Genomic DNA, 114728 nt, shown 5'->3' with positions numbered 1-114728 from the left:
GCGCGCCCTCCTGCACCACCTCCGCGACCTGGTCGAACACCGAGCGGAAGCAGGTCACCGTGAGCGACACGTCCGCCTGCGGGTCGCGCAGGGTCAGGAACACCACGCCCGCCCCCGGCCGGCGGCTGAGCTGGGTGATCTGCCCCTCCACCCAGACCGCGCCGAGCCGGTCGATCCAGCCGCCGATCAGCGCGGAGACCTTGCCGACCGGGATCGGGGCTTCGGGGGAGCTGGTGTTGGCCATGCGTACGAGGTTAGGGCCTGTCCGGGGAGCTGGTGTCGGCCGTGTACGCGAGGCTAGCGGCGCCCGCCGACAGGGCCGCCCGGAGCGGGGGAGCCCTGGACGCCCAGCACCACCAGCCCGACCGCCAGCCAGATCAGCCCGACGAGCTGCGCGGTCGTCGAGGCCTCGTAGACCACCGCCGCGATCACCACGATCCCCAGGGCCGGGACGAGCAGGTGCCGCACCCGGTCCCGGGAGCCGTGCCGCACCGTGTACCAGCCGATCACCGAGGCGTGCAGCAGCGCGAAGGCGGTCAGCGCGCCGACGTTGACCACCGAGGTCAGCTGGTCCAGCCCGTCGTCCCGGTCGGCCGCCCAGACCGCCGCGGCCATCGTGATCACCGCGGCCGCCAGCAGCGCCCGGCGCGGCACCGCGGTGGCCGGGTCGACCGTGCCGAGGACGCGCGGCAGCCGCCCCTCCCGGCCCATCGCGTAGACCAGCCGCCCGGCCGCCGCCTGCCCGGCCAGCGCCGCGAAGGCCGCGCCGATCGCCTTGCTGGCCGCCACCAGGACGTGCAGCCAGTGCCCGACCCCGCTCTCCACCGTGTCGTAGAAGGCCGAGCCCTGCGCCGCCGGGTCGGCCGCCAGCTGCTGCGGGCCCAGGGGTTCCAGCAGTGCGGCCAGGTAGGTCTGGGCGACGAACAGCACCCCGGCCAGTGCCAGGCACCAGAGCACGGCCCGGGCCACCGCCGCCGAGGCGCCGACCGCCTCCTCGACGAAGGTGGCGATCGCGTCGAAGCCCAGGTAGGAGAGCACCGCGACGGACACGGCCGAGATCACCGCGGTCAGCGAGAAGGTGCCGACGGCGGTGAACGGGGTGTCCCAGCCGCGCCGGGCGCCGCCCTGGAGCAGCGCCACCACGGCCGCGGCGACGAACACCGCCAGCACCGCGATCTCCAGGGCGAGCACCGCGAAACCGACCACGGCCGCCGTCCGTACGCCGATCAGGTTGAGCGCGGTGGTCAGCACCACCGCGAGCGCCGTCCAGACCCAGCGGGAGACCCCGGGCACCAGCGAGTTCAGCGCGATCCCGGAGAACAGGTAGGCGACCGCCGGGATCAGCAGGTAGTCGAGCATCGCCATCCAGCCGGCGATGAACCCGGGCCCCTCGCCCAGCCCGGCCCGCGCGTAGGCGAAAACCGAGCCGGTCTGCGGCACCGCGCGCACCATCTGGGCGTACGAGAAGGCGGTGAAGCCCATCGCGACGGTCGCGGCCAGGTAGACGGTGGCGACGGCGCCGTGGCTCCTGGCGTCCAGGACGCCGAACACGCCGACCGGCGCCATCGGGGCGATGAACAGCAGGCCGTAGACCATCAGGTCGCGGACGCTCAGGCTGCGGCGCAGGCCGCCCGGTTCCGTTTGCCCGTTCGCAGAGCTCATAGACACCACATTTGAGCACCGGCGACCGGGTCTGTCCGGAAAGCGCCTCCCGTCGGCGCGGCTCGGCGCCGCCCGTACGATGGAGCCATGTCCAACACCGCGCCGCGCCGTGTCCTGCTCGCCGCCCCCCGGGGCTACTGCGCGGGTGTAGACCGCGCCGTGATCGCCGTGGAGAAGGCCCTGGAGCAGTACGGGGCGCCCATCTACGTCCGCAAGCAGATCGTCCACAACAAGTACGTGGTGCAGACCCTGGAGAAGAAGGGCGCGATCTTCGTCGACGAGACGGAGGAGGTGCCCGAGGGCTCGATCGTGGTCTTCTCCGCGCACGGCGTCGCGCCGTCCGTCCACGACGAGGCGAAGGCCGGCCGGCTGGCCACCATCGACGCCACCTGCCCGCTGGTCACCAAGGTGCACAAGGAGGCCGTGCGCTTCGCCGACGAGGGCTTCGACATCCTGCTGGTGGGCCACGAGGGCCACGAGGAGGTCGTCGGGACGATGGGCGAGGCCCCGGACCGGATCCACCTGGTGGACGGTGCCGAGGACGTCGCCAACGTGCGGGTCCGGGACGAGTCCAGGGTCGTCTGGCTGTCCCAGACCACCCTGTCGGTGGACGAGACCATGGCCACCGTCGGCGAGCTGAAGAAGCGCTTCCCGGCGCTGGTCAGCCCGCCCAGCGACGACATCTGCTACGCCACCCAGAACCGCCAGGTCGCGGTCAAGCAGATGGCCCCCGAGACCGACCTGCTGATCGTGGTCGGCTCCAAGAACTCCTCCAACTCCGTCCGCCTGGTCGAGGTCGGCCTGGAGTACGGCGCCAAGGCCGCCCACCTGGTGGACTTCGCCGAGGAGCTCCAGGAGGCCTGGCTGGAGGGCGTCGGCACGGTCGGCCTGACCAGCGGTGCCTCCGTCCCGGAGATCCTGGTCGAGGGCGTGCTGGAGTGGCTGGCCGCGCGCGGCTACGACACGGTCGAGACGGTCAAGACCGCCGAGGAGCACCTGACCTTCTCGCTGCCCAAGGAGCTGCGCCGCGACCTGCGCGCCGAGGCGGCGGGCAAGCTGTAGGGCCGGTCCCGGGACCGCTCCCGGGTCCTTTCGCGCAGAGCCCGGCACCCCCTCGGGGTTGCCGGGTTTTCTGCTGTGCGTCCACCCGTGCCCTCTCGTAGTTTTGTGCACAGGCTGTGGACAAGCGGTCCGCGGCCCCGGCGGAGGGTGGACGTGATGGCGGCGGTATTCGGCGTGGACATCGGCGGTTCGGGCATCAAGGGCGCCCCGGTCGACCTCGCCCGGGGCGTGCTGGCCCAGGAGCGGTACAAGGTGCTCACCCCGCAGCCGTCCGCCCCCGAGGCCGTGGTCGCCGCCGTCCGCGAGGTGGTCCGCCAGTTCGACCACCAGGGCCCGGTCGGGCTCACCTTCCCCGGCGTGGTGGTCGGCGGCCGGACCAGAACCGCCGCCAACGTGGACAAGGGCTGGATCGGCCTGGACGCCGCGGGCCTGTTCCGCGAGGCGCTCGACCTGCCCGCGACCGTGCTCAACGACGCCGACGCGGCCGGGCTCGCCGAGACCGTGCACGGCGCCGGGCGCGACCAGTCGGGCGTGGTGCTGGTGCTCACCTTCGGCACCGGCATCGGCAGCGCGCTCTTCGTGGACGGCGTGCTGGTGCCCAACACCGAGCTGGGCCACCTGGAACTGCGCGGCAAGGACGCCGAGCGCCGGGCCTCCTCGGCCGCCAAGGAACGGCACGGGCTGACCTGGGAGCAGTGGGCCGGGCGGGTCGACGAGTACCTGGACCTGGTCGAGATGCTGTTCTCGCCGCAGCTGGTCGTGATCGGCGGCGGGGTGAGCCGCAAGCACGAGAAGTTCCTGCCGCTGCTGCGGGAGCGGGAGGCGCGGGTGGTGCCGGCCGAGCTGCGCAACGACGCGGGCATCGTCGGCGCCGCCATGGCGGCGGCCCGGGCGGCGGGCTGAGGCCGCCCGCCCGAGGCACCGCTCAGCGGGAGCGCTGGATCCGGCGCTGGGCCACGAACCGGGCGAGCACGATCAGCGCGGCCAGCCCGGTGCCGGAGAACAGCCAGCCGGCCCGCAGCGCCAGCCCGGTCGCCAACGCCACCACCTGGGCGGTGACGCCCGAGGAGGTGACCGGCCCGAGCAGCAGCAGCGCCAGCGCGAAGGCGATCGGCCCGCTGATCGGTGCGGCCAGCAGGTCGACGTAGCGCACCCGGACGGCCAGCTGGAAGCAGACGGCCAGGTAGCCGAGGCCGAACAGCCAGCCGAGGCCGTCGAACAGCAGCCGGTCCAGGCCCGCGACGGCGAGGGTCGCCAGCACGGCGGCCACGCCCGTGCCGATGGCGGTCAGCCGGGTCGGCCGTCCGGTCCGGCGCCGCCCGTACAGCGGGGCCTCGGCGCGTCCGCGCAGCGGCAGCCGCAACCGCAGCCTGGGGGTGGCCGGGCGGGCGGTGGTGGCGGCGGGCGGCCCGGCTACCGGGCGTAGCCGGGCGGCGGGGGCGGCGGCGGGGGCTCCGGCGGTCTCGGGAGCCCGGCCGGGCCCGGGGACGGCGGCCCCGGCCGCGCCGTTCGGCGGTCGGCGTCTGGGCCCTGGCGGCTGGGTACGGATGCTCTGCTCCACCCGCCCAACGTACGGTCCGATCATCGCCACACTGTGTAATGGACCGTTCAGGTCTTGCCCCGTGTCTCCTGGCGGAGGGCTGATGTGATCGTCGTTCAGCGGCCTGACCTGTCCGGCCCAGCCGCCCGGGCGGCCGGCCGGAGTTCCTGGAGCCCCTCCCGGCGGCGACCGGGGCGTGAGGCGCTGCCCGTAGACTTGGGGGTCGGCCCGCACGGGGCCGACCCAACTCCTCCAAGCCCACGGGACTGCGCTTCATGTCGCTCACGATCGGAATCGTCGGCCTGCCGAACGTCGGCAAGTCGACCCTGTTCAACGCCCTGACCAAGAACGACGTGCTGGCGGCCAACTACCCGTTCGCCACCATCGAGCCGAACGTCGGCGTCGTCGGCGTCCCGGACACGCGGCTGGCCAAGCTCGCCGAGATCTTCGGCTCCCAGCGGATCCTCCCGGCCACCGTCGACTTCGTCGACATCGCCGGCATCGTGCGCGGCGCCAGCGAGGGCGAGGGACTGGGCAACAAGTTCCTCGCCAACATCCGCGAGTCGGACGCGATCTGCCAGGTCGTGCGCGCCTTCACCGACCCGGACGTGGTGCACGTGGACGGCAAGGTGTCGCCCAAGGACGACATCGAGACCATCCACACCGAGCTGATCCTGGCCGACCTCCAGACCGTCGAGAAGGTCCTGCCGCGGCTCCAGAAGGAGGCGCGCCTGAAGAAGGAGACCGCCCCCGTGCTGGCCGCCGCCGAGGCCGCGCAGGCGGTCCTGGAGACCGGCAAGACCCTCTTCGAGGCCGGCTTCGACACCACCCCGATCCGCGACCTCCACCTGCTGACCGCGAAGCCCTTCCTCTACGTCTTCAACGTGGACGAGGCCGAGCTGGCCGACGAGGACTTCAAGAACGTCCAGCGCGAGCTGGTCGCCCCGGCCGAGGCGATCTTCCTCAACGCCAAGATCGAGTCCGAGCTGATCGAGCTCGACGACGCCGAGGCCCTGGAGCTGCTCCAGTCGATGGGCCAGGAGGAGCCCGGCCTCGCCACCCTCGCCCGGGTCGGCTTCGACACCCTCGGCCTGCAGACCTACCTCACCGCAGGCCCCAAGGAGACCCGCGCCTGGACCATCAAGAAGGGCGCCACCGCCCCCGAGGCCGCCGGAGTCATCCACACCGACTTCCAGAAGGGCTTCATCAAGGCCGAGGTGATCTCCTTCGCCGACCTGGTCGAGACCGGCTCCATCGCCGAGGCCCGCTCCAAGGGCAAGGCCCGCATCGAGGGCAAGGAATACATCATGCAGGACGGCGACGTGGTGGAGTTCCGCTTCAACGTGTAGCCGTCTGCTTGCCGCGAGTTGACCGGTTGGTCGAATGTGCGGACCGGAAGGGGCCGGGCTCTGTCGAGCCCGGCCCCTTCCGTGTCACCGTGCGGCTGCGCAGCAGGTAGGCGGTCTCCTTGAGGGGCTGGTGGTCCTCCAGTGAGACTGTGACCACCGGTTCGTGTCCGGCGCGAGTGATCACGACCTCCTCGCGGTCGTCCGTGACCGCGTTCAGCACCTCGGCGTAGTGCGCGCGGGAGTCCGAGTAGGTCGTCGTCTTCATGGCTCGACTCCTACGTCTGACTCGTGCGGTGACAAGGGTGACCGGGTCGCCGCCCCGGTCAGGGGCGGACGGTGACGGTCAGGGTGCCGTCCGGTGCGGTGGTCACGGTGACGTCGTCGAGGGTGTCGGCGTGGGCGTCCGGCCGGTGGGCGGCGGCGCGGGGGCCGATGCCGACGACGCGGATGCCGGCGGCGCGGGCGGCCGTGATGCCGGCGTCGGAGTCCTCGAAGGCGAGGCAGTCGGCGGGGGCGAAGCCGAGGGCGGCGGCGCCCTTGAGGAAGCCCTCCGGGTCGGGCTTGCTGGCGCCGACGGACTCGGCGGTCACCAGGACGGGCGGCATCGGCAGGCCGGCGGCGCCCATCCGGACCCGGGCGAGCGGTTCGTCGGCGGAGGTGACCAGGGCGTGCGGCAGGCCGTCCAGGGCGGCGAGGAAGGCGCCGGCGCCGGGGATCGGGACGACGCCGTCGGTGTCGGCGCGCTCGGCGGCGAGCATCCGCCGGTTGTCGGCGAGGTTGAGTTCCACCGGGCGGTCGGGCAGCAGTTCGGCCATCGTCGCGTGGCCCTGGCGGCCGTGGGCGACGGCCAGCACGGCGACGGGGTCGAGTCCGTGCTGCTCGGCCCAGCGGTGCCAGCAGCGCTCCACCACGGCGTCGGAGTTGACCAGGGTGCCGTCCATGTCCAGGAGGAGGGCGCGAGCGGTCAGCTGGAGGGGTGTGGCGGGCATGGGGCTGCTCCTCGGGCAAGGAAGGACGAGCTCTTTGTTCCCTGATGATACAAAAGATCAGCCGAGCAGGTGGGCGTTGACCGCGCGGGCCGCCTCGGCGAGCTCCGGCAGCTCCACCACCTCGACCCCGGCCGCCGCCAGCAGGGCCGTGCCCTGGCAGTCGGTGACGAACAGGTCCGGCTCGCGCCAGGCCACCACCACCCGCGGCACGCCCGCCGCGATCAGCAGCCGGGCGCACGGCGCCGGCCGCGAGGCGCGCTGTCCGCACGGTTCGAGCGAGCTGTAGACGGTCGCCCCGCGCAGCCGCGGGTCGCCGGTCGGCAGCTTGCCGAGGGCCGCCTCCTCGGCGTGGTCGTGCGCGTCGCCCTCCCGGCTGTAGCCCTCCGCCAGCACCTCGCCGTCGGCGCCGACGATCACCGCGCCGACCGAGAAGGCCGTCGCGGACGGCGGGCAGCGGCGGGAGAGTTCGACGGCCCGGCGCAGGTGGTCGAGGTCGGCGGTCACGGGACGGACTCCGGTCACGGGGCGGGCTCCTTCGGGGCGTACCTGAGCAGGACGACGTCGTCCACCGTACGTGCCTCCAGCAGGCGCATCCGCCGGGCCGGGCCGCCCGGGAACGCGGCCGGGCGGACGAACCGCGGCGCCTCGGCCTGGCCGACCAGCAGCGGGGCGACCGCCAGCTGGAGCTCGTCCGCCAGGCCCTGGGCCAGGAACTGGGTGTGCACGCCGCCGCCGCCCTCGACCATCAGCCGGCGCACCCCGCGCGCGCCCAGGTCGTCCAGCACCGCGCCGAGGTCCACCGCGCCGCCGAGCGCGACCACCTCGGCCAGCCCGTCCAGGCGGGGCCGCAGCACGGTCGCGCCGGCGTCCGTGGTGTAGGCGAGCCGGGCGCCGCCGGTGTGCCAGAAGCGCAGGTCGGCGTCGAGCGCGCCGCTCGCGCTGAGCGTCACCTTCAGCGGGTACTCGGCGCGGCCGTCCGCGAGCCGGGCGGCCCGGCGTGCGGGGTCGTTGACCAGCAGGCGCGGATTGTCGGCGCGCAGCGTGTTGCCGCCGACCAGGACGGCGTCGGCGGCCGCGCGTTCGGCGTCGACCCGGTCGAAGTCGGCCCGGTTGGAGAGCAGCAGGCGGTCGGGGGAGGCGTCGTCGAGGTGGCCGTCGAGGGACATCGCGGCGCTCAGCAGGACGAAGGGGCGCTGGCCGGGCATGGGCGGGGGGACCGTTCTCTCGGGTGCGCCCCACGGTACGGCCGCCGGGGGTGGCGCGGTCGCAGGGTGATCGACAGGTGAGACGAATCTTCTCGGAATGCGGAATGTCCACTAGCGTCGAAGGCGTCGCGGAAACCGACCACTCCCCAGGGGACACCATGACCGGACAGCAGCCCGCCACCGTCTACACCCACGGCTACCAGGAGGCCGTGCTGCGCTCGCACCGCTCCCGGACGGCGGCCGACTCGGCCGCCTACCTGCTGCCCGAACTGCGCCCCGGGCAGGCGCTGCTGGACATCGGCTGCGGGCCCGGCACGATCACCGCCGACCTGGCCGAGCTGGTCGGCCCGGGCGGTCGCGTGGTGGCCGTGGACACCTCCGCCGAGGTGCTGGAGCAGGCCGCCGCGTACGTGGCCGGCCGGGGCCTGTCCAACGTCGTGTTCGAGGTCGCCGATGTCCACGAACTGCCCTTTCGAGAGGGCGAGTTCGACGTGGTGCACGCTCACCAGGTGTTGCAGCACGTGGCCGACCCGGTGGCCGCGCTGCGCGAGATGCGCCGGGTCGCGGCGCCGGGCGGTGTGGTCGCGGCCCGGGACGTCGACTACGCGTCGATGACCTGGTTCCCCGAGGCGCCCGCGCTGGACCGCTGGCTGGAGCTGTACGAGCGGATCGCCCGCGCCAACGGCGGTGAGCCGGACGCCGGGCGGCGGCTGCTGTCCTGGGCGCGGGCGGCGGGCTTCACCGACATCGCCGCGACCGCCACCACCTGGACGTACGCGACGCCCGAGCAGCGCGCCTGGTGGGGCGGGATGTGGGCGGACCGGGTGACCGGCTCCGCCATCGGCCGGACGGCGGTGGAGCGGGGCTTCGCGGACCAGGCCGAACTGGCGCGCATCGCGGCCGGCTGGCAGGAGTGGAGCGCCGCCGGGGACGGCTGGTTCTCCATGCTGCACGGCGAGATCCTGGCGCGCGGCTGACCGGGGGCCGGGCCGGCGACGGGCCGAGGGCGAGGCCGGGCGGCGGGATGGGCGGCGGGGCGGGCGAAACGGTCGCGCGGGCGTTCGGAAAGATCGGGTAAAGTCGCGCGTCCGCTCGTACCGGGGCCGTTCGGGCCCGTCCGGCCCGTTGCTGGAGGGGGCGAGCCGACGAGTCGAGCTGCCGAGTCGATGCCCGTACCGGCGGGCCGGGGGAGTCCACGTGTCCAAGCCTGCGTCCGAACCGCCCGCGCCGGGGCCGGAGTCGCCCGCGGCCGATCCCCGCACACCGGCCCACGGGGCCGCGCCGGCGAAGCGGGCCGAGCGGGCGGGGCAGTCGGAGCGGGCGGACCAGCCGGACCAGCCGGAGCAGCAGGCGCAGGCCGGGCAGCCCGAGCCGGTCGCGGTACCCGGACAGCCCGGCCCCGCCGCCCCGTCCGCGCCCGCCCCGCCCGTGCCGCCCCTCCCGCCCGCGCCCGCCAACCCGTGGGCCGCGCCCCTGCCGTCGCAGTCCCCGTCGCAGGCCCCGCCGCAGCCCCCGCCCCCGCCGCTGCCCGCCGGCGGCTGGGCGTCGGTGCCGCCCGCCGCGCAGTCCGGCCTCCAGCCCGGCTTCCCCTACCCCCGGCCCGCCCCCGTCACCAACGGCTTCGCGGTCGCCGCCCTGGTGACCGGCCTGGTCGTGGCGGCGCCGGTGGCCCTGGTGTTCGGCATCATCGCGCTGGTCCAGATCAACCGCCGCAAGGAGCGCGGCTTCGGCATGGCGGTGACCGGGCTGGTGCTCGGCGTGGTCGGCACGGTGCTGCTGTCGCTCGTCGTGGCCGGTTCGACCTTCGAGTCCCCCGATGGCGGCCGGTTCGGCCAGTCCACGAAGGCTCCGGCCGGGTCCGTCCCGTGGGCCGCGCTGAAGTCCGGGGACTGCTACAACACCCCCGACAACGGCAGCCGGGCCGACCCCGACGGCGGCGACGAGACGCTCTACTGGGTCCGCCGGGTGCCGTGCTCGGCCCCGCACCACGGCGAGGTGGCCGGCACCGCCCGGATCCCGGCGGGCGACGGCCCGTCCTACCCGGGCGAGGCGACGGTCCGCCTGCGGGCCGCCGAACTGTGCCGCACGGTGCTCGACGACTACGCCCTCGACCAGTGGGCGATCCCGGACGGCATGGACGACGTCTACCTCTACCCGACCCGGGGCAACTGGAGGTCCGGTGACCGCTACGTCACCTGCGCGTTCGAGGACCGCGACGGCGAGCACCTGGGGACGGTCCGCACCGACCGGGGCAGCCTGAACCCCGCCCAGCTGGCCTACCTGGAGGCCGTCCGGGGCTTCAACGACGCCTACGCGGAGCAGCCGAGCAAGGGCTTCGCGGACGCGTCGTCCGAGTACCGGACCTGGGCCCGGCGGATGTCCACCGCCTCCCACGCGGAGGCCGCGGCGCTGAACAAGGCGTCGGCGGCGTGGCCGGCCGAGGTCAAGCCGGCGGTCCGCAAGCTGGCCGCGGCCCAGGAGGCGGCCGCCACCGCCTGGGACGCGGCGGCCTCCGGCGACGACCTGGAGGGCGACGTCCGGCGGGCCCGGGCGCTGGTGACCAAGTCGGTGCCGCTCAGCATCGAGATCCGGCGCGGGCTCGGCCTGTCCACCGGCGAGCAGGTGCCCGACCTCCAGGTCTGAGCTGCCGACGGGTCCGGGCCGCCGGGCGCGGCCGGGTTACCCGCCGTTAACCGCACCCGTACCTGCCGGTAGCGAGCCGCCCGTAGCGTCGTGGGGGCGGATCCCCGGCCCGACCCCCACGCAGGCCGGGGATACGCTCCCCGCCATGAGCGCCTTTCGGGTGATGCGGCAGGACGACAACGGCAACCGCTTCCTGGTCGCGGCCGGGCTCGACCGCGTCGCGGCGGAGCGGCTGGCGGTCGAGTTCGAGGCCCGCGGCCACAAGCAGCTGTACTGGGTCGAGGCCGAGGCCGCCGCTGCGGACGGCGCGGGGCCGGACAGGACCTAAGGTCGGGCCCATGGACAAGGCGAGCGAGAACCCCGTCGAGCCCCGGATCGTCGTCGGCGGCGCCCTTATCCACGGGGGCCGGGTGCTCGCCGCCCGGCGCAGCGCGCCCGCGGCGGTGGCTGGGCGCTGGGAGTTCCCGGGCGGGAAGGCCGAACCCGGCGAGACCGAGGCGCAGGCGCTGGAGCGGGAGCTGCTGGAGGAGCTGGGCGTCCGGGCGCGGGCGCTGGAGCGGCTGCCGGGCGCGTGGAGCGTCCGGCCGGGTCTGGAGCTGCGCTTCTGGGCGGCCGAGCTGCTGGCCGGCGACCCCCGTCCACTGGAGGACCACGACGAGCTGCGCTGGCTCGGCCCGGCCGAGCTGGACAGCGTCGACTGGATCGAGCACGACCGCGACGTCCTGCCGCACGTCGCCCGGTTGCTCCATGCATAGGGCGGCCTGAGCCGGTGTGCGACGCGCGGGGTACGGGGTAGGTCAATCAGACAAGACGACCCGGCGGCCGGGATAGCCTGGGTTCTGCTGGGTATGTCACTTTTCGGCACTATTCGTCACCATCGGTGAGCCGTCCCAGCCGGCGACGCCGATCCCGACCAGAGCCGGAGGCCCCGTCGGTGTCGAGTACCGGGAACGGCGGCGGAGGAGCACCGCGGACAGGCGCCGCGGGGAGCGCAGCCGCCCGCGCCCGGCTGCGCCGGGGCGCCCGGCCCGCCGCCCCGCAGCCACCGGCCGGCCGCCGTCGGCGGGACGCCGCCGATGCCCCCGAAGCCCCGCGGCCCGACCAGCCGGCGCCGACCCTGGCCGTCCCCGTCTCCGACCCGGGCCCCCAGCCCGGCCTGCGCAGCCGGCCCGCCCGGCCGTTCCCCGGTGGGCCGTCCGACGCCCCGTACGGCCCCGGCGGGCCGGCCGAGGGCAGCCTGCTCGACATGCTGAAGGTCGCCATCGCGATCCTGGACACCGCGGGCCGGGTGGTGCTCTGGAGCCCGGCCGCCGAGGAACTGCTCGGCTGGCCGAACGAGCTGCTGGTCGGCCGCCGGATCGACGAGCTGATCCCCGACCAGGAGCAGGTCGGCCGGATCCGGGCCGCGATCCAGGACACCCTGCGCCACGGCCGCTGGGCCGGCAACGCCGAACTGCGCGACCGCGACGGCGTGCCGATCGCGGTGGACGCCAGGATCTCCCTCCTGGTGGACGGCGACGGCACCCCGTTCCTCCAGGTCAACATGGCCGAGGCGGCCGCCGTCCGGGCCGTCGAGCGCGACCTCGCCGTCCGTGACGCGCTGTTCGAGCAGTCCCCACTGGGCATCGCGATCATGGACACCGAGCTGCGCTACACCGCTGTCAACCAGACCCTGGCCGAGATGAACGGCGTCGCCCTGGCGGACCACGTCGGCCGGACCACCGGCGAGACCCTGCCCGAGCGGGCCGCCGACGAGGTCACCGCGATCCAGCGCCAGGTGCTGGCCACCGGCGAGCCGGTCATCGACGTCACCCTCGCCTCCCCGGTCACCGCCCGCTCCGGCTACCGCTCGATCTCCTACAGCCGGATGACCGACCGCTCCGGCCGGGTGCTCGGCATCTCCGGCACCGTGATGGACGTGACCGAGCGCTACCGAGCCGTCGCCAAGGTCGAGCACGCCCGGCGCCGGCTCTCGCTGCTCAACGAGTTCGGCTCCCGGGTCGGCGACCTGCTCGACGCCGCCCGGATCGCCCAGGAGCTCGCCAGCTCCGTCGTCCCCCGGCTCACCGACCACTCCGCGGTGATCCTGCTGCAGGCCGTCGCGCACGGTGACGACCTGCCCCGGCACGGCCACGACCGCCGCACCTCGCTGCTCCAGCTCGGCACCGCCTCCGTCCAGGACGGCCCCGAGGTCGAGGTGATGCTCCGCCGCGGCGCCCGGATCACCTTCGCCGAGGACTCCGCCTGCGGCCGGGTGCTGCGCACCGGCGTCCCCGAACTGCTCTCCGGCGCGGACCAGCTCGACGACGTGACGTACCCCGGCGACCCGAAGACGCAGGCCGCCCACGACCTGGGCGTGCACTCCATGCTGGTCGTCCCGCTGCGCGCCCGCGGCATCGTGATCGGTCTGCTGCTGGTCAGCCGGGGCGGCTACCGGGAGGGCTTCGACCGGGACGACCTGGCCTTCACCGTCGAGCTGGCCGACCGGGCCGGCAGCTCGCTGGACAACGCCCGGCTGTACGCCCGCGAGCGCACCGCCGCGCTCACCCTCCAGCGCACCCTGCTCCCGCAGCAGGTCCCGCAGCCCACCGGCGTCGAGGTCGCCTACCGGTACGTGCCCGGCAGCAGCGGCGCCGAGGTCGGCGGAGACTGGTTCGACGTCATCCCGCTGCCCGGCGACCGCACCGCGCTGGTGGTCGGCGACGTGATGGGCCACGGCCTGCGGGCCGCCGCCACCATGGGGCGGCTGCGCACCGCCGTCCGGGTGCTGGCCGCCCTCGACCTGCCGCCGGACGTCCTGCTGCGGCACGTCCACGAGCTGGCCGACGACCTGGCCCAGGGCCCGGACGAGGCGCTGCTCGCCACCTGCGTCTACGCGGTGTTCGACCCGGGGACGGCCAGACTGACCGTCGCCAAGGCCGGGCACATCCCGCCCGTCCTGGTGGTGCCGGGCGAGGATGGCGGGGAGCCGACCCGGACCGGCGGCCCGCTGCGCGGCGGCGCCGGCCGGATCCTCGACCTGCCCTCCGGCGCCCCGCTCGGCGTCGGCGGCGTCCCGTTCGAATCCGTCGAGCTGAAGATCCCCGAGGGCAGCCTGCTCGCCCTCTGCACCGACGGCCTGGTCGAGTCCCGGGACAAGGACCTCGACGTCGGCCTCGGTCGGCTGGTCACCGTGCTCCAGGAGCCGCACGCCTCCATCCAGGCCGCCTGCGAGGCCGTGCTCGACACCATGGAGCAGGGCCGCGAGCCGGACGACGTCGCGCTGCTGCTGGCCCGGCTCGGCCACGGCCAGGCCGGTACCCCGACGGCCGGCTGGACCCTGCCCGCCGAGCCCACCGCCGTCTCCCGGGCCCGCCGGCTGGTCCGCTCCACGCTCGCCGAGTGGGGCGTCGAGGAGCTCACCGACACCGCGGAGCTGCTGGTCAGCGAGCTGGTCACGAACGCCGTCCGGTACGCCAGCGCCCCCATCGGCGTGCGGCTGACGCTCGGCGAGACGCTGCTGGTCGAGATCTCCGACCCGCTGCCCGAGCCGCCCCGGGAGCGGCACGCGGCCGAGGCCGACGAGGGCGGCCGGGGCCTGGAACTGGTCCGCCGCCTGGCGCTGCACTGGGGTGCCCGGGCCGAGGGCATCGGCAAGGTGGTCTGGTTCGAGCAGGCGCTGCCGGGTAGTGAGCCCGAGGAGTCATAGGGAGCGCAGCGGGTCGGGGGCGCGAGCCCGAGCGGGGGCGAGGAGGGCGGGACCGCATATGCCAGCAGGTGGCCGGGGGGAGCGCGCAGCCCGGAAGGGGGCGCGGACGTGGCATTGTGGTTGCGCGGGCGGTAGGACAAAAACCTTCGCCCGATCTGATGTTGTGATGTTGAGGGCGTGTGAACGTACCCCTCGATGATGAATACTCGGTCTTCTCGACATCCGGACGGTCGCGGGTTGGAGGGGTCGGTCCGTTGAACAGCACCCCGGCGCGGAACGCGCCGAGCAGCAGCGGTCATGCTGTCGTGCCCGGGCAGGCCGGTTCACCGCACCTGCCCGCGCCGGCGGACCCGCCCGGCGCAGGCCCCGTGGGCCTCGGTCACCACCCCGGGGCCGCGGACCACCCGTGGGGCGCGGGCGGCCCCGGGTCGATCTACGACTACATCCGGGTCGCCACCTTCACCATCGGCCCCGACGGCCGGATCAGCCAGTGGAGCGAGCGCGCCGCCGAGTTCTTCGGCGTCCCCGCCCCCGACGCCGTCGGCGCCGACCCGATCACCACCTTCGTCCCCCGCGAGCTCTGGCAGCGCGGACGCGCCCGGCTGGAACGCGCCCTGGCCGGCGAGGAGTGGGTCGGCACCACCCCCTACCGGGACGCCGTCGGCGGCGAGGGCCTCGCCGAGCTCTACCTGATGCCCGACAGCGCCCTGCCCACCGCCGGCGCCACCTGCCTGGCCGTCGACCTCGGCCGGCTGCGCCGGGTCGAGACCGACCTCGCCGCCTCCGAGGCCGTCTTCGGGCAGACGCCCACCGGCTTCATCCTGTTCGACGACCGGCTGCGCCTCCAGCGGGTCAACGACGCCTTCGCCTCCGGCATGGGCCTGGCCCCCACCGACCTCGAAGGCCTCACCCCGCACGACCTCTTCCCGCCGTCCGAGGCCGACCGCCTCACCGCCGCCCTGCGCAAGGTCCTCGCCACCGGCGAGCCCGTCTTCGACCTGCGTTTCCACGGCGCCGTCCCCACCCGCGAGGGCAACCGGCTCTGGGCCGTCTCGCTGTACCGCCTCAACGGCGCGGCCGGACAGCCGATCGGCGTCGCCGGGCAGGTCTCCGACGTCACCAGCCGGCACGTCGCCGAGCGCGAGGCCGACGGCGTCCGCCGCAACCTCGCCCTGCTCAACGAGGCCAGCGCGCACATCGGCTCCACCCTCGACCTGGAGACCACCGCCAAGGAACTGCTCGACGTCGTCGTCCCGCCGTTCTGCGACCTCGCCACCGTCGACCTGTACACCGCGCTGCTCTCCGGCGAGACCGTGCCCAGCGCCGGCCGGCTCGGCGACACCGTGCTCACCGACGGCAGCGGCGAACTGCGCCGGGTCGCCGTCTCCAGCGTCATCGGCGGCGCCTCCTCGGTGCTCGGCTCGGTCACCGGCCTGCCCATCGCCGAGGCCGGCGGCACCCTCTGTTACCCGCGACGCTCCCCGCACGCCCGGGCGCTGCGCACCGGCCGCAGCGTCGTCCCCGAGCCCGGGCCCGACCCGCTGCTGCGCTCCACCCTGATCGTCCCGCTGGTCGCCCGCGACCAGGTGCTCGGCCTCGTCCAGCTCTCCCGCGCGATCGGCAGCGAGCCCTTCGACGCCCGCGACGTCGCCATCGCCGAGGAACTCGTCGCCCGCGCCGCCGTCTGTATCGACAACGCCCGGCTCTACCGCCGCGAGCACGAGCGCGCCCTGATCCTCCAGCGCAGCCTGCTGCCCCCGGGCAACCCGGCCGCCAGCGGCCTGGAGATCGCCTGCCGCTACCTGCCCAGCAACAACAACACCGAGGTCGGCGGAGACTGGTTCGACGTCATCCCGCTGCCCGGCAACCGCACCGCCCTGGTCATCGGCGACGTGATGGGGCGCGGTCTGCGCGCCGCCGTCGCCATGGGCCAGCTGCGCACCGCCGTCCGCACCCTCGCCATGCTCGACCTGGAGCCCGGCGAGGTGCTCACCGCCCTCGACGAGATCGCCCGCGGCCTCGGCGGCGACACCGTGCCGGCCGGCCCGCCCACCCCGTACGGCCGGCTCACCTCCGCCGCCGACGAGGAGGCCCGCGAGGTCTACCTGGCCACCTGCGTCTACGCGGTCTACGACGCCGTCACCCGGCGCTGCTGGATCGCCAACGCCGGCCACCTGCCGCCCGTCCTGCTCAGCCCCGGCGAGCCCGCCCGGATGCTCGACGTCCCGCCCGGCCTGCCGCTCGGCGTCGGCGGCGAGCCCTTCGAGGAGGTCGAGCTGACCCTCCCGGACGGCGCCATCCTCGGCCTCTACACGGACGGCCTGGTGGAGAGCCGCAAGCACCAGCTGGACGAGGGCCTGCGCGGCTTCCGCACCGCGCTGTCGGCCAAGGGCAAGGGCCTCGAAGAGCTCTGCGAGCACGTTCTCGGCGAGCTCAACCCGCACCACGGCGAGGACGACATCGCCCTGCTGATGGCCAAGGTGCACGCCTTCCCCGAGGACGCCGTCGGCAACTGGTTCCTGCCGCCCGAGCCCACCTCCGTCGCCAAGGCCCGCGAGCTGGCCTGCAGCTGGCTGCTGACCCGCGGCCTGGAGGAGCTCGTGGACACCACCGAGCTGCTGGTCAGCGAACTGGTCACCAACGCGCTCAAGCACGGCCGGGGCGAGATCCGGCTGCGGCTGCTGCGCGATCGCGGCCTGGTCTGCGAGGTCTGGGACGACGGCTACGCCCAGCCCCGGCAGCGGCGCGCCCAGGAGACCGACGAGGGCGGGCGCGGCCTGCAACTGGTCAGCCTGCTGGCCGAGCGCTGGGGCAGCCGGCGGACGCCCAAGGGCAAGATCGTCTGGTTCGAGCTGGGCCTCTAGGCCGGTCGCGGTTCGGCCGTCCGGGTGCAGTCGGCGGGCGGTTCGCCGTGTCGGCCCGGGCCCGGGCGCCCGGACGGCGTTCCATGGCCGCCATGCGCGTCCGCCAGCTCACCTCCGCAGCCGTCGCGCTGCTGCTCGCCGCCGGCCTCGGCGGCTGCTCCGACGGCCCGGATCCGGCCCGTACCCCCGACCCCGCGCCGGCCTCGGCCGACCCCACCTCCGGCACCGGGGATGTCCGGGCCGCGGACCGCACCGCCGTCCGGGGCGGCGGCAGGCTGCGCTGGGCCGTGGACGGCGTCCCGGCCACGCTCAACGTCTACCAGGGTGACGCGACCGCCGACTCGGCACTGCTCGCGCACGCCCTCTACCCCTCGCTGTTCCGGCCCGACGGGCACGGCCGGCTCGTCCCCGACCCGGACTACCTGGCCGGCGCCGAGTCCACCCCGCCCGGGCAGCAGCCGCAGGTCGTCACCTACCGGCTCAACCCGCGCGCGGTCTGGAGCGACGGCACCCCGCTCACGGCCGCCGACCTGACCGCCCAGCGGGCCGCCCTCTCCGGCCTCGACCCGACCTACCAGGGCGGACGCCCGGCCGGGTACGACGCCATCGACGCGATCGCCCAGGGCGCCGACCCGCACGAAGTCCGGGTCACCTTCCGGCGCCCGTACGCCGAATGGCGCTCGCTGTTCGGCCCGCTCTACCCGGCGGCCGAGACGGCCACCCCGGCCGCGTTCAACCGGGCGCTGACCGGCGGAGAGCACCTGAGCGCCGGGCCGTACACCGTCTCCGGGTACGACGCCGCGGGCGGGCAGGTCGTCCTCGCCCGCAACCCGCGGTGGTGGGGGGACCAGCCGAAGACCGACCGGATCGAGTTCATCGCCGCGCCGCCGGAGGGCCGGCTGGACGCGCTCGACCAGAACCGGCTGGACATCGCCCCGCTCACCGCGGCGGTGGACCAGGCGGTGCCCGCCCCCGCCCCGGCCGCCTCCGCCACGCCCACCGCCTCCGCCACACCGACCGCCACCCCGGGCGCCTCCGATACGCCGACCGCCGAGGCGGCGCCCCCGCCCGCCGCACCCGAGGCCGCGGCGCTGGCCCTGCGGCGGGCCGAGGGACTGCACGGCGTCATCGTGCACCGGGCCGTCGGCGCCTCGCTCACCCAGCTCACCCTCAACTCCGCCCACGGCCCGCTCGCCGACCCGGCCCTGCGGCTCGCCCTGACCCGCGCCGTCGACCGGCGGCGGATCGCCGACGCCGCGCTCACCCCGCTCGGCCTGCCCGGCGCCCCGCTGGGCAGCCACCTGCTCGCCGGCGACCAGGACGGCTACCGCGACAACAGTGCGGCCGCCGGCCCGGCCGACGCCGCCCGGCTGTTCGACGAGGCGGGCTGGAAGCGGCCCGACACCGGCGGCACCCGCACCAAGGACGACAAGGAGCTCACCCTCACCCTGCTCGTCCCGGCCGGCTCCGCGACCGCCAAGCGGACCGCCGACGCGCTCACCGCCGACCTCGGCGAGTCCGGTGTCGAGGTGAAGGCCGTGACCGCGTCCGCCGACACCTTCGTCCAGGACCAGCTGGCCGCCGGGGAGTACGACCTCGCCCTGTTCTCCTGGCCCGCCGGCACCAGCCCGGCGAGCGAGCAGCGGCCCGTCTACGCCAAGCCCCGGCCCGACGCCGACGGCACCCTCGACCCCGGCAGCAACTACGCCCGCAGCGGAACCGAGGAGATCGACCGGCTCTTCGACCGCGCCACCGCCGAGCTCGACCCGGCCGCCCGGCTCCGCCTGCTCCAGGAGGCGGACGTGCGGATCTGGCAGCTCGGCCACTCGGTGCCGCTCTACCAGCGGCCCGAGCTGGTCGGCGTCCGGGCGGGCGTCGCGGGCGCCGGGGTCTGGGGGTACGGCTGGCCGCGCTTCCAGGACGTGGGGTGGAGCGCTTGAGCCCGTTCCCCGGGCCCGCCGGAGCCGGTCGGGGAGCGAACAGCGGGTGACGAACGGGTGGCCTGCCTGTGATCTTGATCCCGCCCGACCTGCCCGTTTCTGCTCACCTGGGCGCTTCCCCGTACGATAGGAGGAAGCCGGGGCATGTCCGTTGCCACGGCGGGTGGACCGGTAGTAGCAGGCGGAACGGGCGGCGGCGATCCAGCAGGGATCGCTGGTCGGCGTCTCGCGGCCGGGCGCCGTAACCCACGATTCCAGGAGAATCAGCTAGGCATGCCCACGCGCAACGACATCCGCAACGTCGCTATCGTCGCCCACGTCGACCACGGCAAGACCACTCTGGTCGACGCCATGCTGAAGCAGGCCGGCGCCTTCGCCGCCCACCAGCACCTGGACGACCGGATGATGGACTCCAACGACCTGGAGCGCGAGAAGGGCATCACCATTCTCGCGAAGAACACCGCCGTCAAGTACCACCCGAAGGATGGTGGCGCGCCCATCACCATCAACATCATCGACACCCCGGGCCACGCCGACTTCGGTGGCGAGGTCGAGCGCGGTCTGTCGATGGTGGACGCGGTCGTCCTGCTGGTCGACGCCTCCGAGGGCCCGCTGCCGCAGACGCGCTTCGTGCTCCGCAAGGCGCTCACCGCCCGGCTGCCCGTCATCCTCTGCATCAACAAGACGGACCGCCCGGACTCCCGGATCGACGAGGTCATCAACGAGACCTACGACCTGTTCCTGGACCTGGACGCCGACGAGGACCAGATCGAGTTCCCGATCGTCTATGCCTGTGCCCGTGACGGCGTCGCCTCGCTGACCAAGCCGGAGAACGGCACCGTCCCGGCCGACAGCACCAGCCTGGAGCCGTTCTTCTCCACCCTGCTGGAGCACGTCCCGGCCCCGACGTACGAGGCTGACGCGCCGCTCCAGGCCCACGTCACCAACCTCGACGCCGACAACTTCCTCGGCCGCATCGCGCTGCTGCGCGTCGAGCAGGGCGAGCTGCGCAAGGGCCAGACCGTGGCCTGGATCAAGCGCGACGGCACCATCTCCAGCGTCCGCATCTCCGAGCTGCTGATGACCGAGGCGCTCACCCGCAAGCCGGCCGAGGTGGCGGGCCCGGGTGACATCTGCGCCGTCGCCGGCATCTCCGAGATCATGATCGGCGAGACCCTCGCCGACCCGGAGAACCCGATCGCGCTGCCGCTGATCACGGTGGACGAGCCGGCCATCTCGATGACCATCGGCACCAACACCTCGCCGCTGGTCGGCCGTGGCGGCAGCGGCAAGGGCGCGGACGCGAAGTCCAGCGGCAAGGTGGACCGCAAGGTCACCGCCCGCCAGGTGAAGGACCGCCTGGACCGTGAGCTGATCGGTAACGTCTCGCTGCGCGTCCTGGAGACCGAGCGCCCGGACGCCTGGGAGGTGCAGGGCCGCGGTGAGCTGGCGCTGGCCATCCTGATCGAGACCATGCGCCGCGAGGGCTTCGAGCTGACCGTCGGCAAGCCGCAGGTCGTCACCAAGCAGGTCAACGGCAAGACCCACGAGCCGGTCGAGCGCCTCACGGTGGACGTGCCGGAGGAGCACATGGGCGCGGTCACGCAGCTCATGGGCGTCCGCAAGGGCCGGATGGACAACATGTCCAACCACGGCTCGGGCTGGGTCCGGATGGAGTTCGTCGTCCCGTCCCGCGGTCTGATCGGCTTCCGGACCGAGTTCCTCACCAGCACCCGCGGCACCGGCATCGCGCACTCGATCCACGAGGGCCACGAGCCGTGGTTCGGCACCCTGACCACCCGCAACAACGGTTCGCTGGTCGCCGACCGGTCCGGCGTGGTCACCGCCTTCGCGATGACCAACCTCCAGGAGCGCGGCGTGCTCTTCTGCGAGCCGGGCACCGAGGTGTACGAGGGCATGATCGTCGGCGAGAACTCGCGCGCCGACGACATGGACGTCAACATCACCAAGGAGAAGAAGCTCACCAACATGCGTTCCTCGAACGCAGACGTGGCCGAGTCGATCGTCCCGCCGCGCAAGCTCTCGCTGGAGCAGTCGCTGGAGTTCTGCCGCGAGGACGAGTGCATCGAGGTGACCCCGGAGACGGTTCGCATCCGTAAGGTCGTCCTCGACGCGAAGGACCGAGGCCGCACCGCCTCGCGCGCCAAGAAGGCGTGATCCGGACGGCTTGACCGGCCTTTGGCCGGAATGCTTCGCCCCCCTTTCCCATGGAGAGGGGGGCGAACTTTTTCAACTACTCCAAGTTGTCGACGGGCGTATTAACGGAATAGCGCTCATCACTCCCAGGTGTCCGCTGAGCGAACGTGACAGTTCGTCATTCATGACGACTGTCCGTTTGGTGCCTGTCTGGCTATGTCTCTTATGTCCGGTTTTCGAAACTTACCGACTGTTCATGTGACCTAATTGAGATCGTCACTGGTCACTTTCGTGTCCGTGCGTGACGGATAGTGGGTGCAGTCAGGCTCGGGTCAAGGGTGACGCGCAGGGGTGCGCGCCGAAACCACGAGCGCGGACGGCACAGCGGGCCAGGTAACACCCGTCCGCAGTGCCCTCCTCGTTGCAACGTCGAATTCAGGAGGCACACCGATGCGTGGTGGGAGCCAGGCCAAGTGGGTTGTCGCAGCTGTTGCGGTCGCCCTCGCCGCGACTGCTTGTAGCAGTGGCGGTTCCACCGGTGGGAGCAGCTCCGATGGCGCTGCGGTCAACGCCCAGGGCGTGTTCAGCTACCAGAGCGGCGAGCCGCAGCGTCCGCTGCAGCCGGCCAACGCCATGGAGAACCAGGGCGGCCGCATCGTCAAGCAGCTCTTCCAGGGCCTCGTCGACTACGACCCCGCCACTGGCGCCCTGCGTAACCAGGTGGCCGACAAGATCGAGACCACTGACGCCAAGAACTACACCGTCACGCTGAAGTCCGGTTGGACCTTCCACGACGGCACCCCGGTGACGGCCAAGTCCTTCGTGGACTCCTGGAACTGGTCGGCGAACACCAAGAACAACCAGATCAACTCGGACTGGTTCTCCGACATCGTCGGCTACGACGCCGTTCACCCGGAGAAGGGTGACCCGACCGCCGACACCATGTCCGGTCTGAAGGTCGTCGACGACACGCACTTCACCATCGAGCTGAGCAGCCCGGTCTCGTACTTCACGTACAAGCTCGGCTACTCGGCCTTCTACCCGCTGCCGACCGGGTTCTTCTCCGACCCGGCGGGCTACGGCCAGAAGCCGGTCGGCAACGGCCCGTACAAGTTCGTGTCGTGGGAGCACAACAAGGCCATCACCCTGGCCGCCTTCGACAAGTACGCGGGCACGAACAAGGCCAAGAACGGCGGCATCGTCTTCCGGAACTACACCGCCGGTGAGGCCGCGTACAAGGACCTGATGTCGGACACCCTCGACGTCCTGGACCAGGTCGACTCGACCGACCTGCCCAAGTACAAGGACGACCTGGGCAAGCGCGCGGTCGACCAGCCGCAGGGCGCCATCCAGAACATCTCCTTCGCGCTGTACAACGCCGACTGGAACGCGCCGGAGAAGGCCAAGGTCCGCCAGGGCCTGTCGATGGCCATCGACCGCGACACCATCACCAAGACCGTGCTGAACGGCACGCGTCAGCCCGCCGACGGCTTCGTGGCGCCCGGCGTCATGGGCTACAAGGCCGGCGCCTGCGGCGACGCCTGCAAGTACGACCCGGCCAAGGCCAAGCAGCTGATCGCCGAGGGCAACGGCGTGCCCGGCAACAAGATCACCATCCTCTACAACTCCGATGGTGGTCACAAGGAGTGGGTCGACGCGGTCTGCAACTCGATCCGCCAGGCCACCGGCGTCGAGTGCCTCGGTGACCCGAAGCCGGACTTCAAGACCTCGCGCGACATCGTGACCAAGCGTCAGGTGTCGAGCATGATGCGTACCGGCTGGGTGCAGGACTACCCGCTGAACGCCAACTTCCTGCGCGACGTCTACGGCACCGGTGCGGCGGCGAACGACGCCGGCTACTCCAGCCCGGAGTTCGACAAGCTCTCGAAGGAGGCCGACGCGGCCACCACGGTGGAGAAGACCACCGAGCTCTACCAGCAGGCCGAGGCCGTCCTGGCCAAGGACATGCCGGCCATCCCGCTCTGGTACTACAAGACCAGCTCCGGCTGGTCCAACAACGTCCAGAACGTGAAGTTCGACTCCTTCGGCAACCCGGTCTACACCGACGTCGAGGTCAAGAAGAAGTAATCGGTCGGCACCGCCTGACCCGGTGACAACGGCCGGTGCCCGTCCCATCCCCACAAGGGCGAGGACTGGCACCGGCCGTTGGCACGCCGACTTATCTCTGGCCGGGATGACGGGCCCGGCAGAGTCATACATGGAGGCACGATGGGGCGCTTTGTCGCAAGGCGACTGCTCCAGATGATCCCGGTCTTCCTCGGAACGACCGCGCTCATCTTTTTCATGGTGCACGCGCTGCCGGGTGACCCGGTGGCCGCGATGTGGGGCGACAAGGCGCCGGACCCGGCCCAGCTCGCCGCTCTGAGGCACCAGATGGGCTTCGACAAGCCGCTGGTCCAGCAGTACCTCGACTACATGGGGAAGCTGCTCACCGGTGACTTCGGAACCACCCTGGACCAGCGGCCGGTGCTCGACGTGATCACCGATGCGCTGCCGGTCACCACCCGGCTGGCGCTGTTCGCGTTCGCCATCGAGATCGTGCTCGGCGTCACCATCGGCCTCTTCGCCGGTCTGCGCCGCGGCAAGGCGTTCGACAAGAGCACCCTGGTCCTGACCCTGCTGCTGATCTCGATCCCGGTTCCGGTGCTGGGCTTCATCTTCCAGACGGTCTTCGGGCAGAACCTGAAGTGGGTCACGCCGACCGTCCAGGACAGCAACGACATCACCCAGCTGGTGTTGCCGGCGTTCGTGCTCGGCTCGCTGTCGCTGGCGTACGTGGCGCGTCTCACCCGTACCTCCATAGCCGAGAACATCAAGGCCGACTACGTCCGCACCGCGGTGGCCAAGGGCCTGCCCCGGCGCAAGGTGATCGGCACCCACCTGCTCCGCAACTCGATGATCCCGGTGGTCACCTTCCTCGGCACCGACCTGGGCGCCCTGATGGGTGGCGCGATCGTGACCGAGGGCATCTTCAACGTCAAGGGCATCGGCAACGCGCTCTACGCGGCGATCAACCACAAGGAGGGCCCGACGGTCGCCGGCTTCGTGGCCTTCCTGGTGCTCGTATACCTGGCCGCCGGCCTGATCGTCGACCTGCTTTACGCGGTCCTGGACCCGAGGATCCGTTATGCCTGACCTGACCGAGAAGAAGACGGCCGAGGAGATCCCGGCCCAGCGTGGCGCCGACACCCCGGCGGCCAAGCCCGAGAAGGCCCGCAGCCTCGGCTCCGACGCCTGGCACGACCTGCGCCGCAAGCCGATCTTCGTGATCTCCGCGCTGCTGATCCTGCTGCTGATCGTCATCGCGATCGCCCCCGGGCTGTTCACCTCGGCGGACCCGCGCGCCGGCGACCTGCGCGCGCACTACCTGACGAAGCCGAACTACAGCCACTTCTTCCAGGCGGACTGGTTCGGCTACGACCTCCAGGGCCGCAGTATCTACGCCCGGGTGATCTACGGCGCCCGCGCCTCGGTCGTCGTCGGCATCTGCGTCACGGCGGGTGTGACCATCCTCGGTGGCATCACCGGCATGCTGGCCGGCTACTTCGGTGGCTGGGTCGACACGATCATCTCCCGGGTCACCGACATCTTCTTCGGCATCCCGCTGCTGCTCGGCGCCCTGGTCATCCTCAACGCCTTCACCTCGCGCACCATCTGGAGCGTGGTCTTCGCGCTGGTCTCCCTGGGCTGGACCCAGATGACCCGTGTCATGCGCGGTTCGGTCATCACGGTCAAGCAGGCCGACTTCGTGACGGCCGCCAAGGCGCTCGGCGCAGGCACCAGCCGGATCCTGTGGAAGCACATCCTGCCGAACGCGGTCGCCCCGGTGATCGTCGTCGCCACCATCGCGCTCGGCGGCTACATCGCCACCGAGGCGACGCTGAGCTTCCTCGGCATCGGTCTGCAGGACCCGACCATCTCCTGGGGCATCGACATCAACACCGCCCAGAAGGTGATCCGGACCGCCCCGTTCGCCCTGTTCTTCCCCGCCGGAATGCTGAGCCTCACGGTTCTGGCCTTCATCATGCTCGGCGACGCGGTGCGCGACGCCCTCGACCCGAAGCTCCGCTGAGAGAAGAGGTGACGACCCGATGACCACCGTGATCGAGAACAACAACCAGAAGAGCGGCCGACTCGAAGTTGGCACCCCGCTGCTGGAGGTCAAGAACCTCCACGTGGAGTTCCACACCCGGGACGGCATCGCGAAGGCCGTGAACGGCGTCAACTACTCCGTCGCGGCCGGCGAGACGCTCGCCGTGCTCGGAGAGTCCGGCTCCGGCAAGTCCGTGACCGCCCAGACCATCATGGGCATCCTGGACATGCCGCCCGGCAAGGTGACGCAGGGCGAGATCCTGTACCGCGGCCAGGACATGCTCAAGATGGGCAACGAGGAGCGGCGCAGGATCCGCGGCCAGAAGATCGCGATGATCTTCCAGGACGCGCTGTCCTCGCTCAACCCCGTGCTCAGCGTGGGCTACCAGCTCGGCGAGATGTTCCGGGTGCACCAGGGCGCCTCCAAGAAGGACGCCAAGGAGAAGGCCATCGAGCTGATGGACCGGGTGCGCATCCCGGCCGCCAGGCAGCGCGTCGGCGACTACCCGCACCAGTTCTCCGGCGGCATGCGCCAGCGCATCATGATCGCCATGGCGCTCTCGATGCAGCCCGACCTGATCATCGCGGACGAGCCCACCACCGCCCTGGACGTCACCGTCCAGGCCCAGGTGATGGACCTGCTCGCGGAGCTCCAGGCCGAGTACAACATGGGCCTGATCCTGATCACCCACGACCTCGGCGTGGTCGCCGACGTCGCGGACAAGATCGCCGTGATGTACGCCGGCCGGATCGTCGAGACCGCCCCGGTGCACGACCTGTACGCCAACCCGGCGCACCCGTACACCAAGGGCCTGCTCCGCTCGATCCCGCGCCTGGACCAGAAGGGTCAGGAGCTCTACGCGATCCAGGGCCTGCCCCCGAACCTGCTGAAGGTCCCGGCCGGCTGCGCGTTCAACCCCCGCTGTGACGTCGCCACCGACCTGTGCCGCACGGAGATCCCGGCGCTGCACCAGGTGACCGACAAGGACGGCAAGGAGCTCACCGGCCGCCGCAGCGCGTGCCACCTCTGGAAGGAGACCCTCCATGGCTGAGCCCATCCTGGAGGTCAAGGACCTGGTCAAGCACTACCCGCTGAGCCAGGGCATCCTCTTCAAGAAGCAGGTCGGCGCGGTCAAGGCGGTCGACGGCATCTCCTTCGAGCTGGCGAAGGGCGAGACGCTCGGCATCGTCGGCGAGTCCGGCTGTGGCAAGTCCACGCTGGCCAAGGTGCTGATGAACCTGGAGCGGGCCACCTCCGGCCAGGTGCTGTTCAAGGGCGAGGACATCTCCAAGCTGTCCGGCCAGGCCCTCAAGGCCGTCCGCCGGAACATCCAGATGGTGTTCCAGGACCCGTACACCTCGCTGAACCCGCGCATGACGGTCGGCGACATCATCGGGGAGCCCTTCGAGATCCACCCCGAGGTGGCGCCCAAGGGCGACCGCCGCAAGGCCGTCCAGGACCTGCTGGACGTCGTGGGTCTGAACCCGGAGTACATCAACCGGTACCCGCACCAGTTCTCCGGCGGCCAGCGCCAGCGCATCGGCATCGCCCGCGGTCTCGCGCTCAAGCCCGAGATCATCATCTGCGACGAGCCGGTCTCCGCCCTGGACGTGTCCGTCCAGGCGCAGGTGATCAACCTGCTGGAGAAGCTGCAGGGCGACTTCGGCCTGTCGTACATGTTCATCGCGCACGACCTCTCCATCGTCCGGCACATCTCCGACCGCGTCGGCGTGATGTACCTCGGCAAGATGGTCGAGATCGGCACCGACGAGCAGATCTACGACAACGCCACCCACCCGTACACCCAGGCGCTGCTCTCCGCGGTGCCGGTGCCGGACCCGACGGCGCGCGAGAACCGCGATCGGATCATCCTGACCGGTGACATCCCCTCGCCGGCCAACCCGCCGTCCGGCTGCCGCTTCCGCACCCGCTGCTGGAAGGCGGAGGACCGTTGCGCCGAGGAGATCCCGCTGCTCGCGGTGCCCTCGGTGCTGAAGGGCCCGGCCGCGCACGAGTCGGCCTGTCACTTCGCCGAGGTCCGGGAGCCGGCCGCCGCCTGACTCCCTGTGGCATCCCCGGAAGGGCCCGTGGCTTCGCGCCGCGGGCCCTTCCGTCGTTCCGTCAACTCACGGGGCGTCCGGTGCACCCGTCCGGGTGCACCTGACTCGCGCCGTCGTCCGGGCGCGCTTCTCATGGGGTGTGATGCGACACACACCACGAGGAGGGACTTCCATGCCCGTAGCCGCCCGTGCTCGCTGGGTCCTCGCCGCTGCGACATCCGTGGCCCTGGTGGCCACCGGGTGCAGCAGCGGCGGCGGCGGAAGCAGCAACAGCTCGTCGGACAGCAGCAAGAGCTTCAGCTACCAGAGCAGTGAGCCGCAGAACCCGCTGCAGCCGGCCAACGCGAACGAGGTCGGCGGCGGTCGCATCATCCAGAACCTCTTCAAGGGGCTGGTCGACTACGACCCCGCCACCGCCAAGATCCGGATGCAGGTCGCCGACAAGATCGACACCAGCGACTCCCAGACCTTCGACGTCACGCTGAAGGACGGCTGGAAGTTCCACGACGGCACGCCGGTGCACGCCAAGAACTTCGTGGACTCCTGGAACTGGAGCGCGACCACCAGCAACAACCAGATCAACAGCTCCTGGTTCTCCGACATCGAGGGGTACCAGGACGTCCACCCCGGCAGCGGCCAGCCGACCGCGACCAAGATGTCCGGCCTGACCGTGGTCGACGACCTGCACTTCACCGTCAAGCTCAGCAACAAGGTCTCGTACTTCGAGTACAAGCTCGGCTACATCGCCTTCTCCCCGCTGCCGGACGCCTTCTTCAACGACCCGACCGGGTACGGGCAGAAGCCGGTGGGCAACGGCCCCTACCAGTTCGTCAGCTGGAACCACAACACCGAGGTCGTCACCAAGGCCTTCCCGGACTACCAGGGCGTCGACAAGCCGAAGAACGGCGGCATCGTCTTCAAGATGTACACCACGTCCGAGGCCGCCTACGCCGACCTCCAGTCCAGCAACCTGGACGTGATGGACCAGGTGCCGCCGTCCGCGCTGGCGACGTACAAGAGCGACCTCGGAGACCGGGCGATCGACGCCCCGCAGGGCGCCATCCAGAACATCGGCTTCACCCTCTACCAGGCCGACTGGGCCGCGCCCGACAAGGCCAAGGTGCGCCAGGGCCTGTCCATGGCGATCGACCGCGACACCATCACCAAGACGGTGCTGCAGAACTCCCGCAAGCCGGCCACCGCCTGGGTGGCCGAGGGCGTCGAGGGCTACAAGGACGGCGCCTGCGGCGACTTCTGCAAGTTCGACCCCGCCAAGGCCAAGCAGCTGATCAGCGACGGCGGCGGCGTCCCCGGCAACAAGCTGCTGATCACCTACAACTCCGACGGCGGCCACAAGGAGTGGGTCGACGCGGTCTGCAACTCGATCCGGCAGAGCACCGGCGTCGAGTGCCTCGGCGACCCGAAGCCCGACTTCAAGACCGCGCGCGCCGCGATCACCGGGCACCAGGTCAACGGCGCCTTCCGCACCGGCTGGGTGCAGGACTACCCGCTGAACGCCAACTTCCTGTCCGACGTGTACCGCACCGGCGCCGCGTCCAACGACTTCGGCTACAGCAACCCGCAGTTCGACCAGGCGGCCACCAAGGCCGACGAGGCCGCCAGCGTCGCCGACACGGTGACCGGCTACCAGCAGGCCGAGGCGGTGCTGCCGAGCGGGATGCCGGCTATCCCGCTCTGGTACTACCGCACCAACTCGGGTTACTCGACCAAGGTGCAGAACGTGAAGTTCGACTCCTTCGGAAACCCGGCCTGGACCCAGGTCGAGGTCAAGGGCTGATCCCCCGACCCCTCGCGCCGGCCCCGCCCTTCCCGCACGGAGGGCGGGGCCCGGCCCTCCCGGCCGACCGTCCCCGGCCGGCCGTGCACCCAGGGCACGTCTAGGAAGGAGGCTCGGATGGGCAGTTACGTGCTGCGGCGGGTGCTGCAGATGATCCCGGTGTTCTTTGGCACCACGCTGCTGATCTTCCTGATGGTCTACACGCTGCCGGGCGACCCGGTGTCGGCGCTGTTCGGCGAGAAGGCCGCCGACCCGGCCATCGTGGCCAGCATCAAGCACAAGTACTTCCTGGACCAGCCGGTCTGGAAGCAGTACCTGCACTACATGGGGAACCTCTTCCAGGGGGACTTCGGGACGAGCTTCACCGGCCGCCCCGTCTCCGAGATCATGGCGACCGCCTTCCCGGTCACCATCCGGCTCGCGTTGATGGCCTTCGTCTTCGAAGTGGTCCTCGGCCTCGCCCTGGGTATGGCCTCCGGCCTCCGGCGCGGCAGCGTCCAGGACACCCTGGTGCTGATCCTCACCCTGGTGGTGATCTCGATCCCGGTCTTCGTGCTGGCCTACATCGCGCAGACGATCTTCGCCACCAACCTCGGCTGGGTCACCCCGACGGTGCAGGACTCCACCGACCTCTCCCAGCTGATCCTGCCCGCGATCGTGCTGGGCTCGCTCTCGCTCGCGTACGTCGCCCGGCTCACCCGGACGTCCATCGGCGAGAACCTGCGGGCCGACTACATCCGCACGGCGGTCGCCAAGGGGCTGCCCCGGCGGACCGTCATCTCCCGCCACCTGCTGCGCAACTCGCTGATCCCGGTGGTCACCTTCCTCGGCACCGACCTCGGCGCCCTGATGGGCGGGGCGATCGTCACCGAGGGCATCTTCAACGTGCAGGGCGTCGGCAACGTCCTGTACCGGGCGATCAACCAGAAGGAAGGCCCCACCGTGGTCGGCATCGTGACCGTCCTGGTGATCGTCTACCTGGTCGCCAGCCTGCTCGTCGACCTGCTCTACGCGGTCCTGGACCCGAGGATCCGCTATGCCTGACGTCCACGACGAGAACTCCTACGAGCCGCACCCCAAGCCCGGGGTCTCACACCTCGACTACGCCGGGGAGCAGGGCATGGCGGTCGAGCAGGAGACCCTGGTCGAGCCCGACCCGGCCAAGCGGGAGGAGGCCCGCAGCCTGTGGGGCGACGCCTGGCGGGACCTGCGCCGGCGGCCGATCTTCCTGATCTCCGCGGTGCTGATCCTGCTGCTGGTCGTCATGGCGGTCTTCCCCTGGGCGTTCACCGACGCCGACCCGCGCAAGGCCGACCTGGTGCACGACTACCTCAGGCGGCCGAACTGGACGGACTTCTTCGGCGCCGGCTGGTTCGGCTACGACGGGCAGGGCCGGTCGATCTACGCCCGGGTGGTGTACGGCGCCCGCGCCTCGATCACCGTCGGCATCTGCGTGACCCTGGCGGTCACCGTGCTCGGCGGACTGGCCGGCATGGTCGCCGGCTACTTCGGCGGCGCCGTCGACGCGGTGATCTCCCGGATCACCGACATCTTCTTCGGCCTCCCGCTGCTGCTCGGCGCCCTGGTGCTGCTGAACGCCTTCACCACCCGCACGGTGTGGAGCGTGGTCATCGCGCTGGCCTTCCTCGGCTGGACCCAGATCGCCCGCGTCATGCGCGGCGCCGTGCTGACCGTCAAACAGTCCGACTACGTGGTGGCTGGCCGGGCGCTCGGCGCCGGGACGGGGCGGCTGATGTTCCGGCACATCCTGCCGAACGCCATCGCCCCCGTGATCGTCGTCGCCACCATCGCGCTCGGCGGCTACATCGCCACCGAGGCGACGCTGAGCTTCCTCGGCATCGGTCTGCAGGACCCGACCATCTCCTGGGGCATCGACATCTCCTCCGCCCAGAAGGTGATCCGGACGGCGCCGTACGTGCTGTTCTTCCCGGCCGTGGCGCTCTCCGTCACCGTGCTGGCCTTCATCATGCTGGGCGACGCGGTGCGCGACGCCCTCGACCCGAAGCTTCGCTGAGCGAGGGGAGCGCAACGTGAGTACAGCTGTGGACGCCAGCAGGTCCGAGCGGGCCGCGTCGTACGAGGGGCCGCTGCTCGACGTCCGTGACCTGCACGTCGAGTTCGTCACCCGGGACGGCGTGGCCAAGGCGGTCAACGGGGTCGACTACAGCGTCCGGGCGGGGGAGACGCTCGCGGTGCTCGGCGAGTCCGGTTCGGGCAAGTCGGTGACCGCGCAGGCGATCATGGGCATCCTGGACATGCCGCCGGCCCGGATCCCGCGCGGGGAGATCCGCTTCCGCGGTCGGGACATGCTGAAGATGGGCAACGAGGAGCGGCGCAGGATCCGCGGCCAGAAGATCGCGATGATCTTCCAGGACGCGCTGTCCTCGCTCAACCCGGTGCTGACGGTGGGCTTCCAGCTCGGCGAGATGTTCCGCGCCCACCGGGGGGCGTCCCGCAAGGAGGCCAAGGACAGGGCCGTCGAGCTGATGGACCGGGTGCGGATCCCGGCGGCCAAGCAGCGGGTGAACGACTACCCGCACCAGTTCTCCGGCGGCATGCGCCAGCGCATCATGATCGCCATGGCGCTGGCCCTGGAACCGGACCTGATCATCGCGGACGAGCCCACCACCGCGCTGGACGTCACCGTCCAGGCGCAGGTGATGGACCTGCTCGCGGAGCTCCAGGCGGAGTACAACATGGGCCTGATCCTGATCACCCACGACCTCGGCGTGGTCGCCGACGTCGCCGACAAGATCGCCGTGATGTACGCGGGCCGGATCGTCGAGACCGCCCCGGTGCACGAGCTGTACGCGCGCCCCGCGCACCCGTACACCCGCGGCCTGCTGGACTCCATCCCGCGGCTGGACCAGAAGGGCCAGGAGCTCTACGCCATCAAGGGCCTGCCGCCCAACCTGCTGCGGATCCCCCAGGGCTGCGCCTTCAACCCGCGCTGCCCGCGGGCGCAGGACCGCTGCCGGGCCGAGGTGCCGGAGCTGTACCCGGTCGCCGAGGACGACGGCGCCCCGCTGGCCGGGCGGGGCAGCGCCTGCTTCTTCTGGAAGGAGACCCTCCATGGCCGCTAACGGGTCCACCGCACTGGGCGCCGCGGTGCCGGAGGAGGCCGCCTTCGCCCAGGAAGTGCCGCGCGGCGAGCCGATCCTCGAAGTCCGGGACCTGGTCAAGCACTTCCCGCTGACCAAGGGCGTGCTGTTCAGGAAGCAGGTCGGCGCCGTGAAGGCCGTCGACGGGGTCTCCTTCGACCTGAGGCAGGGCGAGACGCTGGGCGTCGTCGGCGAGTCCGGCTGCGGGAAGTCCACGCTGGCCAAGGTGCTGATGAACCTGGAGCCGGCCACCGGGGGATCGGTCCGCTACAAGGGCGAGGAGATCTCCCGGCTGTCCGGGTCGGCGCTGAAGGCCGTCCGCCGGAACATCCAGATGGTGTTCCAGGACCCGTACACCTCGCTGAACCCGCGCATGACGGTCGGCGACATCATCGGGGAGCCGTTCGAGATCCACCCCGAGGTGGCGCCCAAGGGGGACCGCCGCAAGGCCGTCCAGGACCTGCTGGACGTGGTCGGGCTCAACCCCGAGTACATCAACCGCTATCCGCACCAGTTCTCCGGCGGGCAGCGCCAGCGCATCGGCATCGCAAGGGGGTTGGCGCTCAGGCCGGAGATCATCATCTGTGACGAGCCGGTCTCCGCGCTGGACGTGTCGGTGCAGGCGCAGGTGATCAACCTGCTGGACAAGCTGCAGGGGGAGTTCAACCTCTCGTACATGTTCATCGCGCACGACCTCTCCATCGTCCGGCACATCTCGGACCGGGTCGGCGTGATGTACCTCGGCAAGATGGTCGAGATCGGCAGCGATGCCGAGATCTACGACCACGCCACCCACCCGTACACCCAGGCGCTGCTCTCCGCCGTCCCCGTGCCGGACCCGACGGCCCGGGAGTCGCGGGACCGGATCGTGCTCACCGGGGACGTGCCCTCGCCGGCCAACCCGCCGTCCGGCTGCCGCTTCCGCACCCGCTGCTGGAAGGCGCAGGACCGCTGCGCGGCCGAGATCCCGCTGCTCGCCTCGCCGTCCTGGCTGGGCGGGGCGGCCCGGCACGACTCGGCGTGTCACTTCGCGGCGGAGCGCGAAATCGGGCAGGGCGCGGCGGAGCGCGAGGTCGGGCAGGGCGGTATCGAGCCCGATTAGCGGCTCGCGAGACCCAGGGCGCGCCCCCGCACCGGGGGTGCGCCCTTTCTTGTGATGGAAAAGAGACGTGCCGCGCGATTCCGCAAGTGGGGTCGGGTCGTTGATAGTTGCTCTGCGCGTACAGGTGCTCGCCGCTGCGCTGGGGGAGGGCTGCTCGGATGGACATGGTGGAGGTGATTGGCGGCGGTCGGGAGAACCTGGTGCCCGGGACCCCGCTGCTGGAGGTCGACGACCTGCACGTCGAGTTCCGTACCCGGGACGGCGTGGCCAGGGCCGTCAACGGGGTGAGCTACTCGGTGTCGGCCGGGGAGACGCTGGCGGTGCTGGGTGAGTCCGGTTCGGGCAAGTCGGTGACCGCGCAGGCGATCATGGGCATCCTGGACACGCCGCCCGGGCGGATCACCGGCGGGCGGATCCTCTACCGCGGCGAGGACCTGCTGACCATGGGCTCCAGGGCCCGGCGGTTCGTCCGGGGCCAGAAGATCGCGATGATCTTCCAGGACGCACTGTCCTCGCTCAACCCGGTGCTCAGCGTGGGGTACCAGCTCGGCGAGATGTTCCAGGTGCACCGCGGCGCCAGCCGCAAGGAGGCCAGGGAGAGGGCCGTCGAGCTGATGGACCGGGTGCGGATCCCGGCGGCCAGGCAGCGCGTCGGTGACTACCCGCACCAGTTCTCCGGCGGCATGCGCCAGCGCATCATGATCGCCATGGCGCTCTCCATGGAGCCGGACCTGATCATCGCGGACGAGCCCACCACCGCGCTGGACGTCACCGTGCAGGCCCAGGTGATGGACCTGCTGGCCGAGTTGCAGCACGAGTTCCACATGGGGCTGATCCTGATCACCCACGACCTCGGCGTGGTCGCCGACGTCGCGGACACGATCGCGGTGATGTACGCGGGCCGGATCGTCGAGACGGCCCCGGTGCGCGACCTGTACGCGCGCCCCGCCCACCCGTACACCCGGGGACTGCTCGACTCGATCCCGCGGCTGGACCAGAAGGGGCAGAACCTCCACGCCATCAAGGGCCTGCCGCCCAGCCTCCTGGAGATCCCGCAGGGCTGCGCGTTCAACCCGCGCTGCGACCGGGTGCAGGACCGCTGCCTGAGCGAACTCCCGCCGCTGGTGCCGATGGTGGACGCCGAGGGCGCCGAGCTGCCCGGCCGTCGCAGTGCCTGCCACTTCTGGCGGGAGACCCTGCACGGCTGAGGGCGCCGGGGCGCCGCCGTCTACCGCTCGAAGCCGACGTTCTCCCAGACGATGTCGGACAGCCCCTGGGCGCCGATGTTGGCGAGGTTGGCGCGGGCGCCGTACAGCTGCGGGCGCTGGTAGAGCGGCAGCACGCCGGCCACCTTCCACAGCTCGCCGTCGGCCTGGTTGATCGCCTCGGAGGCGGTGGCCGCGTCGGGTGCGGCGGCGGCCCGGTCGAGGGCGGCGTCCACCGCCGGACTGCCCGTGCCGACGTGGTTGGTGCCGCCGTTCTGGACGAAGTCGGCGCGGTTGCCGCTGGCCGGGAAGGGCGTGCCGAGCAGCGAGTACGCGGTGATGTCGAAGTCGCCGCGGTTGACGTACTTGTCGAAGAACTCGTTGGCGGCGGAGGTGACCGTGGTGACCTTGACGCCGACGTCCTTGAGCGTCCTGGTGGCGCTGTCGGCCTCGCTCTGCGCCTGGGTGACGCCGGCCGGGATGACCATCCGCAGGTTCAGCTCGCGGCCGTTGCGCTTGCGGACGTCGCCGTCGAGCCGCCAGCCGGCCGCGTCCAGCTTGCGGGCGGCCTCGGCGGGGTCGTAGCGGCTGAGGCCGAGGGAGTTGTCCCGGTAGGCGTTCTGGTTGGCGACCAGCAGGTGGTTGTTGAGCGGGGCGGCTGGCCAGTCCAGGCCGTTCAGGTCGGAGCGGATGACGGCGTCCCGGTTGATGGCCTGGAAGACGGCCTGGCGGACGGTCGCGTCGCTGAGCGCCGGGGTGCGGGCGTTGAGGGTGAGCTGGCGGAAGTCGGGCCCGCCGGCCCGGCGGACGGCGGCGCCCTTGGTGCTCTTGATGGTCTGGTAGCCGGCGACGTCCGGGCCGTTGTTGAAGAGGTCGATCTCGCCCTTGGCGAAGGCGGGGGCCATGGCGTTGGGCAGCATGGCGTGGAAGACGATCCGGTCCAGCAGCGGCTTGTCGCCCCACCAGGCGGGGTCGGCGACCAGCGTGATGGTCTGGGCGGCGCGGTCCATCCGTTCGACCTTGAACGGGCCGGCGGTGACCGGGAGCGCGTCCAGGTAGGCGGAGTTGAACAGCTCCGGGGTGGCGAGCCGGCTCGCGGGCAGCAGCGGGGCGTTGGCGGCGCCGTTGAACATCGACTGCCACTCGGAGAACGGCCGGTCGAAGGTCATCACCGCCTGGAAGTCGTCCTTGCCCCGCTCGACCGAGGAGACCTGTTCGAAGCCGGTGTTGCTGGCGGGCCGGTAGGCCGGGTCCTTCCCGTTCAGCGCCCGCCAGTTGGCTTCGAGGTCGCGCCAGGTGATCGGGGTGCCGTCGGACCAGTGGGCCTTCGGGTTGAGCGTCCAGACGACGACCTGCCGGCCGTCCCGCAGCTCCGCGTGGGCGTCTTGCAGGTAGGCCGGGTTGGCGGTCTGGGTGCCGGCCGCGTCGGAGCGGAAGAAGGTCGGCAGCAGCGGCTTGCTGACGCTGATCGTCGAGGACTCGCTGCCGTCGGTCTGGATCGGCGACCACTGGCGGGAGAACTGGGCGATCGCCAGGTGCAGGGTGCCGCCCTGGCGCAGCTGGGAGCGCTCGCGCGGGTTGACGTCGATCGAGGTGAGCTTGGGGGCCCCGGTGGCGGACGGCCCGTCCGCGGCGGCGCCGCCCTGGCCGGAGGCGCACGAACAGAGCGTCAGTGAGAGCGACAGGGCGGTGAGACCGGCGAGCAGAGCCGTCCGGTGCTGGAGGCGGCGGCTCATCGGCGTGCTCCCCGAGGTGGCTGTGGCGGAAGGTGTGGCGTCACATCTTGCTGACCGGGAGGGGGAGTTGTCGAGGGGCGGGCCGGATGCCGGCCCGCCCCCCGATCGGTGCGGTCGCTGCTCAGGCGACGGTGAACTTGAAGGTGCGGTCCTTCTCGCCGGTCTTGTCGAGCAGCGAGGTGACGGCGTCCGCGACGTCCTGCGGGGTGATCGCGGCGCTCTGGCCGTTCTTCTTGACCTTCACCTTGTCGAACACGCTGCCCAGCTGGCCGTTCAGCGCGTCGAGGTCCCACTTGGGCACGATCTTGCCGGAGGCGTCCGGGACGAGCGTGAGCGTCTTGGCGGCGACCTGCTTGCCGAAGATCCACTTCTTGGCGCCGGCCAGGACGTACACGTTGCCGTTGAGCGCGGACTTGCCGAGGCTGTCCGCGGCGGCTTGCAGGGCCTGCGGGGAGACCTTGGGCTGGGCGGCCGTCACGGCGAGCGCGATCGGCTGCTCGGGCTTGCCGGCGGCGCGGTCGCGGTAGGCCTGCTCGACCACGTCGAGGGCGCTCGCCGAGTCGACGGCCTGGCCGGCCCGGCCGGGCACCACGACCGGGTCGCCGTTGTCGGCGAACTTGACGTAGCCCTCCTGAAGGCCCTGGCCCGAGCCGGAGGCCAGGGTGTCCAGGGCGGCCTTGAGCTTGGCCCGGTCCACCTTGACGTCCGGTGCGACCGCCTTGGTGCCGCCCTTCAGCGACTTGATGACGTCGACCGGGCTGTAGCTGTGCTGGGCGAGGCCGTCCACGGTGCCCGTGGTGTCGAAGCTCAGCCCGGCGACGGTCGGGTCGAGGTTCAGCGCCTGGTCGCCGACCTTCAGCTTGAGCGGCTGCTGGCCGGTCTTGCCGACGGTCTCGTCGAGCTGGTGGATCGCCTGGTCGCGGCTGTTGCCGCCGATGTCGGTGCCGAGCACCACGGTGCCCTTGGGGATGTCGGACTGGTTGAGCATCAGGCCGGTGCCGTACGCGGCGGCGCCGAGGAACAGCACGAAGCCGACGCCGTACACGCCCAGCTTGACCAGCTTCTTGCCGGCGCTGGCCTTCGGCTTGGCCTTGCCCTTGGTCTTGGCGGGCGCGGGCGCGGGCGCGGACTCGGTCCTGGCCGGCTGCGGTGCGGGCCGGGGGCCCGGGGCGGGGGTCGGCAGCGGGGTGAACTCGGTGGCCTCCGGGTCCGGTCCGGGCTGCTGCGGGTGCCCGGGGGCGGTACCGGGGGCGCCGGGGAAGAGCCCGCCGGGGGCCGGGTGGGCGAAGGCGTCCTGGCCCGGTGCGGCGGGGCGCTGGGCGGCGAACGGGTCGGCACCGGCCGGGGCCGAGGCGAACAGGCCGGGCTGCGGGCGGACTTCGCCGCCGTGCGCGGCGCCGTTCTGCGGCAGGCCCGGTATGGCGGCGGGCGGCGGGGTGCCCTCGCGGATCGGCTCGAAGCCGTCGACCGAGGTGTCCTCCGGGTCCGTCGCGCCGGCCGCCGGGCCCTGCGGGCGGGCGCCCGGGCGCGGGCCCTGCTGCGGCCGTCCGTCGGACTGCCGGCCGTTGCGCCGGCCGCCGTTCTGCTGGGCGTCCTGCTGCGGGCGGTCGTCGCGCCGGCCGCGGGCTCCGGCCGTGGGCGCCATCGGGGCGAACGGGTCGGCGGTGGGCGGCGCGAAGGGGGAGGCGGCCTCGTACACGCCGGGCTCCTCCGCCGGGGCCTGCGCACCGGGGCCGGCGGGGAACGGCGCACCGTTCGGATTCGGGGCCGGGTTCGGGGCCTGGGCCTGGGCGGGCACCGGTCGGCCGTTCGGACGGGCCGCGCCCTGGGCGGGGCGGGCACCGTTCGGGCGGGCGCCGGGGGCCGGGGCGGCCGTCGGCCGGGGCTCGGCGGCGGCGGGCGCGGCCGGGGCCTCCGGCGCGCCCGGGGTGTTCGGGGCACCGGCCGGTACGGCGGTCGGCGCCGGCTCGGCCTTCTTCTGCCGGGGCCGGAACCAGGCGCCGGTGGACTCGGCCTCGGACGTCGCCGGCGGGATCGGCGGGACCTGCCACTCCGGCGGCAGTTCCGGCGGGGTGGCCGTGCGGGCGCCGCCCTCCATCACCCCGAGGACGGGGGAGGAGGGCGCGGACCGGTGCCGCGGGCCGCCCGGCTCGGGGACGGCCGCCGGGGCCTCCTCGCCCGGGCCGTCCTCGTTCTTGACGGTGCTGCGGACCACGACCGGCGGGATCGGGCGCGACCCGGGGATGTTGATCCGGACCCGGGTCGTCAGGGTGGTCTCGGTCTTCGGGCCGTCGTCCTCGCCGCCCGACGCGGCGCCCTGGGCGGCACCGGCCCGGTCGCCGCCCGGGAGCCCCGGTGTGCCGTAGGGCGGGGTGCCCGACGGGTAGGCGTCCGGACCCGTACGCCGGGGCGTCGGGTGGGCGTTGTCAGATTCGCGGCTGCTCAATGCTGCTCTGCTCCGGGTTCGCGGGCGGGCCGTGCGGCGCGACCGCGGTTCGTGGTCGCCGGGCCTGGGCGGGCGGCGGTCGGGTACGGCGTTCTGCGGGACCACCATACTGGGAAGAACAGAGCGGCGAACGGCTTCGGACAGATCCTGATACGTCCGGTTCCTCCGGTATGAGAGTACGGCCGCGCGCTCCTGACTGCGCGTCGTGCGCGGTGCGTACGTGCCCCGCGGGCGGGTTCAGCGCGGCGGGCCGGGCACGCCCGGGAACCAGCTGCCGCGGGTCGGCAGGGTGGCGCAGATCACGCCCAGGACCGAGCCGCCGAACAGCCAGCCGAGCGAGGTGGCGTTGGACCACAGCACGTTGTCGCCCTCCGGCCGGGGCACGATCACCAGCAGCATCGCCATGAACCAGCCGGCCGCGGGCAGTGCCGCGCCCAGCCGGGTGCCGGTGACCCGTAGGCCGCCGTAGAAGGTGGCGCCGGTCGCCGCGAGCGCCAGCAGGACCCCCACGGGCGGCCACAAGGCCTGCACGAAGGATCCGCAGACCGACACCGCGACACCCAGCAGGAAGAACAGGACGTAGGCCGCGATCCGGGTGGCGCGCGGGGGCTGAGGCTCGGCCAGCCGTTCCCCGCGGGTGCCGAGGACGGCCGCCGGGAACGAGCGGCGCGGCGGCCGGGCGGCGGCGGGCTCGGTCATCGGACGCTCTCCTCGGCGGTGGCGGTGGCGGTGGCGGTGGGCAGCGGGTCGGCGGCGGGCGACAGCCCCGCGAACAGGTCGTCCTCGGGCCGCTCCGGCCCGGCCTGGCCGCGTACCAGCTGGTAGTACTCGGTGGCGACCAGCGGCTGGCCGAGGTCGTTGGAGAGCGCGAAGAAGGCGCCGTCCACGGTGATCTGAGTGGCGTGCGCGGCCATCGCGGCGGCCTTGCGCCCGGCGTACGCGGAGCCGTCCAGCACGGTGGTGACCACCTCGTCGGCCACCACCCCGGGAACGTCGGCGGGCCGGGCCGTCCCGGGGAAGGACGCCCGGGCGGCGGTCTCGGCGAGCCCGGCCTCGATCACCGAGCGGGGCATCCGGTTCCAGTACACCTTGGCGATCCGCCAGGCCGGGCCCAGCTCCGGGCGGTGCGCCGGATCGGCCGCCAGCTCGTACGCGCGCATCGCGACCCGGTGCGCCTGGATGTGGTCCGGGTGCCCGTAGCCGCCGTTCTCGTCGTAGGTGACCAGCACCTGCGGCCGGACCTCGCGGACCACCGCGACCAGGTGGCCGGCCGCCTCGTCGAGGTCGGCCCGCCAGAAGCAGCCGGGCACGTCGTTGTCGGGCAGGCCCATCATCCCGGAGTCGCGGTAGCGGCCAGGGCCGCCGAGGAAGCGGAGGTCGGTGACGCCGAGCGCGCGCATCGCCGCGGTCAGCTCGCCGATCCGGTACGCGCCGAGGGTGCCTTCCCGATCGGCCGTCAGATGGGCCAGCCCGGGCGGGATCACCTCGCCGCCCTCGCCGAGGGTGCAGGTCACCAGGGTGACCTGGGCGCCCTCGGCGGCGTACCGGGCCATGGTGGCGCCGTTGCCGATCGACTCGTCGTCGGGGTGGGCGTGCACCAGGAGCAGGCGGCGGCCGGTAGTCGCGGTCATGGGAGGAAGCCTAACGACCGCCGTGGCGGGGTCAGAGCTTCAGGCCGTTGATCATCCCGGCGAGGTTGCTGGTGACCTGGCTGATCGACGGCGCGATCGAGCTGGACGCCAGGTAGAAGCCGAGCAGCGCGCAGATGATCGCGTGCGCGAGCTTCAGCCCGGAGCGGCGGATCAGTACCACCACGATGACCAGCATCAGCATGGCTGCGGAGACGGACAAAGCCATGTCGGCTCACACCCCTTCTCGGGTGCGCCACCCCCTGGGGAGGGTGACGGTGGGACCGTACGGGACTTGCGGTCGGGCGACCGTGGCCGGGACGGGCCCGACGATCACTCGCCCGACCAGTCATACCCGATGAGTAAGGGGAGCATTACATTCGGTGAGTCTCCACACGCCGGGGTACGGAGGCACTCGTAGGGCGCATGGGCCGGTCGGAGGGGGTATGGGCGCCTTTGGGGCGTACTCGGGAACGATGCTCCGAACGAGTGATCACCGGCGCCCGGCAGCGGGAGTACGGCGTCGTAGGGTCTGGTGCCATGACCTCCCACACCCCTGCGGACACCTTCCCCCGGCAGTACGCGCGGACCCTGCGCTACACCGTCGGCGCGCCCCGCTCCTTCTCCGTCGCACCGGACGGCTCGCGGGTCGTCTTCCTGCGCTCCCGATCGGGCGGCGACCGGGCCAACCTGCTCTGGACCCTCGACACCGCCACCGGCGAGGAGCGGATCGCCGCCGACCCGGCCGTGCTGCTCGGCGGCGGCGAGGAGGACCTCTCGCCCGCCGAGAAGGCCCGCCGCGAGCGCAGCCGCGAAGGCTCGGCCGGCATCGTCGGCTACGCCCTGGACGCGGCCGGCCGGCTGGCCGCCTTCGCCCTCTCCGGCCGGCTGTTCACCGCCGACCTGGCCACCGGCGCCACCGCTGAACTGCCCGCCCAGGGCCCGCTGCTGGACCCGCGGGTCTCCCCGGACGGCAGCCACGTCGCCTACGCCAACACCGCCGGCGAACTGCGCCTCACCCGCGCCGACGGCACCGCCGACCGGGTGCTCGCCGAGCCCGACGGCCCGAACGTCACCTGGGGGCAGGCCGAGTTCATCGCCCAGGAGGAGATGAGCCGCGACCGGGGCTTCTGGTGGTCCCCCGACGGCGACCGGCTGCTGGTCGAGCGCGCCGACGACACCCCGGTGCGCCGCTGGTGGATCGCCGACCCGGCCAACCCGCAGCGCGAGCCCGCCGAGGTCGCCTACCCGGCCGCCGGCACCGCCGACGCCGAGGTCGGCCTCTGGGTGCTCGACCTGGACGGCGGCCGCACCGAGGTGGTCTGGGACCGCACGGCCTTCCCGTACCTCGCCCGGGTGCACTGGTCCGCGGGCGGCGTGCCGCTGCTGCTCGTCCAGGCCCGCGACCAGCGCAGCCAGCTGGTCCTCGGCCTCGACGTGGCCACCGGCGCCACCGAGGTGCTGTTCGAGGAGCGCGACGACGCCTGGCTGGAGCTGTTCCAGGGCGTCCCGGCCTGGACCCCGGACGGCAAGCTGGTCCGGATCTCCGACGAGGGCGGCGTGCGGGCGCTGGTGATCGGCGACCAGGCCGTCACCGGGGCCGACCTGCACCTGCGCTCGGTGGTCGCCGTCACCGACGCCGAGGTGCTGTTCACCGCCTCCGGCGGCGCCGCGGAGACCGACCCCGAGCCCGGCTGGATCGCCGTCGGCCGGATCAGCCACGACGGCAAGCGGCTCGGCTGGGAGTCCGCCAACGGTCGTCCGTTCACCTCCGTCACCAGCGCCGTGCACGCGGGCGGGATCACCGTGCGCGCCACCGCCGAGCCCGACCTGCCCGGCACCCTCGTCCAGGTCGCCCGCGACCTGCCCGAAGGCGTGGTCGTCGACGACGTCGCCACCATCGCCTCCTACGCCGAGACCCCGGTCATCACCGCCCGCCCGGTGTTCCGCTTCGCCGGCGAGCGCCGCATCCCGGCCGCGGTCTTCCTGCCCACCGGCTACGACCGCGAGCGGGACGGCCTGCTGCCCGTCCTGATGGACCCGTACGGCGGCCCGCACGGCCAGCGCGTCGTCCAGGCGCACAACCCGCACCTCAACTCGCAGTGGTTCGCCGACCAGGGCTTCGCCGTGGTCGTCGCCGACGGGCGCGGCACCCCCGGCCGCAGCCCGGCCTGGGAGAAGTCCATCGCCTTCGACTTCGCCGGGGCCACCCTCGACGACCAGGCCGACGCGTTGCAGGCGCTCGCCGAGGAGTTCCCGCTGGACCTCGGCCGGGTCGCCATCCGCGGCTGGTCGTACGGCGGCTACCTCTCCGCGCTCGCCGTGCTGCGCCGCCCCGACGTCTTCCACGCGGCCGTCGCCGGCGCGCCGGTGACCGACTGGGAGCTGTACGACACCCACTACACCGAGCGCTACCTCGGCCACCCGGCCGAGCGGCCCGAGGTGTACGCGGCCAACTCGCTGACCGGCTACGCCGCCGGGCTGGAGCGGCCGCTGATGATCATCCACGGGCTGGCGGACGACAACGTGGTCGCCGCGCACACCCTGCGGCTGTCCTCCGCGCTGCTCGCGGCCGGCCGCCCGCACACCGTGCTGCCGCTGTCCGGTGTCACGCACATGACGCCGCAGGAGGAGGTCGCGGAGAACCTGCTGCTGCTCCAGGTCGACTTCGTGAAGCGCGCGCTGGGCCTCTGACACCCAGCCTGACCTGCGGTCGTGCGGCCGGTACCCCTGACCCGGGTACCGGCCGCAGCCATGACATCCGTCATACCGAAGGCACGACGGCGGACACTGCCGCCGCACCCCGCCCGCACGGGACTCTGAGGTGGTGCGAACGACACCGATCGCGACACCGATCGCGACCACGGGCGCGACACCACCAGGGGAGAAGAACGGGACGATGAGCACCGAAGTGGCCGCCTTCCGCGGCGTCGGCAAGAGCTACGGGCGGGTGCGCGCCGTGGACGACCTCAACCTCGTGCTGCGCCCGGGCGAGACCGTCGCCCTGCTCGGCCCGAACGGCGCCGGCAAGTCCAGCAGCCTTGACCTGCTGCTCGGCCTGCGCCAGCCCGACCAGGGCAGCGTCACGCTGTTCGGCGGCACCCCGCGGGAGGCGATCGCGGCCGGCCGGGTCGGCGCGATGCTGCAGAGCGGCGGGCTGATGGCCGACGTCAAGGTCCGCGAACTGGTCGAGCTCGCCCGCGACGTGCACCCGCGCGGCCGGTCGGTCGAGGAGGTGCTGGCCGACGCCGGGATCACCGAACTGGCCGAGCGCCGGGCGGACAAGCTGTCCGGCGGCCAGGAACAGCGGGTCCGCTTCGCGCTCGCGATCGCGGGAGACAGCGACCTGATCGTGCTGGACGAGCCCACCACCGGCATGGACGTCACCGTCCGGCAGGCGTTCTGGGCGAGCATGCGGGCGCAGGCCGACGCCGGGCGCACGGTGCTGTTCGCCACCCACTACCTGGAGGAGGCGGACTCGATCGCCGACCGCGTCCTCGTCCTGCACCGGGGCCGGCTGATCGCCGACGGCAGCTCCGCCGAGATCAAGGCGCGCGCCGGAGCCCGTCGGGTCGCCTTCGAACTCCACGACGCGGACGGGGAGTTCGACGAAGGCGTGCTGCGCCTGCTGCCGGGCGTGCAGTCCCTGGACGTCACCGCCCGGGTGCCGGGCGTGCGGACCGTCCGGATCCGCACCGCGGACGCCGACGCCAGCGTCGCCGGGCTCTACCGGGCGGGCCTGTACCCGCGCGGGCTGGAAGTCACCGGCCTCGGCCTGGAACAGGCCTTCCTGACCATCACCGGCGCGCAGGACCAGCGCGAGGACGCGAAGGAGACCGTGCGATGACCACCCTGATCCGGCTGGAGATCCTGCGGACCTTCCGCAACCGGCGCTACCTGGTCTTCACCATCGCCTTCCCGGCGCTGATGTACTTCTTCTTCACCCACGCCTACGGCTCCTCCCCACTGGCCGGCGGCCTGTCGGCGAAGACCTACTTCATGGTCTCGATGGCCACCTTCGGCGCGGTCGGCGCGGTGCTCACCGGCAGCGCGCAGCGGATCTCGCTGGAGCGCAAGAGCGGCTGGGTGCGCCAGCTGCGGCTCACCGCGCTGCCCGGCCGGGCGTACACCCTCGGCAAGATCGCCGCGAGCTCGGTGACCACGCTGCCGGCGATCCTGGTGGTCTTCGCGCTCGGCGCGGTCCAGGGCGTGTCGCTCGGTGCGGCGCAGTGGGCCGGTCTGGCGGCGGCGCTGTGGCTGGGCAGCTTCGTGTTCGCGGCGCTCGGGGTCGCGCTCGGGTACGCGGCGGCGCCGGACTCGGTGCAGACCATCGTGATGATCACCTACATGGTGATGGCGCTGTTCGGCGGGACGTGGTTCCCGGTGAGCGGCTCGCTGGAGAAGTTCGCCCGGTTCAACCCGGTGTACCTGTACAACCAGCTGGCCGCGTTCACCCAGCCCGGGCACTCCCTGGACACCGGCGCGGTCGCCGGGCTGGCCGCCTTCCTCGCGGTGTTCGTCGTCGCCGCGGCGGCGCTGTACCGCCGCGACACCCGCCAGGCATGATGACCGGCATGACCGAGCCGCGCCAGACCCGCCGATCCGACGAGCAGCCGGAGGCGGGTCCGGCGCGCACGTCGTTCATGACCGTCCCGGGCTCGCCGATCGAGACCAGGCGGCAGCTGCTGGTCAAGGTCAGCTGGATGCTGCTGTGGACGATCTACCTGGCCTACCCGGTGGGCAACCTGCTGCACGGCGGGCACGGGACGGCCGCCCGGGTGTTCGGCTGGCTCTGCCTGGCGGTCTTCGTCGGCAGCTACGTCCTGCTGGTGATCTTCCGCTCGATGGTCGGGATGCGGCCCCGGGCCTGTCGGCTGATCGTCGCGATGATGGTCGTGCTCGCGAGCGTCTCGGCCTTCGTCCTCGGTGAGGCCTTCCTGACCCTCTTCACCTACGCCTCGGTGTGCGTCGCCGTGATCCTGCCGGTGCGCTACGCGCTGCCCGGTGTCGCCGCCATGGCCGCGCTCACCGCCACCGTCGGCGTGCTGAGCCACGCCGGCGGCGACACCATCCCCACCCTGGCCCTCACCTCCTTCCTCGCCGGCGCCGCGATGACCGGCATGCAGCGGCTGGTCGCCACCATGAAGGAACTGCGCGAGGCCCGCGCCGCCGTCGCCCACCTGGCCGCCTCCGAGGAACGGCTGCGCCTCTCCCGCGACCTGCACGACCTGCTCGGGCACTCGCTGTCGCTGATCACGCTGAAGAGCGAACTGGCCGGGCGGTTCATGGACGCAGGCAAGGACGAGGCGGCGCGGGCGCAGGTCGCCGACATCGAGCAGGTCGCCCGGCAGTCGCTGATCGACGTCCGGGAGGCGGTGACCGGCTTCCGCCGCCCCACCCTGCCGGTCGAACTCGCCGCCGCCCGCACCGCGCTGGCCGCCGCACAGGTCCGGCTGGAGGCCGCGCCGGAACTGGCCGACACCTGGCCGGGGCTCGCCGACGAGGAGGCGGGCGCGCTGGCCTGGGCACTGCGCGAGGCCGTCACCAACATCGTCCGGCACGGCGAGGGCGCCACCGTCTGCACCGTCACGGCCGACGAGAGCTGGGAGGGCGGCGGCGAGCGCTACGCCGTCCTGGAGATCGCCGACAACGGGCGCGGACCGGGCAAGTCCCAGCCGGGCAACGGGCTTTCGGGCCTGGAGGAGCGGCTGGCCCTGGTCGGCGGGCGGCTGGAGGCCGGGCCGGGCGAGCGGGGCCGGGGCTTCCGGCTCCGGGCCTTCGTCCCGCTGCGGACGGTCACCGCGCCGGCCGGCACGGAACCCGGCCGGTCGGGTTGACCGTCCTCCCCGGCATGGCTACCGCACTCATCCTCGGTTTCGACCCGCACACCGTCCCCGGCATGGACGGCGACGGCCTGCGGGCCGTCCTCGACGCCGAACTCGCCCGCTTCGCCGACCACGGCATCGACGCGGAGATGGCCCTGGTCGCGCCCGACGAGACGGCCGGGCCCGCGATCACCGCCGCCCTCGCCGACCGGGACTGGGACGTCGTCGTCATCGGCGGCGGCATCCGCAAGCCCGAACCCGCCCTGCCCTTCTTCGAGCTCGTCGTCAACCTCGTCCGCCGCCACGCCCCGCAGGCCGCCATCGCCTTCAACACCAGTGGCTCCGACAGTGTCGAGGCCGCGCAGCGCTGGCTCTGACCCGCGTCCGGCGCGGGAAGTCGGCCAGGCCGACTTCCCGCGCCGGTTTCCTATGCCGACGGCCGGCCGTCGGTGAGGGCGCGGCCGAACCGGAGCGCGGGGCGGTCGTCGAGGGTGAGTTCGGCGACGACCGCGAAGCCGTTGCGGGTGAGGACGGTCTGGGAGGCGAGGTTGTCGAGGGTGGTGACGGCGGTCAGCGACGTGAGGGCGTAGTCCGCGGCGGCCAGCCGGCAGAGGTGGGCGACGGCGGTGGTGGCGACGCCCCGGCCGGTCGCGTGTTCGCCGACGCGGTAGCCGAGTTCGGCGGTGCCGTCGGTGATGTCGACGAGGTTGACGCGGCCGAGGACGGCGCCGGCCGCGTCGAGGACGACGTGGAACCGGCAGACGCCGGAGTCCTGTTCGGCGAGCAGGGCGGCGTGGCGGGCCGGGAACTCGGCGAAGTAGGCGTCACCGCGGTCCGGAACGGTCCGCGCGAACCAGGCGCGGTTGGCGCGCTCGAAGGCCAGCAGGGCGTCGGCGTGGTCCGGGCGGAGGCGTTCCAGGTTCAGCATGCCGCCAGTCTGGCCCGCAGGCCTTCGGCGAGCCAGGCGAATACCTTCCGCGGCCTCTCCGGCGCCCCTCTAAGGTCGTGGCCATGAGTGACATTCAGAACGGGGCCCTGATCCGCGTGCTGCTCGCCGAGGACCAGGGGATGGTCCGGGAGGCGCTGGCGGCGCTGCTCGGGCTGGAGGGGGACATCGACGTCGTCGCGCAGGTGGGGCGCGGGGACGAGGTGGTGGCGGCGGTGCTGGCGCACGAGGTGCAGGTGGCCGTGCTGGACATCGAGATGCCGGGGATGACGGGCATCGAGGCGGCCGCCGAGCTGCGTCGGAACGCGCCGGGGACGAGGGTGGTGATCGCGACGACCTTCGGCCGGCCGGGGTACCTGCGGCGGGCGATGGAGTCGGGGGCGGACGCGTTCCTGGTGAAGGACGCGCCGGCCTCGGAGCTGGCGGAGGCGATCCGGCGGGTGCTGCGCGGGGAGCGGGTGATCGATCCGGTGCTGGCGGCGGCCGCGCTGGCGGAGGGGGCGAATCCGCTGACGGCGCGCGAGCGGGACGTGCTGGGCGCGGCGGCGGACGGGGCGGTGAACGCGGACATCGCGCGGCGGCTGCACCTGTCGGAGGGGACGGTCCGCAACTACCTGTCGATGGCGATCCAGAAGACCGAGGCCCGCAACCGCACCGAGGCGGTGCGGATCGCCCGGGAGAAGGGCTGGCTCTGAGCGCGCCCCGGCTGACTCCGAGCGCGCCCCCGGCTGGTTCTGGGCGCGCCCCCGACTGGCTCCGAGCGAGTTCCCGGGCGGTCGTCAGTTGAGCCGGTGCCGGGCGGCCCGGGCCTCCTGGCGGACCTTGGCGGCGGTGTCGGGGTCGAAGGTGTCGAGGATCTGCGCGAAGGCGTCCATCTCGGCCGAGCCACCGAGGAAGTCGCCGGTGCGGACGAGGAGTTCGGCGCGTTCGAGGCGGAGCTGGGCGGGGTGGCGGGGCAGCAGGAGGGCGAGTTCGGTGGCCCAGAGCTGGGTGCGGGCGTGTTCGGGGCGGTCGGCGGCCCAGGCGCGGATGTTGCCGAGCACGCGCAGCACGAGGTCGAGCGGCTGGGCGGGGGTGAGCAGGTCGGGGTTGAACTCCTGCCCGGCGCCGCGGACCAGGCGTTCGGCGTCGTCCGGGTCGAGCAGCCGCCCGCCGTGGAAGGGGTCGGCGAGCACGTACTCGTCGCCGCCGCCCGGCCCGCCGACGGCGACGATGACGTGGCCGGGCAGCGCGATGCCGTGGACGGCGAGCCCGGCTCGCCGCCCGACCGCCATCCACACCAGGGACAGCATGATCGGCAGTCCGCGCCGCCGCCGCAGCACGTCGGGCAGCAGCGAGGATTCGAGCCGCCGGTAGTCGGACTGCCGCCCGTGGAAGCGTTCCCGCCCGCCGAGGACGGCGGCGAGCAGGGCGGCGGTCTCCTCCGGGCCGGCGGGGGCGCGTTCGGCGACGGCGAGCCGGACGGCGCTCGCGTGCCGGTCGAGGGCGGCCTCGCAGGCGGCGAGCAGGGCGTCCACGCTGGGCGGTTCCCCGGGGTCGTCCGGGTCGAGGACCGGGCCGTGTTCGGCGGCGGCGAGCAGGCAGAGCAGCACCGGGTCGGGATGCTCGGCGCGGGCGGCGGTCCGGAAGCGGTCTCTGCTCTGCTCGGTCACGGTGACGGCGACGGCTTTCGTACGACGGGCGGGCGAACGGCGGGCGAGGAGCGGCGGGCGGGCGGGGCGGCGGTGCGGGCGGGCGGTGCTACCCCTGGGGGAGAAGGGCGTAGTGGTAAGTGTGACTGGTCGTGAAGCCGAGTCCGTCATAGAGCGCGATCGCCCCGGTGTTGTCCGCCTCGACCTGGAGGTATCCACCGGTCGCCCCCTCCTCGGCGGCCCGGGCGGCGAGCACCGCCATGACGGTCGTGGCCAGCCCGGCCCGCCGGGCGTACGGCGCGACCTCGATCGCGCCGAAGCAGGCCCAGGGCCCGTCGACGACGCAGCGTCCGATCGCCAGCGGCGGCTGTCCGGGGGCGCCCGGCACGGTGGCGAACCAGACCGACGGCCCGCCGTGCAGCACCTGCCGGGCGGCCCGTTCCAGCGCCTCGTCCTCGCCGACCCGGCGGTAGAGCGAGAGCCAGGCCGGGTCGGCGGTCCGGGCGAGCCGGACCCGCTCGGGCCCGGAGCCGGCCCGGGCGAGCCCGGCCAGCGGGGCGGTGCGCACCAGGGTGGGCGCGTAACGGGCTCCCAGCCGGTCGAGCTCGGCCCGCAGCTCGTCCGGCGAGCCCGGGGTGATCACCTCGACGTACGCGGGAAGGCCGCGCGCCGCGTACCAGCGGCGGACGGCGGTGAGCGCGTCGGGCAGCGGCAGTCCGGGGTCACCGAGCGCCTGGACGGAGTTGGCGCGGCGGGTGAACCCGGCCGAGGCGCGCAGCGTCCACGCGCCGAGCGGCTCCTGTTCGACGGCCGGCCAGCCGCGGGCCGCGATCCGCTGGAGTTCGACGGGCGTGGCGGCGGGCAGCGGTGCGCGCCGGGCCGGGAAGAGCGGCACGACCTTGCCCGCGACCAGCAGCTTCTCGGGGAAGGAGACGGGGACGCCGGTCCGCGGAGCGACCGTCAGTCCATGATCGTCCCACGATGTGAGCACGCCGATCGAATCCCGGAACACCGGCCGGTCGTCCACGAACCCCGAGAGGCGCCGGACGGACACGCGTCGTCCCACGTCAGAGCGATCTATCCGGACCTCCGGACGGTCCTGGGCCGGGCCGCCTGCCGTCATCTGGGCACCTCCTGTGCATTTGCGGTCTCCGACCCGCGATACTAGGGGCGGGCATCGACGACGCCGCGCTCACCGCGCACGCGAGCAGAACAGAACGGGCCGCCACGGCCCTTCCGAGGAGGAACGACAGCGTGACCTACGTCATCGCGCAGCCTTGTGTCGACGTGAAGGACAAGGCGTGCATCGAAGAGTGCCCGGTTGACTGCATCTACGAGGGCGAGCGATCGCTCTACATCCACCCGGATGAGTGTGTCGACTGTGGCGCTTGCGAGCCGGTCTGCCCGGTCGAGGCGATCTTCTACGAGGACGACACCCCGGAGGAGTGGAAGGACTACTACAAGGCGAACGTCGAGTTCTTCGACGATCTGGGTTCGCCCGGTGGCGCCTCGAAGCTGGGCCTGATCGAGCGCGACCACCCCTTCATCGCCGCTCTGCCGCCGCAGAACGCCGACCACTGACGATCGGTGGCATCTGAGCTGTGAACACCAACAGCACGCGCGCGCCGTTCCCGGGTCACCCGGGGGCGGCGCGCCGCCCATCTGGCCGAGGAAGGCTGTCCGACCTCCTGCCGGTCTTCCCCTGGGACAAGCTGGAGCCGTACAAGGCGACCGCGCTGGCCCACCCGGGCGGTCTCTGCGACTTCTCGGTGGGCACCCCGGTGGACCCGGTCCCCGAGGTGATCCAGAAGGCGCTGGCCGCCGCCACCGACACGCCGGGCTACCCGACGGTGTGGGGCCCGGTGGAGCTGCGCGAGGCGATCGCCGGCTGGCTGCACCGCCGCTGCGGCGCCGAGATCGGCCCGCAGGCCGTGCTGCCGACCGTCGGCTCCAAGGAGCTGGTGGCCTGGCTGCCGACCCAGCTCGGCCTCGGCCCGGGCGACCAGGTCGCCTACCCGCGGCTGGCCTACCCGACGTACGAGGTGGGCGCGCGGCTGTGCGGCGCGGAGCCGGTCGAGTACGACTCGGTGGACGAGCTGGACGGTTCGCGGGTCCGCCTGCTCTGGGTGAACTCGCCGTCCAACCCGACCGGCCGGGTGCTCGGCGCGGACGAGCTGCGCCGGGCGGTCGCCTGGGCCCGGGAGCACGGGGCGCTGCTGGTCAGCGACGAGTGCTACCTGGAGCTGGGCTGGTCCGCCGAGCCGGTCTCGGTCCTGCACCCGGACGTCTGCGGCGCGGGCCACGAGGGCCTGCTGGCCGTCCACTCGCTCTCCAAGCGCTCCAACCTGGCCGGCTACCGCGCCTCCTTCGTGGCGGGCGACCCGGTGGTGGTCAGGGAGCTGCTGGAGGTGCGCAAGCACGGCGGCATGATCGTGCCGGCGCCGGTCCAGGCGGCGACGATCGCGGCGCTGTCGGACGACGCGCACGTGGCGGAGCAGCGGGAGCGGTACGCGGCCCGGCGCTCGGCGCTGCGGGCGGCGCTGGAGGCGTACGGCTTCCGGGTCGAGCACTCGGAGGCGAGCCTCTACCTGTGGGTGACGCAGGACCGCCCGTGCTGGGAGACCGTGGCCGAGCTGGCCGGACTGGGCATCCTGGTGGCGCCTGGCGACTTCTACGGGCCGGCCGGCGAGCGCTTCGTCCGGGTCGCGTTCACCGCGACCGACGAGCGGGTGGCCGCGGCCGTGGAGCGGCTGAACGCGGCCCGCTGACCGACGCCGAAGGGGCCGGTGTTCCGAGAGCGGAACACCGGCCCCTTCGCCGTACCCGGGGCGGGTTACAGCGGCAGGCCGCTGATGCTGCCGCCGTTCACGCCGCCCAGCAGGCCGCCGATCGGGCCGAGCGCGCCGGTGAGGCCGGACAGCGGGTTGTTCGGGCCGAGGTCGGCGCCGCCGAGGCGGTTGGCCGAGCCGTGCTCGGCCAGGCCCAGGACGTCGGTGCCGGGCAGGGCGGGCAGCGCGCGCGCGACGGAGCCGAGCGGCAGCGCGTCGGTGACGGCGTTGGTGCCGGGGACGGCGCCGGCGAGCTTGTCGGCGCCGGGCAGGCCCTTGGCGATGGCGCCGGTCTGGGCGAGCCCGCCGACCGGGCTGGCCGCGGCGCTGCGGGTGCCGACGCCCTTGCCGGTGACGGCCTCGCCGAGCTTGCCGGCCAGTGCGGAGGCGACCTTCGGGGTGACGGCGGAGAGCTGGCCGGTGGTGGCGGCGGTCTGGTCGACCGGGGCGGTCAGCGAGCTGGCCTTCTCGTTCGCCTCGGGGAGCTGGTGGGCGACGATGTTGCCGGCGGCGTCGGCGGAGGCCGGTACGCCCGCGGCGACGGTGGCGGCGCCGGTGCTGCCGGCGGCCTGGCCCAGCTGGTGGGTGGTGTGCTGGAGGGTGGAACCGGTGTCGGTGTTGGTCAGCTGGCCCAGCGGCGCGGCCAGGTCGCTCTTGGGCAGCAGGGCGTCGCCGCCCAGGGCGGACGCGGAGCCGGCCGCGACCAGCGGGGTCGCGCCGGCCGCCACGAGCAGCGCGGCGCTGGCGATCCGTCGCGTGAGGGGGTGAGACATGGGGCTCCTCGGAGGGTCTGGGTCCGTCACGTCCGCCGGGCGGACTGACGGTGTTACCGCTTGAGAAGCCAGATGGTTTCGGCCTGGACCAGGAAAGTGTCTGACCGACCATCGGATCGTAGGACCGCCGTGACGGCGCCTGGCGGGGTCCGTGCGGCCCCGTGGGCCCGGCGCCGGGCAAGGGGAGTGACGGTTCTCCGGCGGGGCCGCCACGGCGGGCTCCCGGTCCACCGGGGTTGACCGGATTCACCCGTCCGGCGGCCACCCGAACGTCAGTGCGTCAGCCCTTGTCGGACGTGGCGAGGGTGACCTGAACGAGCTTGGTCGACGTCCCGGAGGTCTGCGGCTGCCAGCCGTCCTCCGACTTGGTCTTGCGCCAGATCTTCCCGTCGTAGGCGACCGTCGCGATGCCCAGCTGCTGGGCCTGGGCGACCGCCCAGTGGGCGACCTCCCAGCCGCTCGCCCGCTCGGCGGTGATTCCGTCGTCGGTTCCGTCGGTCGAGGAGGTCAGCGCGGCGGCGGACGGGTCCGGGGTGAGCGAGACCGCGTTCTCGGCGCCCTTGATGGTCGAGGCGTACCCGGTGGCCGGGGTCACGGTGCGGCCGAACTCGCGGCGCACCCGGTCGGACAGCACCTGGGCCCGGTCCGCGGCGGTGGGCTGGACGGCGGCCGGGGAGACGGTGGAGCCCGCCGTGGGGGAGGGCGAGTCGACCGGATCCGGCTTGGCGTAGTCGTGCACCACGCAGGAGAACGAACCGGGCTCCCGGCCGGCCAGCGCCGAGGTGAGCAGCGTCGCCTTGGTCTCGTGCTTGGCGTACGCCTGCGGGTAGCCGCTCTTCTGCACGGCCTGGGCCGCGTCGGTCAGCGGCAGCCGGGTGTAGCCGGGCACCTTGACCAGGCCGTCCAGGAACTTGTTGGTCGCGTAGACCGGGTCCCCGATCTGCTGCGCCGTGCCCCAGCCCATCGAGGGCCGCTGCTGGAACAGGCCGATCGAGTCCCGGTCGCCGCCCGCGAGGTTGCGCAGCTTGGACTCCTGCATCGCGGTGGCCAGCGAGATCGTCGTCGCCCGGTCCGGCAGTCCGCGCGAGCGCGCCACCGCGGCGATCGTCGCGGCGTTGGCCGCCTGCGGGAGCTCCAGCGTGCCGCTGCCGGCCGCGGTCTTCACCGAGCAGCCCTCGGGCTCGCCCTGTTTGAAGCCGAACCACCAGATGCCGACCACGGCCAGTCCCGCGACCAGCGCGAGGCCGAGCAGGCCGACGATCACGAGCAACAGCGCGCGCAGTGGACCGCGGCGGGGGGGCGCCAACTCCTCGCCCAGCTCCTCGCCGCTCTTTCTCCTGGCCACCGTCGCCCCTCTCGCGCCTTGCTTCTTGATCCGACACCGTACCCACTCGGACGGGTGTGCGGCGCCACCCGGTTGCGGTTGCCGGTCCGCTCGCTCCGGGGCGGGCCCGCGCGCGCCGCGTCACGGAAGCGCCACACGGGGTGCACGCCACGCGGACTAGGCTGGCGCCATGAGCAGCCCGAACCCGACGCCCCTGGACCTCACCCTCGACGGCGGCGCGCTGACCGCCCGGCTCGTCGACTTCCCGTCGGTGAGCGGCGACGAGCAGGCGCTCGCCGACGCCGTGGAGACCGCGCTGCGCGGCTACCCGCACCTGACCGTGGACCGGTACGGCAACAACGTGGTCGCCCGCACCACCCTCGGCCGCCCCGAGCGCGTCCTGCTCGCCGGCCACCTGGACACCGTGCCGATCGCCGACAACGTGCCCTCCCACGTCGAGGGGGACCTGCTCTACGGCTGCGGCACCTCGGACATGAAGTCCGGCGTCGCCGTCCAGCTGCGGCTCGCCGCCACCCTGCCCGAGCCCAACCGCGACCTCACCTTCGTGTTCTACGACTGCGAGGAGGTGGAGGCCCACCGCAACGGCCTCGGCCACCTCGCCAGGGAGCGCCCGGACTGGCTGGCCGCCGACTTCGCGGTGCTGATGGAGCCGAGCGGCGCGGTCGTCGAGGGCGGCTGCCAGGGCACCCTGCGGGCGCAGATCCGGCTCACCGGCGTGCGCGCGCACTCGGCCCGCAGCTGGCTCGGCGACAACGCCATCCACCACGCCGCCGAGGTGCTCACCCGGCTCGCGGACTACCGGCCGCGCCGGGTGGAGATCGACGGCCTGGAGTACCGGGAGGGCCTGAACGCCGTCCGGATCGACGGCGGCGTGGCCGGCAACGTCATCCCGGACGAGTGCGTCGTGACGGTCAACTTCCGCTACGCGCCGGACCGCAGCGAGGCGGAGGCGGAGAAGCACGTGCGCGAGGTCTTCGACGGCTTCGAGCTGACCGTCACCGACTTCGCCCCGGGCGCGCTGCCCGGGCTCGCCCAGCCGGCCGCCCAGGCCTTCCTGGAGGCCACCGGCGGCCAGGCCCGCGCCAAGTTCGGCTGGACCGACGTCGCCCGGTTCAGCGCGCTGGGCGTCCCGGCGGTCAACTACGGCCCCGGTGACCCGAACCTCGCGCACAAGCGGGAGGAGCACTGCTCGCTGAGCGCCATCGCGGAGACCGAGGAGCGGCTGCGGGCCTGGCTGACCAGCTGAGGTGCCGTTCCGATGATCGGCCGGTCCGACCGGCCGATCATCGGCTGAGCGCCATCTTCCGGTCGCCCAACCGACCTTCCCCTGTTGCCTGAAAACCGGGATCACCGGACGTAGGGTTTCGTCATGACAGGCACAGGAGACGAGAAGCACTACGGACACGGCCCCGAGCAGGTCGGCGTGCCGCGGAAGAAGAAGGCCTGGCCCGAGAAGCAGAAGGGCCCGGTGCTGGTGCGCCGGGACCAGGTCGGCACGAGCACCACGGACCAGCGGCTGCTGGACACCACCGGCCCGACCGACTGGCTGCACACCGATCCGTGGCGGGTGCTGCGGATCACCTCCGAGTTCGTCGAGGGCTTCGGCGCCCTCGCCGAACTCCCGCCCGCGATCAGCGTCTTCGGCTCCGCCCGGACCCCGGCCGACTCGCCCGAGTACGAGGCCGGCGTGGCCATCGGCCGGGCCCTCGCCGAGGCCGGCTACGCGGTGATCACCGGAGGCGGTCCGGGTGCCATGGAGGCCGCCAACCGCGGCGCCTCCGAGGCCGGCGGCCTCAGCGTCGGCCTCGGCATCGAGCTGCCCTTCGAGCAGGGCCTCAACGAGTTCGTCGACCTCGGGCTGAACTTCCGTTACTTCTTCGTCCGCAAGACGATGTTCGTGAAGTACTCCCAGGGCTTCGTGGTCCTGCCCGGCGGGCTCGGCACGCTGGACGAGCTGTTCGAGGCGCTCACCCTGGTGCAGACGAAGAAGGTCACCCGCTTCCCGGTGATCCTCTTCGGCAGCGCGTACTGGGGCGGCCTCTACGAGTGGCTGAAGAACACCCTGGTCGCGCAGGGCAAGGCGGCCCCGCACGACCTGGAGCTGTTCCACATCACCGACGAGATCGACGAGGTCATGAAGATCCTCGCCGACACCCGCCGGCCGACCAACCAGATCTAGGCCGGACAGGCCTGGGCCCCCGGCCCTCCGGGCCGCCTACGCCAGCCCCCGGCGGGCGACCGCCGGGGGGCGGGTGCCCCGGATCGAGGCGACCATGTCCAGCACCTGGCGGGTCTCCGCGACCTGGTGGACCCGGTAGACCTGCGCGCCCAGCCAGGCCGAGACCGCGGTGGTGGCCAGGGTGCCGAGCAGCCGCTCGTTCACCGGCCGGTCCAGCGTCTCGCCGACGAAGTCCTTGTTGGACAGCGAGACCAGCACCGGGAAGCCGGTCGCGGTCATCTCCGGCAGCCGCCGGGTGGCCTCCAGCGAGTGCCGGGTGTTCTTGCCGAAGTCGTGCCCCGGGTCGATGATCACCGCGTCCCGCCGCACACCCAGCCCCACCGCCCGCTCGGCCAGCCCGACGGTCACCCGCAGGATGTCCGCCATCACGTCCTGGTAGCCGATCCGGTGCGGCCGGGTGCGCGGCTCGGCGCCGCCCGCGTGCGTGCAGACCAGCCCGACGTCGTGGCGCGCGGCCACCTCGGCGAGCTTCGGGTCCACCCCGCCCCAGGCGTCGTTCAGCAGGTCGGCGCCCACCTCGCAGACCGCCTCGCCGACCTCGTGCCGCCAGGTGTCGACGCTGATCACGGCCTCCGGGTGGCGCTTGCGCAGCTCGGCCACGAAGGGCACGGTGCGCCGCAGCTCCTCCTCCACCGTGACCTCGTCACCGGGCCCGGCCTTCACCCCGCCGATGTCCAGGATCGCCGCTCCCTCGGCCATCGCGCGGTCGGCGGCGGCGAACGCGGCCTCGTCCGCGAAGGTCGCCCCCCTGTCGAAGAACGAGTCCGGCGTCCGGTTGACGATCGCCATGATCACCAGCTCGTCGTCACCGAATTCCCGCGGTCCCAGGCGCAGTGCCACCGATGTCTCCTCCACAGCTGCTGCGGGTGCGATGATGGCCCCCGGCCTCACAGGGACCATGCTGTCATGATCAGTTTGGTCGGGGGCACTTCGCAGCAGGCCGGCCGGGAGTTCGGGAGGACAGCTCGTGTTCTGGGTGATCGTGGTCGCCATGGCCGTGGTGGTCGGCGGCGCCGCGCTGGTGGCGCTCGGCGGGGGCGGCTCGATGCCGGAGGCGGTGCAGGACCGCATCGCCGCCCGGCTGCCGCAGGACCGTCCGCTGAGCAAGGCGGACGTGGACGACCTGCGGCTGCCGATGGCCGTCCGCGGCTACCGGATGGACGAGGTCGACGACGTCCTGGACCGCCTCGGCGCCGAACTCGCCTACCGCGACTCGCGGATCGCCGAACTGGAGGCCGCCGGCCACCTGCGCGGCGCGGTCGAGGCGACCGACGGCCCGGACGCCGGCGCCGAACCGCTGCCCGGCCTGGAGGAGTTCGCGAAGGTGGTCGAACCGGCCGTCGCGCTCACCAAGGAGCGGCCCGAGCAGGAGCGGCCCGAGGACGCGAAGCCGGTGAACGACCGGTGACCGCTCTCGCCGAGGGCGCGGTGCTCGGCGCGGACGGCCTGCGCCGCTGCGCCTGGGGCGAGTCGACCGACGACTACCGGGCCTACCACGACACCGAGTGGGGCCGTCCGGTGCACGGCGACGACGCCCTGTTCGAGCGGGTCTGCCTGGAGGCGTTCCAGTCCGGGCTGTCCTGGCTGACCATCCTGCGCCGCCGGGAGGGCTTCCGGTCCGCGTTCGCCGGCTTCGGGATCGCCGCGGTCGCCGAGTTCGGCGAGGCGGACGTGGAGCGGCTGCTCGCCGACACCGGCATCATCCGCAACCGGGCCAAGATCGAGGCCGCCATCGCCAACGCCCGGGTCGCCCGCGACCTGGACGGCGGGCTGGACGCGCTGATCTGGCGGTTCGCCGGAGCCCCGGACCGGCCGGCCCCCCGCACGATGGGGGAGGTGCCGGCCGTCACGCCCGAGTCGACCGCGCTCGCGAAGGCCCTGAAGAAGGAGGGCTTCCGCTTCGTCGGCCCGACCACCGCCTACGCCCTGATGCAGGCCTGCGGCCTGGTCGACGACCACCTGGCGGACTGCCACGTCCGCACCGCGCGCCCGGTGTGATCCGAAGAGGGCCGCTGGGCGCGCCCTAGCGGCCCAGGTAGGTCGGCTTCTCCTTGGCGATGAAGGCGCGGACCGCGATCCGGTGGTCCTCGCTCTCGCCGGCCAGGGTCTGCAGCTCGTCCTCCTTGTCGAGCAGTTCGTCCAGCGAGTGCGAGGCGCCGTACGCCAGCGACTCCTTGATGGCGCCGTAGGCCACCGTGGGGCCCGCGGCCAGCTCCCGGGCGAAGGCCCGCGCGGTGGCGGCGAGCTCCCCGGCCGGCACCACCCTGGTGGCCAGGCCCAGCTCCAGCGCCTCGGCGGCCTTGACCGTCCGGGGCAGCATCAGCAGCTCGGTGGCCCTGGCGTGCCCGACCAGCCGGGGCAGCGTCCAGGAGGCGCCCGAGTCGGCGGTCAGGGCGATCCCGGCGAAGGCGGTGTTGAAGCCGGCCCGGTCGGAGAGGACCCGGAAGTCGCAGGCGAAGGCCAGCGAGGCGCCCGCGCCGGCCGCCACCCCGCCGACCGCGGCGACGGTCGGCTTGCGCATCCCGGCCAGCGCCCGCACCAGCGGGTTGTAGTGCTCGGCGACGGTGCCCAGCGGGCTCTGTCCGGTCTCCTCGGCCCGCTTCAGCGCCGTCAGGTGCTCGTTCAGGTCCTGCCCGACGCAGAACGCGCGCTCGCCGGCCCCGGTCAGCAGCACCGCCCGCACCGCCGGGTCCGCGGCCGCGGCGGCCACGGCGTCCCGCAGCGCGACCTTGGTCGCGACGTCCAGGGCGTTCATCGCCTCCGGGCGGTTGATGGTGATGACGGCCAGGCCGCCGTCCAGCTCGTACAGCACGGAATCGGACATGGGCGAGGGCTCCCTGTGGTCGGCTCGGTGTCGGTCGTGTGCCAGGATGCCGGAGCGGACGGCCGGGTGGGGAGTGTGAGGTATCGCACCTTTCGACGGCCCGCGCGCCGCCGCCACGCCGGGGCTTATGACGGCAATTGCGGCGCTTGGGGGCGGTCCGGCCGATGTTGCACCGAGAGTGATGTTGGTCATCAGCCCGCGGCATGCGGGATAATGGCTTCCGATCAATGCGTTCGATACCGGCGGTGGACGGACTGCCGGTGCGTAGCTGAGCGGTTGCAGGAAGGGGAACGAGCATGGCGGCCATGAAGCCGCGGACGGGTGACGGCCCGCTCGAAGTCACCAAAGAGGGACGGGGCATCATCATGCGCGTTCCGCTCGAAGGCGGCGGACGCCTTGTGGTGGAGCTCACACCTGACGAGGCCGACGCCCTCGGCGAGGCCCTGAAGAAGGCCTGCGGCTGACCGCAGCGGGTGCTCGTCATCTCCTGGAGATGTGCTGCCGGGCCCGGGTACGACGTCATGTCGGCCCGGGCCCCGCGGCGTTTGGGGCCCTGCCCGGCCGCCCGGAGGCCGCGGTCCGGGGCGGCGGGGCCGCTGCCTGACGGTCCGGCTGCCTGACGGCCCTGCCGCTCGACGGTCCTACCGCTTGATGGCGCAGAGCAGCCCGTCCGAGACCGGCAGCAGCGCCGGCAGCAGCGCCTCGCTCTCCCGGACGTCCCGGACCAGGTCGCGCACCGCGCCCGTCTGGGGGTCCTGCAGCTCCGGCTCGGCCAGCCGGCCCTCCTGGAACACCCCCTCGAAGCAGACCATCCCGCCCGGCCGCAGCAGCCGCATCGCCTCCAGCAGGTACTCCCTGGACTCGGCCGGGTCGCCGTCGCAGAACACCAGGTCGTACTGGCCGTCGGCGAGCCGGGGCAGCACCTCCAGCGCCCGGCCCGGTATGAACCGCGAGCGGTTGGCCGCGAATCCGGCCGCGTGGTACGCCTCGCGGGCCAGCTGCTGGCGCACCGGCTCGGAGTCCACCGTGGTGAGCACGCCGTCCGGCCGCATGCCGCGCAGCAGGTAGACCCCGGAGACGCCCGTCCCGGTGCCGATCTCGGCCACCGCCTTGGCGTCCAGTGCCGCGGCCAGCAGCCGCAGGCACGCCCCGCCGCTGGGCCCGATCGCCCGTATCCCGGTGCGCGCGGACTGCGCCCGGGCGTAGGTCAGCACCGCGTCCTCGCCGACGTAGGTGTCGGCGAGGGCCACACGCGCGGGCCCGAACTCGCTGATGGCTGCCTCTTTCGGAGCCCCGGGTTACGGCCCGGTGCCGAGGGAAGTCGATATTTCCTGGCACAGATTACTGGCCGACCGGGAACCGCGTACGGCGGCGGGCCGTTGTCACGAAGGACCGGGTACGGGAGACCTCCCGGGCACTTTTATCCGGGCTTGACGGGTGAGGTGGATATGGTGGTGGCCCTGCTGGGCAGAAGAGCCGACCGAGGAGGTGTGGCCGAGGGCGACGTCCCCGTGCGGCGGCACTCCCGCGGCACCGCGTCGGCCCGTACGCCGAAGCCCGTGATGAACCAGCCTGCGCACTCCGACCTGGACCAGCCCGCCGCCGCGACGCCGGCCGCCGGTACCACCGAGGCCCCCGCCCTCGCGACCTTCACCGAGGGCCCCGACGCGCAGACCTGGACTCCGCCCTCCTGGGAGGAGATCGTCGAGGCGCACAGCGCCCGGGTCTACCGCCTCGCGTACCGCCTGACGGGCAACCAGCACGACGCCGAGGACCTCACCCAGGAGGTCTTCGTCCGGGTGTTCCGTTCGCTGTCCACCTACACCCCCGGCACGTTCGAGGGCTGGCTGCACCGGATCACCACCAACCTGTTCCTGGACATGGTCCGCCGCCGCCAGCGCATCCGCTTCGACGCGCTCGGCGAGGACGCGGCCGAGCGGCTCGCCTCCCGCGAGCCCAGCCCGGCCCAGCACTTCAGCGACACCCACTTCGACGCCGACGTGCAGCACGCCCTGGACACCCTCGCCCCGGAGTTCCGCGCCGCCGTGGTGCTCTGCGACATCGAGGGACTGTCCTACGAGGAGATCGCCGCCACGCTGGGCGTCAAGCTCGGCACCGTCCGCAGCCGCATCCACCGCGGCCGCTCGCACCTGCGCGCCGCGCTCAAGCACCGTGCCCCCGGCTCGGCCCCCGGGCGCGAGCGCCGCGGCGGCTCGGAGGAGCCGGTGCCGGTCGGCGCCGCCGTCGAGGGCGCGCTCGCGCCGGGTGCGCGCGGACGGAGGCGATCGTGAGCGGAACCGGCCGGTCCGGGCCGGGCCAGCCGGACCCGTCCGGCCGGTCCGCGGCCAGGCGGGGCTGGGCCCTGCCCGGCCGCCGCGGCGGCGACGAACCGGGCGAGCCCGTCCTGCCCGCGCTGCCGCTGCCGGGCGAGACGGCGCTGCGCGCGGTGCCGGTGCGCCCCGCCGAGCCGGCCGCCGAGGAGCACCACCTCGGTGAGCGCCTCTCCGCGTTCCTGGACGGCGAACTCGGCCACGACTCGCGCGATCGCGTCCAGGCCCACCTGGCGACCTGCCCACAGTGCCTCGCCGAGGTCGACGCGGGCCGGGCCGTCAAGCACCTGCTGACCCGCACCGGCACCCCCGGCCCCTCCTCCGGCCTGATGGCCCGGCTGATGGCCGTCGGCGGCCTGCCCGAGGACGATCCGGCGGACGCCGACTGGCCCGTCCGCCGCGGCAGCCGCGGTGACGACGACGACCTGCCCGGCGGCGGGGTCGCGGCCGGCGGCACGCTCGGCGGCAGCCGGCTCACCGGCGGCTCCTTCGGCCGCGGCGCAGGCGCCTCCTTCGGCGCGGGCGCGCTCGGCGCCGACACCCCGGTGCCCGGGGTCGACCCGCGGGCGTTCGGGCGCGGCGGCGCGGTGCTGCGGCCCCTGATGGGCCGGCGCAACGGCCGCCCCGAGGCCGCGGCCCGCCCCGAGAGCACCGTCCGGCCCCGCCCGGCCGCCGCCGTACGCTCCGCCGCGCCGCGCGGGCGCCGCTTCGTCTTCGCCGCCGCGGGCGCCTTCTCGGTCGCCGCGGTCACGCTCGGCGGGGTCGGCGGCCTCAGCGCGCAGAGCGAGGACCAGCACGGCAACCCGGTCAGCACGGTCGGCAACAGCGGCGGCACGGGCCGCAGCGGGGGCCTGGTCCCGATGACCGCGCAAATCCCGGTGGACTTCCCGGCCCACCCCGTCGCCGCGACCCGCGACGCGACGCCGCCGGCGGCCTCGGAGCGCAACTCGGGCGGCCTGCCCGCACTGCGCCAGCAGACCCGCTAGGCCCTGTCCGCACCTAGAGCGCCGCTCGCGCCCCGGTCGCGACGATCTCGGCCATCGGCAGGTCTTTACCACGGCTTCATCGCAGCGTGGACCATGGACCCGCCGATGGCCATTACCCTGTAGGGACCGTCGTCCGACGAGCTAGGGAGCTTAGGTGTTCAGCGATGTAGGCGGGCTGGAGATCCTGACCCTGGCCGTGATGGCGATCATCATCTTCGGCCCCGACAAGCTGCCGAAGCTGATCCAGGACACCATGGGCTTCATCCGGAAGGTCCGTTCCTTCGCCGACAACGCGAAGGAGGACATCCGCAGCGAGCTGGGCCCCGAGTTCAAGGACTTCGAGTTCGAGGACCTGAACCCCAAGACCTTCGTCCGCAAGCAGCTCATGGGCGGCGAAGAGGACCCGCTGGGCCTCAAGGAGATGAAGGACTCGCTCGACATCCGCTCGGTCCTGGACGACAAGCCGGCGGCGCCGGTGAACGGCCGCAGCGGCAGCGTCAGCTTCGAGAAGGCCGCCGCCCCGGTGGCGGCCTCCACCGGGGCGCCGTTGCAGCCCGGCGAGCGGCCCCCGTTCGACCCCGACGCGACCTGACCGGCCCCCGGTCACACCCCGTACGACCACGCCACCGCCCCGCCCGGCCGCCCGGCTGAGCGGGGCGGCGGCGTGTGCGCCGCTATTGTGCTGATTGTTCCCGCTGAGCCGTCCGTCACATTCCGCGCTGTCGCGGACCAGGAACGGCTCCCGGGAACGCCGCGGTACGCCACGATGGGAGCGCGCCACGGCAGGCAAACGTGTGTTTGAGGAGGCCCGGGGATGGACGCGACGAGTCAGGCGGTGGGGACGACGGCCACGGCCGGCGGCCCGGTGGTCGGCGGGCAGGCCGGCCCGGCGGACCCGCTGGTGCCCTACCTGTCCGCCGACTTCCCCTGGTACGGCCTGGACGACGGCTGGACCGGCCGCCGCTACCTGATGCAGGCCGGCGCCGGAGGCCCCCGGGCCGGGGCGCCCGGCAGCGTCGACTACGGCAGCCTCGGCCACGGCGAGGAGCCGGCCAGGCAGTACGAGCCGCGCGACATGCGCAGGTTCGCGGTCGTGGTCACGGTGGCCCGCCGGGACAGCCGCCGCAGCGCCGACAACACCGGCACCCTGGAGGCGACCTCCGCCTCCTCCGCCGCCTGGCTGGCCGGCTCGGGCCTGCTCGCCTCGACCTGGCCCGGCCAGCTCGACCGCGCGCTGCGCCAGGACTGGCTGGACCAGCAGAGCACCCTCGCGTGGGACCTCGCCGACGACCTGGCCGGCCCCGGCTGGTCCACCCTCAGCCTCCCGGTGAACGGCCTGCCGCAGCCCTTCCGCTACCGCGAGTCCGAGTACGGCTGGGTGCTCGCCGGCGAGGCCCCGGGCGTCCTGCTCGGCGCCTACGGCCGCGGCGTCAGCGCCTACGGAGCCGGCTTCGCCACCGCCCCCGACCTGACCGCCTACACCCGCCCGTAGGGCGCGACGACGCCGAGTACGCCGAAGGGGCCGGGTGGTCGAACCACCCGGCCCCTTCGGCGACGCGTCATCAGAACTTGTTCTTCGGGGTCAGCCCGAGGGAGAGCCCGGAGAGGCCGCGCTGGCGGCCGCCGAGCTTGCCGGCGACGGCGCGCAGGGCGGCGCCGGCCGGGGAGTCGGGGGCGGCGAGCACGACCGGGCGGCCGTCGTCGCCGCCCTCGCGCAGGCGCACGTCGATCGGGATCGAGCCGAGCACCGGGACGGTCGCGCCGACGGTGCGGGTGAGCGCGTCCGCGACGGTCTGGCCGCCGCCGGTGCCGAAGACGTCGATCATCTCGTCGCAGTGCGGGCACGGCATGCCGGACATGTTCTCGATCACGCCGACGATCTTCTGGTGGGTCTGCACCGCGATGGTGCCGGCCCGCTCGGCCACCTCGGCGGCGGCCATCTGCGGGGTGGTGACGATCAGGATCTCCGCGTTGGGGACCAGCTGGGCCACCGAGATCGCGATGTCGCCGGTGCCGGGCGGCAGGTCCAGCAGCAGGACGTCCAGGTCGCCCCAGTAGACGTCGGCGAGGAACTGCTGGAGCGCGCGGTGCAGCATCGGGCCGCGCCAGACCACCGGGGCGTTGCCCGGGGTGAACATGCCGATCGAGATGACCTTCACGCCGTGCGACTGCGGCGGCATGATCATGTCCTGGACCTGGGTGGGCCGGCCCTCGACGCCGAGCATGCGGGGCACGCTGTGGCCGTAGATGTCGGCGTCCACGACGGCGACCTTCAGGCCGTCGGCGGCCATCGCGGCGGCCAGGTTGACCGTGACCGAGGACTTGCCGACGCCGCCCTTGCCGGAGGCGACGGCGTAGACCCGGGTCAGCGTGCCCGGCTTGGCGAACGGGATCTCCCGCTCGGGGGCGCCGCCGCGCAGCAGCTGGGAGAGCTCCTTGCGCTGCTCGTCGCTCATCACGTCGAGCTCGACCTCGACACCGGTCACACCGGGCACGCGGCCGACCGCTTCGCGGACCCGGGTGACGATGGTGTCGCGCATCGGGCAGCCGGAGACGGTCAGGTAGACCGCGACGCGCACCACGCCGCCCTCGGCGATCTCGACCGATTTCACCATGCCGATCTCGGTGATCGGGCGGTTGATCTCCGGGTCGTTGACGGTCGCCAGCGCCTGGCGTACGGACTCCTCCGTGACGCCGGCCGCGACCTCTGTCTCGTTGGCCATGCCTTGATGGTACGGCGCTCGGGGGATCCCCTAACCCGACGGTGGCGTGCCGCCGGTCACAGCGTCTCGGAGGGCTCCCGGCGCTCCTCGATCTCCTTGAGCAGGGACTGGAGTTCGGAGCGGATGAAGTCCCGGGTGGCGACCTCGCCGAGCCCGTGCCGCAGTGCCGCGACCTCGCGGGTCAGGTACTCGGTGTCCGCGATGTTGCGGTCGCTGCGGGCCCGGTCCTGCTCCATGTTGACCCGGTCCCGGTTGTCCTGGCGGTTCTGCGCGAGCAGGATCAGCGGGGCCGCGTAGGAGGCCTGGAGCGACAGCACCAGGGTGAGGAAGATGAAGGGGTAGCTGTCGAAGCGCACGTTCTCCGGCAGCAGGGTGTTCCAGGCCACCCAGATGATGATCACCACCGTCATCCAGACGATGAAGCGGCCGGTGCCCAGGAAGCGCGCGATCCGTTCGGAGAGCTTGCCGAACGCCTCCGGGTCGTAGGCGGGCAGCGAGATCAGCCCGGGCCGGGCGGTGCGGGGCTGGTCGAGCCGGGTGCGGGCCGGGCCGGCCACGGAGATCTCGGCGCGCCGCTCCCGGCCGCCCTCCCGGCCGCGCAGTTCGCGCAGCTGGCGCAGTTCCCGCAGTTCGCTCTGGAGGCGTTGGCGGGGGGACTCGTCCCGCCGCCCCTTGCGGTCAGCGTCCACCGTGCACCTCTTCCCTCGTGCCGTCCGTGTCGTCGTGGCCGTGCAGGACGGACTCGCGCCAGTCCTCCGGCAGCAGGTGGTCGAGCACGTCGTCGACGGTCACCGCGCCGAGCAGGTGGTCGGCCTCGTCGACGACCGGCGCGGACACCAGGTTGTAGGTCGCCAGGTAGCTGGTGATCAGTGACAGCGGGGTGTCCGGCGGCAGCGGGTCCAGGTCGTCGTCGACCAGCGAGCCGACCAGCACGTACGGCGGCTCGCGCAGCAGCCGCTGGAAGTGCACGGTGCCCAGGTACTTGCCGGTCGGGGTCTCGTTCGGCGGCCGGCAGACGTACACCTGCGCGGCGAGCGCGGGCTTGTGGTCGGAGACCCGGATGCGGGCGAGTGCCTCGGCCACGGTCGCGTCCGGCTCCAGCACGACCGGCTCGGTGGTCATCAGACCGCCGGCGGTGTTCTCCTCGTACGACAGCAGGCGGCGGACGGGCTCGGCCTCGTCCGGCTCCATCAGCTGGAGCAGCCGCTCGGCCTCGTCGGCGGGCAGTTCGGAGAGCAGGTCGGCGGCGTCGTCCGGGTCCATCGCCTCCAGGACGTCGGCGGCGCGTTCGTCCTTGAGCTTGCCGATGATCTCGACCTGGTCGTCCTCGGGCAGCTCCTCCAGGACGTCGGCGAGCCGCTCGTCGTCGAGCGCGGCGGCCACCTCGGCACGGCGCTTGGCGGACAGGTGGTGCATGACGCTGGCGAGGTCGGCGGCGCGCAGCTGGTCGAAGGTGGCGAGCAGGTTGGCGGCGCCCTGGTCCTGCTCGGGCAGCGTGAAGCCGGTGACGTCCTGCCAGTCCAGGGTGAGCCGCTCGCCCTTGCCCTTGCGCAGCCGGCCGGCCCGGCCGATCTGGACGAAGACTTTGCTGATCTCCCACTCGCGCATCCGGGTCTGCACCATCCCGACGTCCAGCACGGTGACGTTCTCACCGGTCTTGGACCAGGTGACGGTGCGGTCCAGCAGTTCGGCGAGCACCAGGGTCTCGGACGGGCGCTGCTCGAAGCGCCGCAGGTTGATCACGCCGGTGGCGAGCACCTGGCCGGACTCCAGGCTGGTCACCCGGGTCATCGGCAGGAAGATCCGGCGCCGGCCGACCACCTCGACCACCAGGCCCAGGACCCGCGGCGGGCGGCCGCTCAGCCGCAGCGAGACGACGACGTCACGGACCCGGCCGACCTGGTCGCCGTTCGGGTCGAAGACGGCGAGGGCGGAGAGGTGGGAGATGAAGACCCGGGTGCCTGGCCCTGCCATGAACTCCCTCGACTCGTTCGATGCCGTGCCGGGTACGCCGGGGCGCACCTGCGGGCAAGGCTACCCGCGTGTCGCGAGCCCGGCCCGACGAGGCACGGTACACAGCCGAGGAGTCCCGGGCGTGAATCTTTAGCGGCGCTTGAACAGCAGTTTGGGCAGGCCGGCCGGGACGGGGCGGCGGGTGGTGGCCGCGGTGGGCATCGGCTGGGCGGCGTGCGAGACGTCCGGCATCGCGCCCGGACGCTCGGTCAGCGCACCGGCGGGCTCCAGGCGCAGCACCCGGCACTCGCGGGCCCAGCGGTCGGTGATGGTGTCGGTGTCGGGCGCGTTCAGCCGCTTGCCCTTGAGCTCCTCGACGGCGCCCAGCCAGGCCTCGCCGCCGGGGGCCAGCTCCGAGACCCGGGCGCTCCAGCCGGTCAGCCGGCCGCCCTTGTCCTTGCTGCGGACGGTCACCACCGCGCCGGATCCGGCGGTCAGGCCGTGCAGCGGCTGCTCGCCGCCCTCGCCGACCACCACCACGGCGCCGTCGTGCCAGGCGTGCCAGAGCGGACGGGCCTGCTCCTGGCCGTCCGCGCGGACCCAGAGGAGGCCGGACTTCTTCGCGGCCTCCTCCAGCAGGGCCTGGTCGAGGAAGTCGTCGGCGGTCGCGGCGGCGGGCGTACGGTCCATGGCGCCCAGCGTACGACCTCCGCCGTCCACGAGTTGTCTCAGCCGTCGGGCGACAGTTCCATCGGCTTGCCACGGGCCTTACCGTAGGAACGCCCGGCCCCGGCCCGGTTCAGCCCGGTCCCCGCCTCGCCCCAGCCCACGTGACCAGCAGAGGAGCGCCGTGCCCGCCGCCCGGCCCGCGACCGCCCCCGCACCAGCCGCCACCGCCACCGAGCCGGTGCACCCGCTCCCCACCGCCGACCTGCTGCTGCTCGCCGTCTCCATCGCCGGCATCTCGCTGTCCGGCCCGCTGATCAGCGCCACCGCCGCGCCCGCGCTGGCGATCGCGTTCTGGCGCAACGTCATGTCGGTCGGCGTCCTCGGCCCGTACGCGCTGCTGCGCCACCGCGCCGAACTGCGCGGGATCGGCCGGCGGGCGCTGCTGCTCGCGATCGCGGCGGGCGCACTGCTCGCCGTGCACTTCGCGCTCTGGATGCCCAGCCTGCGGATGACCTCGGTGGCCTCGGCGACCGCCCTGGTCACCACCACCCCGCTGTGGACCATCCTGCTGATGCGCCTGCTCGGCGTCCGCGCCCCCCGGATGGTCTGGCTCGGCACGGGCGTGGCCTTCGCCGGCGTGCTGGTGCTGACCGGCGTCGACCTCTCGCTCTCCCCGCGCGCGCTGTTCGGCGACGCGCTCGCCCTCGGCGCGGGCCTGGCCGCCGCCGGGTACATGCTGCTGGGCGCGGAGGTCCGCAGGACCGTCAGCACCACCGCGTACACGCTGGTCTGCTACGCCACCACGGCGGCGGGCCTGCTGGCGATCTGCCTGGTCGCCGGGACGCCGCTGGCCGGCTGGCCGGCCGGGGTGTGGTGGCAGATCGTGCTGCTGATGGTCGCCGCCCAGCTGCTCGGCCACTCGCTGAGCAACCGCGTGGTGCGCACCCTCGGCCCGTCGATCACCTCCACGGCGATCCTGCTGGAGACCCCGGGCGCGGCCCTGATCGCCGCCCTCTGGCTCGGCCAGTGGCCCCCGGTGGCGGCGTATCCGGCGGTGGTGCTGATCCTGGTGGGCCTGGTCCTGGTCGCCCGTGGCGGCCGGCGGTAGCGGCCGGCGGGCGCCGCGGGCGGCTACAGCCAGCCGTTGCGGCGGAAGCCCCGGTACATCCCGACGCAGATCAGGATGATGGCGGTGAGCACCATCGGATAGCCGTACTTGTGGTGCAGCTCGGGCATGTACTCGAAGTTCATCCCGTACACGCCGGTGATCATGGTGGGCACGGCGAAGATCGCCGCCCAGGCGGTGATCTTGCGCATGTCCTCGTTCTGCGCCACCGAGACCTGCGCCAGATTGGCCTGGAGCAGCGAGTTCAGCAGTTCGTCGAAGCCGTGCACCTGCTCGGTGACCCGGGCCAGGTGGTCGGCGACGTCCCGGAAGTACTTCTGGATGTCCGGGTCGACGAGGCGCTGCAGCGGTTCGGACAGCTGCTGCATCGGGCGCAGCAGCGGCACCACGGCTCGCTTGAACTCCAGTACCTCGCGCTTGAGTTGGTACACCCGGCCGACGTCGGCGCTGCGCCCGCCCTTGGCCGAGAAGACGCCGTACTCGATCTCGTCCACGTCGTTCTGCAGCCGCTCGGAGACCAGCAGGTAGTTGTCCACGACGTGGTCGGCGATCGCGTGCAGCACCGCGGACGGGCCCTTGGCGAGCAGCCCGGACTCGTCCGCGTCGGCCTCCAGCCGGTGTCGCAGCTCCTGCAGCGAGCCGTGGCCGCCGTGCCGGACGGTGATCACGAAGTCCCGCCCGGCGAAGACCATCAACTCGCCGGTCTCCACCACCTCGCTGGTCGGGGTGAGCTGGTCGTGCTCGACGTAGCGGATGGTCTTGAAGACGGCGAACAGCACGTCGTCGTAGCGCTCGACCTTGGGCCGCTGGTGCGCGTGCACCGCGTCCTCGACCGCGAGCGGGTGCAGGCCGAAGCGCTGGGCGATGCCCTCGAACTCGGCCTCGGTCGGTTCGTGCAGCCCGATCCAGCTGAACGAGCCGTCCCCGTCCGGGAGTTGGTGCGCGGCCTTGATCCGGCGGGCGGCCTCGCGGGGGCTGCAGGTCTCGCCGTGGCGCTTGCCGTGCTGGTACACCGCGCAGTCGACGACCGCCGAGCCGGCGCCCGCCGGGACGGCGTCGTACGCGCCGACCGCGGAACGGCGGCGGTTGGTGCGGACGGCGGCGCGCAGGCTGTTGATCATCGACATGGCAGGCTCCCTGGAACAGGAGCCGCCGCACAGCGGCGTCGGGGTCCCCCGCCGGAAGGCGGGGGAGGAGCGGGCGGCCGTGGTGCGACGGCGAAGAACACCGGTGAAGGGGGGTGAGGGTGCTCTCCCGGCCGGTTCGTCCGCGTCCGGCCTGCCCGGGCTACCTCGGCTGGATCAGCCGGTTCAGCCTGCGTGGCGAGGGGTGCGGGGAAGTCGGGGCCGGGTAGAGCTGCCGGTACTGCATGGTCGGCCGGTATCCACCGCAACCACCTCCTTCGTGCCGCCGCCCCGGGAACCTGAGGATTCCCGGTGGCCAGTCGCTCAGCCTAACATCTGACCGACCATCGGCGCCCCGGGCTTTCCCGAGGCTTTGCCCGGGCCGCCCGCACACGGCCGGCCCGCCCCCGGGGGTTACGCTCACCGGCATGGCGCACGACTTCCCGCTCTTCGGCGAACCCCACGGCGGCAGCTCCCCGGCGCTCTCCCGGGAGGCGGTGCTGGCCGCCGTCGAGGCCCGGCTGATCACGACCTTCGGCGAGCCGAGCGGCCGCGCCGCGGTCACCTTCCTCGGCACCGACCGGATCGAGGTGCTGCGCTTCGGCCCGGACGCCGACGGCCTGGTCCGGTACGCGACGCTCGGCATGTCCGCCGCGCCGATGGCCGACCCGACCGCACCGGTGGCCGACCAACTGCGCGGCCCACGCGCCGAACTGGTGCTGACCGTCCGCGGCGGGCGCGACAGCGTGCTGCGCAGCCTGGCCACCCTGGCCGCGACCCCGCAGGTCGAGGGCCTGGTGGTGGCCCCCGGCGGCTCGCTGGACCTCGGCGCCCCGCTGTGGGACGGCGCGCCGTTCACCTCGGTGCTGGCCGCCGAGCCGGGCGGCCTGGTGCCGGACCTGGAGCTGGACGAGCCGGCCGACCCGGTCCGTTTCCTGCCGCTGCTGCCGATGACGCCCAACGAGGCCGGCTGGAAGCGGGTGCACGGCGCGGCCGCGCTCCAGGAGCGCTGGCTGGAGCAGGGCGCCGACCTGCGCGACCCGGACCGCCGCGGCGTCCGGCTGGACTGACCGGGGCTCAGGTCACGAGTCTCCCGTCCTGGCCCCGCGCTCCCGCCGCGCCCCCGCACCCCGGCGCGCGGCCCTCAGCCGCCGATCGGCTTCGCGCCGGTGGCCTGCGCCAGCAGCGCCTCGTACACCGCGGGGTCGGTGGTGTGCTCGCCGAGCCGGACGGTCTTGCGGCTGCCGTGGTAGTCGCTGGAGCCGGTGACCAGCAGCCCCAGCTCGTCGGCCAGGCCGCGCAGCCGCACCCTGGTCTCCTCGTCGTGGTCGGTGTGGTCGACCTCCAGCGCCGCCAGCCCGGCCGCCGCGAGGTCGGCGATCACCTGGTCCGGGACGGTCCGCCCGCGCTTGACCGCGCCGGGGTGGGCGAACACCGGCACCCCGCCGGCCGCCCGGACCAGCCGGACCGCCTCGATCGGGTCGGTCTCGTGCTTGCGCACGTCCGCCCGGGCGCCGTTGGCCAGCCACTCGGCGGTGAAGGCGTCCGACACGGTGGCCACGACGCCCGCCTCGACCAGCGCGCTGGCGATGTGCGGGCGACCGACCGAGCCGGTCCCGGCGATCCGCTGCACCTGCTCCCAGCTGATGTCCGCGCCGAGTTCGCGGCAGCGCTCGACGATCGCCCGCCCGCGCCGGAACCGGTCGGTGCGCACCAGCTCCCGCTCGCGCGCGAACTCCGGCTCGTCCGGGTCGAACAGGTACGCCAGCAGGTGCATGCTGACGCCGCCCACCACGCAGGACAGCTCGGCGCCCGGGACGACGGTCAGCCGGCTGCCGTCCGGCAGCGCGCGCACCGCCTCGGCGGCCTCGGCGTGGCCCGCGACGGTGTCGTGGTCGGTGAGCGCCACGACGTCGAGGCCCGCGGCCACGGCCGCCGCGACCAGCTCGGTCGGGCTGTCGGTGCCGTCGGAGGCGTTGCTGTGGGCGTGCAGGTCGATGCGCACGGGGCGGACTCCTGAGGGCTCGGGGTGCCGCCCAGGATAGGACAGGGCGCCGGGCCCCGGCCGGACAGCACCTATCCCAGCAGGCGGGGGGAGAGGGCCCCGCAGGGGAGCAGGTCCAGTTCGGCGCCGGCCTCGCGCAGGTCGGTGAGGACGAGTTCGTCGTACATCACCAGGGCGGACTGCTCGGGCCAGGCGACGGCCCAGAGCCAGAGGCCGCGGGCCTCGCCGACGAACACCGCGCGGTCGACCGGGGCGTCCGGGACGTGGAACATCGGGGTGGGCCGCCCGGCGGCCAGCAGTTTGGCGTCGGCGGGCTTGTAGAGGCCGACGGAGTCGCCCGGGTCGGGCCCGGGCATCCCGGCGTAGCGGGCGCCGAGGCCGACCCCCAGTTCCTCGGCGACGAGCACCAGCTCGCCGAAGCCGCCGAGCGGGGCCGGTCCTGAGCAGGCGACGGCGGTGGCCCGGGCGCCGGAGACGTCGTCGCCGACGTGGGCGATGCCGGTGTAGAGCCAGCCGACCGGGAGCGGCCAGGGCAGCCAGACGGGGACCTGCGAGCGGGCGACGGCGACGCCCAGGGCTTCGACGCTCGGTGGCAGCACGGGCTGCATCGGGTGCACGGCTCCGTGCCGGTCGCACTGCCAGGTGTCTGAGAACAGACCGGGGGCGCGGACCCGACCGGCGCACCTCGGGCAGCTTGGCTCGCCCCTCATAGGCGACAACGCTCCTCCCTCCGGACCGCCGCGTCAAGGACGATCACCCGTACGGAGGGCTCGGCGGCACCTGTCGGTGGCGGGGCCCGTTCGGCGCGGGTGGGGCGGCGCGGCACGGGCGGTTCCCGTTGGGGGATGTCCCGTGGCGGGCGGCGGCAAACGTCTACGGGCCCAGGGCCCGGACGCACTGACGCCCTGTCATCGGCGATCGCGGTGACAGGGCGTCAGTCGGGTATCGGAACGTCCGGATCGGACGCTCCCGGCTCGTCGGCGGCGGGTGAGGGCTCCCGGTCGGAGGCGCCGCGCGTGGTCAGACGGTCGGGCACGGGCGGATGAGCAGGCGCTCACCGGTGCGGGCGGCGGCCTGGACGAACTCGCGGACGGTCTCGGCGTCGGCTATCAGGCGGTCGGCGGCGGAGCCGTTGGCGTCGTCCAGTCGGACGATCTCGAAGCGCATGGTCTTCGTCATGGGCGTCTCCTCTTCTTGCCCCGTCGGTCGGGGCGATTGCGGCTGAGTGGGTACCAGCCCTTTCGGGGTCCTGCGGGTCCGGCGGTGCGGCCGGATCGTTCGGTTCGTACGTGCGGCGGTCTGCTGCGGCAAGGGCTCCCCCTGCTTGCCTGGTGCCTCGTGAACCACGGTGACGTGGTGATGCTTCCGGGTCGTTGCCCGACCGTGAAGTCCAGGTTTCGGCTGATTCGCGCCGACGCGGAGGCCGGCGATGATTCCCGGACAGAATCAAAGATTACCGTAACTAACGACTTTTGTCCTGTGTTGAGGACGGTCGAACTTCGAGAAGTGGTTCAGACCACTCTCCGGGACCGGTGCGGCTCAGGCCCAGAACGCGGCCAGCGCCTCGGCCGTGGCGGCCGGGCGTTCGGCGTTGGGGGAGTGGCCGGCGTCCTCGACGACCACCCGGCGGGCCCCCAGGCGCTCCGCCATCCCGGTCTGCTCCGGCACCGGCCAGGCGTAGTCCCGCACCCCGGACAGCACCAGCACCGGCAGGCCGGCGGTGGCGGCGGCCAGCTCCGCCACCCGGTCCGGCGCGGCGACCAGATGGCCACCGGTGACGCTCAGCGACAGCGGTACGTTGGCCAGCCAGCGGCGGTGCAGGAACTCCGCGACGGCCGGCTCCGGGCGCTGCTTCTGGTCCCCGCTGCCCTCCTCCATCTGCCGCATGACCTGCCAGATCTCCTCCAGGCTCATGACCGGCAGCACGTCCAGCAGCAGCTGGGTACGGGCCGCCTCGGCCGGGTCGATCGCGCCCGGGCCGGTGGACATCAGGGTCAGCGAGCGCCACGGCGACGGGCCGTCCGCGGCCGCGGCCAGCACTGCCTCCCGGACCACCTGGCCGCCGAAGGAGTGCCCCAGCAGGTGCGGCGGCCCGCCGTCGGCGGCCACGGCCTCGGTGAGCGCCCGGACGTCCGCGCCCAGCGCCTCGACGGCGTACGCGGCCGGGTCGTCCGGGCCGCCGGTCTCGTACTGGCCGCGCTGGTCGACGGCGGTCACCCGGTAGCCGGCCGCCGCCAGCGGCTCCAGCAGGGCGATGAAGTCCTCCTTGCTGCCGGTGAAGCCCGGCACCAGCAGCGCCGAGCCGCGCACCGGCCCGTCCGGCTCGGCCCGCAGCGCGGCGAACCCGCCGCGGCTTGTGGACAGCCGCAGCGCGCGGGCGCAGCGGGGAAGGGTGAGGAACGGCGGCGTGCTCATGGGCTGCTCTCCTGCAGGCGACTGGCCGGTGACCCCGACCCTATCCAGCCTGTGCCGGAACGCCGGAACGCCGGAACGCCGGAACGCCGGAGGGGGCGGGCCGGACCGCGAGGGGCCCGGCCCGCCCCCTCCGGGACGGGGTGCGTCAGCTCTCCGGGGTGGCCTCCGGCGCGGCGGCGGCCTTGCGGGCCCGGGTGCGCTTGCGCGGGGCCGGGACCTCGGTCGCGGCGTCGGCGGCCGCAGCCTCCGGAGCCGCCGGGGCGGTCGCGGCCTCGGCCTTGGGCTTGCGGGTGCGCGTCCGGGTGGCCGGCTTCTCCGCGACGGCGGCCTCGGTGGCCGGGGCCTCGACGACGGCCTCGACGGCCTCCGCCTTCGGCTTGCGGGTGCGCGTCCGGGTGGCCGGCTTCTTCGCGACGACGGCCTCAGCGGCCTCGACGGCTTCGACGGCCGGAGCCTCGGCCGGGGCCTCGACGGCCTCGGCCTTGGGCTTGCGGGCGGCGCGCGTCCGGGTGCGGGCGGCCGGCTTCTCCGCGACGGCGGCCTCGACGACGGCCTCGGCGGCGGCCACGACGGCCACCGCGGCCGGAGCCTCGGCGACCGGAGCCGCCACGGCCGCCTCGGTCACCGCGACGGCCTCGGCCACCACGGCGGCCTCGCCGGCGGCGGCGCCGCGCGAACGGCGGCGACGGCGGCGCGGGGCCGACTCGCCCTCGGTGCCCTCGACGGCCGGGGCCGCGGGGGCCTCGACGACGGTCCCGGCCTCGCCCTCGGCGACCGCGGAGCCGCCCCGGGTGCGGCGGCGCTCACGGGTGCGGCGCGGCTTCTCCTCGGTCGCCACGGCGGCCTCGGGGGCGCCGGTGCGGCCGGAGCCGCTGCGCGGGCCCTTGGCCCGGGCGGTGCGCGCACCGCGCCCGCCGGTCTCGCCGAGGTCCTCGACCTCCTCCGCGCCGAGCCCGGCCCGGGTCCGCTCCGAACGCGGCAGCACACCCTTGGTGCCCGGCGCGATCTTCAGCAGCTCGTACAGGTGCGGCGAGGTGGAGTAGGTCTCCTCCGGGTCGTTGAAGGTCAGCTCCAGCGCCTTGTTGATCAGCTGCCAGCGCGGGATGTCGTCCCAGTCGACCAGGGTGACGGCGGTGCCCGAGGCGCCGGCCCGGCCGGTGCGGCCGATCCGGTGCAGGTAGGTCTTCTCGTCCTCGGGGCACTGGTAGTTGACCACGTGCGTGACGCCCTCGACGTCGATGCCGCGGGCGGCGACGTCGGTGCAGACCAGCACGTCGACCTTGCCGTTGCGGAACGCGCGCAGCGCCTGCTCGCGGGCGCCCTGGCCGAGGTCGCCGTGGACGGCGCCGGCCGCGAAGCCGCGCTGGGTCAGCTGGTCGGCGACGTCGGCGGCGGTGCGCTTGGTCCGGCAGAAGATCATCGCCAGCCCGCGGCCGTCGGCCTGGAGGATGCGCGAGACGAGCTCGACCTTGTCCAGCGAGTGCGCGCGGAAGATGTGCTGCTCGATGTTGGCGACGGTGGTGCCGGTGTCGTCCGGGGCGGCGGCCCGGATGTGGGTGGGCTGGCTCATGTACCGGCGGGCGAGGCTGATGACCTGACCCGGCATGGTGGCCGAGAACAGCAGGGTCTGCCGCTTGGCCGGCAGCATGGTGATGATCTTCTCGACGTCCGGCAGGAAGCCGAGGTCGAGCATCTCGTCGGCCTCGTCCAGGACCAGCGAGCGGACCTTGGACAGGTTCAGCTTCTTCTGCCCGGCCAGGTCCAGCAGGCGGCCCGGGGTGCCGACCACGATGTCGACGCCCTTGGCGAGCGCCTCGACCTGCGGCTCGTACGCGCGGCCGCCGTAGACGGCCAGGACGCGCACGTCGCGGACCTTGCCGGCGGTCTGCAGGTCGTTGGTGACCTGGGTGCAGAGCTCACGCGTCGGGACGACGATGAGCGCCTGCGGGCCGTCGGAGAGCTGCTCCTCGGTCGCCCGGCCGGCGTCCACGTCGGCGCGCACGACGCACCGCTCGATCAGCGGGAGGCCGAAGCCGAGGGTCTTGCCGGTGCCGGTCTTGGCCTGGCCGATGACGTCGTGGCCGGTCAGCGCGACCGGGAGGGTCATCTCCTGGATGGGGAAGGGGTGGACGATGCCGACGGACTCGAGCGCCTCGGCGGTCTCCGGGAGGATTCCCAGATCCCGGAACGTCGTCTTGATGGGTTCAGCGGTGGTGGACAGGGTGCTGCCTCTTCCGTGTGAAAGGGGCCGAGAGCGAGCGGCGGGCGGGCAGCCGCACGGCTGCGTACGGGCCTGGCGGCCCTGATGCAGCTGAGCGGACGCACAACCGCGCCGGTCCCTGCGGCCGGCCGGTGCGCGCTGCCCTGTGCGGGGCGCGTCGCCGGCGGCGTCGGGGAGGATTCCCATGAGGGACCTGCGCGGGACCTTCGCCAGGGGGCGTGGTCTCGGCGGCCCTCGCTCGGCCACTGATGCGGTGCCAAGGCTTGAAGTCCAAGCCATGGTCGGAGCCGATCGGCTCTCCGACCGGGCATCCGCGTACGTGAGTACCCGTGGCTCCGGTGCGGACACGTCCGGATGGACGGTGCCGCTTCGGAGCGGGCTTGCGCGGGACACCGAGACGGCGGTGACACCGTGCGAACACGACGGGGCTCCGTACCACCATACAGTCAGGCGACGACTCGAACACGTGACGCGTCTGACATTGCCCCTCCCGACCCGGGCCGGAAGGGGTGTTCCGGCCGGTCACCCGGGCGACCGGCCGACGGCCGGCCAGGGTGGGTCCCCCGGGCCGGCGGGACTAAGGTGGCGGGTCATGGAGACCCATGGTGAGACGCAGGACGCCGCGGCCGGCTCGATCGGGGACTGGGCCGCGTGCTCGGCCGACCCCGGCTACCGGGCGGCGGTGCTGGACCTGCTCGGCGCACTCGCCTACGGCGAGCTGAGCGCCTTCGAGCGGCTCGCCGAGGACGCCAAGCTGGCGCCGGACCTCGCCGACAAGGCGGCCCTGGCCCGGATGGCCTCCGCCGAGTTCCAGCACTACCAGCGCCTGCACGACCGGCTCGCCGAGATCGGCGCCGACCCGCAGGAGGCGATGCGCCCGTTCGTCGAGCCGCTGGAGCTGTTCCACCGGATGACCGCGCCCTCGGACTGGCTGGAGGGCCTGGTCAAGGCCTACGTCGGCGACGCCATCGCGACCGACTTCTACCGCGAGGTCGCCGTCCGGCTCGACGACGACACCCGCGACCTGGTGCTCGGCGTCATGTCCGACACCGGGCACGCCCAGTTCGCGGTGGACAAGGTGCGCCAGGCCATCGAGGCCGACCCGCGCTCCGGCGGCCGGCTCGCGCTGTGGGGCCGGCGGCTGATGGGCGAGGCGCTCAGCCAGGCCCAGCGGGTGGTCGCCGAGCGGGACGCGCTGTCCAACCTGCTGGTCGGCGGCGTCCAGGTGCAGGGCTTCGACCTGGTCGAGGTCGGCAAGATGTTCAACCGGATCACCGAGGCGCACACCCGGCGGATGGCCGCCCTGGGCCTGGCCAGCTAGGGCCTGTCCGGCCCGGGCGTCAGGCCGGCCGGTGGCGCCGTGTGCGGTGGACACCGGCCCGGTGCGGGTGGTGCCGGTGCGCCGGGGCCCGCCCGGCGGCGAGGTCCGGCCGGGCCAGCGTCGTGGTCAGCACCGCCGAGGCCAGCGCCGCGGCCGCGATCGACGCCGCCGGGTAGCGCCCGTCCAGGCAGAAGTGCGCCACCGTCCCGCCGAGCAGCGCCGCCGCCAGGGCGGTGCCCAGGGTCAGGGTGCGAGCCGCCCGGAAGTACGCGGGCCGCGCCAGCAGTGCGGCCAGGCCCGCGGCCAGGCCGACGAGGGCGAAGGCGATCGACTCGACCAGCAAAACTGCCTCCCGGGGACGGGCGCGCGGCGCCGACGGCCGCACTGTCGCCGTACCCCGGCCGACCCGGCCGTACACGCAACGGTGCCCCGCTCCCTGGGGGAGCGGGGCACCGGGTGAGCAGCTCGGACGACGCCTCAGGCGGTGCCGAAGCCGACCTTGCGGGCGGCCTGCTCGCCGATCTCCACGTACGCCAGGCGCTCGGCCGGGACGATGACGCGGCGGCCGTGCTCGTCGGTCAGCGCGAAGAGCTTCTCCGAACCCTCCAGCGCCTTGGCGATCGCGCTCTGGATCTCATCGGCACTCTGCGTGCTCTCGATCACGATCTCGCGCGGCGTGTTCTGCACGCCGATCTTGACCTCCACGGCTTCCGTCCCTCCGGGGTTGCAGCCTCCACGCGCGGACACCCCGACCGCCTGGGACAAGCGTTCGCGACGACCGCGCCGTACGGCTTCACCATAGAGCACGGGATCACCGCGGCGGCGAAGGTCGGTGGATCACCCCTGCTAGAGGGCCTCTCCGCCCTCCGAGGTGGGGTGCATCGGGAAGCCCTTCAGCCCGCGCCAGGCCAGGCTGGCGACCAGTCGCGCCGCCTCGTCGCGCGGGATGTCCAGGCCCTGCGACAGCCAGTACCGGGCGGTGATCTGGGCCAGGCCGCAGACCCCGGCGGCGAGCAGCTTGGACTCCGCCTCGGGCAGGTCGGTGTCCTCCTGGATCACCTTGCTGACCAGCGTCGCGCTCGCCTCGGAGGCCCGCTCGACCCGCTCGCGCACGGCCGGCTCGTTGGTCAGGTCCGACTCGAAGACCAGGCGGAACGCGCCGGACTCGCTGGAGACGTAGTTGAAGTACGCCTCCATCGTCGCGGCCACCCGGAGCTTGTTGTCGGTGGTCGTCGACAGTGCGTCGCGGGTCGACTCGACCAGGGCGTCGCAGTGCTTGTCCAGCAGCGCCAGGTACAGCTCCAGCTTCCCGGGGAAGTGCTGGTACAGCACCGGCTTGCTGACCCCGGCGCGGTCGGCGATGTCGTCCATGGCGGCCGCGTGGTAACCCTGCGCGACGAACACCTCCTGGGCGGCACCGAGCAGTTGTTCACGGCGGGCGCTTCGCGGCAGGCGGGCACCGCGCGGGCGCTCCTGCGCCTCCTGGATGGCCGTCACGGCGCTCCTCACTTCGGTTGTTCGGGGCTGGCAAGAGGGCCGATTCTACTTTTCGGTAACCGCTTCCGCGTTCGGCGGGAGTGAGAAAAGGACCTCGGCCTCCTTGTCAGGAGCCCACAATACGGCGCTGACCTCGGCGTCGGCAGGGGTGTGACAGGGGCCGGAACGGCCGTCCGGGCCGTCGGAATCCGAACCTCGTGACGCACCGCACCGGCGGCGTCACCGAGCGCGGAGCGCGGGCCGGCATCGTGGACCCGGGGCCCCTCGCGGCGGCGAACAAGGCCACTCCCATCGTCCGCCATGAGCGGGGAGGCCGGCGACCGGCGCCCGGCCGCCGGCGCCGCCCGGTAACGGCCCGGTTCGGGGCGAGGTCACGCCCGTTCACTCGTTCAGGTGGCAACCAGGCATGTGACCGATGGATTGCCCGGGCCCGGTCCTACCTTTCTGCTGTCGGACCGAACAGGTGTGGGGGAGGCCGCGGACGCCGGGGAAATCCGGAGGGCGGCCGCACCCAGGGGGCCCGGCGGGTCGGGCCCGGCCCGCCGGAACGGGCGTGCGCCCGGGGGAACGGATCGCGGGAGGGGCGCGGCCGGACCGTCGGGCCGGACGGCCGCACCACCGCTCGGTGGTGCCCCGCCCCGGGGGAGCGTCGCGGTGTCGTACCCGGCCGACCGGACTCCTCGCCCCCGGACCGTCCCCGCCGCCGTGCGGGGCCGCCCCGGTGGCCACTCAAGCCGCTCAAGCCATCCGTCGATCCGCCCGCCCGTGATCCGCCCGCCCGTGATCCGCTCTGCCCTGGAGGTCTCCCGTGCGCATCGCCCTGCTCACCGAGGGTGCCGGCCCACATTCCCGGCGCGGCGCCGGAGGCTGGTGCGACCGGCTGGCCGCGGGCCTGCCGGAGCACGAGTTCGGGCTGTACCTGCTGACCGGCCAGGGTGGCCAGGGCACCGCCGAGCGGCTGTCGCCCGCCTGGCGCGGGGCGCGCGAGCTGGCGCTGTGGGGGCGCCGGCCGGGCGGCCGGGTGCCCGGCACGCTGCGCGGACGCCAGTACGCCCGGGCGTACGAGGACCTGGTCAGAGCCCTGGTGCTGCCGGGGGAGCGGGCCGGCTTCGGGGCCGGGCTGTACCGGCTGGCCGTCCTCGCCCGGGAGGACGGCACGCTGCCCGCCTTCCTCGCCTCCGCGCACGCCCGGCGCACCCTGGAGCGGGTCTGGCGGCTGCCGGGCGCGGAGACCTCGGCCGGGCAGCCGCTGGTCCGCGACGTGCTGGTCGCGGCGGACCTGCTGGAGCAGTGCCTGCGGCCGTTGTCCGCGCCCTGGTACGGCACCGGGCCCGACGGCCTCGGCGGCGCCGACCTGTGCCACGTGGTCGGCGGCGGCCCCGCGGCGCTGCCCGCGCTGGTCGCCCGGTACCTGCACGGGGTGCCGTTCGTGGTCACCGAGCACGGCCTGCACCTGCGCGAGCAGTACCTCGGCCACCGCGAGGCGCCGTACCGGTGGCCGGTCCGGGCGCTGCTGCTGGCGTACTTCCGGGCGCTGACCGAGGAGACCTACCGGCAGGCGGCCGTCCTGACCCCCGGCAGCGCCCACGACCAGCAGTGGCAGCGCCGCTGCGGGGCCGACCCGGCGCGCACCCGGGTGGTCTACGAGGGGACGCCCGCGGTGGTCCGCCCGGCGGCCGGGCCCGAGCCCGCCGTGCCGACCCTGGTGTGGGCGGGCGCGCTGGAGCCGGGGCGGGACACCGAGCTGATGCTGCACGCCTTCGCGCGGGTGCGCGCCGACCTGCCGAGGGCCCGGCTGGTGATCCACGGCGAGGAGGCCGAGCCCGGCTACCGGGCGCACTGCGCGGCGCTCGCCGAGCGGCTCGGACTGGCCGCGGCGGTGGACTTCGCCGGGCGGCCCGGCTCGCTCGCCGAGGTCTGGGAGGGCGGCACGCTGGCCGTGTTCTCCGCGCTGTCCCAGCGCAGCCCCCGGCTGCTCGCGGACGCGATGCTCAGCGGCCGGGCCGTGGTGTCCACCGACGTCGGGGTGGCCCGCGAGGTGGTCGGGCCGACCGGGCTGCTGGTGCCCGCCCGGGACCCGCGCGCGCTGGCCGGCGCCTGCCTGGCGCTGCTGCGCGATGAGGAGCGGCGCGCCCGGCTCGGGCTGGCCGGGCGGCTGCGGGCGCAGGAACGCTTCGCCGTGGAGCCGGTGATCGGCGCCTTCCGGGAGATCTACCTGGAGCTGGTCTCGCAGTACCCGGCCTTCCCCGGCGGCGGGGCCGGCGGCGCGGCCGGGGAGTCGCCGCGCCCGTTCGCCCGGCCCGCCGAGTACTGGCTCGCCGACGGCCGCCGCGCGCCGGACGGCCCGGGCGGCCAGGGTGCCCCGGACGCGGCGGACGGCCCCGGCGGACGCCACGGCGCCGGGCCGGCCGGGTCCGAGCGGCCGGAGGACGGGGGCGGTGACGCCGGCGCGCAAGAGCGCCCCGGCGCCCTCGCGGAGGCCGTCTGATGGCGGGCGGCGCGGCGCCGGGCGGCCCCGGGAGCCCGGTGGGGGACCCGGTGCGCGAGGTGATGGCCGAGCACCGGGCGCTGTGCGAGCGGGCCGTCGACCCGCTGGAGATCGCCGCCGGACTGGAGGAGGCCGGGCTCGGCCCGCAGGCCGCCGCGCGCTGCCGGCACGCCGACCTGTTCTCGCTCGCCGAGGAGCTGTACGCGCGGGTGCCCCGCCGCCCACCCGTGCCGGAGCCGCCGCGCGGCCGGGAGTGCGCCGCCGCCACCCGGGCGACGCTGACCGCCGCCGCGCTGGCCGCGCTGCCCTGCGCGGCCGTGGTCGCGCTCGGCGCCCGCTGGCCGGTGCTGCTGCCGGCCGCCGTCCCGCTGGTGCTGGTGCCCGCCCTGGCCGCGGACCCCGCCGCCGAGCCCGGCCCGCCGGACACCCGCCCCTGCGGCGCGGCGGACGGGCTGGGTCCGGCGCGGGCGCCGCGGCGGGCCGGCTCCCGGTGGCACCCGGCGGCGCTGGGGCACGGGCTGGGCCTGGCCGCGCTGCTGCTGCTCCCGCTGGCCGCGGCGGACGGGGACCGGCGGCTGACCGCCGCGCTGGTGCTGGCCGGGGCGGTGTCGGCCGGGTCGGCCGAGCGGGCGGCCCGCTGGTACCGGCAGGTCGGCCGCGGCCATCTCGGCGCGGCGGCCACGCTGGCAGAGTTCCGGTCCCGGATGCGGCCGGTGCTCCCGGTGGCGGTCGCCCTGCACCTGGCGGTGCTCGCGGTGCTGACCTTCGCCGCGCTGGCGGTGCTGACCGTCCTCGCGCCGCGCCCCGGGCCGGGCCACGGCGGGGGCCTGCTGCACCTGGCGGCCGAACGGGCCGGCGCCGCGCAGTGGGCGGCGCAGGGCGTGCTGGGCCTGCTGCTGGTGCTGCCCGCGCTGCTGGCCCGCTGCGGCCGGACGGCGGCCGCCGCGGCGGGGGCGCTGGCCGGGCCCGCCGTGGCGCTCGGGCTGCTCGCCCTGGGCCGTTCCGGGCCGACGGCCGGGGTGCTCGGCGGCGGCGCGGTCGCCGCGGTGCTGCTGGCGTACGCCTGGGCCGTGCTCGGCCGGGCCGGTTCGCACCGCTGAGCCCCGCCCGCCGGTGCGGCCCCGGGTGCCGCCCCCTTCTCTCTGCTCTCACTCAGTCCGCTCTTGATTTTCAGTCCGCCAGGTCGTCCCCGACCTCGCTTCGTGGAAGGACGCCCCCGATGAGGGTGCTGCTGCTGGGCGCCGACGGTTTCATCGGCCGCCGGGTCACCGATCGTCTGCTCATGGACCAGGAGTTGCAGGTGACGGTGCTCGGCCGGCGCGACTCGGCCGACATCCGCTTCGACCTGACCACCGGAAGCCCGGGCGCGCTGGCCCGGTTCCTGGACGCGGTCGTGCCGCAGGTGGTGATCAACTGCGCGGGCGCCACCTACGGCAGCTCGCGCACCCTGATCCGGTCGAACACGCTGGCCGTCGCCACCGTCTGCGAGGCGATCCGGCGCAGCCGGGAGCCGGCCCGGCTGGTGCACGTCGGCTCGGCCGCCGAGTACGGCCCGGTGCCGGGCGGGGTGCCGGTGTCGGAGCAGGCCGAGCCGCGGCCGGTCGGCCCGTACGGGGTGTCCAAGCTGGCCGGGACGGAGCTGGTGCTGGCGTCGGGCCTGGACGCGGCGGTGCTGCGGGTGTTCGACGTGGTGGGCCCGGGGGCGCCGACCGCCTCGCTGTTCGGGCGGCTCGCGGAGGGGCTGCGGCGGGCCCTGGAGCGGGACGAAACCCAGGTGCGGATGCCGGACCTGTCCGGATACCGGGATTTCGTGGACGTGCGGGACGTCGCGCGGGCGATTCAGGCGGCGGCGGTGTCGGCCGCCACCGGGGTGGTCAACATCGGCAGCGGGCACGCCGTCCGGGCCCGGGACGCGGCCCAGCTGCTGGTCCGGGCGTCCGGCTTCGAGGGGGCGATCGTCGAGGAGAACCGCCAGGTCCTGCTGCCCGCGCAGGCCGGCGGCCCGGTCGGCGACCACCTGCCCGGCCACCACCTGCCGGGCCACCGGCCGGAGGGCCGGGTCGCGGCGGGGGAGCCGGTGCCGTGGCGGCAGGCGGACGTGCGCACCGCCCGGGACCGTCTCGGCTGGCGGACACAGGTGCCGCTGGAGGAGTCGCTCGGGGACGTCTGGCTGGAGACGGCCTGCCGGGTCTGAGCGGCCACCGGGAGCGCCCCGGGCCTGTCGGCACAGGCCGGGGGCGCTTTTCCGGGCTCCGGCGGGCGGTCCCACGATCCGACGCCGGCCGTCTCGCCCATCGGACGAGCTGTCTCGGAATACCGGAGGGGCGTGACACTGTTGGCCTAGGAGCCACCCGCGTGGCGGCGCAGCAACCACCATGAGGCTGGCCCAGGCCACCTGAACCAGACACCCATCGGAGTCCCCGTGTCGTTGCCACCCCTGGTCGAGCCGGCCGACGAGCTCACCGTTGACGAGGTCCGCAGGTACTCCCGCCACCTGATCATCCCCGACGTGGGCATGGCCGGGCAGAAGCGGCTGAAGAACGCCAAGGTGCTGTGCGTCGGCGCCGGCGGCCTGGGCTCGCCCGCGCTGATGTACCTGGCCGCGGCCGGTGTCGGCACGCTGGGCATCGTCGAGTTCGACGTGGTCGACGAGTCGAACCTCCAGCGCCAGATCATCCACGGCCAGTCGGACGTGGGCCGCTCCAAGGCGGAGTCGGCGCGGGACTCGGTCAAGGAGATCAACCCCTACGTCGACGTGATCCTCCACGAGGAGCGCCTCGACAACTCCAACGTCATGGAGATCTTCTCCGGCTACGACCTGATCGTGGACGGCACCGACAACTTCGCCACCCGCTACCTGGTGAACGACGCCGCGGTGCTGCTCGGCAAGCCGTACGTGTGGGGCTCGATCTACCGCTTCGACGGCCAGGCCAGCGTGTTCTGGGCCGAGCACGGCCCCTGCTACCGCTGCCTCTACCCGGAGGCCCCGCCGGCGGGCATGGTCCCCTCCTGCGCCGAGGGCGGCGTGCTGGGCGTGCTGTGCGCGTCCATCGGCTCGATCCAGGTCACCGAGGCGATCAAGCTGCTGGCCGGCGTGGGTGACCCGCTGGTCGGCCGGCTGATGATCTACGACGCCCTGGAGATGAACTACCGCCAGGTGAAGGTCCGCAAGGACCCGGACTGCGCCGTCTGCTCCGAGCACCCGACGGTCACCGAGCTGATCGACTACGAGGCCTTCTGCGGCGTCGTGTCGGAGGAGGCGCAGGCCGCCGCCGCCGGCTCGACCGTCACCTCGGCGCAGCTCAAGCAGTGGCAGGACGACAAGGAGGACATCTTCCTGATCGACGTCCGCGAGCCCGGCGAGTACGAGATCGTCAACATCCCCGGCGCGGTGCTGATCCCGAAGAACGAGTTCCTCATGGGCGACGCCCTGGAGAAGCTGCCGCAGGACCGCAAGATCGTGCTGCACTGCAAGTCGGGCGTGCGCTCGGCCGAGGTGCTGGCCGTGGTCAAGGCGGCCGGCTTCGCCAACGCCGTCCACCTGGGCGGCGGCGTGCTCGGCTGGGTCAACCAGATCGAGCCGCACAAGCCGGTCTACTAGAACGCCGGAACGCACCGGAAGGGCCCGCCTCGGCGGGCCCTTCCGCGTATCCGGTGGACGTCAGAGCGCGCCGCGGCGCTGCAGCACGTTGTAGGAGATCCAGCCCGGCAGCACCGGCAGCCAGAAGGTGAGCGCCCGGTAGAGGAAGACCGCCGGGGTGGCGACCGCCGGCGACACGTCCGCGACCGTCAGGGCGCCGATCAGGGCGACCTCGACCGGGCCGATGCCTCCCGGGGTGGGGATCGCCGAGCCGGCCGCGTTGGCGGTCAGGAAGACCACCGCGACCGCCGAGAAGCTGACGTCGCCGCCGAAGGCCTGAACCGAGGCGTCCAGGCAGGCGGTGAAGGACAGGGTCAGCAGCAGGATGCCGCCGAAGCCGGTGACCAGCTTGCTGGGCGTCTGCATCAGGTCGAGCATCCGCGGCACCACGCCGAAGAACAGCGAACGCAGCCGGCCCAGCACGAACCGGCGCAGCGGCGCGACCGCCGCCACCACCAGGGCGAGCACGGCGGCGGTCAGCACGCCGATGATCACCGCGCGGGAGGCGGACAGGTCGCCGTTGGTCTGGCTGCCGGTGATCAGGCCGAAGCTGAACAGCAGCAGCAGGTGCCCGGCCAGGCCGGCCAGCTGGGAGGCGCCGACCGAGGCCACCGCCTGGCCGGAGCGGATCCCGGCCTTCTGCAGGTAGCGGGTGTTGAGCGCGATGCCGCCGATCGCGGCGGGCGCGACCAGCTTGACGAAGGAGCCGGCCAGCTGGGCCGCGACGGTGCGCCGGAACGGCAGCTTCTCCGGGACGAATCCGGTCAGGCTCATCGCGGCGGCGACGTAGCTGAACGCGGCCGCCAGCAGGGCCGCCGCCGCCCAGACCCAGTCCATCTGGGAGAGCTTGAGCTGGGCCGGCTTGATGGTGGTCAGCGCCAGGTAGGCGGCGAAGGTGAGCGCGATCACCATGATCAGGCTCTTCGGCTTCAGCCGCTCCAGCTTGGCCGGCTCCATCGGCGCCTCGGGGGCGATCTGGAGGATCTGGCCGCGGATGCGGCTCAGCAGGTCCTCGCCGGCCACCGCGATGTCCTCCTCGGCCTGCTGCTGGGTGCGCTCGCCGGCCGCGACCTGCTCCAGCGCCCTGGCCCGGGCGACGGTCTTGCGCTCCTTGGTGAGCCGCGCGAGGTCGACCCTGGTGGAGCGGCTCATCCCGACCGGCTGGAGCAGCGGCAGCGCCTGGGCGACCCGGTCGGCGCCGAGCACCGCGTTGGCGGTGGCGACGGCCCGCTCCGGGCCGATCCGCAGCGCGAAGGTGGTGACCAGCTGGGCGACGTCGATGCGCAGCGTCAGGTCGGTGGCGGCGATGTCGCCGCCGGAGAGGTTGACCAGGCAGGCCGTCTTCTCGTCCACCACCAGCAGCGACTCGCCGGTCAGCCGGCGGTGGGCGATCCGGCGCTCGTGCAGGGCCGCCACCGACTCCCAGAGCGAGGCCATCACCTGGTCGGTGACCTCCTCGTCGGAGAGCTCGTCCAGGATGCGGCCCTCGACCTTGCCGTAGACCAGGATCGCGGCGTCCGGACCCAGCTCGGAGGTGGCGACCAGCTGCGGCGCGCGGGCGCCCGACGCGGCCGCCGCGTAGGCGATCAGGGCCTCCTGCTCCAGCGCCTGGCGCAGCGACTGCGGGCTGCGGCGCACCGCCACCGAGCGCAGCCGCAGCCGCCGCCAGGCCCGGTAGAAGAAGCCGGAGGCCTGCTGCTCGCGGTCGATGATGTGGACGTCCAGCGGCGGGCCGCTCTGCTGGGTGACGTAGTAGCGGCGGGTGCCGCCGGGCGCGTCCGGGGCGCGGTGGGCGCTCTCCGGGGTGAAGCCGACCTTGCGCAGGCCGATCATCAGGTGCTGGCCGGTGGGCCGGATGTTCGGGGAGCCGATCGCGTACAGCGTGCCGTACGCGACGGACCAGCCGATCAGGACGGTGAGCAGCAGCGACAGCGGGGTGGTGTAGCCGCCGAGCAGTTCGGTGATCCCGCTGAAGACCACCACCACCCACAGGGCGACCCGCCACCGGGGGCGGCTCGACATGCCGACCGCGGTCATGTAGGCGATCACCGGGGCGAGGTAGCCGTGCACCGGGTCGGTGAGGGTGCCGTTGCTGTCCATCGGCAGCCTGGTCAGCGCGTCCCGGATGTGGTCGGAGGCGCCTTCGGCCACCCACCAGTCGATGCCCAGCGAGACGCCGTAGGCGAGCACCGAGGCGAGCACGCCGTCGGCGACCCGCAGGCCGTCGCGTTTGATCAGCCGCTCGACCGCGAAGGCCAGCGGCACGGCGAGCACCGCGACGCTGGAGAGCAGGCCGGTGATCGTGGAGAGCACCGCGGAGAAGTGCGGCGCGTTGGTGGCGATGTCCTGTTCGATGCCGGTGGTGGTCGAGGTGGCGATGCCCGCCAGCACGAAGACGGCGACTATGCCGAAGACGCCGGCCAGGAAGCGGATCAGGTCGGACGGGCGGTGCGCCCGGGCGGCGAGCAGTGGCTCGTCGACGTCCAGGTGCGGGGTGCCGTCCAGCGGGTCGTGGTAGTCGGGCAGCGGGCGCCGGGCCGGCGGTTCGGCAGCCGCCGGTCCGGGGACGGCCGGTTCCCCGGGGGCCTCGGCGGGTTCGGCGGCTTCGGCGGGTTCTTCGGAGGCCTCGGCGGGCGCGGGGGTCTTGATCGTCAGGTCCTTGATCAGGGAGACTTCCGGCGTCGGCCCGGTCGCGGGCCCACCACCGGGAGCCGAGGGCACGGCGGCGGCGGACTCGTCGGAGTCCTCGTCCACACCCACGTCAGCCGTCCCGGTCATCTGGTCTTGTCCTCGTATCACCACTCACCGCCCCGAAGATGGTGGCATGCCTCGGCGCCCCGTGCTGGACAGGGGCCGGATCGGGCGCGGCGGATCGTTCGTACGGGGCCGCGGGTGCGCCCCCGTGAGGAAGAATGCCGCAGGTGACGGACGTAACAGACGACGGCCTCCCGGACACCCTGCCGCCCTTCGCCGAACTGGTGCTCGACCTGACCGAGCGGATTCCACCCGGCAGGGTGATGACCTACGGGGACGTTGCCGAGTACCTCGGCCAGGGCGGCCCCCGGCAGGTCGGCCGGGTGATGGCCCTGTACGGCGGCTCGGTCCCCTGGTGGCGGGTCATCCGCGCCGACGGCCGCTTCCTGCCCGGGCACGAGCACCGCGCCCTCGCCCACTACGGCGAGGAAGGCACCCCGCTGCGCGAACTCGCCGACCCGCCCCGGGTCGACCTGCGCCGGGCCCGCTGGGACGGACGGGAGCCGGGCACCGCGCGATGAGGCCGCCGCGGAACGCGCGACGAGGCCGCCGCGGACCGGGTCGCCGCGGACCGGGGATGCCGCGAAACCGCCGCGCCGACGGGAATGACGGGGCAGGATCGTAGGCTCGATACGGGCGGGCCCCGGCGGGCCCGCCCGGCCACGCCTCCAGCACAACCCCAGGATCCGCCTCCGTGAGTTCCCCGTACCGGCTCGTGCGCAGCCCGCTCGTCCAGCCCGCCCCACCCGTGCTGGACGAGTACCAGCGCGCCGTGGTCGAGCACGGCGGCGGGCCGCTGCTGGTGCTCGCCGGCCCTGGGACGGGCAAGACCACCACCCTGGTCGAGGCCGTCGCCCGGCGGATCGAGGACGGCACCGACCCCGAGCGCATCCTCGTCCTCACCTTCAGCCGCAAGGCCGCGACGGAACTGCGCGACCGGATGTCCGCCCGGCTCGGCTCCTCCTCGGCCGCCCCCCAGGCCACCACCTTCCACTCCTTCAGCTACGCCCTGCTGCGTGCCCACCAGGACCCGCAGGACTACGCCGAACCGCTGCGGCTGCTCTCCGGCCCCGAGCAGGACGTCATGGTCCGCGAACTGCTGGCCGGCGGGGCCGAGGACGCGAAACTCGGCAGCTCCCGGATCCACTGGCCGCTCGACCTGCGGGCCTGCCTGACCACCCGCGGCTTCGCCGACGAGGTCCGTGCCGTCCTCGCCCGCAGCCGCGAGCTGGGCCTCGGCGAAGCCGAACTGGAGCGCTTCGCCCAGGGCGTCCAGCGCCCCGACTGGGCCGCCGCCGCGCACTTCCTCGCCGACTACCTCGACGTGCTCGACCTGCGCGGCGTCCTCGACTACGCCGAACTCGTCCACCGGGCCGTCCTGCTCGCCGAACGCCCCGAGGTCGCCGAGCAACTGCGGCGGCGCTACGAGGTGGTGTTCGTCGACGAGTACCAGGACACCGACCCCTCCCAGGTCCGGCTGCTGCGCCAGCTGGCCGGCGGCGGTCGCGAACTCGTCGCGGTCGGCGACCCCGACCAGTCGATCTACGCCTTCCGCGGCGCCGACATCAACGGCATCCTCGACTTCCCGCAGACCTTCCGCCGGGCCGACGGCGAACCCGCCGACGTCAAGGTGCTGCGCGTCTCCCGCCGCTCCGGCGCCGTCCTGCTCGCCGCCTCCCGGGAACTCGCCCGGCGGATGCCGATGGGCCGGCTGCCCGCCGACAAGCTCGCCCAGCACCGCGCGCTGCTGCCCTCCCGCGAGGGCGGCCGGGCCGAGGTCTACACCTACCCCACCCCCGGCGCCGAACTCGACTCGATCGCCGACCTGCTGCGCCGCGCCCACCTGGAGGACGGCGTGCCCTGGGGCGAGATGGCCGTCCTGGTCCGGGCCGGCGCCCGCTCCATCCCCGGCGTACGGCGGGCGCTCAGCGCGGCCGGCGTCCCGCTGGAGATCGACGGCGACGACCTGCCGCTGCGCGAGGAGCCGGCCGTCGCCCACCTGCTGCTCGCCCTGCGGGTCTGCGCCGAGCAGGCCGCCCGCGACCGGCACGGCGACCCCGACACACCCGACCCGCTCACCACCGACCTGGCCCACGCCCTGCTCACCGGCCCGCTCGGCGGCCTCGACGGCTCCGACCTGCGCCGCCTCGGCCGCGCCCTGCGGGAGGAGGAACGCGCCGCCCTGCGCGCCGACGGGGACCCGGCCGCCCCGCGCCCGGCCGGCGACCTGCTGCGCGAGGCCCTCGCCGAACCCGAGCGGCTGATCGCCCTCGACCCCGCCCACGCCCGCCGGGCCCGCGACCTCGGCACCCTGCTGCGCAAGGTCCGCGAACGCCTCGCCGGCGGCTGCACCGCCGAGGAGGCGCTCTGGGAGCTGTGGGACGGCAGCCGCCGCTGGCGCGAACGTCTGGAACGGGCCGCCCTGCGCGGCGGCGCCGCCGGCCGCAACGCCGACCGCGACCTCGACGCGCTGTGCGCCCTGTTCGAGACCGCCGCCCGCGCCGAGGAACAGGTCACCGGCCACCGCGGCGCCCTCGACCTGCTCGCCGAGCTCGACGCCCAGGACATCGCCGCCGACACCCTCACCGTCCGGGCCGTGCGCCCCGAGGCCGTCCGGCTGATGACCGCCCACCGCTCCAAGGGCCTGGAGTGGCGCCTGGTCGTCGTCGCCGGCGTCCAGGACGGCCTCTGGCCCGACCTGCGCCGCCGCGGCTCCCTGCTGGAGGCCGACCGGATCGGCCGCGACGGCCTCGCCGAACCGCTCTCCCCGGGCGCCCTGCTCGGCGAGGAGCGCCGGCTCTTCTACGTCGCCGCGACCCGCGCCCGGGAGCGGCTGATCGTCACCGCCGTCAAGGCCCCCGCCGACGACGGCGACGAGCCCTCCCGCTTCCTGCGCGAGCTCTACCGCGAGGACGTCGACCCGCGCACCGGAAGGGTCGTGCGCCGCACCCCGCCGGTCGTCGTCGAGGACGTCACCCACCGTCCGCGCCGCCCGCTGTCCGTCGCCGCACTGGTCGCCGAACTGCGGGCCGTCACCGTCGACCCGGCCCGCTCGCCCGAACTGCGCCGGGCTGCCGCCGAACGGCTCGCCCTGCTCGCCGCCGCCACCGACGACGAGGGCCTGCCACTGGTGCCCGCCGCCCGCCCCGACCGCTGGTGGGGCCTGGCCGACGCCACCGCCGCCCCCGACCCGCTGCGCAGCGCCGACCTGCCGGTGCGGCTGTCCGGCAGCGGCCTGGAGCAACTGGAGAACTGCTCGCTGCAGTGGTTCCTGGACAAGGAGGTCAAGGCCCGCGCAGCCGGCTCCGCCGCCCAGGGCTTCGGCAACGTCGTGCACGCGCTCGCCGACGAGGTCGGCTCCGGGCGCACCCCCGCCGACCTCGCCGTCCTGATGGAACGCCTGGACACCGTCTGGGACGCGCTGGCCTTCGACGCGCCCTGGAAGTCCCAGCAGGAGAAGACCCAGGCCCGTGCCGCCCTGGAGCGCTTCCTCAACTGGCACGTGCTGGAACGCGGCCGCGACCTCGTCGCCACCGAGCACGGCTTCGACGTCACCCTCGACGCCGGCGGCGTCTCGGTGCGCATCCGCGGCTCGATGGACCGGGTCGAGAAGGACGCGGCCGGGCGCGCCTACGTCGTCGACTTCAAGACCGGCAAGCAGATCCCCACCGACAGGTCGCTGCCCGAGCACAAGCAGCTCGCCGTCTACCAGCTCGCCGTCCGCGCAGGGGCCCTCAACGAGCTGCCCGGCTTCGCCGACCGCCCCCCGGCCACCGGCGGCGCCGAACTCGTCCACCTGCGCGAGCCCGCCGCCAAGGCCGCCCAGGACGCCCCCAAGGTGCAGCGGCAGGACCCGCCGGAGGGCGAGCCGTGGATCGAGAACCTGCTCGCCGACGCGGCCGGCCGAGTCCTCGCCGAGCGCTTCGTCCCGCAGACCGGCTCCGGCTGCGACCGCTGCACCTTCCGCCGCAGCTGCTCCGCCCAGCGGGACGGGGCGCAACTCGTCGAGTGAAGGTTGTCCGCCGCTCCGGTTAACGTTGCGGGGTGACCGCCGTGCTCAGCCATCCCGACCAGCTCAAGGAGCTGCTGGGCATCCCGTTCAACCGGGAGCAGATGGCGGCCATCGGCGCCCCCCTGGAACCGGCCGTGATCGTGGCCGGCGCCGGGTCCGGCAAGACCACGGTGATGGCCGCCCGGGTGGTCTGGCTGGTCGGCTCCGGCGCCGTCCGGCCCGAGGAGGTGCTCGGCCTCACCTTCACCAACAAGGCCGCCGGCGAACTCGCCGAACGCGTGCGCACCGCCCTGCTGCGGGCCGGTGTCACCGGGGAGGACGGCGCGGAGCCGCTCGGCGAACCGGAGATCTCCACCTACCACGCCTTCGCCGGCCGACTGCTCAAGGAGCACGGCCTGCGGATCGGCATCGAACCCGACGTGCGGCTGCTCGCCGACGCCACCCGCTTCCAGCTCGCCGCCAAGGTGCTGCGCACCGCCCGCGGCCCGTTCCCCGCGCTCACCGGCACCTTCGCCAACCTGGTCGCCGACCTGATCGCCCTGGACGGCGAACTCGCCGAGCACCTGGTCGAGCCGGACACCCTGCGCGCCCACGACGAGGACCTGCTGGACACCCTCGCCACCGTCAAGCTCACCAACGACGACCTGCGGGCCGTCCCCGCCACCGCCCGGGCCCGGCTGGAGCTGCTGCGCCTGGTCGAGGACTACCGGCGCCGCAAGCACGCCGCCGGGCTGATGGACTTCGGCGACCAGATAGCCGCCGCCGCCCGGCTCGCCCAGCAGCGGCCCGAGGTCGGCGCGCTGCTCCGCGGCCAGTTCCGGGTCGTGCTGCTCGACGAGTACCAGGACACCTCGGTCGCCCAGCGGCTGATGCTGGCCGGCCTGTTCGGCGCCGGCCCAGGGGGACCGGGCGGTGCCCACCCCGTCAGCGGCCACCCCGTCACCGCCGTCGGCGACCCCTGCCAGGCGATCTACGGCTGGCGCGGCGCCTCCGTCGCCAACCTCGACGAGTTCCCCCGGCACTTCCCGAAGGCCGACGGCCGCCCCGCCGCCCGCTACGCGCTCAGCGAGAACCGCCGCAGCGGCGGGCGGCTGCTCGCCTTCGCCAACGAACTCGCCGCGCCGCTGCGGGCCATGCACGAGGGCGTCGAGGCGCTGCGCCCGGCCCCCGGCGCCGAGCAGGACGGCTACGCGCGGGCGGCGCTGCTGCCCACCCACGCCGAGGAGGTCGACTGGCTCGCCGACTCGATCGCCCACCTGGTGCGCACCGGCACCGCGCCCGGCCGGATCGCCGTGCTGTGCCGCGGCGGCGCGGCCTTCCCGGACATCCACGCGGCCCTGGTCGCCCGCGAGGTGCCGGTCGAGGTGGTGGGCCTGGGCGGGCTGCTGCAACTGCCCGAGGTGGCGGACCTGGTGGCGGTCTGCGAGGTGCTCCAGGACCCGACCGCCAACGCCGCGCTGGTGCGCCTGCTGATCGGCCCGCGCTGGCGGATCGGCCCGCGCGACCTCGCCCTGCTCGGTCGCCGGGCCGCCGACCTGGTGCGCACCGACCGGCCCGAGGGCGTGGAGGCGCTGACGGCGGCCGTCGCCGAGGCCGACCCCACCGAGGTGGTCTCGCTCGCCGACGCGGTGGAGACCTTCCTCGACGCGGAGCAGCCCGACGAACTGCCCTTCTCCGCCGAGGCCAGGGTCCGCCTGGCCCGCCTCGGCCAGGAGCTGCGCGACCTGCGCCGCTCGCTCGCCGACCCGCTGATGGACGTGCTGCACCGGGTGCTGGCCGTCACCGGTCTGGAGGTCGAACTCGCCGCCTCCCCGCAGGCGCTGGCCGCCCGGCGGCGCGAGACCCTGCACGCCTTCCTGGACGTCGCCGCCTCCTTCGCCGACCTCGACGGCGACCCCGGCCTGGCCGCCTTCCTCGGTTTCCTGCGCGCCGCCCAGGAGTACGAGCGCGGCCTGGACAGCAGCCTGCCCGGCGGCGAGGACACCGTGAAGGTGCTCACCGCACACAAGTCCAAGGGCCTGGAGTGGGACGTCGTCGCCGTCCCCGGCCTGGTCAAGGGCTCGTTCCCGTCCACCACCTCGCGCGAGCGCTGGACCAGCAGCAAGCGGGTGCTCCCGCACGCCCTGCGCGGCGACGCGGACACCCTGCCCGACGTGCGCGGCGGGTGGGACGGCAAGGCCATGACCGCGTTCAAACGGCAGCTGGCCGAGCACTCCGGCACCGAGGAACTGCGCCTGGGCTATGTCGCGTTCACCCGCCCGCGCACGCTGCTGCTGGCCTCCGGGCACTGGTGGGGGCCCAGCCAGAAGACCGTCCGCGGCCCGTCCGCCTTCCTGGAGCAGCTGCGCGAGCACTGCGAGCGGCCCGGCGCCGGGGAGGTCGAGCACTGGGCCGAGCAGCCGGAGAAGGGCGCCGAGAACCCGGCGCTGGCCGCCCCCGTCGAGCACCCCTGGCCGCTGCCGCTGGACCCGGCCGCCCAGCTGGCCCGCCGCCGGGTCGCCGAGGTGGTGCACGCCCGGCTGGCCGGCGCGCCCGCCCCCGAGCCCGAGCCGATGGCCGCCGAGGACCAGCGCCAGGCGGCCTCCTGGGACCGCGACCTCACCGCGCTGCTGGGCGAGTTGGAGCGCTCCCGGCGCACCGCCCGCGACGTGCCGCTGCCCGCCGCGCTGTCCGCCACCCAACTGCTGCGCCTGGCCGCCGACCCGGACGGCTTCGCGCGCGACCTGGCCAGGCCGATGCCGCGCCCGCCGCAGCCGGCCGCCCGGCGGGGCACCCGCTTCCACGCCTGGGTGCAGTCCCGGATCGAACCGCTGCTGCTGATCGAGCCGGGCGCGCTGCCCGGCGCGGACGACGACGGCATCGAGGACGAGCAGGACCTGGAGCAGCTCAAGGAGGCGTTCCTGCGCACCCCGTACGCCCAGCGCCGGCCGCACCGGGTGGAGGCGCCGTTCCAGCTGGTGCTCGGGGGGCGGGTGGTGCGCGGCCGGATCGACGCGGTCTACCGGGACGGTGACGTGACGTCAGTAACCGGTGGCGCGTCACGCTACGAAGTGGTGGACTGGAAGACCCACCGCGAGGAGACTGCCGACCCGTTGCAGCTCGCGGTCTACCGGATCGCCTGGGCCGAGCAGGCGGGCGTTCCGCCGGAGCAGGTCACGGCTTCCTTCCTGTACGTCCGCAGCGGGCGGATCGTCCGTCCGGCAGGACTTCCCGACCGAAAAGAGTTGGAACGGCTCCTGATCGGGAACAGTGAAGAATGAGTCACGCAGAGCATTCAAGTCATCACGGCAGCGCCCGAAACCTGTGCGTCATGCACGTTTCGTGCCTATTGTGGGGTCGGTAACCGGTCAACCCCCGTGCTCCGGCCGCCAGCGAGGCCCGCATTCCCTAACCCTCAGTCATCACCGCAGGTGCCCCAGGGCATCGGCGTCTTCTGCTGGAGTAACCGACGTTGAGCGCGACCGGATGGATCAGAGAGCGGTTCACCGGGCCGACCCCGGGACCCGCTCCGGGCACGACCGGCACCTGGCCGAGGACGGCGCTCGCGCTGCCCTTCATCGGCATGGCGCTGATCGTCGCCCTCGACTTCGTCAGCAACACCGAGGTGACGGTCGAACCGGCCCTCACCGCCGTCCCCGCGCTGGCCGCCGTGGTCAGCCACCGAACCTGGTACCCGCTCGCCATCGGCCTCTTCACCGAGGCGGTGGCCTTCCTGATGGCCTTCCGCAGCGACGCGCTCGACCAGTCCGTGCACGCCGCCAGCGTCTTCGCGATCCTGCTGGTCGCGCTGATCGGCTGGGTCAGCGCCACCCTGCGGCTGCGCCAGGAGCGGGCGCTGGCCGACGCCCAGCTCGTCGCCTCGATCGCCCGCCGGGTGCTGCTGAGGCCCGTCCCCGAGCGGGTCGGCACCGTCCAGGCGGCCGTCCACTACGAGGCCGCCGCCGCGCACGCCAGGATCGGCGGCGACCTGTACGAGGTGGTCAACACCCGGCACGGGGTGCGGGCCGTGGTCGGCGACGTCCGCGGCAAGGGCCTCGGTGCGGTCGAGACCGCCGCCGCTGTCCTCGGCGCCTTCCGCGAGGCCGCGCACCAGGAGCCCGCACTGGACCGGGTCGCCGGCTGGCTGGCCGTCAGCCTCGACCGGGCCCTGCACGAGAACGACCACCCGGGCGTGGAGGAGGAGTTCGTCACCCTGGTGCTGATCGGTGTCGGGGCGGACGGCACCGCGGAGCTGGTCAACTGCGGCCACCCCTCGCCGCTGCTGCTGCGCGGCGGGGATGTCCGGCCGCTCGAACTCGCCGAGACCGTCCCGCCGCTGGGCGTCCTGGACCCGGCCGACGTCCGGCCGCCGGTGCACCGGGTGGCACTGCGGCCCGGCGACCGGGTCCTGCTGTTCACCGACGGGGTGATCGAGGCCCGCGACCGCTCCGGCGCCTTCTACCCGCTCGCCGAGCGCCTCCCGCGCTGCGCCGACGGCCGCCCGGCGGACGTCCTGCAGCGCCTGCACGAGGACGTGGTGCGCCACGTCGGCCGCCAACTCGGCGACGACGCGGCCATGCTGCTCCTCCAGTACGCGCCGGCCCCCGCCGCCGGCACCCAACTACCGCACCAGCACGGCGTCCTGACCCGGCACTAGTCCCGTGCTGGGCCCGTACTAGAGCGAGACCTCCACCAGCAGCGGCCGGTGGTCCGACACCGCCGCGCGCGGCGCCGCCGCCGGGCCGACCGCGGCGCGCGGCACGCCGACCGCCAGCACGTGGTCGAACTGCACCGCCGGGCGGTGCGAGGGGTACGTCGGGGTGCGGGCCAGGTCGTACCAGCCCTGCAGGCGGGGGCGGGGCTCGCGCACCCGGCGCCGGCGCGGCTCGGCCAGGGCCGGCCGGGCCCGCCGGGCCGCCCGCAGCTCCCGGACCCGCGCCCGGGGCGCGGTGCGCTCCAGCGCGGTCGCCCCGCCGAGGACGGTGCGCGGCACCGCGCCGACCAGGTTGAAGTCGCCCAGCACCAGGTACGGCTGCGGCAGGTCCGCGATCCACCGCCGGATGCCGGCCAGCTGCGCCATGTTCCATCCGGGGACGAAGGACAGGTGCGCCGCCACCACGGTGAACGGGCCGTGGTCGCCCTCCAGCACGGCCGCCAGCGCCGCCCGCGGCTCGTCCGGCACCGGGGTGAGCCCGCGCCGGCCGGCCACCCGCAGTGGCAGTCCGAACGGGGCCGGGGCGAACCGGCGGGCCCGCCAGTGCCGCACCGGCAGCCGGGTCAGCAGCGCGGTGCCGTACGAGGGCGGGGCGCCGTCGCCGACGTCGCCGGGCCCGTACACCCGCAGGCCGCCGGGCACGGAGGGCTCCGGCACCCAGCCCGCGACCGGCGCCGGGCGCCCGTGCAGGGCGGCGGCGAACCGCCAGTCGGCGGCCCCCATGGCCTTGGCGGCCACCGCGGCCTGGTCGGTGCCGCCCGAGCGGGACTGGTGGCGGTCCACCTCCTGGAGGGCCAGTACGTCGGCGTCCAGCGCGGCCACCGCCTCCGCCAGCGGCCCGCCGGCGTCGGCGGGGTAGGGCCGCGGGGCGCCGTCCGGGGCGAGCGGCTGACCGTGCAGCAGGTTGAAGGTGGCGATGCGCAACTGGCTCACACCGCACGACGGTACCCGCTCGCCGGGGGAGGGGGCGCGGCTTGAGCCTGTGGGGCATACCGGGTATACATACTGAGTATGTCCATCCGACACGGCCTGCTCGCCCTGCTCGACCAGGGCCCGCGCTACGGCTACCAACTGCGCACCGAGTTCGAGGCGCGCACCGGCGCCACCTGGCCGCTCAACGTCGGGCAGGTCTACACGACGCTGTCCCGACTGGAGCGGGACGGCCTGGTCGAGCCCGCCGGAGAGGACGACGAGGGCCACCAGTTCTACGCCGTCACCGAAGAGGGACGCACCGAGCTGCGGGCCTGGTTCGACACCCCGGTGCCCCGGACCAACCCCCCGCGCGACGAACTGGCCATCAAGCTCGCCATGGCCGTCACCGTCCCCGGGGTGGACGTCTCCGCCGTCGTCCAGGGCCAGCGCCGCCACAGCATCAAGGCGCTCCAGGACTACACCCGGCTCAAGGGCCGCGCGCTGGCGGGGGAGTCACGGCCCGGCATCGCGCCCTCCGCGAGCAACGACCTGGCCTGGCTGCTCGTCCTCGACCAGCTGATCTTCCAGACCGAGGCCGAGATCCGCTGGCTCGACCACTGCGAGACCCGGCTCCACCAGCACGCGGAGACCGAACAGGCCCGCGCCGCCGAAGCCGCCCGCGACGGCGGCGCCACGGCCGCCCGGCCCGCCCGCCGCCGCTCGCGCACCTGACCCCGCCCGCCGTCGCTCGCGCACCTGCCCCCGCGACGGCCGCCGCTCGCGCACCTGACCGCGACGGCCCGCCCGAACCACCGGCCCGGACCCGACGCCGAGCCCACCACCAGCACAAGGGGGGAACCATGTCCCACACCGACCCGGCCCGGCAGACGCCGGTACTGCACCTGGAGAACGTCACCCGAGTCCACGGCCAAGGCGCCGCGGAGGTCCAAGCCTTGCGCGGCATCGACCTCAAGGTCCACCCCGGCGAGTTCGTCGCCGTCATGGGCCCGTCCGGCTCCGGCAAGTCGACGCTCCTCACCCTCGCCGGCGGACTGGACACCCCGACCACCGGCCAGGTCCTCGTCGAGGGCGTCGCCCTCGGCGGGCTCAACCGCAAGCGGCTCGCCCAGGTCCGCCGCCGCTCCATCGGCTACGTCTTCCAGGACTACAACCTGATACCGGCCCTCACCGCCGGCGAGAACATCTCGCTGCCGCGCGAACTCGACGGCCTCTCCGCCCGCGCCGCCCGCCGCGAGGCGCTCGCCGCCCTGGAGGAGCTCGGCATCCCCGAGCTCGCCGACCGCTTCCCCGACGACATGTCCGGCGGCCAGCAGCAGCGCGTCGCCATCGCCCGCGCCCTCATCGGCGACCGCCGCCTCGTCCTCGCCGACGAGCCCACCGGCGCCCTCGACTCCACCACCGGCGAGGCCGTCCTCGCCGTCCTGCGCGCCCGCTGCGACGCCGGCGCCGCCGCCATGATGGTCACCCACGAGGCCCGGCACGCCGCCTGGGCCGACCGCGTGGTCTTCCTGCGCGACGGCCGCATGGTCGACGAGAGCGTCAGCCAGGACGCCGCCAGCCTGCTCGTCAGCGCCGCCACCAACAGCATGAAGGTGGACGAGTGAAGCTCAGCGCCTGGCGGGTCGCCCTGCGCATCGCCCGCCGCGACGCCCTGCGCGCCAAGGGCCGCAGCGCCCTGGTGGTCGCCATGGTCGCACTGCCCGTCCTCGGCGTCACCGGTGCCGACGTGGTCTTCCGCAGCGCCGACCTCGAACCCGCCGAACACGTCGTGCGCGTCATGGGCCAGGCCGACGGCGAACTGCAGATGCTCGAACGCGGCGCCATCGTCCTCCAGGCGCCCGACCCCGACAAGGGAATGTCCACCAGGAGCGCCAAGGACGAGGCGAAGAACGGCGCCGCCCCCCAGTACACCCCCGCCCAGCGGCGCAGCCTCGACACCGAACCCGTCGAACTGGCGAAGCAGCTGCTCCCGCCCGGCACCGTCCTCGTGCCCGAGCGGCAGGGCCCCTACACCGCCGCCGGCAGCTCCCAGGGCCTGCTCAGCACCCGGACCACCGAGCTGGACCTCACCGACCCGGTCTGGAAGGGCCGGGTCGACCTGGTCAAGGGCCGCGCCCCCGCCACCGACGGCGAAGCCGCCGTCACCCGGGACTTCCTCACCCGCTCCGGCCTCAAGATCGGCGACCAGACCGCCGTCCGCGGCCTGGAGGACACCCCCTTCACCATCACCGGCGTCGTCGAGTACCCCGGTGAACTGACGGCCACCGAGATCATCGCCCGGCCCGGCACCCTGATCGGCAAGATCGCCAAGCTCCCCGGCGCCGACCGCAGCCGCAACGCCGGCACCGACGCGCCCACCCGCTGGCTCGTCAAGCTCCCCGCCGGCAGCCTGGACTGGCCCAAGGTCACCGAACTGGGCGGCTACGGCTTCACCCTCGCCTCCCGCGCCGTCCTGCTCGACCCGCCGGCCCGCGCCGACGTCCCCTACTACGTCGAGGCCGACAAGCACGGCGGCCCCACCCCGGGGTACCTCGACCGCACCTCCGTCGTCATCCTCGCCACCGTCGTCGGCATGGCCCTGCTGGAGATCGTCCTCCTCGCGGGCCCCGCCTTCGCCGTCGGGGCCAGGCGCTCCCGGCGGCAGCTCGGACTGCTCGCCGCCGGCGGCGGTGAGCGCGCCAACATCCGCGCCGTCGTCCTCGGCGGCGGCATCGTCCTCGGCATCACCGGCGCCGTCGTCGGCCTCGGACTCGGCATCGGCCTGGTCGCCCTGCTGCGCACCCGGGCCGAGGAGTACGCCGGCCAGCGCTTCGGCCACTTCAACCTCCAGCCGCTCGACCTGCTCGGCGTGCTCCTGGTCGGCCTGGTCACCGGCCTGCTCGCCGCCGTCGTGCCCGCCGTCCAGGCCTCCCGCCAGGACGTCGTCGCCGCGCTCACCGGCCGCGACTCGCTCAAGCCCCCGAGCCGCAAGCTCGCCCTGCTCGGCCTGCTGATGCTCGGCGGCGGCTCCGCGCTCGCCCTGCTCGGCGCCACCAGCGGCTTCGCCAACCGCAGCCTGTCCGTCCTCGGTGGCTCGGCCGTCGCCGAACTCGGCATGGTCGCCCTGACGCCCTACCTGGTCGGCCTGTTCGGCCGGCTCGGCCGCTGGCTCTCGCTCGGCCCCCGGCTCGCCCTGCGCGACTCGGTGCGCCACCGCGGCCGCACCGCGCCCGCCGTCGCCGCCGTGATGGCCGCCGTCGCCGGCACCGTCGCGGTCAGCGTCTACCTCGCCAGCTACGACGAGGGGAACCGCCGCGAGTACACCGCCGCCGCCCCCTCCGGCGCCGTCATGCTCGGCAGCGGATGGCTGCCCGCCTCCGAGGGCAAGCTGCTGCCGCAGATGCGCGACGCGGTGGAACGCAACATCCCCGCCCTCGGATCGCGCGCCGACATCCAGCGCGTCGACTACAAGGGCGACTGCGCCGACGGCGGCAGCGGCTGCGGCTACATCCAGGTCGAACTGCCCAAGGAACTGCGCTGCCCCGCCCTCGACGACACCGAGCGCAGCACCGACGAGACGGAACGCATCCTCGGCACCGACCCGCGCTGCCAGGGCATCGGCCACCGCGGCAACCACTTCAGCAACCTCTCCGCGGGCGACGCCACCCTGCTGCGCAACCTCTACGGCGTCACCGACCCGGCCGCCGGGCAGGCCCTCGCCGCCGGCAAGGCCGTGGTCTTCGACGCGAAGTACCTCAAGGACGGCAAGGTCGCGGTCGGGTTGAACGATCCGATGGAGGAGACCGACGGGCCGTCCCCCCGGAAGCGCGGCCACACCGAGATCTCCGTCGACGCCGTCCTCGCGTCCGCGGTGGTGCCGGCCAGCGGCCAGGCCGTGATCAGCCCCGACACCGCCACCCGGCTCGGCCTCACCACCTCCCCGGCCGGCTCGGTCTGGCTGCCCGACAGCTCGCCCTCCGACGGCGCCCAGCAGAAGGCCAACGGGGCGCTGGCCAAGCTCACCGACCAGGACGTCCTCTCGATCGAGCGCGGCTACCAGTCCAGGTCCGACCTGATCGGCCTCGGCCTGTCGATCTTCGCCGGCATCGTCGCCCTCGGCGCGGCCGGCATCGCCACCGGACTCGCCGCCGCCGACTCCCAGCGCGACCTGACCACCCTCGCGGCGGTCGGCGCCGAGCCCCGGATCCGGCGCACGCTCTCCGGCTTCCAGTGCGGGGTGATCGCCGCCATGGGCACCCTCCTCGGCACCGTCTGCGGGATCGTGCCGGCGGTGGCCCTGCGCAAGGTCCAGGGCGTGGCGACCTCCGTCCCCGGGATGAGCGCCGAGACGATCGCCAACAACTCGGTCGTGGTCCTCCCGTGGCTCACCATCGCGGTCACCGTGGTGGCGCTGCCGGTGCTCGCGGCGGGCCTGGCCGCGCTGCTCACCCGCTCGCGGATCTCCCTGCTGCGCCGCTCCGGCTGAGGTTCGCGCCCCCTCCCGTCACCCCCGTCCGCGCCCCCTCCACTCCGGGGGCGCGGGCGGGGGTGACGGAGGTTACAGCCCCGACGGCGCCCGGCAGCCGGACGGCCGGGGCGGGCACCCGCACGGGCGAACTAAAGTCGTCCGTATGACGAGAACTCCGGACAGCGTCGTCCGCTCCTTCATCGACCAGCACCAGGCCGGCTTCCTCGCCGACCTCTCCGAGTGGCTGGCCATTCCCTCGGTCTCCGCCGACCCGGCCCGCGCCGGCGACGTGCGGCGCTCCGCCGAGTGGCTGGCCGCCAAGCTGCGCGACTCCGGCTTCCCGGTGGCCGAGGTGTGGGAGACCGACGGCCTGCCGGCGGTGTTCGCCGAGTGGCCCTCCGGGGACTCGTCCGCGCCGACCGTCCTGGTCTACGGGCACCACGACGTGCAGCCCGCTGCCAAGGAGGACGGCTGGGACACGGAGCCGTTCACCCCGACCGTGGTCGGCGGACGGCTGTTCGCCCGCGGCGCGGCCGACGACAAGGGCCAGGTGTTCTTCCACACCCTGGGCGTGCGCGCCCACCTGGCCGCGACCGGCCGCACCGCGCCGGCCGTCAACCTCAAGCTGCTGATCGAGGGCGAGGAGGAGTCCGGCTCGCCGCACTTCGCCGACCTGGTCCGGCGCGAGGCCGGGCGGCTGGCCGCCGACGTGGTGGTCATCTCGGACACCGGCATGTGGTCCGAGACCACGCCGACCGTCTGCACCGGCATGCGGGGCCTGGCCGACGCCCAGATCGACCTGTACGGCCCGGACACCGACATCCACTCCGGCTCCTTCGGCGGCGCCGTCCCCAACCCGGCGCAGGTCGCCGCCGAGCTGGCGGCCGGCCTGCACGACGCCGACCGCCGGGTGGACATCCCGGGCTTCTACGACGGCGTGATCGAGCTGACCGACCGCGAGCGCCAGCTGTTCGCCGAACTGCCCTTCGACGAGGCGCAGTGGCTCAGGGTCGCCAAGTCGTACGGCACCCGGGGCGAGGCCGGCTACTCCACCCTGGAGCGGGTCTGGGCCCGCCCGACCGCCGAGGTCAACGGCCTCTGGGGCGGCTACACCGGCCCCGGCGGCAAGACCATCGTGCCGTCCTCGGCGCACCTCAAGCTGTCCTTCCGGCTGGTCGCCGGGCAGGAGGTGGAGAAGGTGCGCGAGGCCGTCCGGGAGTGGGTGGCCGCGCGGGTGCCCGAGGGCGTCCGCCACGAGCTGACCTTCCCGGGCGCGACCCGGCCCTGCCTGACCCCGCTGGACCACCCGGCGCTGCAGTCCACCGTCCGCGCCATGGGCCGGGCCTTCGGGCAGAAGATCCTCTTCACCCGCGAGGGCGGCTCCGGCCCGGCCGCCGACCTCCAGGACGTGCTCGGCGCGCCGGTGCTGTTCCTCGGCATCTCGGTGCCCTCGGACGGCTGGCACTCGGTCAACGAGAAGGTCGAACTGGACCTGCTGGCCAAGGGCGTGGAGACGGCCGCGTACCTGTGGGGGGACCTGGCCGAGAACTTCCGGCCCGGCGCGTGACCCCGCGCGGGCACACCATGGCAGTCAGATCACTCATCCGGATGATTCATCACGTGGGGATGGAACGAAGTGAGCACCGTGCCTGAGACCGAACGCCCACTGAACCTGGCACTGGCCCGGGCCGGGGTGGACCGGGCGGCCGAGCACCGGCTCGACGAGCCCTGGCTGGCCGCCGCCTGGAGCCACCCGGCCACCCGGGTGCTGCCGATCGCCGGCGGCGAGGCGTTCGTCGTCGACACCGCGCAGGGCACCGAACTCGTGCTGATGCCCTCCTTCGAGGCGCCGCAGACCGGGGACCGGTACTTCCTCGGCACCGACGAGGACGGCGTCTCGTACTTCGCGCTGGCCGGTGAGAGCCTGCCCGGGCGGCTGGACGGCGACGCCCGCCCGGCCGGACTGCGCGAGGTCGGCGCGCTGCTGTCGGACCGGGACGCCGGACTGCTGGTGCACGCCGTGGCGCTGGAGCACTGGCACCGGCTGCACAGCTTCTGCTCGCGCTGCGGGCACCCGACCGAGAAGGCCGGCGCCGGGCACGTGCGGCGCTGCACCTCCTGTGCGGCCGAGCACTACCCGCGCACCGACCCGGCGGTGATCATGGTGATCACCGACGAGCAGGACCGCTGCCTGCTCGGCCGCCAGGCGCTGTGGCCGGAGGGCCGCTGGTCCACCCTGGCCGGCTTCGTCGAGCCGGGGGAGTCGATCGAGCAGGCGGTGGTGCGCGAGGTGCACGAGGAGGCCGGCGTGCAGGTCGGCGAGGTGCGCTACGTCGCCAGCCAGCCCTGGCCCTTCCCGTCGAGCCTGATGCTCGGCTTCACGGGCCGGGCGCTGCCGGGCGGCACGGCGATCACCGTGGACGGCGAGGAACTGGCCGAGGCGCGCTGGTTCTCCCGCGAGGAGCTGCGGGCCGGGATGGAGGCGGGGGAGATCCTGCCGCCCTCCGGGATCTCGATCGCGCGCCACCTGGTCGAGCTCTGGTACGGCGGACCGCTGCCGTCGGCGGCGCGCTGGTAATCCCCGACGAATGGGGGGCGTGCGGGTTATCCCGCGCGCCCCCGTTTTTCTTTTCCCTTCCTTTCCGAATCCGCCACGATCGGATGTTCGTGGCCGGACGGGCCAGTTCTGCTACCACCGCCCGCCGTCCCGAAGCCGTCGTCAACCCGCGCGGACGACATTGCCGGAAACGGCTGAAACCCCGCCATCGCGCTCGCTACATTCACTCGGGTGACAATCCCCCGGGGCACCGCCCAATCCCCCAAATACCAGCGTCTCGCCGCCGACCTGCGCCGCCGGATCGCCGAGGGCGAGTTCACCGCCGACGCCGCACTTCCGGTCGAGAGCGAACTGGAACGCCAGTACGGAGTCGCCCGCAACACCGTCCGGCTCGCCGTCGACGTCCTGGTCAACGAAGGCCGCCTGGTCCGCCTCCAGGGCAAGGGCACCTACCTGCGGGAACATCCCGTCCTGGACCACCGCGCCTACGGCCCCACCCTGGCCCCCGCCCCCCGGGACTGCCTGGCCGTGCCCTCCGCCGTCTACCTCGGCGAGGCCGCCGAGGCCGGCCGCGAACTCACCACCGACTTCGAGATGATGATCGTCCGGGCCCGGGTCGACATCGCCGAACGGCTCGGACTGCGCCCCGGTGAGGCCATCGTGGTCCGCCGCCAACTGCGCCTGCTCGACCGCGAGCCGTACTCCATCGAGGAGAGCCACTACCGGGCCGGACTCGCCGCCGGCACCCCGCTGATGGAACCCGACCCGGTCGAGGGCGGCGACGAGGCCGTCCTCAACGAACTCGGCCGCACCGAGATCGGCGCCGTCGACCACCTGGTCGCCCGGATGCCCGGCCCCGAGGAGGCCCAGTGGTTCCAGGGCGGCCCCGGCGTGCCGCTGATGGTCCAGACCCGCGTCACCTACGACCGGCGCGGGCCCGTCCGGGTCATCGAGACCCGCTACTCGGCCGACCGCAGCCGGCTCGTCTACGGCATCGGCGACCTCGGCGCGCGCGCCACCCTGCCCGCGCCCGCCGCACCCGTCGACCCCGCCAGGGCCGACGCGCAGTGACGCGCGCCGGCCCGGACCCCGGGCCGGCCCGGCCGTTCAAGCCCGCTCGGGCAGCACGGACCATGCGGGCCGCTCGGGTCGCGCGGACCGCTCAGGCCGTTCGGACCACTCAGACCCCGAGGGCCTTCTTCACCTGGAGCAGGCTCGGGTTGGTCATCACGACCCGCTCGCCGCCGGCGTTCGGCGTCACCAGCACCGTCGGCACGGTCTGGTTGCCGCCGTTGACCGACTCGACGAACGACGCCGACGCCGGGTCCTCCTCGATGTTGACCTCCGTGTAGCCGATCCCCTCCCGGTCCAGCTGGCTCTTGAGTCGGTTGCAGTACCCGCACCAGGTCGTGCTGTACATCGTCACGCTGCCGGACATCGAGGAGGCTCCTTCAGGAAGAGGGCGTACGGTCTCAGGGCAGGAACGCCCACCGCGCGACGGTCATTCCGCACGGCCACGCTCCGTCGCACCACGACGGCGCCCGAACGGCCCCGCGCGCCCCGGTGCGCAGCGATCATCCTGCGATCACACCGTGCCTGTGGACAACCCCGCCCCCGTTGTCCCAGCGGGCTGAGAGGATGGAAAGCATGCAGGAAGACCTCTTGAGCGGCAGCCCGTCCGACGGCCCCCACGGCTCCCTCTGGGCCGACCCCACCGCCGCCACGGGCCCCGACGCCGTGCTCGCCGGGCTCGACCCCGAACAGCGCGCCGTCGCCACCGCCCTGCACGGGCCCGTCTGCGTCCTCGCCGGCGCCGGCACCGGCAAGACCCGCGCCATCACCCACCGGATCGCCTACGGCGTGCGCAGCGGCGTGTACCAGCCCCAGCAGGTCCTCGCCGTCACCTTCACCGCCCGCGCCGCCGGCGAGATGCGCGGCCGGCTGCGCCAACTCGGCGCCGACGGCGTCCAGGCCCGCACCTTCCACGCCGCCGCCCTGCGCCAGCTCCAGTACTTCTGGCCGCGCGCCGTCGGCGGCCCCGTGCCCCAGCTGCTCGAACGCAAGGTCCAGCTCGTCGCCGAATCCGCCGGCCGCTGCGGCCTGCGCGTCCAGCGCACCGAACTGCGCGACCTCACCGCCGAGATCGAGTGGGCCAAGGTCACCCAGCTCGGCCCCGACGACTACCCCGCCGCCGTCCAGAAGTCCGGCCGCGACGCCCCCCGCGACCCGGCCGAGACCGCCCAGGTCTACCGCGTCTACGAGGAGACCAAGAGCCGCCGCGGCGTCATCGACTTCGAGGACGTCCTGCTGCTCACCGCCGCCATCCTGGAGGACCGCCCCGACATCGCGGACCAGGTCCGCTCCCAGTACCGGCACTTCACCGTCGACGAGTACCAGGACGTCTCCCCGCTCCAGCAGCGGCTGCTCGACCAGTGGACCGGCCCCGGCGGCGGGGCCAGCCTCTGCGTCGTCGGCGACGCCAGCCAGACCATCTACTCCTTCACCGGCGCCACCCCCGACTACCTGCTCAACTTCCGCACCCGCCACCCCGAGGCCACGGTCGTCAAGCTGGTCCGCGACTACCGCTCCACCCCGCAGGTCGTCCACCTCGCCAACGGACTGCTCAGCCAGGCCCGCGGCGAGGCCGCCCGCCACCGCCTCGAACTCGTCTCCCAGCGCGAGGCCGGCCCCGAACCCGTCTACACCGAGTACGAGGACGAACCCACCGAGGCCGAGACCACCGCCCGCCGGATCAAGGACCTGCTCGCCACCGGCGTGCGCGCCAGCGAGGTCGCCGTCCTGTTCCGCACCAACGGCCAGTCCGAGGTCTACGAGCAGGCCCTCGCCGACCTCGGCGTCCCCTACCAGCTCAAGGGCGCCGAGCGGTTCTTCGAACGCCCCGAGGTCCGCGACGCCGGCGTCCTGCTGCGCGGCGCCGCCCGGGCCGGCGCCGACCCGCTCACCGCCGACGCCCCCGACCTCGCCGGCCAGGTCCGCGCCGTCCTCGCCGCCCGCGGCTTCACCGCCGAACCGCCCGCCGGCTCCGGCGCCGTGCGCGACCGCTGGGAGTCCCTCGCCGCCCTCGTCCGGCTCGCCGAGGAGTTCGAGCGCACCCGCACCGCCGCCGGCCACAGCGCCGACCTCGCCGCCTACGTCGCCGAACTCGACGCCCGCGCCGCCGCCCAGCACGCCCCCGCCGTCGAAGGCGTCACCCTCGCCTCGCTGCACGCCGCCAAGGGCCTCGAATGGGACGCCGTCTTCCTCGTCGGCCTCACCGAGGGCACCCTGCCGATCATCTACGCCAAGACCGACGAGCAGATCGAGGAGGAGCGCCGACTCCTCTACGTCGGCGTCACCCGGGCCCGCAAGCACCTCTCCCTCTCCTGGGCGCTCAGCCGCTCCCCGGGCGGCCGGGCCAGCCGCAAGCCCAGCCGCTTCCTGGACGGGCTGCGCCCCGGTTCCAGCGCCCCCGGCGCACGCACCGGCGGGCGGGGCGGGCGCGGGGGCGTGGAGCCCGGCGAGCGCTCCGCCGGACGGCGGGTCCGCGGCCCGGTCAAGTGCCGGGTCTGCGAGAAGGTGCTCACCGAGGCGGTCGAGCGCAAGCTGCGCCGCTGCGAGAGCTGCCCGTCCACCATGGACGAGGCGCTGTACGAGCGGCTGCGCGAGTGGCGGGCCCGCCAGGCCAAGAAGCAGGGGGCGCCGGCCTACGTGGTGTTCACCGACGCCACGCTGATGGCCATCGCCGAGGACGTGCCGGCCAGCCGCCAGGAGCTGGCCGTGATCTCCGGGGTCGGCGCGATGAAGCTGGACAAGTACGGGGCGGCCGTGCTCTCGTTGTGTGCGGGGGAGGAGCCCGAGGAGGATCCGGACGGCGTCGAGGACGGCGAGCCGGTCGATCCGGCGTGAGCCGGTCCGGGCGCGGTCCAGGGGAGTCTCCCGGGGGCCGCTCGGGGGACATCCGAACCCGCCGTGAAAAATAGTTTGCGCGGCATACCGGGAGCGCAATAGCCTGCCGGAGCGGTCAAGGGGACGAGATCGCACGGGGTGACACCTGTGCCGAATCCCCTGCACCCAACAGCTTCACCGAGACAGACATCCGAACATTCGGAACCGGGGCGACCTGGCTCCGCGAGACGCCGAGAGGAGGCGATGACAGTGGGAAACATCATGATCACCAAAATGACTGGCCAGACCGTTGTTGCTGCCTCCCTGCGTGCCGCCCGTCTGCGGGCGCTCGCCGAGCTCGGTGGAACCGGTCTGGGTCTCGACACCACCGGTGTCTCCGTCGTCCCCGCTGTCAGTGGCCTTGGACACACTGATGTCTGCGCCGCGGGCGGCAGGAACGTCGAAGGCACCTCCGTCGAGGCCGGTCTGTCCGGCGACTGGGCGTCGTTCGGTACGTCGCGCTCCCTGCGTGATGAGCGACCGACCCAGGCACCGAAGGCAGTCGTAGCAGCCGCCATGCATGGCGACTATGCGCAGGTCGTCGGTGCCGGAAGCACCCAGAAGCAGAACGAGCAGCAGATTAACCAGGCCATGGCCGCCTTTGCGGGCGCCACGGCCGTCCGGATGCGGGCCTTCCGCGGGCCTGAACCCTGGAGAGAACGAACCTGAGTAAGCCTCAGGTCGGCACCTCCAGGGCCGCGGAACCCGTCACACCGGGATCCGCGGCCCTTCTGTTTTGTCCGGTACGCAAGACCACCCAGGCCCCCCGGGGCCTCCGGCCCAGACCCACCAGCCATCTGGGCCGGAACCACTGAGAAGACGAGGAAGACGCCACAGTGTCCACGGTCATCACGCCGCCCATCCCGTCCGTACCGCCGACAAGCCAGATCACCAAGGCCGACCAGGCCGACCCCCCGGAGGTTCCTTCCATGCAGATCAGCTCCATCGAGCAGGCCGAGGCGCTCGGGCTCCCCATCCCCTGCCGCGCCTTCGACCCCGAGGTCTTCTTCGCCGAGACGCCCGCCGACGTCGAGTACGCGAAGTCCCTCTGCGGCACCTGCCCGGTCAAGGACGCCTGTCTGACCGGTGCGCTGGAGCGGCGCGAGCCGTGGGGCGTCTGGGGTGGCGAGCTCTTCGTCCAGGGCGTCGTCGTGGCCCGCAAGCGGCCGCGTGGCCGTCCGCGCAAGACCGAGGTCATGGCGTGAACCCCGCCCACGGCGCCAGGGCCGTCCGCCGGGGAGAGCAGCCCCTGCTGGACAGCTCCCTCCGCCGTTCCGTCCGGATCGCCGCCGCCAAGGCCGACGCATCCCGGCCAGCCCCCTTCCCGAGCACGCACCACGAGCAGGACCACCACATGACCGCCGCCGCCATCGATCCGACCGTCCGCGCTGAGCAGACCACCGAACTTCAGATCCAGAACAGGACCCTCGAAATGCAACTCCTCCACGAATCCCTGGCCCGGGCCCATATGCAAGAGCGCCTGCACGAGGCCGAGCACCAACGCCTCGTCACCCGGGTCGCCCGGGCCCGCCGGCTCAAGCAGCGGGCCGAGCGCGCCTCGCTGCGGGCCCGCAAGGCGATCGCCGTCGCCCTGATGTAGTCGCGGCTGTCGTCGCGTGCGGGGCCTCCCCGCGTTCCACCCCCGTCGTGCCGCAGGCCGCCCCCCGTCACGGGGAGCGGCCTGCGGTCGTCGGGGGCGGCGTTCCGGTCAGCTCTTGCGGGTGCGGCTGGCGGGCCTGCCGCCTGCCGGCTTGCGACCGGCGGGCTTCGCCGTCCCCGCTGGGTTGGCCGGCTTCGCCGGCTCCCGGCCGGCGAACTGGGGCAGCCACGCCAGCATCTCCGCCCGGAACGGCGCCTGGGCGCCCAGCTGGCAGAGCACCCCGATGGTGCTCAGCGTCACCCGGTGGATCAGCAGGTACGCGGGCGGCAGGTTCAGCTGCTTGCCCAGGTTGTAGGCGGGCGAGCGCGGATCGGCGATCCGGGCCGCCTGCGCGCGCATCCAGGCCCGGGTGAAGTGGAAGCTGTCCACGGCGGCCGGCTCGATGATCGGCCGCAGGTAGTCCAGCACCGCGTCCGGGTCCAGCTCGATCGAGGGCTTGACGAAGCCCTCCTCGCGCAGCATCTTCAGCACGCCCGCCGCGTCGCCGTCCAGGGCCATCCGCAGCGACGCCCCGATCGGCGCGGGCAGCCCGCCCGGCAGCCGGTCCACCGTGCCGAAGTCCAGCACCCCCAGCCGCCAGCCCGACGCCGGGCCGTCGTCCTTCAGCAGCCGGAAGTTGCCCGGGTGCGGGTCCGCGTGCAGCAGGCCGGTCCGGGACGGGCCCGCGAACAGGAACCGGGCCAGCAACTGCCCGGCACGGTCGCGCTCCTCCTGGGTGCCGTCCGTGATCACCTCGGCCAGCGGGGTGCCGTCCATCCACTCGGAGACGAGCACCTGGTCGGCCTGCGCCACCACGCCGGGCACCACGATGTCCGGGTCGCCGGCGAACTCCTCGGCGTGCCGGCGCTGGGCCTGCGCCTCCAGCTCGTAGTCCAGCTCCTCCGACACCCGTTCGCGCAGCTCGGCGATCAGCGGCTTGATGTCCAGCCCCGGGATCAGCGGGCCCAACAGCCAGGCCACCCGGCTCAGTTGCGTCAGGTCGGCGAGCAGCGCGTCACCCGCGCCCGGGTACTGCACCTTGACCGCGACCCGGCGCCCGTCGTGCCAGACGGCCCGGTGCACCTGCCCGATCGAGGCGGCCGCGGCCGGCCGGTCGTCGAACTCCCGGAACAGCTCGCGCCAGCCGTCCCCGAGCCGCTGGGCGAGCGCGGTGTGCACCTTGGCGGCGGGCATCGGGGGAGCGGCGTCCTGCAGCTTGGTGAGCGCGGCCCGGTACGGCCCGGCGACCTCCTCGGGCAGCGCGGCCTCGAAGACGGACAGCACCTGCCCGAACTTCATGGCTCCGCCCTTGAGTTCACCCAGGACCTTGAACAGCTGGTCGGCGGTGGCCTGCTGGAGCTCGGCCGTCACCACCTCGGCGGAGCGGCCGCCGATGCGCTTGCCCAGACCGAGCGTGGCGCGTCCGGCTATCCCCAGCGGCAGGGCGGCGAGCCGTGCCGTGCGGGTCACTGCCTTGCGCGGAAGATCGCTCACCCGGGCCTCCATTCCCTGGCCCCCCGACACCGGACGGCCCACCATCACTAGGCCATTGTGCCCGCTCCCCACCCCGCGACCGCCGGTATTTCGCCAGGCGGGGAAGGGGCGCCCGCACGTGGGACGCGACCGCTGTCCCTTTGCGGGGGAGTTGGACGGCTTGGTCCGGTCGGCCCGGCGTGGTGGGCGGACGGCGGCTGCGCGCTGAGCGGAGCGGCCGGGGGTCGTCCGACCGGAGGGTCAGCGGGGCAGGCGGAGGGCCAGGCCGTCCAGGACCACGTCGAGGCCGTAGGCGAACTTGGCGTCGCGCGTGGCGGCCGGGTCCGGGTCCGCGGAGACGGTCGAGTAGGCGTCGGTGAGGTGGGCGAAGCCCGCGGTGGCCTCCCGGGCGGCGGGCATCAGCCGGGCGATGAACGCGGCCTCACTCTCGCCGGCCCGGGCGACGGTGGTGAGCCAGGCCGCCTCCGTGGTGCTCATGCCGACGACGTAGGAGATGACCGTGTCGATCGCCCGGACCGGCTCGGGGAAGCCGGCCGAGGTGAAGAAGGCGGTCAGCCGCTCGCCGTAGGACATCAGGTTGGGGCCGAGGTAGGCGAGGCCGGCCTGGCCGAGGACGGACGACAGCCAGGGGTGGCGCAGGGCCGTCGCCCGGAAGGCGCCGGCGGCCTCGGTGGCAGCGGCGCGCCAGTCGGGGCTGTCGGCGGGCGGGAGGGTGATCTCGCCGAAGACCTCGTCCACCGCGAGCTCCATCAGCTCGTCCTTGGTCGCCACGTGCCGGTACAGGGAGGTGGCGCCCGCGTTCAGCCGGGTGGCCAGCTTGCGCATGCTCAGGGCCTCGATGCCCTCGGCGTCCAGCATGGTGATCGCCTCGCGGACGATCGCGGCCCGGCTGAGTGCGGGCTGGTCGGGCTCGCGCTGCCGACGGGCCCACACGGACGGGATCGGGTTCGTTTCGGCGGCCATGGCGGCTCCCCTTCCCTCTGCTCCTGCTTCGCTGCGTACACCGTTCGCATTGAGCGTACAGGAGTCGGGTGTTGCGCACACTGTTCCGCAATGCGTACAGTGTGCGCAACGAAGGAGCGACGTGCGCATCGGGGGAACGGTGTGCGCAGAATGGAGGGGTGGCTGATGACAGAGCTCAACGCGACCGAGGGCCGCAACCCGCACCGCTGGTGGATCCTGATCGTGCTGTGCCTGAGCTCGCTCGTCCTGGTGGTCGACAGCATGGCGCTCACGGTCGCCGTGCCCTCGATGACGGCGGACCTCGACGCCGGCGCCCAGGACACCCAGTGGATCCTCGACTCCTATGTCCTGGTCTTCGCCGGGCTGTTGCTCACCGCCGGCAGCCTCGGGGACCGCTTCGGCCGCCGGAAGATCATGATCATCGGACTGCTGCTCTTCGGGGCGGCCTCCCTCGCGGCCACCTTCTGCACCAACCCCGGCGAGGTGATCGCGGCACGGGTCGCCATGGGCGTCGGCGGATCGCTGATCATGCCCTCGACGCTGTCGATCCTCATCACCGTCTTCGACGAGGACGAGCGCAACAAGGCGATGGCCGCCTGGAGCTCGGTGGCGATGCTGGGGCTGGTCGGCAGCCCGGTCCTCGGCGGCGTGCTGATCGACCACTTCTCCTGGCACTCGATCTTCTTCATCAACGTTCCGGTCGTCGCCCTGGCGATCCTGGCGGGCCTGCTGCTGATGCCGGAGTCCAAGGGGCCGTGGCAGAAGCCCGACCCGCTCGGCGCGGTGCTGTCCGCGGCCGGCATGACCGCCCTGGTCTGGTGGATCATCGAGATCCCGCAGCACGGCGCCTTCGGCGGCCAGTCCCTGGTCACCCTGGCCGTCGCGGTGCTCGCGCTCGGCGGGTTCGTGGTGTGGGAGAACGTCACCTCCGCGCCCATGGTCCCGCTGGCGCTCTTCAAGCACCGCAACTTCAGCGGGGGCTCGCTGTCGCTGACCCTGGTGCAGATCGGCAATGGCGGCCTGCTGCTCGTGCTCACCCAGTACCTGCAGTTCGTGCTCGGCTACTCGCCGGTCAAGGCGGGCCTCGCGTTCGTTCCGCTGGCCATCGCCGCCCTGGTCGGCAACGGGGTCGGCGTCAAGTTCGCCGCCACGATCGGCAACCGCCTGCTCATCCTCACCGGGATGCTCGTCATGGCCGCCTCCTTCGCCCTGCTGACCACCGTCACCGCCGGCACCGGCTTCACCGTCCCGGCGGTCGCCCTCGGGCTGCTCGGACTCGGCGCGGGCCTGGCGATGCCGGCGGCGGTGGGCGCGCTGATGGGCACCATCCCGCCGGAGCAGGCGGGCGTCGGCTCGGCGCTGAACGACACCATCCAGCAGGCCGGCACCGCGCTCGGCATCGCGATCCTGGGCTCGCTGCTGTCGAGCGGCTTCGCCGCCGAGATGCCCGCCGGGATGCCGGAGGAGGCGAAGCACTCCGTCGGCGGGGCGCTGGCGCTGGCCAACGGGGACGCCGGGCTCGTCCGGACCGTCCGTGAGGCCTTCACCTCGGCGATGTCGACGACCTTCACGATCAGCGCGATCGGGGTGCTGGCGGCGGCGGTCGTGGCCACGCTGGTGATGCGCGACCGGAAGGCCGGGACGGCGGCGGGGGAGCCGGTGGCCGGGGCGTCGGTGGAGGACGCCGGGATCGCCGCCTGACTTCGCTGGACCTGGCTGGTCCGCCTCGCCGTGAAGGCCGGTGCCCCAGGGGCACCGGCCTTCGGTGCGGTGGGGTGGGGCGGTGGTGTGGTGGTGCGCAGGAAGTCGGACGGGCCGACTTCCTGCGCGTGGTTCTTTGCCTGATCTCTGGGGCCCCCTCCCCCCCGCCCCCACCCTCCCCACCTCCCGCCCACCACCTCCCGCTGGCAACAGCGGATCCCCGCCTTGCATGGCCCGCGCCCTGCCCCAGGCAGGGCGCGGGCCATGGGCTCACCTGGCCATGGGCTCACCTGGCCATGGGCTCACCTGGCCATGGGCTCACCTGGCCATGGGCTCACCTGGCCATGGGCTCACCTGGCCATGGGCTCACC

The 114728-nt window shown here is 73.7% G+C and carries 97 protein-coding genes and 1 pseudogene (1 of these 98 only partly in view); 61 read left to right on the top strand and 37 right to left on the bottom strand.

Translation table 11 applies throughout. The features are described 5' to 3' along the window. Both xseA and AB0P03_RS17795 read right to left on the bottom strand, forming a co-directional pair. Positions 1-244: the 5' end (the start) of an exodeoxyribonuclease VII large subunit gene (gene xseA / locus AB0P03_RS17800; RefSeq protein WP_363629572.1), read on the bottom strand. Its footprint begins 977 nt before the window's first position; only the first 244 of its 1221 coding nucleotides appear in the window; the start codon lies at positions 242-244; the stop codon falls past the left edge of the window. A gap of 53 nt (positions 245-297) precedes the next feature. After that, positions 298-1662 (bottom strand): APC family permease, encoded by a 1365-nt coding sequence (locus AB0P03_RS17795; protein ID WP_363629570.1) that lies wholly within the window; start codon positions 1660-1662, stop codon positions 298-300. A gap of 87 nt (positions 1663-1749) precedes the next feature. Here AB0P03_RS17795 and AB0P03_RS17790 point away from each other — a divergent pair, with 87 nt between their 5' ends. Then, positions 1750-2724, top strand: coding sequence for a 4-hydroxy-3-methylbut-2-enyl diphosphate reductase (locus AB0P03_RS17790; protein WP_363585438.1), 975 nt, complete (start codon positions 1750-1752; stop codon positions 2722-2724). Positions 2725-2880: 156 nt separating this feature from the next. Beyond that, positions 2881-3627, top strand: coding sequence for a polyphosphate--glucose phosphotransferase (ppgK, locus tag AB0P03_RS17785; RefSeq protein WP_363585437.1), 747 nt, complete (start codon positions 2881-2883; stop codon positions 3625-3627). A gap of 22 nt (positions 3628-3649) precedes the next feature. Here the strand turns inward: ppgK and AB0P03_RS17780 are convergent, their stop codons facing one another. After that, complete coding sequence (locus AB0P03_RS17780; protein ID WP_363621372.1) at positions 3650-4285, bottom strand: DUF6542 domain-containing protein; 636 nt, start codon at positions 4283-4285, stop codon at positions 3650-3652. 254 nt (positions 4286-4539) lie between these two features. Between AB0P03_RS17780 and ychF the strand changes: the two genes are divergently transcribed. Further along, positions 4540-5613, top strand: coding sequence for a redox-regulated ATPase YchF (gene ychF, locus AB0P03_RS17775; RefSeq protein ID WP_363621373.1), 1074 nt, complete (start codon positions 4540-4542; stop codon positions 5611-5613). Here the strand turns inward: ychF and AB0P03_RS17770 are convergent. The 3 genes and pseudogenes from AB0P03_RS17770 to AB0P03_RS17760 all read right to left on the bottom strand — a co-directional run bounded on the left by AB0P03_RS17770 (position 5603) and on the right by AB0P03_RS17760 (position 7807). Further along, the gene (locus tag AB0P03_RS17770; RefSeq protein ID WP_363629568.1) at positions 5603-5878 is read right to left on the bottom strand and encodes a type II toxin-antitoxin system Phd/YefM family antitoxin; all 276 of its coding nucleotides are present in this window, start codon (positions 5876-5878) and stop codon (positions 5603-5605) included. The two genes, ychF and AB0P03_RS17770, sit on opposite strands and share 11 nt — an antisense overlap. Positions 5879-5936: 58 nt before the next feature. Beyond that, positions 5937-6602, bottom strand: coding sequence for an HAD-IA family hydrolase (locus tag AB0P03_RS17765; protein ID WP_363629566.1), 666 nt, complete (start codon positions 6600-6602; stop codon positions 5937-5939). 57 nt (positions 6603-6659) lie between these two features. Next, positions 6660-7807 (bottom strand): annotated as a pseudogene (locus tag AB0P03_RS17760) (dihydrofolate reductase family protein). Between the two features lie 158 nt (positions 7808-7965). On the opposite strand from AB0P03_RS17760, the gene AB0P03_RS17755 reads away from it, so the two are divergent. The 19 genes from AB0P03_RS17755 (at position 7966) to AB0P03_RS17665 (ending at position 34503) form a co-directional block, all read left to right on the top strand. Further along, positions 7966-8784, top strand: coding sequence for a methyltransferase domain-containing protein (locus AB0P03_RS17755; RefSeq protein WP_363585432.1), 819 nt, complete (start codon positions 7966-7968; stop codon positions 8782-8784). A 220-nt stretch (positions 8785-9004) separates the two neighbouring features. Further along, positions 9005-10450, top strand: coding sequence for a DUF4190 domain-containing protein (locus tag AB0P03_RS17750; RefSeq protein ID WP_363629564.1), 1446 nt, complete (start codon positions 9005-9007; stop codon positions 10448-10450). Between the two features lie 145 nt (positions 10451-10595). Further along, the gene (locus AB0P03_RS17745; RefSeq protein WP_363585430.1) at positions 10596-10778 is read left to right on the top strand and encodes an SPOR domain-containing protein; all 183 of its coding nucleotides are present in this window, start codon (positions 10596-10598) and stop codon (positions 10776-10778) included. Positions 10779-10788: 10 nt separating this feature from the next. Then, positions 10789-11205, top strand: coding sequence for an NUDIX domain-containing protein (locus tag AB0P03_RS17740; RefSeq protein WP_363585429.1), 417 nt, complete (start codon positions 10789-10791; stop codon positions 11203-11205). Between the two features lie 179 nt (positions 11206-11384). After that, positions 11385-14138: a SpoIIE family protein phosphatase gene (locus AB0P03_RS17735; protein WP_363629562.1), complete on the top strand. Its 2754-nt coding sequence runs from the start codon at positions 11385-11387 to the stop codon at positions 14136-14138. Between the two features lie 368 nt (positions 14139-14506). Continuing rightward, positions 14507-17002, top strand: coding sequence for a SpoIIE family protein phosphatase (locus AB0P03_RS17730; protein ID WP_363621500.1), 2496 nt, complete (start codon positions 14507-14509; stop codon positions 17000-17002). 92 nt (positions 17003-17094) lie between these two features. Further along, the gene (locus tag AB0P03_RS17725; protein ID WP_363629560.1) at positions 17095-18942 is read left to right on the top strand and encodes an ABC transporter family substrate-binding protein; all 1848 of its coding nucleotides are present in this window, start codon (positions 17095-17097) and stop codon (positions 18940-18942) included. A gap of 273 nt (positions 18943-19215) precedes the next feature. After that, positions 19216-21120 carry a translational GTPase TypA gene (typA, locus tag AB0P03_RS17720; protein WP_063347962.1) on the top strand — a complete coding sequence of 635 codons (1905 nt, stop codon included), beginning with the start codon at positions 19216-19218 and terminating at the stop codon, positions 21118-21120. A gap of 429 nt (positions 21121-21549) precedes the next feature. Next, positions 21550-23187: an ABC transporter substrate-binding protein gene (locus tag AB0P03_RS17715; RefSeq protein ID WP_363372516.1), complete on the top strand. Its 1638-nt coding sequence runs from the start codon at positions 21550-21552 to the stop codon at positions 23185-23187. Positions 23188-23328: 141 nt separating this feature from the next. After that, entirely contained in the window at positions 23329-24255 is a 927-nt protein-coding gene (locus AB0P03_RS17710) for an ABC transporter permease (protein WP_363372519.1), read from the top strand. After that, positions 24248-25192, top strand: a complete 945-nt coding sequence (locus tag AB0P03_RS17705; protein ID WP_363585426.1) for an ABC transporter permease — start codon at positions 24248-24250, stop codon at positions 25190-25192. The genes AB0P03_RS17710 and AB0P03_RS17705 overlap by 8 nt, the downstream gene beginning before the upstream one ends. 19 nt (positions 25193-25211) lie before the next feature. Further along, complete coding sequence (locus AB0P03_RS17700) at positions 25212-26264, top strand: ABC transporter ATP-binding protein (protein WP_363585425.1); 1053 nt, start codon at positions 25212-25214, stop codon at positions 26262-26264. Then, positions 26257-27273, top strand: coding sequence for a dipeptide ABC transporter ATP-binding protein (locus tag AB0P03_RS17695; RefSeq protein WP_350879925.1), 1017 nt, complete (start codon positions 26257-26259; stop codon positions 27271-27273). Before AB0P03_RS17700 ends, AB0P03_RS17695 begins: the two co-directional genes overlap by 8 nt. A 172-nt stretch (positions 27274-27445) precedes the next feature. Continuing rightward, complete coding sequence (locus AB0P03_RS17690; RefSeq protein ID WP_363621423.1) at positions 27446-29071, top strand: ABC transporter substrate-binding protein; 1626 nt, start codon at positions 27446-27448, stop codon at positions 29069-29071. 117 nt (positions 29072-29188) lie between these two features. Then, the gene (locus tag AB0P03_RS17685) at positions 29189-30115 is read left to right on the top strand and encodes an ABC transporter permease (RefSeq protein WP_363585423.1); all 927 of its coding nucleotides are present in this window, start codon (positions 29189-29191) and stop codon (positions 30113-30115) included. 76 nt (positions 30116-30191) lie between these two features. Beyond that, the gene (locus tag AB0P03_RS17680; protein WP_363629617.1) at positions 30192-31106 is read left to right on the top strand and encodes an ABC transporter permease; all 915 of its coding nucleotides are present in this window, start codon (positions 30192-30194) and stop codon (positions 31104-31106) included. A gap of 16 nt (positions 31107-31122) precedes the next feature. After that, positions 31123-32175, top strand: a complete 1053-nt coding sequence (locus tag AB0P03_RS17675; RefSeq protein WP_363621425.1) for an ABC transporter ATP-binding protein — start codon at positions 31123-31125, stop codon at positions 32173-32175. Continuing rightward, on the top strand, positions 32165-33295 hold the full coding sequence (locus tag AB0P03_RS17670) for a dipeptide ABC transporter ATP-binding protein (protein ID WP_363629558.1): 1131 nt from the start codon (positions 32165-32167) through the stop codon (positions 33293-33295). Before AB0P03_RS17675 ends, AB0P03_RS17670 begins: the two co-directional genes overlap by 11 nt. Positions 33296-33459: 164 nt before the next feature. Then, a complete protein-coding gene (locus AB0P03_RS17665; protein ID WP_363629556.1) occupies positions 33460-34503 on the top strand; it encodes an ABC transporter ATP-binding protein in 1044 nt (347 codons plus the stop codon). 20 nt (positions 34504-34523) lie between these two features. Here the strand turns inward: AB0P03_RS17665 and AB0P03_RS17660 are convergent, their stop codons facing one another. The 5 genes from AB0P03_RS17660 to AB0P03_RS17640 form a co-directional block, all read right to left on the bottom strand. Further along, a complete protein-coding gene (locus AB0P03_RS17660) occupies positions 34524-36236 on the bottom strand; it encodes an ABC transporter family substrate-binding protein (protein ID WP_363629554.1) in 1713 nt (570 codons plus the stop codon). 121 nt (positions 36237-36357) lie between these two features. Further along, positions 36358-38682: a peptidoglycan binding domain-containing protein gene (locus tag AB0P03_RS17655; RefSeq protein WP_363629552.1), complete on the bottom strand. Its 2325-nt coding sequence runs from the start codon at positions 38680-38682 to the stop codon at positions 36358-36360. A gap of 237 nt (positions 38683-38919) precedes the next feature. After that, complete coding sequence (locus AB0P03_RS17650) at positions 38920-39381, bottom strand: DUF6113 family protein (RefSeq protein ID WP_363629551.1); 462 nt, start codon at positions 39379-39381, stop codon at positions 38920-38922. Continuing rightward, positions 39378-40313 carry an N-acetyl-1-D-myo-inositol-2-amino-2-deoxy-alpha-D-glucopyranoside deacetylase gene (mshB, locus tag AB0P03_RS17645; RefSeq protein ID WP_363629549.1) on the bottom strand — a complete coding sequence of 312 codons (936 nt, stop codon included), beginning with the start codon at positions 40311-40313 and terminating at the stop codon, positions 39378-39380. Before mshB ends, AB0P03_RS17650 begins: the two co-directional genes overlap by 4 nt. Positions 40314-40344: 31 nt before the next feature. Continuing rightward, entirely contained in the window at positions 40345-40539 is a 195-nt protein-coding gene (locus AB0P03_RS17640) for a DUF2304 family protein (protein WP_063347949.1), read from the bottom strand. Between the two features lie 311 nt (positions 40540-40850). Between AB0P03_RS17640 and AB0P03_RS17635 the strand changes: the two genes are divergently transcribed. The 5 genes from AB0P03_RS17635 (at position 40851) to AB0P03_RS17615 (ending at position 46512) form a co-directional block, all read left to right on the top strand. Then, positions 40851-43004 (top strand): prolyl oligopeptidase family serine peptidase, encoded by a 2154-nt coding sequence (locus AB0P03_RS17635; RefSeq protein WP_363585415.1) that lies wholly within the window; start codon positions 40851-40853, stop codon positions 43002-43004. A 205-nt stretch (positions 43005-43209) separates the two neighbouring features. Continuing rightward, positions 43210-44157, top strand: a complete 948-nt coding sequence (locus tag AB0P03_RS17630) for an ABC transporter ATP-binding protein (RefSeq protein ID WP_363629547.1) — start codon at positions 43210-43212, stop codon at positions 44155-44157. Then, on the top strand, positions 44154-44876 hold the full coding sequence (locus tag AB0P03_RS17625) for an ABC transporter permease (protein WP_363585413.1): 723 nt from the start codon (positions 44154-44156) through the stop codon (positions 44874-44876). Before AB0P03_RS17630 ends, AB0P03_RS17625 begins: the two co-directional genes overlap by 4 nt. A gap of 8 nt (positions 44877-44884) precedes the next feature. Further along, positions 44885-46147 (top strand): histidine kinase, encoded by a 1263-nt coding sequence (locus AB0P03_RS17620; RefSeq protein WP_363629545.1) that lies wholly within the window; start codon positions 44885-44887, stop codon positions 46145-46147. 14 nt (positions 46148-46161) lie between these two features. Beyond that, the gene (locus tag AB0P03_RS17615; RefSeq protein ID WP_363629543.1) at positions 46162-46512 is read left to right on the top strand and encodes a hypothetical protein; all 351 of its coding nucleotides are present in this window, start codon (positions 46162-46164) and stop codon (positions 46510-46512) included. Between the two features lie 50 nt (positions 46513-46562). Here AB0P03_RS17615 and AB0P03_RS17610 read toward each other — a convergent pair whose 3' ends face one another. Next, entirely contained in the window at positions 46563-47063 is a 501-nt protein-coding gene (locus AB0P03_RS17610) for a GNAT family N-acetyltransferase (RefSeq protein ID WP_363629541.1), read from the bottom strand. 83 nt (positions 47064-47146) lie between these two features. On the opposite strand from AB0P03_RS17610, the gene AB0P03_RS17605 reads away from it, so the two are divergent. Beyond that, on the top strand, positions 47147-47776 hold the full coding sequence (locus AB0P03_RS17605) for a response regulator transcription factor (RefSeq protein ID WP_063347943.1): 630 nt from the start codon (positions 47147-47149) through the stop codon (positions 47774-47776). Positions 47777-47860: 84 nt separating this feature from the next. On the opposite strand, the gene AB0P03_RS17600 is transcribed toward AB0P03_RS17605, so the two are convergent. Together AB0P03_RS17600 and AB0P03_RS17595 are read right to left on the bottom strand one after the other, a co-directional pair. After that, entirely contained in the window at positions 47861-48733 is an 873-nt protein-coding gene (locus AB0P03_RS17600) for a transglutaminase-like domain-containing protein (protein WP_363629540.1), read from the bottom strand. 88 nt (positions 48734-48821) lie between these two features. Next, positions 48822-49835 (bottom strand): GNAT family N-acetyltransferase, encoded by a 1014-nt coding sequence (locus tag AB0P03_RS17595; RefSeq protein ID WP_363629538.1) that lies wholly within the window; start codon positions 49833-49835, stop codon positions 48822-48824. 131 nt (positions 49836-49966) lie between these two features. On the opposite strand from AB0P03_RS17595, the gene fdxA reads away from it, so the two are divergent. Beyond that, complete coding sequence (gene fdxA / locus AB0P03_RS17590; protein ID WP_030061559.1) at positions 49967-50293, top strand: ferredoxin; 327 nt, start codon at positions 49967-49969, stop codon at positions 50291-50293. Between the two features lie 95 nt (positions 50294-50388). Beyond that, positions 50389-51480 (top strand): succinyldiaminopimelate transaminase, encoded by a 1092-nt coding sequence (gene dapC / locus AB0P03_RS17585; protein ID WP_363586767.1) that lies wholly within the window; start codon positions 50389-50391, stop codon positions 51478-51480. Positions 51481-51545: 65 nt separating this feature from the next. On the opposite strand, the gene AB0P03_RS17580 is transcribed toward dapC, so the two are convergent. Both AB0P03_RS17580 and AB0P03_RS17575 read right to left on the bottom strand, forming a co-directional pair. Further along, positions 51546-52313, bottom strand: a complete 768-nt coding sequence (locus AB0P03_RS17580) for a hypothetical protein (protein ID WP_363586759.1) — start codon at positions 52311-52313, stop codon at positions 51546-51548. A gap of 280 nt (positions 52314-52593) precedes the next feature. After that, complete coding sequence (locus AB0P03_RS17575) at positions 52594-53658, bottom strand: hypothetical protein (protein ID WP_363586758.1); 1065 nt, start codon at positions 53656-53658, stop codon at positions 52594-52596. 169 nt (positions 53659-53827) lie between these two features. On the opposite strand from AB0P03_RS17575, the gene dapE reads away from it, so the two are divergent. Beyond that, positions 53828-54904 (top strand): succinyl-diaminopimelate desuccinylase, encoded by a 1077-nt coding sequence (gene dapE / locus AB0P03_RS17570; RefSeq protein WP_363586757.1) that lies wholly within the window; start codon positions 53828-53830, stop codon positions 54902-54904. A 123-nt stretch (positions 54905-55027) separates the two neighbouring features. Beyond that, the gene (locus AB0P03_RS17565) at positions 55028-55837 is read left to right on the top strand and encodes a TIGR00730 family Rossman fold protein (RefSeq protein ID WP_363586756.1); all 810 of its coding nucleotides are present in this window, start codon (positions 55028-55030) and stop codon (positions 55835-55837) included. Positions 55838-55873: 36 nt separating this feature from the next. On the opposite strand, the gene folP is transcribed toward AB0P03_RS17565, so the two are convergent. Continuing rightward, positions 55874-56686: a dihydropteroate synthase gene (gene folP, locus AB0P03_RS17560; RefSeq protein WP_363586766.1), complete on the bottom strand. Its 813-nt coding sequence runs from the start codon at positions 56684-56686 to the stop codon at positions 55874-55876. Positions 56687-56864: 178 nt separating this feature from the next. Between folP and AB0P03_RS17555 the strand changes: the two genes are divergently transcribed. Together AB0P03_RS17555 and AB0P03_RS17550 are read left to right on the top strand one after the other, a co-directional pair. Continuing rightward, complete coding sequence (locus tag AB0P03_RS17555) at positions 56865-57305, top strand: DivIVA domain-containing protein (protein ID WP_363586755.1); 441 nt, start codon at positions 56865-56867, stop codon at positions 57303-57305. Further along, positions 57302-57895: a DNA-3-methyladenine glycosylase I gene (locus tag AB0P03_RS17550; protein WP_363586754.1), complete on the top strand. Its 594-nt coding sequence runs from the start codon at positions 57302-57304 to the stop codon at positions 57893-57895. The genes AB0P03_RS17555 and AB0P03_RS17550 overlap by 4 nt, the downstream gene beginning before the upstream one ends. 25 nt (positions 57896-57920) lie before the next feature. On the opposite strand, the gene AB0P03_RS17545 is transcribed toward AB0P03_RS17550, so the two are convergent. Next, entirely contained in the window at positions 57921-58721 is an 801-nt protein-coding gene (locus tag AB0P03_RS17545; RefSeq protein ID WP_363629537.1) for an enoyl-CoA hydratase-related protein, read from the bottom strand. A 296-nt stretch (positions 58722-59017) separates the two neighbouring features. Between AB0P03_RS17545 and AB0P03_RS17540 the strand changes: the two genes are divergently transcribed. Then, complete coding sequence (locus AB0P03_RS17540) at positions 59018-59185, top strand: DUF3117 domain-containing protein (RefSeq protein ID WP_014137929.1); 168 nt, start codon at positions 59018-59020, stop codon at positions 59183-59185. Between the two features lie 177 nt (positions 59186-59362). On the opposite strand, the gene AB0P03_RS17535 is transcribed toward AB0P03_RS17540, so the two are convergent. Then, positions 59363-59971 (bottom strand): class I SAM-dependent methyltransferase, encoded by a 609-nt coding sequence (locus tag AB0P03_RS17535; RefSeq protein ID WP_350879900.1) that lies wholly within the window; start codon positions 59969-59971, stop codon positions 59363-59365. 198 nt (positions 59972-60169) lie between these two features. On the opposite strand from AB0P03_RS17535, the gene sigE reads away from it, so the two are divergent. The 4 genes from sigE to AB0P03_RS17515 all read left to right on the top strand — a co-directional run bounded on the left by sigE (position 60170) and on the right by AB0P03_RS17515 (position 63529). After that, entirely contained in the window at positions 60170-61012 is an 843-nt protein-coding gene (gene sigE / locus AB0P03_RS17530) for an RNA polymerase sigma factor SigE (protein ID WP_350879899.1), read from the top strand. Further along, on the top strand, positions 61009-62037 hold the full coding sequence (locus AB0P03_RS17525) for a zf-HC2 domain-containing protein (RefSeq protein WP_363629535.1): 1029 nt from the start codon (positions 61009-61011) through the stop codon (positions 62035-62037). The genes sigE and AB0P03_RS17525 overlap by 4 nt, the downstream gene beginning before the upstream one ends. A gap of 154 nt (positions 62038-62191) precedes the next feature. Continuing rightward, a complete protein-coding gene (locus AB0P03_RS17520; protein WP_363621459.1) occupies positions 62192-62629 on the top strand; it encodes a sec-independent translocase in 438 nt (145 codons plus the stop codon). A gap of 222 nt (positions 62630-62851) precedes the next feature. Beyond that, positions 62852-63529, top strand: coding sequence for a hypothetical protein (locus AB0P03_RS17515; protein WP_063347930.1), 678 nt, complete (start codon positions 62852-62854; stop codon positions 63527-63529). Positions 63530-63599: 70 nt separating this feature from the next. Here AB0P03_RS17515 and AB0P03_RS17510 read toward each other — a convergent pair whose 3' ends face one another. The 4 genes from AB0P03_RS17510 to AB0P03_RS17495 all read right to left on the bottom strand — a co-directional run bounded on the left by AB0P03_RS17510 (position 63600) and on the right by AB0P03_RS17495 (position 67403). Then, positions 63600-64760: an Mrp/NBP35 family ATP-binding protein gene (locus AB0P03_RS17510; protein WP_363621460.1), complete on the bottom strand. Its 1161-nt coding sequence runs from the start codon at positions 64758-64760 to the stop codon at positions 63600-63602. Between the two features lie 56 nt (positions 64761-64816). After that, complete coding sequence (locus AB0P03_RS17505) at positions 64817-65362, bottom strand: DUF1003 domain-containing protein (protein WP_363586765.1); 546 nt, start codon at positions 65360-65362, stop codon at positions 64817-64819. 76 nt (positions 65363-65438) lie between these two features. Continuing rightward, the gene (locus AB0P03_RS17500) at positions 65439-66734 is read right to left on the bottom strand and encodes a CBS domain-containing protein (protein ID WP_363586748.1); all 1296 of its coding nucleotides are present in this window, start codon (positions 66732-66734) and stop codon (positions 65439-65441) included. 129 nt (positions 66735-66863) lie between these two features. Beyond that, positions 66864-67403 (bottom strand): hypothetical protein, encoded by a 540-nt coding sequence (locus tag AB0P03_RS17495; protein ID WP_363629533.1) that lies wholly within the window; start codon positions 67401-67403, stop codon positions 66864-66866. A gap of 217 nt (positions 67404-67620) precedes the next feature. Between AB0P03_RS17495 and AB0P03_RS17490 the strand changes: the two genes are divergently transcribed. Then, a complete protein-coding gene (locus AB0P03_RS17490) occupies positions 67621-68490 on the top strand; it encodes a DMT family transporter (protein WP_363629616.1) in 870 nt (289 codons plus the stop codon). Between the two features lie 23 nt (positions 68491-68513). Here the strand turns inward: AB0P03_RS17490 and corA are convergent, their stop codons facing one another. Further along, positions 68514-69635, bottom strand: coding sequence for a magnesium/cobalt transporter CorA (gene corA, locus AB0P03_RS17485; protein WP_363629531.1), 1122 nt, complete (start codon positions 69633-69635; stop codon positions 68514-68516). A 425-nt stretch (positions 69636-70060) separates the two neighbouring features. Here corA and AB0P03_RS17480 point away from each other — a divergent pair, with 425 nt between their 5' ends. Further along, positions 70061-70702 carry a suppressor of fused domain protein gene (locus AB0P03_RS17480; RefSeq protein ID WP_363586745.1) on the top strand — a complete coding sequence of 214 codons (642 nt, stop codon included), beginning with the start codon at positions 70061-70063 and terminating at the stop codon, positions 70700-70702. A gap of 74 nt (positions 70703-70776) precedes the next feature. Here the strand turns inward: AB0P03_RS17480 and AB0P03_RS17475 are convergent, their stop codons facing one another. From AB0P03_RS17475 to AB0P03_RS17455, 5 genes are all read right to left on the bottom strand, one after another. Beyond that, the gene (locus AB0P03_RS17475) at positions 70777-71637 is read right to left on the bottom strand and encodes a PHP domain-containing protein (protein ID WP_363586744.1); all 861 of its coding nucleotides are present in this window, start codon (positions 71635-71637) and stop codon (positions 70777-70779) included. 71 nt (positions 71638-71708) lie between these two features. Continuing rightward, positions 71709-72347: a DUF6758 family protein gene (locus tag AB0P03_RS17470; RefSeq protein WP_363586743.1), complete on the bottom strand. Its 639-nt coding sequence runs from the start codon at positions 72345-72347 to the stop codon at positions 71709-71711. Positions 72348-72657: 310 nt separating this feature from the next. Continuing rightward, positions 72658-72816 (bottom strand): hypothetical protein, encoded by a 159-nt coding sequence (locus tag AB0P03_RS17465; RefSeq protein ID WP_159398440.1) that lies wholly within the window; start codon positions 72814-72816, stop codon positions 72658-72660. A 360-nt stretch (positions 72817-73176) separates the two neighbouring features. Further along, entirely contained in the window at positions 73177-74052 is an 876-nt protein-coding gene (locus tag AB0P03_RS17460; protein ID WP_363629529.1) for an alpha/beta fold hydrolase, read from the bottom strand. Positions 74053-74197: 145 nt separating this feature from the next. Next, positions 74198-76159 (bottom strand): DEAD/DEAH box helicase, encoded by a 1962-nt coding sequence (locus AB0P03_RS17455; protein WP_363629528.1) that lies wholly within the window; start codon positions 76157-76159, stop codon positions 74198-74200. A 706-nt stretch (positions 76160-76865) separates the two neighbouring features. Between AB0P03_RS17455 and AB0P03_RS17450 the strand changes: the two genes are divergently transcribed. Further along, the gene (locus AB0P03_RS17450; RefSeq protein ID WP_063347921.1) at positions 76866-77594 is read left to right on the top strand and encodes a ferritin-like fold-containing protein; all 729 of its coding nucleotides are present in this window, start codon (positions 76866-76868) and stop codon (positions 77592-77594) included. 19 nt (positions 77595-77613) lie between these two features. Here AB0P03_RS17450 and AB0P03_RS17445 read toward each other — a convergent pair whose 3' ends face one another. The 3 genes from AB0P03_RS17445 to AB0P03_RS17435 form a co-directional block, all read right to left on the bottom strand. Continuing rightward, positions 77614-77937 (bottom strand): hypothetical protein, encoded by a 324-nt coding sequence (locus AB0P03_RS17445; RefSeq protein ID WP_363586741.1) that lies wholly within the window; start codon positions 77935-77937, stop codon positions 77614-77616. A gap of 134 nt (positions 77938-78071) precedes the next feature. After that, positions 78072-78299, bottom strand: a complete 228-nt coding sequence (locus AB0P03_RS17440) for a DUF3107 domain-containing protein (RefSeq protein ID WP_063347919.1) — start codon at positions 78297-78299, stop codon at positions 78072-78074. Positions 78300-78440: 141 nt separating this feature from the next. Beyond that, positions 78441-79091, bottom strand: a complete 651-nt coding sequence (locus tag AB0P03_RS17435; protein ID WP_363586740.1) for a TetR/AcrR family transcriptional regulator — start codon at positions 79089-79091, stop codon at positions 78441-78443. Positions 79092-79899: 808 nt separating this feature from the next. On the opposite strand from AB0P03_RS17435, the gene AB0P03_RS17430 reads away from it, so the two are divergent. The 4 genes from AB0P03_RS17430 to moeZ all read left to right on the top strand — a co-directional run bounded on the left by AB0P03_RS17430 (position 79900) and on the right by moeZ (position 85180). Next, positions 79900-81579 carry a DUF3492 domain-containing protein gene (locus tag AB0P03_RS17430; protein ID WP_363629526.1) on the top strand — a complete coding sequence of 560 codons (1680 nt, stop codon included), beginning with the start codon at positions 79900-79902 and terminating at the stop codon, positions 81577-81579. Continuing rightward, positions 81579-82679 carry a hypothetical protein gene (locus AB0P03_RS17425; protein WP_363586738.1) on the top strand — a complete coding sequence of 367 codons (1101 nt, stop codon included), beginning with the start codon at positions 81579-81581 and terminating at the stop codon, positions 82677-82679. Before AB0P03_RS17430 ends, AB0P03_RS17425 begins: the two co-directional genes overlap by 1 nt. Before the next feature lie 119 nt (positions 82680-82798). Continuing rightward, positions 82799-83773, top strand: coding sequence for an NAD-dependent epimerase/dehydratase family protein (locus AB0P03_RS17420; protein ID WP_363586737.1), 975 nt, complete (start codon positions 82799-82801; stop codon positions 83771-83773). A gap of 228 nt (positions 83774-84001) precedes the next feature. After that, positions 84002-85180 (top strand): adenylyltransferase/sulfurtransferase MoeZ, encoded by a 1179-nt coding sequence (gene moeZ / locus AB0P03_RS17415; RefSeq protein WP_363372596.1) that lies wholly within the window; start codon positions 84002-84004, stop codon positions 85178-85180. Positions 85181-85240: 60 nt separating this feature from the next. Here moeZ and AB0P03_RS17410 read toward each other — a convergent pair whose 3' ends face one another. After that, a complete protein-coding gene (locus tag AB0P03_RS17410) occupies positions 85241-87997 on the bottom strand; it encodes a lysylphosphatidylglycerol synthase transmembrane domain-containing protein (protein WP_363629524.1) in 2757 nt (918 codons plus the stop codon). Between the two features lie 143 nt (positions 87998-88140). Here AB0P03_RS17410 and AB0P03_RS17405 point away from each other — a divergent pair, with 143 nt between their 5' ends. The 4 genes from AB0P03_RS17405 to AB0P03_RS17390 all read left to right on the top strand — a co-directional run bounded on the left by AB0P03_RS17405 (position 88141) and on the right by AB0P03_RS17390 (position 96621). Then, a complete protein-coding gene (locus AB0P03_RS17405) occupies positions 88141-88494 on the top strand; it encodes an MGMT family protein (protein ID WP_363586735.1) in 354 nt (117 codons plus the stop codon). Between the two features lie 173 nt (positions 88495-88667). Beyond that, positions 88668-91985 (top strand): ATP-dependent DNA helicase, encoded by a 3318-nt coding sequence (locus AB0P03_RS17400; RefSeq protein WP_363629522.1) that lies wholly within the window; start codon positions 88668-88670, stop codon positions 91983-91985. A 32-nt stretch (positions 91986-92017) separates the two neighbouring features. Continuing rightward, complete coding sequence (locus AB0P03_RS17395; protein WP_363629520.1) at positions 92018-95245, top strand: ATP-dependent DNA helicase; 3228 nt, start codon at positions 92018-92020, stop codon at positions 95243-95245. Between the two features lie 191 nt (positions 95246-95436). After that, positions 95437-96621 (top strand): PP2C family protein-serine/threonine phosphatase, encoded by a 1185-nt coding sequence (locus tag AB0P03_RS17390; protein WP_363586732.1) that lies wholly within the window; start codon positions 95437-95439, stop codon positions 96619-96621. Positions 96622-96639: 18 nt separating this feature from the next. Here the strand turns inward: AB0P03_RS17390 and AB0P03_RS17385 are convergent, their stop codons facing one another. After that, on the bottom strand, positions 96640-97611 hold the full coding sequence (locus AB0P03_RS17385) for an endonuclease/exonuclease/phosphatase family protein (RefSeq protein WP_363372609.1): 972 nt from the start codon (positions 97609-97611) through the stop codon (positions 96640-96642). Positions 97612-97689: 78 nt separating this feature from the next. On the opposite strand from AB0P03_RS17385, the gene AB0P03_RS17380 reads away from it, so the two are divergent. The 6 genes from AB0P03_RS17380 (at position 97690) to AB0P03_RS17355 (ending at position 105686) form a co-directional block, all read left to right on the top strand. Next, positions 97690-98322, top strand: coding sequence for a PadR family transcriptional regulator (locus tag AB0P03_RS17380; protein WP_063347909.1), 633 nt, complete (start codon positions 97690-97692; stop codon positions 98320-98322). 128 nt (positions 98323-98450) lie between these two features. Beyond that, positions 98451-99215 (top strand): ABC transporter ATP-binding protein, encoded by a 765-nt coding sequence (locus tag AB0P03_RS17375; RefSeq protein WP_363586731.1) that lies wholly within the window; start codon positions 98451-98453, stop codon positions 99213-99215. Further along, positions 99212-102076 carry an ABC transporter permease gene (locus AB0P03_RS17370; RefSeq protein ID WP_363629518.1) on the top strand — a complete coding sequence of 955 codons (2865 nt, stop codon included), beginning with the start codon at positions 99212-99214 and terminating at the stop codon, positions 102074-102076. The genes AB0P03_RS17375 and AB0P03_RS17370 overlap by 4 nt, the downstream gene beginning before the upstream one ends. Positions 102077-102221: 145 nt before the next feature. Then, entirely contained in the window at positions 102222-103625 is a 1404-nt protein-coding gene (locus AB0P03_RS17365; RefSeq protein WP_363629517.1) for a dipeptidase, read from the top strand. A gap of 69 nt (positions 103626-103694) precedes the next feature. Continuing rightward, a complete protein-coding gene (gene nudC / locus AB0P03_RS17360; protein WP_363586728.1) occupies positions 103695-104636 on the top strand; it encodes an NAD(+) diphosphatase in 942 nt (313 codons plus the stop codon). Between the two features lie 210 nt (positions 104637-104846). Then, the gene (locus tag AB0P03_RS17355; protein ID WP_363372614.1) at positions 104847-105686 is read left to right on the top strand and encodes a GntR family transcriptional regulator; all 840 of its coding nucleotides are present in this window, start codon (positions 104847-104849) and stop codon (positions 105684-105686) included. A 109-nt stretch (positions 105687-105795) separates the two neighbouring features. Here the strand turns inward: AB0P03_RS17355 and AB0P03_RS17350 are convergent, their stop codons facing one another. Then, the gene (locus AB0P03_RS17350) at positions 105796-106053 is read right to left on the bottom strand and encodes a mycoredoxin (protein WP_363586726.1); all 258 of its coding nucleotides are present in this window, start codon (positions 106051-106053) and stop codon (positions 105796-105798) included. Positions 106054-106352: 299 nt separating this feature from the next. Between AB0P03_RS17350 and AB0P03_RS17345 the strand changes: the two genes are divergently transcribed. The 4 genes from AB0P03_RS17345 (at position 106353) to AB0P03_RS17330 (ending at position 110160) form a co-directional block, all read left to right on the top strand. Beyond that, positions 106353-108521, top strand: a complete 2169-nt coding sequence (locus AB0P03_RS17345) for an ATP-dependent DNA helicase UvrD2 (RefSeq protein WP_363586762.1) — start codon at positions 106353-106355, stop codon at positions 108519-108521. A 249-nt stretch (positions 108522-108770) separates the two neighbouring features. Further along, positions 108771-109229, top strand: coding sequence for a hypothetical protein (locus AB0P03_RS17340; RefSeq protein ID WP_363629515.1), 459 nt, complete (start codon positions 108771-108773; stop codon positions 109227-109229). A gap of 218 nt (positions 109230-109447) precedes the next feature. Beyond that, on the top strand, positions 109448-109765 hold the full coding sequence (locus AB0P03_RS17335; RefSeq protein WP_280676621.1) for a WhiB family transcriptional regulator: 318 nt from the start codon (positions 109448-109450) through the stop codon (positions 109763-109765). Beyond that, complete coding sequence (locus AB0P03_RS17330) at positions 109762-110160, top strand: hypothetical protein (protein WP_350879868.1); 399 nt, start codon at positions 109762-109764, stop codon at positions 110158-110160. The genes AB0P03_RS17335 and AB0P03_RS17330 overlap by 4 nt, the downstream gene beginning before the upstream one ends. Positions 110161-110268: 108 nt before the next feature. Here AB0P03_RS17330 and AB0P03_RS17325 read toward each other — a convergent pair whose 3' ends face one another. Both AB0P03_RS17325 and AB0P03_RS17320 read right to left on the bottom strand, forming a co-directional pair. Beyond that, complete coding sequence (locus AB0P03_RS17325; RefSeq protein WP_363586724.1) at positions 110269-111693, bottom strand: AarF/ABC1/UbiB kinase family protein; 1425 nt, start codon at positions 111691-111693, stop codon at positions 110269-110271. Positions 111694-111933: 240 nt separating this feature from the next. Further along, positions 111934-112656: a TetR/AcrR family transcriptional regulator gene (locus AB0P03_RS17320; RefSeq protein ID WP_363621495.1), complete on the bottom strand. Its 723-nt coding sequence runs from the start codon at positions 112654-112656 to the stop codon at positions 111934-111936. A gap of 165 nt (positions 112657-112821) precedes the next feature. On the opposite strand from AB0P03_RS17320, the gene AB0P03_RS17315 reads away from it, so the two are divergent. Then, positions 112822-114357, top strand: coding sequence for an MFS transporter (locus AB0P03_RS17315; protein ID WP_363629513.1), 1536 nt, complete (start codon positions 112822-112824; stop codon positions 114355-114357). The last annotated feature ends 371 nt before the right edge of the window (positions 114358-114728 follow it).

This window comes from Kitasatospora sp. NPDC088779, from assembly GCF_040685395.1.
Taxonomy (GTDB): domain Bacteria; phylum Actinomycetota; class Actinomycetes; order Streptomycetales; family Streptomycetaceae; genus Kitasatospora.
This window is presented reverse-complemented; position numbering and strand designations above follow the sequence as displayed.

Excerpts from the sequence above, each read along its gene's own strand:
- AB0P03_RS17795 (WP_363629570.1), bottom strand. The coding sequence starts at position 1,662 with ATGAGCTCTGCGAACGGGCAAACGGAACCGGGCGGCCTGCGCCGCAGC.
- AB0P03_RS17790 (WP_363585438.1), top strand. The coding sequence starts at position 1,750 with ATGTCCAACACCGCGCCGCGCCGTGTCCTGCTCGCCGCCCCCCGGGGC.
- ppgK (WP_363585437.1), top strand. The coding sequence starts at position 2,881 with ATGGCGGCGGTATTCGGCGTGGACATCGGCGGTTCGGGCATCAAGGGC.
- ychF (WP_363621373.1), top strand. The coding sequence starts at position 4,540 with ATGTCGCTCACGATCGGAATCGTCGGCCTGCCGAACGTCGGCAAGTCG.
- AB0P03_RS17770 (WP_363629568.1), bottom strand. The coding sequence starts at position 5,878 with ATGAAGACGACGACCTACTCGGACTCCCGCGCGCACTACGCCGAGGTG.
- AB0P03_RS17765 (WP_363629566.1), bottom strand. The coding sequence starts at position 6,602 with ATGCCCGCCACACCCCTCCAGCTGACCGCTCGCGCCCTCCTCCTGGAC.
- AB0P03_RS17755 (WP_363585432.1), top strand. The coding sequence starts at position 7,966 with ATGACCGGACAGCAGCCCGCCACCGTCTACACCCACGGCTACCAGGAG.
- AB0P03_RS17745 (WP_363585430.1), top strand. The coding sequence starts at position 10,596 with ATGAGCGCCTTTCGGGTGATGCGGCAGGACGACAACGGCAACCGCTTC.
- AB0P03_RS17740 (WP_363585429.1), top strand. The coding sequence starts at position 10,789 with ATGGACAAGGCGAGCGAGAACCCCGTCGAGCCCCGGATCGTCGTCGGC.
- AB0P03_RS17725 (WP_363629560.1), top strand. The coding sequence starts at position 17,095 with ATGCGCGTCCGCCAGCTCACCTCCGCAGCCGTCGCGCTGCTGCTCGCC.
- typA (WP_063347962.1), top strand. The coding sequence starts at position 19,216 with ATGCCCACGCGCAACGACATCCGCAACGTCGCTATCGTCGCCCACGTC.
- AB0P03_RS17715 (WP_363372516.1), top strand. The coding sequence starts at position 21,550 with ATGCGTGGTGGGAGCCAGGCCAAGTGGGTTGTCGCAGCTGTTGCGGTC.
- AB0P03_RS17710 (WP_363372519.1), top strand. The coding sequence starts at position 23,329 with ATGGGGCGCTTTGTCGCAAGGCGACTGCTCCAGATGATCCCGGTCTTC.
- AB0P03_RS17705 (WP_363585426.1), top strand. The coding sequence starts at position 24,248 with ATGCCTGACCTGACCGAGAAGAAGACGGCCGAGGAGATCCCGGCCCAG.
- AB0P03_RS17700 (WP_363585425.1), top strand. The coding sequence starts at position 25,212 with ATGACCACCGTGATCGAGAACAACAACCAGAAGAGCGGCCGACTCGAA.
- AB0P03_RS17695 (WP_350879925.1), top strand. The coding sequence starts at position 26,257 with ATGGCTGAGCCCATCCTGGAGGTCAAGGACCTGGTCAAGCACTACCCG.
- AB0P03_RS17690 (WP_363621423.1), top strand. The coding sequence starts at position 27,446 with ATGCCCGTAGCCGCCCGTGCTCGCTGGGTCCTCGCCGCTGCGACATCC.
- AB0P03_RS17685 (WP_363585423.1), top strand. The coding sequence starts at position 29,189 with ATGGGCAGTTACGTGCTGCGGCGGGTGCTGCAGATGATCCCGGTGTTC.
- AB0P03_RS17680 (WP_363629617.1), top strand. The coding sequence starts at position 30,192 with ATGGCGGTCGAGCAGGAGACCCTGGTCGAGCCCGACCCGGCCAAGCGG.
- AB0P03_RS17670 (WP_363629558.1), top strand. The coding sequence starts at position 32,165 with ATGGCCGCTAACGGGTCCACCGCACTGGGCGCCGCGGTGCCGGAGGAG.
- AB0P03_RS17665 (WP_363629556.1), top strand. The coding sequence starts at position 33,460 with ATGGTGGAGGTGATTGGCGGCGGTCGGGAGAACCTGGTGCCCGGGACC.
- AB0P03_RS17660 (WP_363629554.1), bottom strand. The coding sequence starts at position 36,236 with ATGAGCCGCCGCCTCCAGCACCGGACGGCTCTGCTCGCCGGTCTCACC.
- AB0P03_RS17650 (WP_363629551.1), bottom strand. The coding sequence starts at position 39,381 with ATGACCGAGCCCGCCGCCGCCCGGCCGCCGCGCCGCTCGTTCCCGGCG.
- mshB (WP_363629549.1), bottom strand. The coding sequence starts at position 40,313 with ATGACCGCGACTACCGGCCGCCGCCTGCTCCTGGTGCACGCCCACCCC.
- AB0P03_RS17640 (WP_063347949.1), bottom strand. The coding sequence starts at position 40,539 with ATGGCTTTGTCCGTCTCCGCAGCCATGCTGATGCTGGTCATCGTGGTG.
- AB0P03_RS17635 (WP_363585415.1), top strand. The coding sequence starts at position 40,851 with ATGACCTCCCACACCCCTGCGGACACCTTCCCCCGGCAGTACGCGCGG.
- AB0P03_RS17630 (WP_363629547.1), top strand. The coding sequence starts at position 43,210 with ATGAGCACCGAAGTGGCCGCCTTCCGCGGCGTCGGCAAGAGCTACGGG.
- AB0P03_RS17625 (WP_363585413.1), top strand. The coding sequence starts at position 44,154 with ATGACCACCCTGATCCGGCTGGAGATCCTGCGGACCTTCCGCAACCGG.
- AB0P03_RS17620 (WP_363629545.1), top strand. The coding sequence starts at position 44,885 with ATGACCGAGCCGCGCCAGACCCGCCGATCCGACGAGCAGCCGGAGGCG.
- AB0P03_RS17615 (WP_363629543.1), top strand. The coding sequence starts at position 46,162 with ATGGCTACCGCACTCATCCTCGGTTTCGACCCGCACACCGTCCCCGGC.
- AB0P03_RS17610 (WP_363629541.1), bottom strand. The coding sequence starts at position 47,063 with ATGCTGAACCTGGAACGCCTCCGCCCGGACCACGCCGACGCCCTGCTG.
- AB0P03_RS17605 (WP_063347943.1), top strand. The coding sequence starts at position 47,147 with ATGAGTGACATTCAGAACGGGGCCCTGATCCGCGTGCTGCTCGCCGAG.
- AB0P03_RS17595 (WP_363629538.1), bottom strand. The coding sequence starts at position 49,835 with ATGACGGCAGGCGGCCCGGCCCAGGACCGTCCGGAGGTCCGGATAGAT.
- AB0P03_RS17580 (WP_363586759.1), bottom strand. The coding sequence starts at position 52,313 with ATGTCTCACCCCCTCACGCGACGGATCGCCAGCGCCGCGCTGCTCGTG.
- dapE (WP_363586757.1), top strand. The coding sequence starts at position 53,828 with ATGAGCAGCCCGAACCCGACGCCCCTGGACCTCACCCTCGACGGCGGC.
- AB0P03_RS17565 (WP_363586756.1), top strand. The coding sequence starts at position 55,028 with ATGACAGGCACAGGAGACGAGAAGCACTACGGACACGGCCCCGAGCAG.
- folP (WP_363586766.1), bottom strand. The coding sequence starts at position 56,686 with ATGGCGATCGTCAACCGGACGCCGGACTCGTTCTTCGACAGGGGGGCG.
- AB0P03_RS17545 (WP_363629537.1), bottom strand. The coding sequence starts at position 58,721 with ATGTCCGATTCCGTGCTGTACGAGCTGGACGGCGGCCTGGCCGTCATC.
- AB0P03_RS17540 (WP_014137929.1), top strand. The coding sequence starts at position 59,018 with ATGGCGGCCATGAAGCCGCGGACGGGTGACGGCCCGCTCGAAGTCACC.
- sigE (WP_350879899.1), top strand. The coding sequence starts at position 60,170 with ATGGTGGTGGCCCTGCTGGGCAGAAGAGCCGACCGAGGAGGTGTGGCC.
- AB0P03_RS17515 (WP_063347930.1), top strand. The coding sequence starts at position 62,852 with ATGGACGCGACGAGTCAGGCGGTGGGGACGACGGCCACGGCCGGCGGC.
- AB0P03_RS17510 (WP_363621460.1), bottom strand. The coding sequence starts at position 64,760 with ATGGCCAACGAGACAGAGGTCGCGGCCGGCGTCACGGAGGAGTCCGTA.
- AB0P03_RS17500 (WP_363586748.1), bottom strand. The coding sequence starts at position 66,734 with ATGGCAGGGCCAGGCACCCGGGTCTTCATCTCCCACCTCTCCGCCCTC.
- AB0P03_RS17495 (WP_363629533.1), bottom strand. The coding sequence starts at position 67,403 with ATGGACCGTACGCCCGCCGCCGCGACCGCCGACGACTTCCTCGACCAG.
- corA (WP_363629531.1), bottom strand. The coding sequence starts at position 69,635 with ATGTCGATGATCAACAGCCTGCGCGCCGCCGTCCGCACCAACCGCCGC.
- AB0P03_RS17480 (WP_363586745.1), top strand. The coding sequence starts at position 70,061 with ATGGCGCACGACTTCCCGCTCTTCGGCGAACCCCACGGCGGCAGCTCC.
- AB0P03_RS17470 (WP_363586743.1), bottom strand. The coding sequence starts at position 72,347 with ATGAGGGGCGAGCCAAGCTGCCCGAGGTGCGCCGGTCGGGTCCGCGCC.
- AB0P03_RS17465 (WP_159398440.1), bottom strand. The coding sequence starts at position 72,816 with ATGACGAAGACCATGCGCTTCGAGATCGTCCGACTGGACGACGCCAAC.
- AB0P03_RS17460 (WP_363629529.1), bottom strand. The coding sequence starts at position 74,052 with ATGAGCACGCCGCCGTTCCTCACCCTTCCCCGCTGCGCCCGCGCGCTG.
- AB0P03_RS17455 (WP_363629528.1), bottom strand. The coding sequence starts at position 76,159 with ATGACCCTCCCGGTCGCGCTGACCGGCCACGACGTCATCGGCCAGGCC.
- AB0P03_RS17450 (WP_063347921.1), top strand. The coding sequence starts at position 76,866 with ATGGAGACCCATGGTGAGACGCAGGACGCCGCGGCCGGCTCGATCGGG.
- AB0P03_RS17425 (WP_363586738.1), top strand. The coding sequence starts at position 81,579 with ATGGCGGGCGGCGCGGCGCCGGGCGGCCCCGGGAGCCCGGTGGGGGAC.
- AB0P03_RS17420 (WP_363586737.1), top strand. The coding sequence starts at position 82,799 with ATGAGGGTGCTGCTGCTGGGCGCCGACGGTTTCATCGGCCGCCGGGTC.
- AB0P03_RS17410 (WP_363629524.1), bottom strand. The coding sequence starts at position 87,997 with ATGACCGGGACGGCTGACGTGGGTGTGGACGAGGACTCCGACGAGTCC.
- AB0P03_RS17380 (WP_063347909.1), top strand. The coding sequence starts at position 97,690 with ATGTCCATCCGACACGGCCTGCTCGCCCTGCTCGACCAGGGCCCGCGC.
- AB0P03_RS17375 (WP_363586731.1), top strand. The coding sequence starts at position 98,451 with ATGTCCCACACCGACCCGGCCCGGCAGACGCCGGTACTGCACCTGGAG.
- AB0P03_RS17365 (WP_363629517.1), top strand. The coding sequence starts at position 102,222 with ATGACGAGAACTCCGGACAGCGTCGTCCGCTCCTTCATCGACCAGCAC.
- AB0P03_RS17350 (WP_363586726.1), bottom strand. The coding sequence starts at position 106,053 with ATGTCCGGCAGCGTGACGATGTACAGCACGACCTGGTGCGGGTACTGC.
- AB0P03_RS17320 (WP_363621495.1), bottom strand. The coding sequence starts at position 112,656 with ATGGCCGCCGAAACGAACCCGATCCCGTCCGTGTGGGCCCGTCGGCAG.
- AB0P03_RS17315 (WP_363629513.1), top strand. The coding sequence starts at position 112,822 with ATGACAGAGCTCAACGCGACCGAGGGCCGCAACCCGCACCGCTGGTGG.